Below are 115343 nucleotides of genomic sequence, written 5' to 3'. Positions count from 1 at the left end.
GCAAACCGCGTTATCAACAAGAATTAGCAGGACGAGCTGCTTGGAAAAACAGCAGCCGATTGGTCTACACTTTTCGAATACCGAATTTTGAGATTTTTGATAAAAAATTTGGAGCGATAGAAGCAAAAATAGATCCTGAAGCTAGAATAGGTTACAACTGCCAAGAACGTTCAGAGCCTACTAGTTTTATCAACTGGTCCTTTTTATTGACCCTATTTGTTATTTACTGGTTTTTTATTCGTAAGCCAGGCAGTGGTATGACAGGTCCTGGTACACAGCTTTTTAATATGAATACATTAAAAGCAACAATCTTCGATAAAAACAATCAGTTAAAAGTTACTTTCCAAGATGTAGCTGGCATGAAAGAGGCAAAAGAAGAGGTAAAAGAAGTAGTAGACTTTTTGAAAACGCCTGATAAATTTACGCTTCTTGGTGGAAAAATCCCGAAAGGTGTATTGCTAGTAGGTCCTCCAGGAACTGGTAAAACCTTGCTCGCCAAAGCGGTAGCTGGTGAAGCTGGTGTCCCTGTTATTTGTCTTTCTGGATCAGATTTTGTCGAAATGTTTGTGGGTATAGGTGCAGCACGTGTTCGTGACCTATTTAAAAAAGCAAAGGAAAAAGCACCATGTATTATTTTTATCGATGAAATCGATGCAGTAGGTAGGACACGTGGCAAAGCAAATATGCCAGGAGTGAATGATGAACGTGAAAATACTTTGAACTCGCTCTTAGTAGAAATGGATGGAGTATCAACCAATTCTGGGGTGATTGTAATAGCTGCTACGAATAGACCAGAAGTACTAGATCCTGCACTGCTGCGGCCAGGAAGATTTGATCGGCAGGTCAGTATAGAAAACCCAGATATATTAGATAGGGAGGCGATTATACGATGCCATAGCAAAAGACTAAAGCTGGAAAGGCATATACGGATTAAACAACTTGCCGAACAAACACCTGGATTCTCCGGAGCGGATCTCTCTAACATGTGTAATGAGGCAGCTTTAATAGCAGCTAGAAAAAGTAGAAAATTTGTAACAATAAGCGACTTTCATGCAGCTATAGATCGAATTATTGGTGGGTTAGAGAAAAAAAACAAGCTCATTTCTCCAGAAGAAAAAAAAATAGTAGCCTACCACGAAGCAGGTCATGCCATTGCTGGATGGTTTTTAGAACATGCACATCCACTGGTGAAAGTAAGTATTGTACCACGTGGTATAGCGGCATTAGGCTATGCGCAGTATTTACCGAAAGAGCAATTTATCTATCAAGAAAATCAATTATTAGATGAATTGGCCATGGCGCTCGGAGGAAGGGCAGCTGAGGAGCTTATTTTTGGAAAAATTTCAACAGGTGCGTTAAATGATTTGGAACGTACTACTAAATTGGCCTATAGCATGGTTACAGTTTATGGAATGAACGCTAAAGTAGGTCACCTCTCTTTTCACAACTCCAAACAATCAGATTATACTTTTACAAAGCCTTACTCAGAAAAAACAGCTTATACCATAGATGAGGAGGTAAAAGCGATCATAGATGCTGCATATGAACGGGTGAAAACGTTGCTCAAAGAAAAGATGGATCAATTGACGCTTTTGGCTGAGGCTTTATTGGTAAGAGAAACTATATTTAAGTCAGATTTAGAGCGTTTGATAGGTAAACGCTTTGTGAAAGAAGTAAAAAATATACCTACTGAAGATGCGTTAACACCTCAAGTATCACTCGCAGAATCAGATGATGACCAAGCAATGCTCCCTTTGCCCAATGACCTAGAGCAGGTATAAACTAGGATTTGTTTTGTAGCCTTTCATCAAACTATAAAGGTAAATTTTGGATTAGACAATAAAAACAAGCTTCTTTTCTGCTTTAAATTTGGGAATATAGTGGACTAAAAAATTATAGCTTCTATAAAACTTAAATTTTTAATGCCTCTTGGGCTGCCCTTTCCAATGCTTCTACTACGTCGTTATCTAAATATTTTTTCGCTAAACAAATATCTACTGTAAGGGTCTCTTTAGCCATATTGGATATCTGAATTTTATGGGTATAACCATAGGCTTGTCGTAAGTCATAAAGTCGCTCAGCTAATTTAATACAAAGTATAAAAAGCTGGTCTTGGTTAACTATTTTTTTACGTTGATTATCTATACATAGTACAGATGGCTCTAGATCTTTTCGGTTCTCTATGGAAATAATAGATTGGACAAAAGAAAAAATAGCTAGGCTATAATTAGCCTTAATATAAGAAATAGGCAAATCGGTATAAACAACTAAATCATATAACAAAGCAGCATAGATTGGTTCAGCTTTATAATTTACCCAATCTGTTACCAAACGTGCAATGCCTACTGCACGGACATAGAACAATTTTCCTGATGCATGTCTTCTAAAAGCATAACAACGCCTTAGCAGTAGAAATATTTCATCCATTACACCTATACGAATATTACACATCTTGCAAGCGTAGTCATTGAATTTCATTAATACTTCCATAGAAGTATCTATTTCACTTTTGTTTACATAACTATTGGAAGGAACCAAATTGGTAAGCATTCCATCCTGAACAACCCTTACATTATAAGGCAATACCAGTAGAGTAGTTTTTTGTTTAGAAGTGGAAGGTTGTAGATAACCATAATGGGCACGAATGTTCCGTTCTATTGGCTCTTTTTGTACATTTATTCGTTCTGAACTTGACTGGTTAAGAGCTCCTATTAGTTCTATCCCTTCAGTAATATCGTGATAATAGCTCTTAATGGAAGGAATTTTGGATAGAGGCGTATCGGCAGTGCTCACTACTAAGGCTATGGCTGGAAAGGATATTTCTGGAGGTTTTTGTTTTTTAATGGGGCAATATTTATAGTATTTTAGTCGAGTGGTATGTAGTTGAATACGTATAGATGTACTTTGCTTTAGGTGAGTAATACGTAAAACAACAGTTTCTAATAAATCTATTACCTGGCTAACATCACATACAATTTTAGCACTCATATCAATATGTTCTGCCGATATAATCAATCCTGGTGCAGATTCCACCGAACCATTTAACCTAATTTCTAATTCTTGAATCAATTCGTTTAGAGAAATTTCAGTAGGCAATAATGGTAGATGAACTTTAGATTTAGTATGCTCTTTTAAAAAGATAGACCAAGCGATAAATTTATTTACAATAATGTTAAAATCTTCCTTATATAGGGCGTCATCTTCTAAAAATAAAGGAGATTCCATCACTATTTCTACTATTTTATCTAAAAAACTGCTATCTCTTTTTGAATAAGGCTTCTTAGCACGCATGTGCAGGTTATGGATCATTTGTTTTAGCTTTAATTTATAATTTTTCTTTGCTTCTAGCTTTTTTTTGTCTTTTAAGCAGTGACTATGTGCGCTGTAATCAGCTATTTGGACTTTACAATAAATAATCATAGTAAAAACCAGTATACTAAACCCGAATAGAACCACCATATCATCCGTTAATTCGATCAAATTGTCTACAAAACACGATATATAAACGATGGCTGATAATGTAACCGCTAGAGCAATCATTCCTAAAGACAAAGGAAATACAAATAAGGCTACAGACAAATGTGCTAAAGATAACTTTAATAGAAATAAATAATCAGTGACATGCCACCAATGCCAAACTACATTTATGGGAAGACAAAACATTACACCAATTAGCCAAGATCGAGTAATTTCCCAAGATGGGGCTTGGCTATGGGAAACAACTGAATAACCTATGAGCCAAATACCTGCTGCAATTTGCAGTATATACCAGTATGCAAGACCTTGACCTACGTAACTTAATGCTGCAGTAGTAATTATAACATAACAGCCAGTATAGCCTATAACAGTATTATATCCTTGTAGTTTCACTAACTTCTTTTTCACATAAGAAGTATCTAGTAAGCAAAAAAGGCCGATTATGAATATGAGCAGCGAAACTTGAAATGACAACATTAAAAAAATAACAAAAATTAGATGATACATCTGTAAAAACCCGCTATATATATGCAATCAAAGCGAATAATAGATTTGTATCTATTCATCTGGTAAATATGCAGAAAAATAATAATTATTTGATTATCGATAAAAATTTATTACACTTTCTATGCAATAAACCTTTATGAGGCCAACAGACATGGTTATGACTTCCTATCTATTATTTGACTTAAAAAAAGTGAATGGTTATACATTTATTTTATTATCTTTTCAAATATCATTCCCTGAAACTTCTAAAGAATTATTTGTAAAAACTTCTAAAGAATTATTTGTAAATTGTAATGTTTTTAATTCGAAACTTGTATATCAAAGTTATTCAGCCTAGAACAATGGTACGAATAGATACTATAAAGCTATTTTTATACATTAGAAAAAGTTTTATATGCTAAGTTTTAATTTATTTTAATGGTTTCATGCAACTTAACTTTGCTAAGTACCAAGCTGCCGGAAATGATTTCATCATCATTGATAATTTTCAAGATCAGTATTATACATATAGTCCTGTTGTAACCAAGCAACTCTGTCATCGGCAATTTGGTATTGGTGCAGATGGTATTATTTCCATTGAAAAAAAAGCAGGTTATGATTTTGCGCTACTACACTACAATGCAGATGGCAGCCAAGGTGATGGGCTGTGTGGCAATGGCAGTCGGTCGGCTCTTCACTACGCACAAGTGCTAGGCATCATAGATCAAAAAGCGCATTTTACTGCTATAGATGGTGCACACATAGGTTATATACGTAATCAGCTGGTTGATTTAACCTTACAAGATGTAACCTCGATTCAACCGCTAGCTAGCGGTTATTTCTTAAACAATGGAACCCGTCATTATGTAGAAATGGTCGATGTGGTTGAGCGAATTGATATGGAAGCAGTTGGTTTTCCAAAACGCAATATGTACCCATTTGAAAAAGAAGGAGTTAATATCAACTTTGCGCAATTGGTTGAACCAGATGCGATACGAATTCGAACATGTGAATGTGGATTAGACTCAGAACCATTGTCCTGTGGTACAGGAGCTGTCGCCAGTGCATTGGTTTCCAGTGCCTATTATGGCTTAAATAGTCCTGTAAAAGTAAGCACTAAAGGTGGTAAACTGCAAGTAACCTTTACACGCCTACCAGATGGTCGTTTTATCGATATTCATTTAGTTGGACCTGTTTATCAAACTTTTTATGGAACGGTTCATCCAACTAGCCTACCACCTATTATGGCATATAATCTACTATAGTTATCTTATGTTTATTTGATCCCATAAATAAAATGATTCATTTTCAAAAATTTACTTTATCCAATGGCTTACAAGTTATTGTGCATGAAGATGCAACTACGCATATTGCAGTAATGAATCTCATGTATGATGTAGGGTCTAGAGATGAACATCCTTTAAAAACAGGTTTTGCCCATTTATTTGAACATCTAATGTTTGGTGGATCTTCTAACATTCCTACGTATGATACCCCCTTACAGAAAGTAGGCGGTGACAACAATGCATACACAACCACAGATGTAACCAATTATTATTGCGCCCTACCTGCTGTTAACTTAGAAACAGCTTTTTGGCTTGAATCTGACCGAATGCTTGGACTCGCATTTAACGAAAAGTCACTCGAGGTACAACGAAAAGTAGTAGTAGAAGAGTTTAAAGAGCGTTATCTAAACCAACCCTATGGTGATGCATGGCACCATTTAACCAACATGGCCTATACAACACATTCCTACAAATGGCCTACTATTGGCCAATCATTAAGCCACATAGAAAATGCGACTATGGAGGACGTTAAAGCCTTTTTTTACAAATTTTATAGACCCAATAATGCTATTTTGGTAGTTGCAGGCAAAGTGACCCAACAACAAGTAGCAGCTTTATGCAAAAAATGGTTTGAACCCATTCCTGCTGCCCCTCCTTATCATAGATTGTTGCCGCAAGAACCAGATCAACTACAACCTAGGAGAAAGGTAGTGCAGGGTGATGTTCCCTTCCCTGTTTTGTATAAAGCCTACCATATGCCAGGAAAAGGTATGGCTGGTTACTATGCAGCAGCAGTATTATGCAATCTACTCAGTGAAGGGAAGTCTGCTTTGCTACATGCCAACTTGGTAGAAAAACAAACCCTTTATACCAAAATAAATGTGTATACTACTGAATCATTAGACCCTGGTCTATTGGTCATTAGCGGAAGTTTGGTATCAAAAGTTGCATTCGAAGAAGCAGAAAGTGCTTTAATAACCGTATTGCAGCAAATCAAAGCTACTACCCCTGTTGCATTAGAAAAAGCAAAAAATCAGATAGAGGCACAACTCGTTTTTGGTCAAGTAAATCTAGTAGATCGTGCACAAGAATTGGCCATAGCTACTTTGCAAGGTGATACCAACCTAGTAAACAATCATATTGATTATATTCGACAGGTTGATTTAGCAACCATTCAAGCAATTGCTGAAACGATTTTACAAGAGCACAATTGTACTACGCTCCATTACCAAACCATGACCCAATCTTAAAATAATATGTTTCAGAGTCTTAGTGCCAATCTAGAAAGAGCGATTAAGTCCTTAAAAGGACAAGGTCGTATTACAGAAATAAACATTGCTGCTACTATAAAAGAAATCCGTAGAAGCTTGGTCCAAGCAGACGTCCATTACAAAGTAGCCAAGCAAGTCACAGATGCTATTAAGCAAAAAGCAATTGGAACCAATGTGCTTACATCTGTTTCACCAGGTCAGCTCTTTACAAAACTGGTCCAAGATGCTTTAACAGATTTAATGGGAGGCATACATACTGAAGTTCGCCTCACTGGCCATCCAGCGGTTATACTTGTAGCCGGACTGCAAGGGGCTGGTAAAACAACCTTAGTAGGTAAGTTGGGGCATTACTACCAAAAGAAAAATAAAAGCCCCCTCTTAGTGGCTTGCGACCTCTATAGACCTGCAGCAGTTGAGCAACTGGAAACATTAGGCGCGCAGCTTAATATAAACGTTTATACAGAACCATTAGAACAAAAACCGTATACGGTTGCCCAAAATGCTATTAAAGAAGCCAAAAGTAAAGCACTTGATCTCGTGATTGTAGATACCGCAGGTCGTTTGACTACTGATGAAGAGATGATGCAAGAGATCTGTATGCTTAAAGAACGCTTAACCCCTTCTGAAACACTTTTTGTAGTAGACGCTATGGCCGGTCAAGATGCTGTTACCACTGCACAGGCTTTTAATGAAAAGCTTAACTTTGATGGAGTAGTACTGACCAAATTAGATGGAGATGCCCGTGGAGGTGCTGCACTATCTATTCGTAGTGTAGTACATAAACCTATTAAGTTTATCAGTACAGGTGAAAAAATGCAAGATTTAGATCTTTTTCATCCAGATCGTATGGCCAGTCGTATTCTGGGCATGGGTGATGTTATCTCCTTTGTAGAGCGTGCAGAAGCAGTGTATAATGAAACACAACAGCGTAGTTTGCAGCAAAAGATAAAAACCAATCAGTTTAATTTAGAAGATTTAGATAAACAAATTCAAAAAATTGAAAAAATAGGAAGTATCAAAGAAATGGTTGCCATGTTACCTGGTCTAGGAAAGGCGATGCCAGCTCTACCTTTAGAGGATGACCTATTTAAAAATTGCAAGGTAATCATAGCCTCTATGACTGTTAAAGAAAGAAGAAATCCGCATATTATTGATCAAAGTCGTCGTGAACGTATTGCACGTGGTAGCGGAAAAACAATCCAAGAGGTCAATCAATTGCTCAAACAGTTTGATGTAATCTGTAAAATGATGAAAAAAGTACATAAAAAAGGATCGAATTTATTGGGTAGCTTGCCATCTTTGCTTAAGAAAAGAAGCGCATCATAAAGCTTATTTTTCTATCTATTTTTTAAAAGAACTAGTCCATACAGTAATGGATTACACCCAGTTTAAATTTGCCAATGAACGACTTTATAACTAAATTTACTTTAGTTAGGCTGAGTTTAAATTTATTACAATAACATTATGAAGTTAACCAACCAAAATAAAGAAAACAAAGAAGATATTTTGAAGACTTTTACCTTCGATAACTCAGGCAAAAGCCATCTTTTTAGAACTTTTGGATTTAAAAAATCTGAACAAGACAGTGGTTCTTCAGAGTCACAGATTGCACTATTTACATATAGAATTAAACACTTAACAGATCATCTAAGTGTTAAAAAGAAAGATCATGCTGCAAAGTTAGGTCTTTTGAAATTAGTAGGTAAGCGAAAAAGATTATTAGCCTATCTTAAAAAAGAAGACCTAAGTCGCTATAGAGCTATTATTAACAGCCTTGGCTTAAGAAAGTAGTTGCTTTTTTTACTATTTTCAGATATAGTTAGGTATAGTATTTGTTTATTTTTAAAATTTCTCCTATTTACATTTTTATTCATAAAATTCTGTAGGAAAAGCTTTGTGGTATATTTTCCCTGCGTTCTAATCCATTTGATGCCGTTGTATATTATCACTCCATTGTACCTATATGCTCAGAAAATTAATTTCAAAAACAATCAAGTTGCCAGATAATCGGGTGGTTACGATAGAAACGGGCAAATTAGCCATGCAATCCAACGGTTCTGTTGTGATCCGAATGGGTAATGCGCTGATTTTAGCTACTGTCGTAGCTAAAGCAGCTGCAGAAGAAGAATCCTATAATTTTTTACCCCTTTCTGTAGATTACCAGGAAAAATTTGCTGCTTCTGGTAAAATACCTGGAGGCTTTTTAAAACGGGAAGGTAGGCTAGGAGATCATGAAATTTTAATTGCTAGGTTGGTCGATCGTGCCATTCGTCCTCTTTTTCCAAAAAAAATTAACAGTGAAATTCAGGTAAATATATCGTTAATATCTGCTGATGAAAGCATTTTACCAGATGCACTTGCTGCTTTAGCAGCTTCTTCTGCCTTATCTGTTTCTTCTATTCCATTCAATGGGCCTATTTCAGAGGTACGTGTGGCCCGTATAGATGGTGTTTTTTTAATCAATCCACCACCTAGTTTACTTGAAAAAGCGGATATGAACCTTATGGTAGCCGCTACTAATGATAGTATACTTATGGTAGAGGGAGAAATGAATGAAGTGCAAGAAGCAGATATGATAGCGGCCATCCGTTTCGCCCATGATGCTATTAAGGTACATTGTCAAGTGCAGCTGGAGCTTATGGCAGCTGTTGGTATCGAAAAAAAAACAGATACGCTCAACGATCTACCCACTACCCTAGTCTGTGAACCTGCTTTACGTGAGGCCATTTACACTGATATTTATGCTGTTGCCAAACGACATATCCCTTCCAAAACTTTGCGTAAAGAAGCTTTTATGGCAGTAACACATCGTTACAGTTCCGCACTTGTACAGGATCAAAATGGTCAGGAAACATCTGTTAACCAGCAAAAAGAATTTCTACTTGAACTTCAAAATCAAGCTATTCGAGCACTTATTTTAAATGAAAGCATCCGTTTAGATGGTCGCCGATTAGATCAAATTAGATCGATCGAATCTGAAATAGATTACTTGCCATCTGCACATGGTTCTGCCCTCTTTACAAGAGGTGAAACACAATCCCTTACTACCGTTACGCTTGGCAGCAAGTTCGATGAGCAAATCATTGACAGAGCTATGGAAGATGGCTATCATCGTTTTATGCTCCATTATAATTTTCCTGGCTTCTCTACTGGAGAAGTTAAGCCGAACAGAGGGCCTTCTCGTCGGGAAATAGGTCATGGGAATCTAGCCATGCGTGCATTAAAAGCTGTTTTACCACCTGATAAAGAAAACTTGTATACCATACGTGTGGTATCAGATATTCTTGAATCAAACGGCTCTTCTTCTATGGCCACTGTTTGTGCCGGTTCTTTGGCCCTAATGGATGCAGGGATTCCTATTAAAGCAGCCGTTTCAGGGATTGCTATGGGAATGATTACAGACCCTGCTACAGGACGCTTTGCTGTTTTATCTGATATTCTCGGAGATGAAGATAGTATTGGTGATATGGATTTTAAGGTAGCAGGTACCCAACAAGGGATTACAGCATGCCAAATGGATATAAAAGTTGCTGGTATTTCCTATGAAATGCTAGAAAAAGCGCTCCATCAAGCTAAAGAAGGTAGGTTGTATATCCTGCAAAAAATGGAAGAAACCATAGCTATAGCTCGTCCAAATAGCAAGCCACATGCTCCTAAAATTGTTACTATAGAAGTTGAAAAAGAGATGATTGGTGCCATTATTGGACCAGGAGGTAAGGTCATACAAGAAATTCAAAAAGAGAGCTGTGCCAATATAGATATTGTTGAAAGAGGCTATAAAGGAATTGTTACTATATTTGCTCCAAATCAAGAAATGTTGCAAAAAGCAGTTGGTAAAATAAAGACCATTACTGCTAAGCCCTCTATTGGTGAAGTATACGTGGGTAAGGTTAAATCTGTGCTAAACTACGGTGCATTTGTAGAATTTATGCCTGGGAAAGATGGGTTTTTACATGTTTCAGAAGTTCGCTTAGAACGCATTGAAGATTTAGAAAAAGTATTGGAGATCGGAGAAGAGCTACAGGTAAAACTTATTGGTGTGGATCCTAAAACAGGTAAATATAGATTGTCACGTAAGGTATTGCTCTCTTCTGATGCGATAGCAGCTGGGGGGTAGTAAACGGCATGAATATAATTTTACATTTATTTAATTTAGTAAAGTATGAGACAACTAAAGATAAGTAAGCAAATTACAAATCGTGAAAGCCAGTCCTTAGATAAATATCTTCAGGAAATTGGTAGGGTTCCATTACTTAGTGCTGATGAAGAGGTTGAGCTTTCCAAGAAAATTAGAATGGGAGATAGGGCCGCTTTTGAAACACTGACTAAGGCCAATCTTCGATTTGTAGTTTCTGTGGCTAAGCAGTATCAAAATCAAGGATTATCTTTGAGTGATTTGATTAATGAAGGTAATCTTGGTTTAATTAAATCTGCTCAGCGTTTTGACGAAAAGAGAGGATTTAAGTTTATCTCTTATGCCGTTTGGTGGATTAGGCAATCTATATTGCAAGCGTTAGCTGAACAGGCTAGAATTGTACGTTTGCCATTGAATCGGATTAGCTCACTTAGTAAAATTTCTAGAACTTTTTCTCGTTTGGAGCAAAAGTATGAAAGAGAACCAACGGTTGAAGAATTGGCTGAGTTTTTAGAGATTGATCCAGAAGAAGTCCGTGGTGCTTTAAAAGTTGCAGGACGGCATATTTCTGTAGATGCCCCCTTTCTACAGGGTGAAGAAAACAGCTTATTAGATGTATTGGAAAGCGATGTAGAAAAAAAGCCAGATAGTGAATTAATCAATGATTCTTTGTGTAAAGAAATCCAACGTTCATTGGCTGTACTTACGCCTAGAGAACGTGATGTACTCTGCTATTATTTTGGTCTAAACAATACAGAAATACTGACCCTAGAAGAAATAGGTGCCCGTTTTGGCCTAACCCGAGAGCGTGTACGTCAAGTAAAAGAAAAAGGTATTAAAAAGCTAAAAGCTGCAGTTAGTAGCGAAACACTCAAGTGCTACCTAGGATGATGGCGTAAATATCCTTTAATCTATATCATATACACAACAAATGTCTCCTATACAACTGGTTATTATTGGAGGCGGTCCAGCTGGTTATACAGCTGCTATCTATGCTGCTCGAGCGGGGCTACATCCCATTCTATATCAAGGCCCTAACCCAGGTGGTCAATTAACGATCACAGGAGAGGTAGAGAATTATCCTGGCTATAGAAATGGTATAACCGGCCCTGCTATGATGGAAGATTTTAAAGCGCAAGCAGAACGATTTGGCACTGTAGTTAAAACGGGTACTATTACCAAAGTAGATTTTGCTACCTATCCACGCTGTTTAACACTAGATAGCGGTGCAAGTCTGTTGGCGCAATCTGTTATTATCGCTGCGGGTGCATCTGCAAAATGGCTGGGTTTACCTGCAGAAAAGCGGCTGTATGGCAAAGGTGTCTCTGCCTGTGCCATTTGTGATGGTTTCTTTTTTAGAGGTAAAACAGTTGTAGTAGTCGGTGGAGGAGATACCGCTGCAGAAGAATCCCTTTATTTAGCCAACCTTTGCCAAAAAGTACATTTATTAGTGCGTAAAGGGCAAATGCGCGCTAGTAAAATTATGCAGGAACGTATTTTTAAAAGACCTAATATTCAAGTTTCATTTCATACAGAAGTTAAAGATATAATAGGCCAAGAATCTATAGAAGCAGTAGAAATTTTCCAGACCCTATCTAGCACCATTTCCCTTATAGAGGCTACTGGTTTATTTGTTGCGATAGGGCATCAACCCAATACTTCTCCCTTTTTACCTTATATAGAGGTAGATCAACAAGGTTATATTCAAACAAAAAGAGGCACCACGCAAACCAATATTCCTGGCGTTTTTGCGGCTGGAGATATTCAAGATCCTTATTATAGACAAGCTGTCACAGCTGCTGGAACGGGGTGTATGGCTGCACTAGACGCGGAACGTTTTCTAAAGGAAACAAGTGAAGATTTTTTAAAAGAAATCAATTAATGTTCCTTTCGAAAAACACCTACGTACAATCATTATTTTGGTTGTTGCTTAGTATATTTACAAGTTGTTTGAATGATTTGCTAACCAAATTGCTCATTACAGAGCTATCTTCTTGTCAAGTTTGTTTCTTTCGTTTTATATTGGGTAGCTTGGTTCTAGTACCTATTATGTACTATAGGGGGAGATGTGCTTTTAAGACAGAACGTCTGCCCTTACATATTTTTCGTGGTCTATTTTTATCGATTGGAATGGGGCTATATGCCTATAGCCTGACCAAAATCACCATGAGTAGTGCAACCGTAATAGGATTTACCAATCCTATTTTTGTACTTATCTTAGCAAGAATTTTTCTTAAAGAAGTGGTGGCTTGGCCCATATGGATGGCTACCTTATGCACATGTCTAGGGATGGCCTTAATATTGCGTCCTACTACCTATAATAGTGCTGCTTTATCGTGCATCCTCGCAACTGTTTTTTTTGCTTCATTAGACATTATAAATAAAAAATATGTTGCATATGAGCCTATTCTTTCCATGCTTTTTTTCTCTAATTTGATAGCCTCTTGTTGTATGTTACCAGTAGCTTGTTACTATTGGAAAGCACCTACCTTATTGGAACTATCTTTTTTAAGTATACTCGGCATTGGTAGCAATCTAATTCTTTATTTTTTATTAAAAGCTTTTCAGCAATCAAAAGTAGCTTCCTTGGCACCTATGAAGTATACAGAATGGGTCCTTTCTATCTTATTGGGCTATCTTTTTTTTCAAGAGTGGCCCAGCTTAAGTGCTTTTTTAGGAGCAGCCATTATTGTTTCTTCTACTTGCTTTATCGTATACTACCAAAATCGCTAATCAAAGGTTCCTAGTCCCGAAAAGTTTTTGTAAGATTTATATTATTATTTTATATTGATAATCAAATTATATGGTCATTCGTATAAGCTATTTGATTATCTATGTTGTCTAATAAAAAATACCTAGAGGCAATCGTATCTCCAATGTGGATGATTGTTATCTTTTCCATAGCACATTTTTTAATTTTTTTTTATATTAATTCTGTTGGCTATTTTATTATAGCCATTATGTTACATGACATAACACAAACAGAAGATATAGTTCTGAAACAATTACAAGCATACCCAAAAGGTTGTGAAAGCTTTTAAAGTATCTTCTAGGTTGTATCGATTTGTGTTTTATACGGCAAGCTTCTATTTTTTAGAGGTTGCCATTGTAAACAACAAATAACCTAATGCAACATCAAGGTGCATATTTTTATTCAAAAGTAATACAATATTACTGAAAATGAATAAAAAAGTATATATTGTTTATCTTTTTTACTGCTACCTTAAAAAGTTATGATCATGCAGAATATTTTATTACAAAAACTTATCATATGCTATTTATCTGTTATGTTTTATATAACAGCTGTAGCGACTGGGTGCAAACGAAACCCCTCTAATCTAACCAATATCAATATAGTAACAGAACCTACAGCCGTACAAGCTGAAAAAGTAACAACAGGTGAAACTACATCTAATGCGCTTCCATCTGTTAAAAATCTTTCAGGTTCAGTTAGCCAAGAAGAAAAAAAGGAAGAAGAAGAGGAAGAAGGGGAGGAAAATATACAAGAGTTAGTAGAAGCAGAACAAGTGCTAGAAGAAGAAATAAAGCATCTAGAAAAAGAAGAGAAGAAAGAAAAAGAATACCTTGCAATGCCAACCGCTCCTCCATTCTCAGAAATGTCTTCATCTAAGGTGTAGTAGTTGAGATTTAATCTGACAATTGTTAAATTGTGTTATAAATAGCGACTATTATTATGAACTTACATCAAAAATAATTAAACCTAAAACTAGGTTTTATTAGATCATAGCCAAAACGTTGGGTAGTATCTCATCAGCGTGTAAAAAGCATGGGTTAAGTAAAGATAGCATTACGCTTTAAATCCTTGTATGACAACAGGCGGGTCAAGAGGCGTTACATGAGATTAAGCCGCAGGAAGCCGACATGGCTAATAGAGTAGATCCTAGTATAGAAAAAAAGCAGTATTAGATATGGCGAAGATTATCCAGCCTCGATGGTTCAAACTTGGGATCAATGAGTTAAAATCAGCCAAGGTATACTGGTCTCTCCAGCGGTGTCAGGTCTATTCTTGGTTACGTAATGATTTAAATAATATAAAAAAAACCGTCTTTAAAGCATTAGAAGCCAAAATGGCTCAAGATGGTCTTGTTTTAACTGAATCCCAGCTAGCCGCATTAGAAAAACGTAAGAATGACAAGAAGCATTTGGAGAATAGATACAAGAACACCCTGGTTATTTAGGCTGTCAAGATACTTATTATGTTGGTAACTTTAAAGGGATTAGTAGGTAACCCAGTATTTATAGATAGCTATTCTCGAGTAGCTAATGCCAAAAACTCTTATTACTGATTAAAACAGCTTTGACAGCTGCTGGATATGTAATGATAGAGTACTGCCTTGGTATCAAGAACAAAGCATACCCCCTCTTGCGCATTCTAACAGATAGAGGCACTGAGTATAAAGGCAAAATAAAGCATCATGCCTTTGAGTTGTTTTTAAGCATAGAAGGCATAGAACATACTGTTATTAAAGCTATTCACACAAACCACGGCGTTCTGGAACGGTTTAACAAAACAATGAACAGGAATTCTTTTGATACCAGCTATGCGTAAAAAAATCTATAACAGACCTGGATTGATTTGCAAGAGGATTTAGATAAACTGGTTACACTACTATAATCATGAGCGAAAACCCCATCTGGAAAGTAACTGTTACGGAAAAAACACCTATACAAAACTTGGCAAGATGGCAAAAAAACTAGTCTTTTTTGAAAAAAAATAATCAAATCTCGTATCTTAAAAGAATACCTGTGACAAACAACTTAACTGACATGAATACATTTCTAGAATTTTTACTTCTGTCAGATTAAATCTCAACTACTACATCTAAGGATACCTTTTTTACTTCTGAGTATAGTCAACCGCCTTCTTCAAATAACTTTTACTCAACTAATTTTGCTTCTGATCCGTCTCCTCCCTCATACGCAAGCCATGGCTTTGATAATGCCCAAAGCTTTGTGACTTCATCTAATGCTAGTATAGATTTTAAATCTATAAATGATTTCAAAGATGCATTAAAGCATCCAACATGTAAGTATCAATATCTCACACTTTGTTTAGCAGAACTTAGGTGTCTAAAACCAAAAAAAATATTTTTGTTGAAAATAAATGGAAAAAAATTAGATTTTCTTGAAGAAAAGCTAAAAAAATCAGAACATAAAAAAGCCATTTTAGAGCAAACAAAGCATGCAATATCTTTAGATCAAACCTTTCTTGGTGATACAGAAAGCCTAATTAAAATTATTTCTATAAGCATTACAATACGAGAATATGAAATAAAATATTTGAAAAAAGTCATTCAAAAAAAGAAAGAAAAGAAAGAATTCGATCATACAAATAACCCAAATTTATCTCAAGGTTCATGTACTAATAGTAGTAAGCTATATCCCGATTTACCCTCAGATCCCAATCTTCTATTTGTGCCAGCGGGCTAAAAGGTATAGATTGCTTCTTGGAATAGCGGTAAAGCGGCATCTTTTGCTGAAATAATTTGGGGGTTCCCATAATCTTCCCAAGGAATATTTAATGTAGGATCTTTAAAATGAATGCCTTTTTCTGCATTGGGGCAATAATAGGCATCGCACTTATAAGCTACTACAGCCTTATTACTTAACGCCATAAAGCCATGCGCAAAACCTACCGGTACAAAAAGCTGATGATTGTTTTCTGAAGAAAGTAAAAAACCTTGCCATTTGCCAAAAGTATCCATTTCTTTACGCAAGTCTACTACTACATCCCATATAATACCCTCTACCACCCGAACCAATTTGGCTTGTCCATAAGGCGCCAATTGATAATGGAGACCACGAACGGTTCCTTTTTTAGATAAAGATTGATTTTCTTGTATAAAAGAAGCCTCTAACCCTATTGCTTTGCATTTTTCTTGATGGTAAGATTCAAAAAAATAGCCCCTTTCATCGTAAAGTAGATCAGGTTTAAATAGTAAAAGACCTGAAAGATATGCTGCTTCTAATTGCATCATCTATCCATAGATATAAGTAAACTATACATATACATTTATTTGATTTTATAGCTATTTTTTACATAGAAAAAACAAATACAAAAAATTTATATAAAGATATTAGAATCCATTACTTTACAAAGTGGTAACCTAATATAAATCCTAAGCCATTGATGCCTATTACCAACCCAGACCTTCCTCTAAATTCAATGCCAAAATTCCAGACTAAATCCCAATTAAACTGCTGATTACTAATTGGTTGGGGGGCTGCGCTATTGGGATTAATTTTAAAAATAGAAGAATGTAGTTTTGATAACCCTTTCTGAGCTATCTCACGTATAAAATCGAAGGTAAGATAACCTTCGTTAGCTAAATCTCTATATTCTATTAAACTGTCATACAATATATCCTTTATTATAAAAGTATCAACATGAACAGGACAATATTGTCTTTTCTTTATAACAGGAAGCATACATATCAAACGAGGTCCTCCATAGCATATCCATCTGCGACTTTTTTCTGGATACAATCGCAGAAACAGAGGTATACTTATTGCGTGAAATTGTATATTATCGAAAGCAAGGTGGACTGTATAGCCTTGATACGGGTTCGATAAAGCCTTAGATAAGACTTCGATACAACCCCGGGAAAAAGTGAATATATCTGGATTTGACTGCTTTTTATGATCCAGTGAAAAATCTACTGTATAAAAAGAATTGTGGCTATAGAACAATCCTGTTTGAAGAGCTATTCCATTTAGGGGATGCCATTCTACAACAGGACCAATGGCTATTTCACGCCCAATTGTCCAATGTTTTTGAATAACTCTTTTAGTACACTTGGCCCAAGCTACTATACCAATGCGTAAAATAGATGACTGGTTTTTGTCGAAAAAATTATTTTTCTGGACTAGATGCGTTGCAGCAAAAGTTAGATGGTGGCTTACCACCCCTATCCACCACGCAATAAACCACCCACAGGCTTGTACTTTTTTTGCCTTGCTCATTTGATATATATGCTTTCTATCCCTACTGAAACTTATCTATATCTACTGAATCGTCGCTAGATTAAAGCTAGCCTGTTTATTCAAGCAAGAGCAAAATCAAAAATTTGTCTTAAGAGGCTTGGTAAATAAAACCAGAAAATTTTTACTAAAAAAATAGGTTAAAGGAGCCTGCTATTGTTTACTTGATGCAATCCTAATAAGGGCATAAGAAACATATAAATATTTTTTGAGACGATTTATCAACTACTTGAGTGATTTTATGAGTTAGATCGTATTGATCATATAGCCGATTGAGTCTCTTTTTAAAAAGGGACTCAATCGGCTATATCTATTTTTTATTTATCTAAAAGTGATACTATCTCCCTAGTGGGATAATAACTTGGTGCCATCAAAACCCAACATAACTCCCAAGCCATTCATTCCTATTATAAATCCAGACTTTGTATTGTAGGCAAATCCGCAATCCCAAGTCCAATGGATGCCAATTTTAAGGTCATTAGCTGATTCGAAATTTACCCCTGAATGAAGTTCCATCATTTCCTTGGTTATATCATTACCAATACTAATATAACGATGCTCAACTTGTTTTGCTTTAGATAAAGGGATCATGATACGAGGTCCTATATGTAATACAAATTGTCGGTCACTTCCTGGATAAAACCGAATAGATAATGGAATGCTAATCGCATGGAATTTAATACTATCGCAATCTACCTGTTTAGACTCGACGTCACCTTCGATTGGACTAGAAGAACCAGACCATCCGTTGATTGATTTTGTTTTTATCAAGTTTACACCTGCTGTAACCAACGAGTTGTAGCTATACATTAGCCCGGTTTGAACGCCTATTCCATGCAACGGCTTCCACTCTACAAAGGGACCTATTACAGTTTCAAAACCATTAGAAAAACGATTTTTAATCTCTTTTAGAGGAAGTTTTTCCCATAATTTTACACCAATATGCCAATGCGTTCCTTCATTTATATCCCGAAAAGCACCTTTGTGCTCTTGATCAGTCTGAGGAGTGGCAGCAAAAGCAGGGGGATAAGCGACCAAATATGCGGATAAGGCCACTAGTTTTGTAATCTTTTGTATTGTGTTTTTCATTGTATCGTTATGTAAATTTTAAAACTACTCCAATTTATATCTTAAAAAGAGGCAAATAACATTCTTTTAATAGCTTCCAAAAATATTTTAAATAAAATCAGTTTATGCCAAAACTATCGCTGCATTATGGCTCTCTATATTTACATCTAAACCGTAGCAATATACTATATTTCATTGAAAATAAAAACTATGGATCGCAGACATCTACTTCTGTAATCTTATGTTTAGAGAGCAATATTCCTTTTGCTTTTGGGCTTTTAACGGCAACTTTTTCCAAATCGTACAGGATCGAACGCTTTTCATGACCAGTAGCGTCTACACAATAATGCAATTGCAATTTAGGGGCTGCCGCAGAAGTAACTTGTTTTAAAATACAAATATTTAATTCTGAAACAAATATATTATATTTTTTATCTAAAACCCACTTATCTATTACAAACCGTTTCACAAAATAATTTTTCTGTATCGTATTATAATAGACCACTGATAGTAAATGACCATCTCTTAATGGCTCTATAAGGAGCACTTGATCAGGAGCTAGTTGAAAGGGAAGTGGATAAGTAGCAACCATATAATCACCTGATTTAAATACCAAAAGTATTTTATCCGTTGGTCCCAACATACCTAGTAATTTTCCGCTTCCATTAGGCGCTATTCGACCTGTAGCGCTATCGTACCAAAGTGCTATTTTGGCTAATGTAGAGCGGATTTGTCCTTTGCGTTGCACTTTATAAATGCTATGTTTGGTCAACATATTCCCTTTTGCCGTACGTCCCTTTATCGCTAAATCGGAAAAATTAAATTCAAATTTTTTTTTAGCTGTTCTACTTATGGGTGAAAGGATAATGGTAACGGTTTCTACCGCTCCATTGGGATGATCATTTAAATAGACTATTCTAGAACCGGCTGTGCCTAAAGTTAGATCATAGATTTTGTCACGTGTAATGCCCAATACTTGAAACCGTTTGGCAAAGGCAATACCTGTTGCACCATCTACATAAATTAAATTGTAACAACGTTTTGTGTCTTTTTTTTCATAAATGGATATATGTATAATATCTTTGCCTATAAATAGCTTATTTGTTACCTTAGTGATGACATATTGACCATTTTTACATATTACAATGATATCATCTATATCAGAACAAGCTTCCACAAATTCTTCTCCTTTGAGCGCATAACCTATAAAACCTTCTTTGCGATTTACATACAGTTTGTAATCCTTTACTACTACTTCATGGGGTTCAATAGGGTCAAAGCTGGTTAAAATAGTTTTTCGTGCTCGCCCTTTTCCATATTTTTGAAGCAAGTGGCTATACCAGCCTATGGTATAATCTTTTAAGTTTTGTAAGTGCGCTATAGTAGTAGCCAATTGACTTTGAAGCTGGGTTAAGCTTTCCTGCGCACGAAAGCCATCATATTGTGAGATGCGTTTGATCTTAATATCTGTTAAACGGACCAAATCTTTTTCTATAATGGGTCGATGCAAATCATAGGGTTTAAGCTGGTCTGTTATAGTGGTGCGTATTTCCTCCCAGGTTGCACATTTCTCTATCTTCCTATAGATACGGTTTTCGATAAATATTTTCTCTAAACTGGCAAAAAACAATTTTTCCCTTAATGATTGCTCCTCTAAAAGTAATTCTTGTTCCAACAAATGCGTTGTACGGGCTACAGTATAGGCCAACAGATCAGAAACCGTTATAAAAACAGGTTTTTCGTCTTGAATGACACAAGCATTAGGCGCATAACTTACCTCACAATCTGTAAAAAGATAGAGTGCATTGATAACGGTTGCTACCTGTTGACCAGGCAGCAAATGAATTAGAATTTCAATATGGTCTGCAGTGTTGTCAACCACATTTTTAATTTTTATTTTACCTTTTTCATGTGCTTTTAGAATGGAATCAATTACACTAGTCGTAGTAGTACCGTAAGCGATTTGGCTGATGGCCAATGTGTGCTGATCCCGGACTACAACAGTGGCACGTATGCGAACTTTTCCTCCTTTTTTACCTCCATTGTAATGGGTACAATCTACCAAACCACCTGTTGGAAAATCTGGCAATAAGCAAATGGGTTTACCTTGCAGCAGATCTATAGAAGCCTCTATCAGCTCTATAAAATTATGGGGTAAAATTTTAGTAGCCAATCCTACCGCAATCCCCTCTACACCTTGAGCAAGCAATAAAGGAAATTTAACCGGTAAAGTACGGGGCTCTTTTTTTCTGCCATCGTAAGCGAGTTGCCAGATTGTAATCTGTGGACTATACAAAATATCCTTTCCGAATGGCGCAAGACGGGCTTCTATATAGCGAGCAGCTGCAGCACTGTCCCCTGTTCGAGGGTCTCCCCAATTCCCTTGTGTATCTATCAATAATTCTTTTTGACCTATTGCTACAATGGCTTCTGTAATAGAAGCATCACCATGGGGATGGTATTGCATGGTTTGTCCTACAATATTGGCTACTTTATTGTAACGACCATCATCAATAAGCTGCATGGCGTGGAGAATCCTACGCTGTACAGGTTTAAGGCCATCTTCTATGGCGGGCACCGCACGTTCCAAAATCACATAAGAAGCATAATCTAAAAACCATTCCTCATACATTTGCTCCATAGACCCTGTGGGGGGTACTATTGCTTTATGCGCTGTACCATTAGAGCCGTTTGATACATCATATATTTGGTTCATAATGCTCAAAAAGAAATATAATTACCCAATGGATTGGCTTTTAACTCTTTGCGCGGCTTCTATTAAAAGTTCTATGGCTTTTTCTCTCCCTTCGAATCCCTTAACCTTAACCCATTTTCCCGCATCTAAGTCCTTATAATGGCTGAAAAAATGTATAATACGATCTTTTAAGAGGGTGTTTAACTGTCCAATATGGTCAACATGCGCAAATTCAGGAGCTATTTTTTTGATGGGTAATGCAATAATTTTTTCATCTAACCCAGATTCATCTTCCATCAATAATACGCCAATAGGTCTTGCTTTAATGACTGCTCCGCATATAATCGGATGGTTAGCTGCTACGAGCACATCAATAGGATCGTCATCTCCCGAAGCGGTATGCGGTACAAAGCCATAGTTACAAGGATAATACATTGGCGTTGCGATAAATCTATCTACAAATAAAGCACCCGAAGGCTTATCCATTTCATACTTTACAGGATCATGATGCATTGGAATTTCAATGATGACATGGAAATCATTTGGGAAATCCTCTCCTAATGATATCTTTTCTATATTCATTCTCTTTCAGATTAAAATTAAAATAAATAGTTCGTAACCTCATATTAGTTGTCTTTTTGCCAGTAGCAAAAGCATGCACTGGTAAATTTTGCCAATTCTTTCAGGCTTTTATTTTGTTATCATAAAAATATTACATCAAGTCAATATTTAATTTATAAAAGTTAAATTTTGTATAAAAAAGCTAAAAATCAATAGATAGTATGTTTAACTAATTAACTAACATCAAAAATAAAACTAAATCAATTTATAAAGTACGGTAAAAATTATGGTTCTGTCGCGTTTGTTTTAAGGAGTAAGTTATTTTAGTATTTTTATTTAACAATTGACTAAAATGTTTACTATTACGCCGAGATTATTGCGATATTTTAAAGGATTTTGTTCTTCACCAGAGTTAATACTTCTATTTTTCTATATGAAATGTCGTTTTTCTTTAAGCTATAGAGATCTGAAGAGATAATGCATATGAGAGGCGGAAAAATCGATCACGCTACCTTACAAATATGGGTTGTGAAGTTTATTCCACTTGTAGATCAAGAAGTAAGAAAAATAAAACGACCAGTTGGTAGTAGCTGAAAAATGGATGAAACGTATGTTAAGCTAAACGGGAAGTGGATTTATTTATACAGAGCAGTAGATCGTTATGGAGATATAGTTGATTTTTTTCTAAGTGAACGTAGAGACAAGTCCGAAGCTCTTTCTTTTTTTCGTAAGGCTATCAGATATAATAACACTCCATCCAAAGTGGTAGTTGACAAAAGAGGTAGTAATAAAGCTGCACTTGATGCTTTAAATATAGAATTGGATAAAGGTCACAAGATTCAAATATTTCAAAACAAATACTTGAACAATAGAGTGGAACAAGATCATAGATTCATTAAAAAACGGATCAAACCTATGTTAGGATTTAAGAGTTTTCATTCTGCTAACATTACCATTACAGGAATAGAAAATATTAGAATCATTCAAAAAGGACAATTAATCGCATCTAAAAAACAAGCATCTACTTTTGAGAACTTTGCTAAACTTATGGCCGCATAATATCCAAATTTAAAGACAAGGGATAGATCCAACAAAAATTAAACATAGATGCGACAGAGCCAACATTTTTTGAATCTATATTGATTTGTAATCGTTTAAGGCCATTTGTTTTTAAAAAACCTTTTGTTTACCTTTCATCCATAAGCAGTGCAAACAATCAGCTAATTTAGGTTGTATATAGTAATCCGCTAAATAGATAAATATATTAAACATGAACTTGTCTATCGTAGCCGCTAGTGGTAGTCTTTTCAATGGAGAAGTGAATAGTGTAAAATTGCCAAGTACGCTTGGTTCGTTTCAGGTATACTGTAATCATGCCCCTATATTAAGTAGTTTAACAGCAGGGCAAATTACTTATACAGTCGGACCTACCACATCATCGATTTCAGTAAAAAGTGGCTTTACTTCAATAGCTGATAACCAAATTATCGTAGTTTGTGAGCCAGTAAAGTAAAAAAATGGACGACTTAGTCGAATATAGCTAACAAATAGTCTATATAAGTATATATCTAGTAGCTTTTGTGTTTCTTTAAACTAATAGAAAGTTTTCAACTTTTTGACTCTTTAAATATTAAAAGATGCCCAACTACTATTGCTTTAGCTGACTATAAAGTATACTATACTACAACTTTTAAGTAAAGTAGCCTAAAATAATTTTTTTGGTTTTGAGTAAAAAATTAATCTAAAAATGTAATATATTAAACAATATACTCCTTTTCGTTTATCTGAATGGATAGATGACTAATGAATAATTAGACCAGCAAAGCCAGTTTGGCCCATTTTTATAATCATTACGGCCAATATACAATAAGCATCATTAATAACTAAAGGGACTAAAATGCTACACCATTGCACTAGTATTATATTATCTGAGGCCAATCAATACATTCAATCTAAAACGAATGTAAAAGAACCAGCTATATCTTTGGCAATTTTAGCAAATTCTCAAGTAGAAAGCAAATCCTTAAAGGGTATTACAATGAGATTGGTGGATATTACGTCTGTAGAATTGTGTAGCAATCCTACTCAATATGTCCCACAAGGAGATGGTTTTATATTACGAAAAACACCAGAAGCATTCAACCTTTATTTTTTATTTTCTATTGATTATAAAGCATCTGAAGCACTAAAAAATTTAGAATTACTCGCTTATATAGCTGCATTTTTTCAAAATAAGTCCCATTTTGACAGCTGTAATACGCCCATTTTACAAGAAATAGGGGTAGAAAGTTTTTCCGTTGAGTTGGTTAAAATGACTGCATCAGAAAAGGGCATGCTTTGGGAAAGTTTGCATGCGCCGTATAGCCCTTCTTTACTATATAAAGTGGGCCTTATATTTATAGGAGATACTACTATGGGTTTAAAAGTCGTATCGACATTTTCATCACGTGAAACATAATAGTTATGGCCTTTGCAACAAAATTATTTCGAATCGCTATTTTAAATAATTATTATAAATCTAATAATGTCCAAAATGATTTTGATATTGAACCAACTTTTTCTACTGCTTCTTGGATGGTACAACGTAGGGTTCGTATGTTAGGTCACTCGGATGGCATAGAGCTTATATGGCTTTCACAGGATTATGACCATCCGTTGGAATTGTTTAAAAAAAAGGCAGAGGGTATCATTCTTTCTTTTATGATGATCTTAAAAAATAACCAAGCATTGAATCTTTCAGAATTAGACGCAGGTTATCCAACAGGGGAAGTCTATTATTTATCTAATCGGTATGGTAATAGTGATTTGCTACATAACAAACCCTTTATAAGTAGATCAGACTTGGTAAAGATTCAGGAAGTGGAACATTATCCTACACAATCGGGTTGCAATGTTTTTGCGATGATTGATATAGATCTTACCCATTGGGTCGATTTGTTATCCAAACAAAAAGAGCCTCTCTTTACAAAACCAATTCTCTATAAAATTAAAATTCAAAATCGAGCCACTTTTTGGCGATACTATTTGGTAGATACTAAAAAGCGACTGAGTGGATTGCTAACTATTCTATGTAAAGAAGATGGCTCTTACTTTAGTGCTGTAAAGGCTTCCACTAAATTGCCTAATACCTATTATGCAGAATCTAAGATGCCCATGGAGCTTTGTGATCAATACGATCGTTCTTTTTCACTTTGTGAGCTTGATAAAAGCACTAAGCAAAATAAAACAATAGTATTGGAAAAACTGCCTTATCCTACCTATGATTCGCTCAAGAAAGATAAGGTCAATAAAAAAAAACTCTATAGTGATATAGTTGTATATGTTTAATTTAACTTTTATATAATTAATTAAAAATCAAATAAATAAAATGGCTGAAAATTTAAAAACTCCCGGCGTGTACATCGTCGAGAAGGATACGGGTGCCAACGCCGTGGTTCAAGTATCAACTGCAGTTCCTGCTTTTATAGGTTTTACTGAAAGAGCTGAAATCAACGGAAAATCTTTTCATATGAAACCAGTTCAGATCTCTTCACTTTCTGAACATGAGTTGTTTTTTGGAGGGCCAGCCGTTCCTGTTTATACCATTAAGGAGGTTACTAATGGAGATAAGGATTTAATAATGAATGGAAAACCTTATGCAATGGAACAGAGCCAAAACTCTACATTCTATCTCTATAATAGTTTAAAACTATTTTTTGACAATGGTGGAGCAGACTGCTTCATTGTATCTGTCGGTCAATATGGCGATCCAAATGTCCAGCCAGCGATTACACCGGATCTATTTAAACAAGGTATAGACACATTAGCTGGAGAGGAGGTGCCAACTATGTTGTTAATGCCAGATTCACTTTTATTAGATGAAGAAGATGCCTCTTACTATGCGGTGCAGACCTATGCATTGGCCCATTGTGGAAAGTATCTGAATAAAGTGGCCTTATTTGATATATGGGGCGGTAACCATGAACTATCTATCGAAGACAAAAACAAATATGTAAATAGATTTCGTGAATACATTGGATTAGATAATTTAAGTTATGGAGCTGCTTATTATCCATGGGTTAGAACAAACATTATCCCTTTGAATAGTATTGATTACAAAAATTTTGATCTAGACTCGCTAAAAAATGTGTTGCAATCAGAGCATCAAACCATGCTTTCTAATTTAGTCAGTGCTACAACAGAGAAAGAAAAGATTTACTGGGATGCTGGACTAAAGAATAGCAGTAAAGAATACAAATTACTTCGTAAAACCATTGCAGATCGCTTAAATATTCTTCCAGCAGCTCCAGCTATGGCAGGCCTTTATACTAGAACAGATAAGGCAAGGGGTGTATGGATTGCGCCAGCGAATCAAAACTTAAATGCTGTGGTTGAACCAATGGTTAAGATTACCCATGAAGAACAAGAAGCCCTTAACGTAGATAGTATTAGTGGTAAATCCATCAATGCCATCCGTACTTTTAAGGGAGCAGGTGCCGCTGTAGTTTGGGGTGCAAGAACCTTGGCTGGAAACAGTCCAGAATGGAGATATATTAATGTTAGAAGGTTGTTTATACTGATTGAGCAATCTATTAAAAATGCTGCATTTTCTGTTGTTTTTAGGCCAAACGTACCCGTTACTTGGGCTGTTGTACAGGGTATGATTTCTAACTTTTTGACCAATCTTTGGAGGCAAGGTGCTTTAGTGGGTGGAAGTCCTGCAGAGGCATTTACAGTACTTTGTGGATTAGGTGAGACCATGTCGCAAGATGACGTTAATGAAGGCATCATGCGTATCTCGGTAAAAGTATCGGCTCCTAGACCAGCTGAGTTTATTGTGATTACCTTTGAGCAAAAAATGGGTGCAGACGGTTAGCCATGCCTATGTGTATAGAGGGGTAAACTAGTTTTTTACCCCCTGTATTAAGACGATTGCTTATAATTCTAAAAAATATTTAAAACTGAAATAACCATGGCTGAAAATTTGTTAATACCTGCTATAGTCCATTTTAATTTAGGTTCTTCAAAGGTTAGTATAACCGATTACCACATAGCAGTTGCTTTAGAAAATCGATCTCAATATGTAAGATCCATCAATGGACAAGGTAAGGCAGTTTATGCGATACATAAAGGGGCGGAAATCAATCAAACAGCTGATGTTAAAGTTTCTATCCTCAAAACACCAGATAAAAAGTTTGATGATGATATTAAAAAAATAGAAAAAAACTTAAATGCAACCAAAGAAAATAATCCTGACAAGTATGTAGAAAATATGCTCTTTAGCATTGCAACCAATGATGACAAACCATTTACGCATATGCAATTTCAGGGCTACGTGAGTGACATAAGCAGTGAAATAGATGCTGAAACAGGATTACAGGAAGTAACAGCAGAGCTTTCTATTTATGATCCAGTTAGTTTTGTTATTAAACAATAACTTTCTGGATCCATTATTGAATTTTACAGATATTAAATAGGTTAACTAGAAAGAAATAGAAAGATATTATGCAAAGAGTAACTATTGATTATAAACACTTTAATCAAGCAGGTTTTGATAGTAAAACTTGTAGTGTTTCTGCGGTTGGTATGCCTAATCAAAGAACATCTACCAAAGCTACCGTATATGATACGGCAACCCGTGCACCTCTTTTTCAAAATCAACATAGTGCGCAAGAAGTGGTAACCTTTACCGTAGAGTTTTTACCCTTTATAACCGGTAAACAGTTATTAACCAAAGCATATGGTTTGGTACAAGAGGTGCTTGCAGATAAGTATAATGCAGAGCCATTTACACTTTGTGTACATAAAAAAGATGGTTCAATAGATACAAAAACAACTGTAAATGATGTTATTGTACAAAAAGCAGAGTTGTTTTTAAATAGAAAAAATGAAGCGACAGGTGAGATGGGCTATATCCGTATACGTTTTACTTTACAAGGCTTGCAGCCAGATAAGAAGTAATTGTATTATGTTTGAATATGAATTCTAATCTTTATGGCGGATTTTAATTTAGTCCACTCACATTCTTTTCAAGTAGAAATATTGGGTGTAACAGATGGTAGTTCCCCAGAGTATTTCTATAAAGTGGAAGGATTAAATAATTTTTTAAATATGGAGGGCTATTTACCTGGGGGGGCTAATAGGCCTTATTATAGATCCAGTGCATGTGAAACCACCGACTTGATCTTGACTAGACCTTTGGTAGAAGGCAAAACTAAAATGACGGTTTGGTGCGAAGATGCCATTGACAAAGGTCTTTTTAAGCTTACACAGGCCCATATTTTAGTCCTGAATAAAGAAGCGAAGATTCTGGCACAGTGGAAACTAGAAGATGTCTATCCAAAAGGAATTGCCATTACGCCATTCCAGTTAAATGCTCAGACAGATCCCGGAATAGGAGAAACCATTACGATTGGCTATTCTAGGCTTGTACGAACAAGGTAATATCTATAATGTCTCGCTGTTTGTGTAAAATTAATTTTATTGATTATGCCTGTTAAAATTAATGAATTAGTGATCCAGGTTAAAGTTTATGAAACCAATAAACAAGTAGACCATACTAAAAATAGGTCAGATAGTTTTTTATTCCATACTACAGAACAGCAAAAACTGGCATTGGCAAGAGACTTTTTGAACCTATTGGAGGATCGATCCACAAGGTAAATGATACATCTACTGTTATGAGTAATGTTAGCAAACTAGTTATTAAAGCATGTAATGATAATAAATTTTCTTCTTTTACAGGTGAATTTGTTACATCTATTAATCCAGAAAACTTAACAATTAAAAGTGCTGTATCATACCATGTACCTGAGGGCATGCCTGGTGCTAATTTGCTCAAATATTGTGGATCTCCTCCAAGATTGCTCTCTTTTAGTCTTTTGTTTGATAATACAGGCATTATACCTGGTAGCAATGCAATTGCAGTTATGGAACAAGTAAAGCAGCTACAAGATGTTACCTATAATCCCCATAAAAAGCATAATGCCCCTAATTATATTCGCATAATCTGGGGTCATATTGATTTTAAAGGCAGGTTGGTAGATCTAGATATAGTCTATTCTATGTTTCAAGTAGATGGTACGTTGGTGAGAGCGGAGGCACGTATAGCTGTATTAGAAGAGCTTGTTCCTTTAGGTAAAGGGAAATCTGCTGCTGGTGTAGATACCAACTATACAAAGCCATCTGGTACCCATGCAACGCTACATCAAACGAAGCCTGGCCAGTCTTTATCTAGTGATACAGCTTTTGCACCGACGCCCAATGGTATGAATGGTGCCTACAGTGGTGCGCCAGATGGTGCCTACAGTGGAGGTCCTGATGATATCTATCATGGCGCTAATAGTTCTGGCCATCAGATGCATGGTGCCAACATGGGGCATGATGGAAAGCCTACTGCTAACCTGGACAAAGATAACTCTGGCCATTATGGTGCTAGTACAGAGATGGATCGTTCTACCGGTTCTACACATTCTGCCAGTTATAGTACTGGATCAAACGTTGACCATACTGGCAATGGCTTTAAAGGAGGCGTTGCAGGTAATGGGCCTGGTGGTAGTGGAGGGGGGATTGGTGGAGGAGGACATAGACTAGCTAGTGATTCAGGTTCATCAGGAGGAGATGCTGTTTCTACAGGAATAGACAGATCCTCGAATCGATCTACTCCAAGTAGTAAAAGCCATCTGTTAGGTGGTGGTCTCGGTAGATCTTCTAAACAGAATGTTGCTTCTGGACCAAGTAGTCGTACGGCTAAAGGTAAAAGACGCTTTCCAAAAACAGGGAAAGCGCTAGCTAGTGGTGCCGCAGCAGCTGGTAGTGCTGCAGCTGCAGTTGCCGCAAATGCACCAGATAGCTTACGTAAGCTAAGTAGCCTAAAAGCAAACGTTAGTGTTATGAGAAACAAAATAAGCTTCTTGCGAAGACTCAAAAATTTTGCTAAAAAAGTAGCACCTAGAGCATATGACGCTGGAAAAAAAATAGTAAAATCAAGTGGTTTTTAAAAAAATGTATTCATGCAATTAATTTACGTACCATCTTAAAGATAAATGTTTTAATCACAACTTTTTACAAAGGCTGTTTTGAATCCCTCTTTTGTTTTGTCATACTTTTTTGAGAAGTGCATCGACATTCAAGTATATTTCAATGTGTTTTTTTATATTTATTGTGGTGTCATCTTTTAAATAATCCATTCAAATATTTAAATATAAAAAATCCAAAAGTGGTTTTTAAATTATGGGTAATCTATCTGACCCCAATGGCTGTTATCATATTTAATCAACTCATTATATGCGTTATATAAAATCTGTTGCTTTAGGGGTGTTTTTAAATATTTTTACCCATTTTATTTGTTATGGTAAGGCCAAATTTAAACCCAGTGTAATTGAAAATGCCAAGCGGTCTGTAGTTTCTGTGGATACGTGCGCAGCGCTTACGGCTTATACGCTTCCTGGGGAGGCGTATGGCAACGGGGTTGTAATAGATAAGGAAGCAGGGTATATTTTAACTTCTGGCTTTACGGTTGGGCCTGTTATAGTGGCAAACTATACGATTGGTTTTTTCAATGGTATAGAGGCGCCAGCAAAATTGATCTATTATGATACTTGGGCAGATTTTGCCCTTTTACAAATAGATCCATCGCTCTTTCCTAAAGAAGTACAGGCGGTAAAGTTAAGTAGTAAAAATCCATTGCTAGGCCAGTCTGTTTTTACGATTGCTAAGGAAAAAAATAAGCAGGCTATAGATTATCCTGGAAACATAGATGATACCAATTTTAGTGCAGTATGGACTATGCCCCAGCATTTTATTCGCGTCAGTATCCCTAGCAAGAGTGGTGCAAGTGGTTCTTTGATTTTCAATAAAGATGGAGAGGGGATCGCCTTAAATTGTGCTGGTTCAGAGACCACGGATATTGGCCTACATCTAAACTATGTGCACCATGCATTATCTGCCTTAAAAGCAAAAAAATTACCTATTAGAAAGCATATTGGTGCCTTATTAACTACTTATTCACTAGACGATGCAGTCCGTTATGATCATCTCTCGGCAGCGTCACAAAAGACTTATTGTACAAAATTTCCAAATGCAAAAAATAAAATTTTACAAGTACAAAGTATACTAAAAGGTACACCAGCCGATCATATACTTTTGCCAGGAGATTTAATTTGGGCGCTTAATGGTCAATTGGTGGGACCCAATTTAGTAGATTTTGATTGGGCTCTAAATAAGTCATCAAAGGACCAGCTGTTGTTAACCATTTTTCGCAATGGCTCCTTTCATGAGGTAGCTATACCTTACTATGATTTGAATAGCCATCGCGTTACTAAAATGGTCCAGTTTGGCGGTGTTACTTTCTTTGAAACAGATGATATGTCTAGTACACTGGCTGGCCTGCAACCTAAAACTTTGGTTGCCTGTATTGCAGAACCCAATACCATTTTCAAAGTGCCTGCTTTCCCTAATGATCGTTTCAAAATTTTAGCTATGCGATTGTTAGCTATAAATGGTCAGCCTATTCAAAGGTTGGATCGATTAATTGAATTGATTCCGGAATTGGTGCATCAAAAATATTTTGCAGTTGAATACATCAATTATATCCCACTAAGGCATGGAATATGGAACGAATATGTGCATGATCGCTATAAAACCAATGTGGAATATGACCCAAACTTAGCAGCACCTAAAGTTTGGGCATGGGATCCCATTCACTTCGAGTGGAAGGGTCAAGAAATTGTTTTGTAATAGACTACTTGCTTATATAAATGTCATAAGCTAGAACAGACTTATGAGCAGTCTCAAGGATACGAGGCGCCTATGCGATGGTATAGCTTTTTATGATTTTTGTTGATCTATTGATATTTTCAGCTTGTTCTAAGCGCTATTTACTAAAATGCCTATGCAAATAAATATTTTAAAGCCTAAATATTGGGCTATACTTTTTGCCCTTTTCCTACCTACACCCATTCTTTTAGCCAAAGAGTTATTTCCTGAAAAGGTAATTGAACAGGCTAAAAAATCAGTAGTAACCATTGATGTAAGTGCTTCTTTTGCAGCTTATGAAAAAGGGAACAAGTGGAGTGGAACAGGATGTGTGGTAGATAAGCAACATGGCTATTTGTTAACCAATAAACATGTAATAGGGGCTGCTGTAGTGGGTAATTACAAAGTAACCTTTTTTAATGGCATTCAGCAAGAGGCGCATCTAGTCTATTATGATCCATGGTTGGACTATGGATTTTTACAAGTTGCACCTACAGCTATTCCACAAGAAGTTACCGAAACTACCTTTAGCCGTCGTAATCCAGTTATAGATCAGCCTATTTTTATCGTTGGTAATAATGAAGGACATAGCTTTTCTTTACATACAGGCGTTGTAGCAGATTTGTATGAGGTGGAAGGTAAAATGCCCCAACAATCTGTTAAGCTTAGTTTAAATACCAGAGGTGGGTCAAGTGGTTCGCCTGTTTTTAACAAAAATGGGCAAGCCATAGCCCTTAATTATGCTGGAAATAAGACATTTGCGTGGGCCATCCATCCTCAGTATATTCGGTATGCCTTATCGGCCATTCGACAGGGTAGATGCCCTATTAGGAAGCAAGTCGGGGTCATTACCCAATCTAGACCTATTAAAGATTTGATCCAGTATGATGGGTTTCCCACATCATGCCAACAACAATACATCAAGACATTTCCTAATGGCGCGACCTCTGTGCTTGCAGTAGATTATGTGCTAACCGGTAGCCCTGCGGATGGGTTGCTCTTTCCTGGAGATGTGATTTGGGCGATTAATGGTCAGCAGATAGGGCCTAATTTGGTTGCTTTTGATATGGCTATGAATCGCGCTACTACAGATGATGTCTTGTTAACCATTTTTAGAATGGGTAAGTGGCATGATATTAAGATAGGACTTTATAATCTTGAGCGGCATAAAATCAAAAAAATGGTCTATTTTGGCGGGGCTATCTTTTTTGAAATGGATGATTATTGCGCTAAAATAAATGATATAACGGCTAAGAGCTTAACCTTTGTTAAAGCAGACGCAAATCATATTTTTAATGATGTTGCGTCTAATAGGATTAAAAATTATTTTAGGGTTAAAGTTTTATCTTTTAATGAAAAACCGCTTGCCAGTCTTGAAGCATTAGCAGCACTAATACCATCTTTAATAGCTAAAAAGTACTTTACCATAGCCTATAGGGACTTGTCTCCTTTTTATTCATTTGGTGTCCTACATTTAGGTGCTAGGGCATCAAGGGACTATGTGGCGTATAAAACGCATATTCCTCAGCCTAGATGGTTTATTTGGGATGAGGCGCATCATCAATGGACCAGTTCTCCTATAAGTGTAGACTAATTGCCCTTCCAGCTTGTTCTAAGCGCTTTTTACATCATATACAGAAGTGGTTGGAAGGGATAAGGTAGCCACTGCTATAGCCCTTTATTTGACCCCTATTAGCTGAATATACAAACTTATGGAATTAGATAAGATAGACAAACATATTTTAAATATTTTACAAATTGATTCAAAAATCACAAATGCTGCCCTTGCAGAAAAAATCAACCTATCTCCTGCTGCTACACTTGAGCGGGTAAAAAAGTTGGAGCAGTATGAAATTATTACCCATTACGCTGCACAAATTGACTATCCCAAATTAGGTTTTGGGCTACATTTAATGGTTGCTATTCGTGTTCAAAAGATCACAGTCGACCACATCAAATTATTTAAACTTACGATTAATAAAATACCATCCATTGTAACTTGCTATCAAGTAATAGGTGATTTTGATTTTATTTTAATGGTTTACGTTAGAGATCTATCTAGTTATCAAACAATGGTCATAGAAAAACTCCATATGTTGCCCATGGTGGACCATGTCAAAACTTTGTCAGTCAGCCAACTACTTAAAAATAAACCATTATATCTAGAATAGAAGGCTCATTACAAAGTAAAATTTTATTGCATATATTTTCCATATCACGCGACAAAGATTATACCATGTTTATTCAGGTATCCCATAAACCTTATTCATTATTCAGGTATAATGATATATCAAGTGATTTTTTATTACAAGATGATACTGGAAAAATTAAAGCTAAATCTTCCTCATTCTGTACTATATAATTACTTCCAGTTTTCTTGTTGAAGAGCCGGATATGGGAAATCTGTAAGTCTGGTTCCATGAGGAATTCAGGGAGTAATCCCTTAATCTACTCGATAGTCACTAAAACTATAGGAAACAAAACTTTTATTTTTTACCAGATTTTTTCGAGCCGCTATAATTTTGATTTTTTGTAACTACTTAGGTAACTTTACTTGACCATAGTACCTATCCTTCTAAATTTTTAGGAAAGGTAAACCAAAAACGGTTTGCTAAAGGGCAAAAATATATCAAATGATTACAATAAAGTATAACCATGGCTTCATCAGCTATAGATAAAGCATCATCTACAGTATCCGCTATTCGCACAGCAGATCTTTCTCATTTTTACAAGCAATGGTATAAAATGATGTGGCTGATTCGTAAATTTGAAGATAAGGCGGCCCAACTTTATGGGCAGCAAAAAATTCGAGGATTTTGCCACCTGTATACAGGACAAGAGGCCTGCATAGCGGGTGCGGTTACAGCACTACGCCAGGGAGATAAATACATTACGGCTTACCGTGACCATGCCCATCCTCTTGCATTGGGGAGCTGTCCAGACCATGTAATGGCGGAACTTTATGGTAAAACTACTGGTGTTTCTAAAGGATATGGCGGTTCCATGCATATCTTCGACAAATCCTGTCACTTTTTAGGCGGCCACGGTATTGTTGGCGGACAAGTGCCATTAGGAGTCGGTATTGCATTTGCTGAGCAATATAAAAAAACAGGTTATCTTTGTATAACTTATATGGGCGATGGTGCAGTACGTCAAGGTGCTATTCATGAAGCGTTTAACTTGGCCATGCTCTATCGTTTACCGATTATTTTTGTAATTGAAAACAACGGATATGCAATGGGCACTTCAGTAGAACGAACTTCTAATGTTACGGAACTCTATCGATTGGGTAGCAGCTATGGTATGGATGCAGCCCGCGTAGATGGATTATGTGTAGAAGCGGTACACTGTGCTGTAGAGGAAGCAGCTATAAAAGCTAGAAAAGGTATACCCAGCTTGCTGGAATTCGTAACCTATCGTTATAGAGGGCACTCTATGTCTGATCCTGCAGGTTATCGTAGCAAAAAAGAGGTAGAAACCTATAAAGAACAAGATCCTATTCTTAAGCTTAAGGCATTGATCTTAGAAAAGAAAGTGGGAAATGCAACCGCATTGGAAGCGATTGAGCGCAAGGTAAAAGATCAAATTGCACAAGCAATTGCTTTTGCTGAGACATCTCCTTTTCCAGATCCAGCAACTGCGTATCATTACGTTTACAAACAAATTGACTATCCATTTCTTCAGTATTAAGTGCTATGAAAATAATAGACATAAATAGTATTCCTAGAAATCCTTCAGAAAACGACAAAGCAAAGGCTAAGTCAGTATCTTTAAAGCATAGTAAACGAAAATGGTATGTCGTTGGCTTTTGTATAACCTTTCTGTCTATTGCCGCTTTGCTCGTATTTTTTTATCTAAAAGAGACAAAAAATGTAAAGGCAGAAGATGATATTTTTCAAGCAATTTATCATTTTGAAGCTGGTGATTTTGATAAGGCGCTCAAAGGCGAAGGGAGCCATAAAGGTTTTTTACAAGTCATTGAACAATACCCTTATACTACAACGGCTAATATAGCTTGTTTTTATGCGGGAATTGCCTACATGCACCAAAAGGAATATGAAACAGCCCGCTCTTTTTTAAGTAGATTTAAGGTTGAGGATTATATTTTACAAGCCCGTTCTTGGTCTGTAATTGGTGATGCCTACAGTGAACAAAAAAATTATAAACAAGCGGCTGCCTATTATATAAAGGCTGCTCGTTATAGGCCAAACAGTGTATATACGCCTGTCTATTTGGTTAAAGCAGCCAGTGCTTTTGAGGCAGATGGACAATATGAAAATGGCTATCGTTGTTACCAAGAGATTGTAGAAAAATATCCAAACTCTTCATATGGTAGTGGTTTGGCTATTAAAGAGGCTAGTCGTTTATCAGCCTTTTTATAAATAGATTAATTGCTATTGCATCTATGCAGAAACGTTGGGTGATTCAATCTTTTAAGCCATATGATAAGGTATCAGCTTTGGAGAAAGTACTCGGTACCCCTTCTGCTATTTCAACTATTTTAGTCGAAAGGGAAATAGAAACTTTTGAAGCAGCTAAACATTTTTTTCGTCCTGCTTTAGAACAGTTGTATGATCCTTTTTTAATGCAAGGCATGGAACGAGCGGTAGGCCGTTTGCATCAAGCCTTAACAAAAAAAGAAAAAATATTAATTTATGGTGATTATGATGTAGATGGTACGACAGCTGTCGCTATGGTATATGGTTTTCTTGACAGATTGCCTGGTGCAGTAGTAAGTTATTATGTCCCAGATCGTATGGTGGAAGGCTACGGGGTTTCCATGCAAGCAATAGAAAAAGCCCATCAAGATGGTATCAAACTTATCATTACCTTAGACTGTGGTATAAAAGCATATGAACCGATTGCGCTAGCGGTTGAACGCGGCATAGATGTGATGGTTTGTGACCACCATGAAGTAGGAGATGTTTTGCCACTAGCATATGAAATTTTAAATCCCAAACAACCAGGTTGTTCCTATCCTTTTAAAGAATTATCAGGTTGTGGTATAGGTTTTAAACTATTACAAGCCTTTTGTAGCCACTGTGGCTTAAACCCTGCAACTATTTATGGTTACTTAGACCTTGTAGCAGTTAGTACTGCTTGTGACATAGTCCCATTGGTAGATGAAAATAGAATTTTAGCCTATTTTGGCCTCAAACAATTGGCCACTCAACCTCGTCCGGGACTACAAGCATTAATAGAGTTGGGAGGGTTAACTACTACCATTACCATTTCTGATATTGTTTTTAAAATAGGCCCGCGGATTAATGCAGCTGGACGTATGAGCCATGCTTCTTTGGCGGTTGAGCTACTTATCGAACAAGATCTAATAAAAGCCTATCATTTAGCACAGTCTATTGATCAACAAAACTGCTTGCGCCAATCGCTTGACGATACCATTACACAAGAAGCCCTGGCCATGATAGTAAATAAAACCCATCCAAGCAAGACCAATGTGCTTTTTAAGCCAGATTGGCATAAAGGTATTATTGGCATTGTAGCTTCCCGTTGCATTGAACAATGTTATAGACCTACTGTGGTTTTAACACTTTCTGATGGTAAAGCTACTGGTTCTGCTCGTTCCATATCTGGCTATAATATTTATGAGGCTATTTCAGCCTGTAGTGGGCTTTTACATCAATATGGCGGACATGCTTTTGCGGCAGGTCTTACCATGCCACTAGACCATGTAGCTAAATTTCAGAAGCAATTTGAAGAAGTAGTATCAGAGACCATAACCGATGATTTGTTAATCCCTCAACAACCTATTCATGCCCTAATTCCTTTTCAGACCATTACTCAGAAATTTCTAAACATATTGATGCAAATGGCTCCTTTTGGTCCAGGGAATGCTACGCCCATATTTGCTAGTGAAAAAGTTTATGCGCGTAAATTTTATTTAATAAAAGGAAAACATCTTAAGTTGGAACTGTACCAAACAGATTGTTTAGTGTCCTATGAAGCTATAGGTTTTGGCTTAGGTAGTTACTTTCCACTTGTTGCAACTGGGAAGCCATTTGCTATAGCCTATACCGTAGGATACAATTATTATTTGGGTCATAAATCTTTACAACTTATAGTCAAGGATATTAAGGAAACAGTATGTATGGCTTAAACTATAATGCACTGAAAAAACCAGACAAAATTTAAGACAGCAAGGGAGAAACCTATATAAAATCAAACACAGGTGAGTAGGCCAAGTTATTTCAGCCTTAGCCTCTCTCATAACCGTACTTGATAGTCTCCCATCATACGGGCTCCCCTTATTCAGTCGTAAGAAGAAAAATACGACTTTACTTTATTCATAACGTCAGTTTTAGGATTAACATTAAATAATTTAGACGTCTCTTTTATGCTCTTTTTACATAAACGTATTCCTCTACGGGTTGCCTGCGTTGTTCTGGCATTTGAGTGTAATATTTTTCCCATAACTCATCTTTCCATTTATTTGTTGCATCATATAATATACTACAATTATACGGGACTAAACATCCCGATAGGTCAATCTGCAATTTGGTAATCAGCAAAAGGAGGTAGCTATTCAACCCATGTAGCGATTACTTTCCAATGCAGAATTTAGAGAAAATATCGCCCAGCACTTCCTCTGTCGTAATTTCTCCCGTAATTTCCCCTAGTGCCTGTAGGGCACTGTTTAGATCTACAACTAGTAACTCATTCGATCGTTTTTGCTCCAGCCCAATTATAACTGCTTCTAAGGCTTGTTTACTTTTCTGTAACCGATCAAAGTGACGTGCATTGACCACAATAGTGCCGACTCCATCGGTGGACTTTTCTGCGACCTGTTTCAAAAGTTGATCTTTAAGTGGCGCTATACCTTTACCAGTTTGGGCAGCCATCCACAAATACCCTTTAAATTGTTCTAGAGTAGTAGATGGTACAAGATCCATTTTGTTGCCAACTTTAAGCAATCGAAATCTTTCTAAACCCAAGGAAATCAGATCTTCCTCTGCTTGTCTAAAACTCGTATTAGATAAATCTACCAAGTAGAGCGCTACAAAGGCTTTGCTTAATTGTATTTTGGTCCGTTCAATGCCTATCGCTTCTATGCTATCTGAGGTTGTTTCTCGTAAACCAGCTGTATCTACAAACCTAAACCGTATACCCCCTAAGTGTAAGGTTCCCTCAATGGTATCCCGTGTAGTACCTGCTATAGGCGAAACAATGGCCCGTTCTTCTTCTAATAATCTATTCAATAATGTTGATTTGCCTACATTGGGTTTGCCAACAATCACTACGGAAACCCCCTGTTTAATTACATTCCCCATTTGAAAACTATCTATCAGCCTGTCTAAGCTTTCAATAACTGCATTAGCCATTTTTTTTAAATCTTCTCTGTCTAAAAAGGCTACGTCTTCCTCTGCAAAATCCAGTTCTAGTGCCAACATAGCTGCAAAATGGCGCAACGATTTACGCAATCCTTCTAAAGCTAAAGAAAAACCACCCCGCATTTGATGAAACGCCGTTTGATGGGATAGTGTGCTATCTGCTGCAATTAAGTCGGCTACTGCCTCTGCTTGCGCCAAGTCAAACCGACCATTTAAAAAGGCCCTTTTGGTAAATTCACCTGGCTCAGCTATGCGGACACCTTGTGCTACAAGCAGTTGTATCAGTTGTGTGACAATAAAGGGAGCGCCATGACAAGAAATTTCTACAGCATCTTCTTTGGTAAAAGAATGAGGAGCTATAAAAATCGAAACCAGTACTTCATCAATATAAGCTTCTCCCTTTTGAATGACCCCAAAATGAATGGTATGAGAAGCTTGTTGGCTCAGGTCACTCCCCCGAAATATTTGGTTGACGATGTGAATAACACCCTGTCCAGATAGCCGTACTACTGCAATCGCACTCACCCCTTGTGGTGTAGCAAGTGCTACAATAGGATCTTGGTTATGATTCATTGGTTTGTATAAATAATCTTTCTGGATATCCTACTTTCACTAATGTTAACCCCTCTGGTGGCATCAAGGCAAGTGTGGGGCGGACCCTAGGTTTCTCTCGAATCAGTTCCTTTAAGGTGACTATATCCATTTTACCAGTTGCTACTTTAAGGATCGTACCTACAATGGTTCGAACCATACCCCGTAGAAAACGATTCGCTTTGATCTGAAAAATAATTTTGTGATCCATCTGCAACCAAAAAACCTCTTTTACATTGCATACGAATGTTTTTACACCATCGGTTTTTTTACTAAAAAATTCAAAATCCGATTGTAAACAAAATAAAGCTGCAAGTTGATTTAATAAGTCAAGTGGTGGCATACGGCGTAGCCAAACCGATCGCTCCCTATAAAAAGGATCTTTTTGGGTGACAATGGTATAGGTATACCTACGGTAACATGCATCAAAACGGGCATGTGCATCCGATGTTACAGGACGAATAGCTGTAATGCTGATATCAGATGGCAGAACCCTATTAAGCCTATAGGTCAAATCAACGAGATCTATAGGTAGTATGTGGTCAAAATGGGCAACCTGTTGCAGGGCATGGACCCCTTTATCCGTTCGACTGCTGCCTGAAATAGCGATAGCTGTAGATAGTAGCTTGCCCAGTGCCGTTTCCACTACTTGTTGCACAGAGGGCCCATTTTTTTGCACTTGCCAGCCACTATACGCTTTACCAAAGTAGGATATGTATATAAAATAACGCATAGGATGCTTTGGGGTGGTCTATAAAGCTTAATCTTTTGTTAAGTTAACGGTTAAAATCTATCATAAAAGTAGGTATATATAGATTATTTATCTAACATAGTAGCCTATGATGCACTAATTTTTATGTAAATTTACGTTAATTGTAAAAAACATTGTACAGCATATTTCCGTATGCCTGTTGTCGTTTATCGGTTTAGACTTATATGTTTTAATATAGAAATCTATGCATTTAGTTCCAGAAAGCTTGCTTATTGCCGGTTCTTTTTTGCTCTTCTTGAGTATTGTCATTACCAAGCTATCTACCAGATTAGGTATTCCAGCATTGATTATTTTTTTATTGGTAGGTATGGCTGCCGGTCATGAAAAATTAGGAAATATTGATTTTCATAACCCTATAGCTGCTCAATTATTGGGTGCTGTTACCCTAAGTTTAATTCTTTTTACAGGAGGCATAGAAACCGAGTACAAGCATATACGCCCTATTCTTTGGAATGGTATATTACTGGCAACTGTAGGTATTTTAATTACTACTTTTAGTGTCGGACTATTTATTTGGGCGCTTACGCACTTTTGGGGGGGTAATATACAATTCACTTTATTAGAAGGGCTACTGATGGGTTCGATTGTTGCCTCTACAGATGCAGCTGCGGTTTTTGCGATCATTCGGGCTAAAAATATGCATCTCAAAGCCAATCTTAGTCCCATGCTGGAATTAGAATCGGGGAGTAATGATACAATGGCTTGGTTTTTAATGTTTTTATTTAAAACGTTGCTGCTTAATAAACAAGCTATTGGACCCATGCAAGCGATCGGCATCTTTATTCAAGAGATGGTCGTAGGAGGGCTAGCGGGCCTTTTAGTAGGTAAAATCATGCTGGTATTGCTCGATAACTTGCGTCTTTCCAATCGTTCGCTTTACCCAGGTTTAATGTTGGCGGTAGTTATTTTTACTTACTCAGCCACTCACTTTTTGCATGGCAATGCCTTTCTTGCGGTTTACCTGGTTGGATTAATCTTAGGCAATAAAGATTTCCCACATAAAAAAAGCATTATTCAATTTTGTCAAGGTATTTCTTGGTTGATGCAAATTATTATGTTTATTATGCTTGGGCTGTTGGTCTATCCCCATAAACTTCTACCTATAGCTGGGATTGGCCTATTGCTCTCGATATTTTTAATGTTTGTAGCGCGTCCGTTGAGTGTCTTTGTTTCATTGTTCTTTTCTAAAACATTAAATGTAAGCCACAAAATTTTTATCTCTTGGGTAGGGCTTAGAGGGGCTGTTCCTATTGTTTTTGCTACCTATCCATTGTTAGATAATATTCACCAAGCAGATATTATCTACCATATTGTCTTTTTTATTGTGCTTACTTCTATCTTATTTCAAGGCACCACCCTTTCACCCCTTGCCAAGTGGCTACAATTAGAAGCACCAACCGTGGCCAAACATGAACCTACTATTCAGTTATCCAAAGAAGTAAACAGTGAGCTAATAGAAGTAATGGTTCCCCAAGATGCTCCGGCTATTGGTAAGAAAATTGTACAGTTGAGTTTCCCAGAAAATGCATTGATTGTGCTTATCAAACGCAATGGCGTACATCTTATTCCAAGAGGTGATACCGTTATTGCTCCCTTTGACTTGCTAATGATTATGGCAGAAAACCATCAAGCCATTCATACCATCAAGGAACAATTCGGTATAATAGATTAGTGAATGGGTAACCATAATGATCTACCATGCCAGTAGCATCGTTTTTTTTACCTATATCCCTAAAGTAAACAATACATATGTGTCAAGAATACGATCTTATCGTCATCGGAAGTGGTCCAGGTGGCTATGTTGCTGCTATTAGAGCGGCTCAGTTGGGCATGCAGGTCGCAGTTATAGAACAAGAAGCCCTTGGTGGCGTTTGTTTAAATTGGGGTTGTATTCCTACAAAAGCATTATTAAAAAGTGCACAAGTATTTGATTATTGTAACCATGCTGCCGCTTATGGTATTGAAGTAATAAAAGCAAGACCCAGTTTTCAATCTATTATAGAACGTAGTCGGGATGTGTCAGCTACTATGTCTAAGGGCATCCAGCATCTTTTTAAAAAGAATAAAATTACCATTTTAGAAGGGCGTGGTAAGTTACTTCCTGCTGGTACTGTTTCTGTTACCACACCAACAGCTGTTACCCATCTTTACCGTGCGCCACATATTATCTTAGCAACTGGTGCAAGGAGCCGTCAGTTGCCCCATTTGTCTATCGATGGATCGCATATCATAGGTTATAGAGAGGCACTTTCCCGTACGAGTCAACCCGACTCTATAGTGATTGTAGGAGGAGGAGCCATTGGATGTGAATTTGCCTACTTTTACCATACCATAGGTACAAAGGTTACTTTGGTTGAGTATAACCCCTGTTTGTTGCCATTGGAAGACGAAGATGTATCCAAACAGATCTTAAAATCTTTTACAAAAAAAGGGATACAGGTCTATACAGCTGCAGAAGTTACCAAAGTAGATCGCTTAAAAAGCACTTGTATCGTACATATTACTTCCCAATCAGGTGATGTACAGATTGAAAGTGACCTGGTTTTTTCTGCTATTGGCGTGCAACCGAATATAGAAAATATAGGTTTAGAGGAAAACGGAATACTGATGGAGGCAGGTAAAATTGCGGTCGATGGCTATTATAAAACCAGTTGCAATGGTGTCTATGCGATTGGAGATCTTGTCAAAGGGGCTGCATTGGCCCATGTAGCATCAGCAGAAGGTATCGTCTGTGTAGAAAAAATAGCAGGACTTACACCTGACCCGTTGGATTACAATAATCTACCCTCTTGTATCTATACACAACCTGAGGTAGCTGCTGTAGGTTATACAGAAAAATTTGCAAAAGAAGCTGGTTATAAGGTTAAAGTAGGTGTTTTCCCATTTTCTGCTTCTGGAAAAGCACAGGCAGCCGGTCTACCAGAAGGGTTTGTAAAGGTAATTTTTGATGCCCAGTATGGGGAATGGCTTGGGGCGCATATGGTAGGTGCGCATGTGACAGAAATGATCGCAGAGGTAGTTGTGGCACGTAAACTAGAAACAACTGCACATGAAATTCAAAATAGTACCCATCCACATCCGACTATGTCAGAAGCCATTGTGGAAGCAGTTTCTGCTGCTTATGGAGCAGCCATACACCTTTAGTGTGCAGTATATATATTTGGGGTTGCGGTTGCTATTCAAAAAAATTGTTGCACTATTTAAATATCCTGTATATTTGATGGTATCTAGCTTTGGAATAAAATGAGATGTTAAATAGTGTAGATATAATAAATGGTGTAGATATAAAAAGCGCAATATGCATTTGCATACTGCTTGGTTAATTTAGGCTATAAAAAAATTGCGTTTAGTATGGACAAAACAGCATCGTTACAAAGTAATCTAGAAGATGGTATTTTAACCATTACCCTTAAATCCGATTCAAAAGCCTTTACTTTAACAGATAAAAGACTTATTGAATTGCGTCATCTTATTCAAGAAGTCTATGATAATGAATCCATAGACGGTGTTATTATTACTGGAGAAGGAGAAGAAATCTTTTCTCTCGGCACAGAGGTTTCTGAATTGCTGAAGTTAAATGAGTTGAATGCAAGAAAATTTGCAGAAAATGGTCAAGAAGTATTGGCTTTTATAGAAGATTGTCCTAAGCCTATTTTGGCTGCTATTAATGGTTATGCTTTAGGGTCCGGCTTTGAGCTTGCATTGGCTTGCCATTTTCGATTTGCTTCTGAGAATGCTATCTTTGCTTTTTCAGAAATTGCTTACGGGGTTATTCCTGGATTTGGAGGTACGCAACGGTTGACTCAATTGCTTGGTAAGACACAGGCATTAGAATACCTAATGACTGGTAAGCGTATTGATGCCAAAGATGCAGAACGAATGGGATTGGTCAGTGAAGTGGTAAGTTATAAAGAAGAAATGCTTAAAAAAGCTAAAAAGTGGCTTACCTCTATTGTAAATAATGCAGACTTGGCATTGGGTATGTTGGTAACTTGTGTCAATGCAGCTGAAAACCCAGATGAAAATGGTTTTCAAACAGAAGCAAATGGTTTTGCCAATTGCTTTAAAGCGGTAGATATCAAAGATAAATTGATGAAAATTTTGGATAAAAAAGCGCTACTAGAAATCAAATAATGAAATAACTATTAGATAGGGGGGGCATTTGGAAGGGGGCAACCATTGGTATTTATCTATTTGGGAGGTTCTAAAATAGAAGTTCCTTTTGCAACCCTCCCGGTAAACGTTGATGCGCTTACTATTTCAAATATTTTGGAAATCATGCATTATATATGTATATTTGCAAATTGGTAAAACCAGTTATATTTCTAATTGCATATAGTAGTTATAGTAGTTCAATCACCTAAATAGTATAAATAATATATATATATAGTATGATAATCAGCAACCGTTTACATAGACTATTGATAGTAAGTATTTTCTTCTTTCCTGTATTGTGGTTGGGTGGATGCAGTGCTGATAAAGCTAGATTAGGTTCCTGCTCAGGACAAGAAGCTATCGCAACAAGCCAGCCACAAGCACAACAAGCGGATTCTGGGTCTAAAAAGTTTATTGATTGGGCTGGTTGTTTTGGAAAAAAGACTGGGTATCTTTTTGGAGGTATACTTGGAGGAATGGCTGGTGCTTGTGTAGATGGTGCGTTGGTGTATTTTAGTAATACAGACCCTGGGACCGTTAAAATGAGTACTACCTATAAATCAGCTTCTGGGGGTAGTTGGCTTTTTGGTACGGGCTGTAATTATGCTTGTACTGCTGTTGCTACTGGCCTAGTATGGCTTACGCCTTATGTGGTTAAGTCTACGAAATGGCTTGCTAATAACAGTTATACTGGTATAATATACACTGGTTCTTCCATTTATGATTATTACACTCAGGCGGATGATATTTCAAATGATAATAGCAATAATCGGGAACCAAATATTTTTACTTATGAAGACCATATTGGAGATGACCCAGAGCCTTTTACTGTGTTAGAATACAAAGATCATGATTCAGATCATGATTCAGATTATGGGTCTGGTGATGAGTCTGGTGATGATGTATATTTTGATGCTAATGAATAGCCTGAAACATAAAGTATAACAGAAGAGCTCTCTTTAAGAATTGGGTACAATGCTTCTATGGCTTATGCTAGTCCTCAAAAAACTAGCATAAGTTGGTTCTTTTATAAGGTTTAGTCCTCTTCTAAAAATCTTTTCTTCCAAAAAAAATTGCACAGAGCTTGATCTTTTAGACCTCTTTTATCAACAAAGAAGTTTTCGATAAATGCTTTATTCCATTAAAGTTAGGGCATAAAACTACTTATACTATAGGTAAATCATACCAATCCTTATATTTTTTTTGTAACTTTAGAGACTGTAAGGCAAATCTAGATACCTAGACCATTGCACTTATGTAGAAGTCGTATATTATTTCATTTTTTTAACCAGCTAAAATAGCACCATCCAAATAGTGTCGTGCCATTTTTAAGTAACATAAAGTCAATACCTCGCCCTTATGCATGCAACAGAAGGAGTTTTCAACTGGGATCAATATGAGAATCCTAATAAAAAGTTAGGCAGCGTATATACAGATCAACAAAGAGAAGATATGGCTGCCCTATATGGAGCTACCTTAAGCGCTATTAGTCAATATGAAGTAGTAAAAGGATCGGTTATAAGCATTACCCATAAAGATGTTATTGTTGGAGTTGGATACAAATCAGACGGTTTAATAGCTGCTTCTGAGTTTAGAGATCTTCCGGAATTAAAACCAGGTGATGAAGTTGAGGTATATATAGAAGAAACAGAAAATAGCAAAGGTCAACTAGTACTTTCTCGTAAAAAAGCAAAATTGGTAAGAGCCTGGGAAAAAATTCAACATGCATTGGAACATGGAGAAGTTTTAGAAGGGCTGGTTAAGCGCAGGACTAAAGGAGGGTTAATTGTAGAAGTTTGCGATATTGAAACTTTTTTGCCTGGTTCACAAATTGATATTAGGCCTGTATTAGACTTTGATGTTTTTGTGGGTAAAACCATTGATGTAGTCGTTATTAAAATTAACCATACCAATGATAATGTAGTAGTTTCTCATAAAGCACTAACTGAAAAAAAGTTAGAAGGACAGAAACTTGAAATCATTAGCAACCTTGAGAAGGGGCAAATTCTAGAAGGCTATGTTAAAAACATAACTAAATTTGGAGCTTTTATTGACTTAGGAGGCGTCGATGGCTTGCTCCATAAGCTAGATATGGCTTGGAGCAGAGTCAATCATCCAGAAGAGCTGTTCACGCTTGGTCAAAAAGTGCGTGTAGTAGTTATTGGATTTAATGAAGATAAAAAACGTATTTCTTTGGGTATGAAGCAACTTCAAGAGCATCCATGGGACCTCCTTCCAGAAATGTTAGAAGTAGGATCTACTATTAAAGGTACCATAACCAATATTGCCGATTATGGTCTTTTTATAGAGTTGATGCCAGGTATTGAAGGCTTTGTCTATGTTTTAGATATATCATGGTCGCAATACTTGCGTGATATCAACGAACATTATAAGATAGGTGATACCATTGAGACTTGTATATTGTCATTAGATCGAAAAAATTATAAAATAGCTTTAGGCATCAAACAACTGACTGGTGATCCCTGGGAACACGATAGATTCTTATCTACCTATGCAGTAGGCGCTACCCATGAAGGAGTCGTCCGAAACCTGACCCATTTTGGGGCTTTTATAGAACTGGAGCCGGGTATTGAAGGCCTTTTGCATGTTTCTCGTCTTTCTGAGACCAAGCGGGTTGCACATCCTTCTGACGTCTTGAAGTTAGGAGAAAAATTAGAAGTGGTTGTGTTGGGTATTAGTCGGGAAAATAGACGCCTTTCACTTGGCTTAAAACAAGAAACGCCATGGGATATGTGTGAAAAAATCTTTCAAATAGGTACTTTACATAAAGGAACTATTCTAAAAAAGATTCCAGGTCGTGGCGCTATTGTTGAGTTGGTCCATGGTATAGAAGGGCAGGTAGGACAGCAGCATTTTATTAAAGCAGATGGTCAAGAGCCAGAAGTTGGGGAAGAGTTGGATTTTCAAGTAATAAAATGTGCTAAAGCGGATAAAAAAATAATTTTATCGCATCAGATTCTTTTTAATCCAGAAGTAGATGCCAAAGTTGAGAGTAAAACAAGGGGGGAGGCAAAAGAAAAAATAGAGAAAGCACCGTCTACTAGAGGGTTTGAAGCTTTTGCCAACTTGAAAGAAAAGTTAAAGCAGCATACAAAAAAGGAAAGTAAAGAATAGCTGCTTTTGGGTCGCGTGGCCGAGTGGTTAGGCAGAGGTCTGCAAAACCTCGTACGGTGGTTCAAGTCCACTCGCGACCTCTAGTCATTTTTACATAGATGAAGCTAGCTACATATAGGTATTTATGCTTATTGGTAGTTTCCTTTTTTTTGCCTAGGTGGCGGAATTGGTAGACGCGTTGGTCTCAAAAACCAATGATAGCAATATCATGCCGGTTCGATTCCGGCCCTAGGTACCATTAATGCTATATTAAGCTATTTCATCTAAGTCATAATGATTGGCTTGTTTTATAGGTTTTACAAAATTAGGACATTTCTTTTTCTATAGTTGGTGATACAAGTTTATAAAATTGTAACTTTAGAGCGAAGTTATAAGCTTTACTTAACCTGCGCCATCGGTCAAAATGCACTTATCCTGGTATTGGTTTATGTAAAAAACTTTTGATTGTACAGCATGATAAAAAGAAATGAAATACTTTACCTAAATAATTGGAACCTGCATCAACTTGCAAAGGCAGTCTCTAAAAAATCAAACGATATCAAAGAGATCTCTTCAGTGTTGCAGGAGGCCTGTTCATGGTTAACCTCTGCAGAAGGAGCGCAAGGTTCAAAAGTATGTCAGTATCTTCTGAGGGAATGTATTCGGGTAGCTATTATTGCGGTTACTGAACTTTCTTTAAATTTAGCTGCTGTTGTTGCTGTAATCTTAGCACCACTTTTTTTAAAAGGATTGGTGCGGAAAAAAGCTATTCAAAACTATTTTGGTTTAGAAACAGCTGCCATATTAGTACAGTTGCGTAGTGTATATCATGGTAAATTTCGCTCTAATACCATTCTTAGCGGTCTAAGTAATCCTGATGTAACACTTCCACGTGTTGTCGCAATTTTATTACAAATTGCTGATATTATTCGGATAAACAGTACTGGCATATTGTTAGAAAGCGTGCATCTACCATTGATTTACTATTCTGGTACTAAGCTCTTACTTGACTTAAAGCGTTTGTATATCCCACTTTCGCATAGAATGCGGTTATATAATATCCAAGCTAAATTGGCCGATTTTTGGTTGAAGCATACCTATACGTTGAGTTATTATTCCATTACGGCTAAGTTAGGTATGACCAAGTTGCAAAGGCAGCAAAAATTAAATCTTATTTCTGAGGAGGTCTATTCCGCTGTTCACGCACATGGCATTGATTTTATATTAAAAAAACGTATTAAATCTGTTTATTCTATTTGGCATAAGATTGAGAGATTAAAGGTAAACTTTGATCAAATACATGATCTTGCTGCTGTTAGAATTATTTTAACAGGTATGGATGGTAAAACGCTTCAGGAAGAAAAAATAGCTTGTTGGAAAGTGCTTACTATTCTCAGTGATCTTTATAAGCCAATCTGTAGTATTATGAGAGACTGGATTAGTATACCAAGAGATAGTAGCTATGAATCGCTCCATCTTACCTTTGAAACTTGTAAATATGGCCGATTAGAGGTACAAATACGTACAGAGCGCATGGATCATATTGCAGAACATGGTGAGGCAGCACATTGGAAATACAAATATTTAGATTAGGCCTTACGGGTCTATAGCCCAATATTTTTTCTTTTTTTCTTGTCTACTCAGATGGGTATAAAAAAGCTTCTATCTAGCTTAATTTTTCTTGATCAACAAGCTATCTAAATAGGTAGGTTGTATTGCTTCTATTTCTATAAAATTCTATAAAAAATAAAGCGTTATTCAGTCATTAGCTATGCAACGATTATCCCTTGTTTATGTTTTTATAAAACATGCAAGTCTATTGACTGGCTTTTGGATCTTATCCATCAGCGGGTCATCTAGTTATGCTCGCTTAGTAATACATGAGGCACCAGTGGCTAATCAGCCATCTACTGTGAACAGACCACTTATATGGGCCATTCAAGAGAACAATGTACAAAAAATTACTGCCTTACTGATTGATAAAAAAAATATCAATAATCAAGATTTTTTAGGATATAGTCCATTGCATTATGCGGCTAAATATGCCAAAGCAGCAGTGGTTGCATGCTTGCTTGAAGCCAAACCTTTATTAAATCAAGTAAGTGCTAGAAATGGCCATACACCTTTGTTACTGGCCATTGAAAGGGGACATAAAAAAATTGTGTCGTTTTTGCTAGCAGCTGGTGCAGATCCAAATATTTTAAATCATAAAGGATGCCATCCATTACAATTGGCTATTCAACAAAACAGAAAGGACCTTGTGCAATTATTATTGCAAGCAGGTGCTATTTGTAACGTTACACCTAGCCCTTTATTGTTGGCCATTAAGAGACAAAGTCTGCCCATCATTCGACTGTTGTTGGAGCAAAAACAAATTGTTGAAACACAGGATAAGAATGGATATACCGCCTTGCATTGGGCAGCTAAACAAAATAGCGTAGCTATTTTTCAAGCTCTATTAAGGTCTGGTCGTTTTAACATCAATGCTAAAGCAGCTAATGGTGCCACACCGTTGCATCTTATAGTTGCCAATACAAAAAGTAAGTTGTTAAAAACTTTGCGCCATGCGCCTTTGTTGGAAGTAAATATACAAGATCGTACAGGCAGTACACCCTTACATTATGCAGTTGTTACGAATCAACTAGAAGCTGTGAATGGTTTATTGCGTTATCCTGGGTTGGATGTAAATGTACCCAACCATCTAGGTCAAACTCCTTTACATTATGCCGTTCAATGCCGATATACCGCTATGGTAAAAAAACTATTGGTACATGTGGGTAATGGTCTATCTATACAAAACAAAGCAGGCATTACCCCATTAGAACTTGCCATGCATCAAAATAATACTAAAATTTATAAATTAATGTTAGCCTATATAGAAGTCTTTTAGGTATAGAGTAATCCTTCTACTGCAGGGGTAGTTTATAAAAATTTCTTCCCTATCTTGTAAGGGGGCTATACATATTTATACAGTTCCGATGATCAAACAAGATTCAATTATTTTTTCACTCATAGCAAAAGAAAAAATACGTCAAGAAGAAGGGTTAGAATTAATCGCTTCTGAGAACTTTGTTTCTCCCCAGGTAGCAGCTGCGACAGGCAGTATTTTAACCAATAAATATGCAGAAGGGCTTCCAGGTAAGCGCTATTATGGGGGGTGTCATATTGTGGATGCAGTAGAGTCTTTAGCCATTGACCGGGCTAAGGCATTATTTAACGTAGATTGGGTAAATGTCCAGCCTCATTCTGGTTCACAGGCCAATGCAGCCTTGATGATGGCCATTTTAAAGCCTGGGGATAAAATACTGGGATTTGATCTGGCTCATGGTGGTCACTTAACGCATGGCGCTCCTGTAAATTTTTCTGGAAAGTTATATCAATCCTTTTTTTATGGTGTCAACCAAGCAACAGGATTTATTGAATGGGAGGAAGTAGCACAAAAAGCAAGAGTCGTACAGCCCGCTATGATCATTTGTGGTGCTTCAGCTTATAGCCGTGATTGGGACTATGTACGGCTACGGGCCATTGCAGATGAAATAGGCGCATTTTTATGGGCAGATATTGCCCATCCTGCTGGTCTTATTAGTCAGGGGTTACTCAATAATCCTTTTCCTTATTGTCATTTTGTGACAACTACCACACATAAAACGTTACGAGGCCCTAGAGGAGGTATGATACTCATGGGAAAAGATTTTGAAAATCCTTTTGGCAAAACCAATTCCAAAGGGATACTTCAAAATATGTCTGCTTTAATAGATGCTGCTGTTTTCCCTGGTACACAAGGTGGACCACTGATGCATAGTATAGCTGCTAAGGCTATTGCTTGTTACGAAGCGATGACCACCGACTATAAAGCTTATGCCATACAAGTACAGCGCAATGCTAGAGCTATGGCAGAAGAGTTGATGGATAGAGGTTACAAAATTATATCTGAAGGAACAGACAACCACTTATTATTGCTGGATCTATCTAGTAAAAATATTACGGGTAAAAAAGCGGAAGCAGCCTTACAAAAGGCAGATATTACCACTAATAAAAATTTGATTCCTTTTGACCGTACGAAGCCACAAGTTACCTCAGGTATCCGCTTAGGAACGGCTGCTATAACGACTAGGGGGTTGGTGGAAGCTGATATAGTACGGGTAGTGGAATGGATCGATCGTGTTCTTAATAATTTTGATAATGAGTCTAAAATAAGAAAAATAAAGGAAGAAGTTAATAAATATATGTGTCATTTCCCTTTAACAAAGGTAGCTCATTGGCGCTAGAGTTGTACCTATCGGGTTGAACATCCTGTCAGCAATTTGCTGTTTGATTGTATGGATTTTAATTATTTACTCCTATTTTTCTTTTTTCCTTAAAAAGGAGTTCTTTAATCTTGCCAACAAATAGAAAATCTTCTAGCTCCACTAGATTCGTATGTAAAATATCCTTAGAACAGCCCTCCCACAATTTTTTACCTTGGTGCAAGAATAAGACAAAATCGCCCAGAGATAAAATAGTATTCATATCGTGGGTTACTACTACCGTAGTCATATTGTAGGTATAGGTTACTTCAGCAATTAGTTCATCTATTTTAAGTGCCGTTTGGGGGTCTAGTCCTGAGTTAGGCTCATCACAAAATAAGTATTTAGGATGGTTCACAATGGCTCTAGCAATCCCTGCCCGTTTTTTCATACCACCACTTAGTTCATTAGGCATCTTGTGGGCTACATCTGGAAGGCCTACCTGTGAGAGACATTCATGGACACGCTCTTTCTTTTCTGCTGTACCCATATTGGTCAGTACATCTAATGGAAAACGGATATTTTCTTCTATGTTTTTAGAATCAAACAAAGCCCCTCCTTGGAAGAGCATACCCACTTTTTTTCTTATTTCGGTTTGTAGTAGCTTATCGCCATAGACTAGGTCACGTCCATCAAAAAGCGAAAAGCCGTCATCCGGTAGAATCAAACCAAGTAAACATTTGACCAAAAGACTTTTTCCAGTTCCACTGGAACCGATTACTAAACTGATCTGTCCCGTTTTAAATAGCCCACTGAGCTTATTTAAGACGATTTTACCATTAAAAGATTTAGAAATATTTTCAAAGGAAATCATAAAAGTGCAGCCGTTTAGATGCGATGACTGAGTAAAACATAGACTAAAAATAAATCTGCGATTAAAATCGCAATACCACTATTGGTAACAGCATGTGTACTGGATTTTCCTACATCTAATGATCCACCTTTTGTAATAAATCCTTTATAACAAGCAATGGAAGAGATAAGAAAGCCATAAACCAAAGATTTATAAATTGCTACATGAACATCATATGCATCAAATGTATTTCTTAATCCATTGATATAGGCTTCAGGAGGGATCGAAGTAAGCCATTTACAAGCAAGAAACCCACCATATATAGAAAGAAACATAGCAATAATAACCAGAAATGGATACATTAAAACTGTAGCAATAATTTTTGGTAAAACCAAATAATTATTCGCGTTTACACCCATAATCTCCAATGCATCTATCTGCTCACTAATCCGCATAGTGCCCAGCTCGCTGGCCATACTAGAACCTATTTTGCCTGTAAAAACAATACCAATTACCGTTGGCCCTAATTCAGAAATGGTCATATTGCGTACCGCAATACCTATAAAGTCTTTTGTAATAAATGGATTGTTTAATTGAGAGGCAAGCTGGATACAGGTCGCTCCACCCATAAAAATAGAAATAATACAAACGATAAAAAGAGAATCCACCCCTACTTGAATACATTCCTTGGAAACCCGAGACAAAAACATTCGATATGGAATAGGGTTGCCAAACATTGCACGTAAAAAAAGTAGATATGCGTTAAATGCTTTTACCATAGCTTAAAAATCTGTACAATCAACTAAATATTACTCCAGGGAAAGTAATTAAAAAATAGATAGCAATCAAGCCCTAATCCTCTATTCAGTTTATCTAGCGTACTCCATCTCTCTATGGTTGCCCGCTATGTCCATCCATTTAAAACCAGTAAATTTGTACCAATTTAAACAGATGGTTTGGTTTTATAATCAAACCGAATAAGTAATAAAAAACTGATTAACATGTGCTCCAGTATTAAAGTAATCCATATGCCATTGAGATGCCAATTATATTTTATAACCAAGCTATAGCAAATACCTACTCTTAGGAGTTTGGTAAACATGTTTAATAAAAATAAAAAAGCATCATCATGCAAACCACGTAACATACTACTACCCCAATAGTACATACTGTAAAATAATTGGAAAAAGCATAAATATGTAATCAGTTGACTTACTAAAGTCTTTACTGCATCAACAGGTTTATACAGTCCAATAATATAGGGACTAATGGTGCATAACATTAGTCCCACTATTATGGAAATAATAGCGATCATAGAACAGGCCATAAATCCTACTTTTCTTATGAAATAGTCATTCTTTGGATGATGCTGTTGGGTCACCAGTATCGAACCATACTGTCCTAAACCAATTGCAAAAATGGTCATTAGTTGGGAAATATTGAATAAGATCGTATGTGTTGCTTGTGCTTCGATACTGATCGAACCTGCTATAATGGCTATAAAAAGCAGATAAGCCCCCTCTACCGCAAATTGGAGTCCGACTGGCCAACTGAGCCACCCTATTTTTCTAAAATATCGCCATGATATTTGGCTTACATTTAGATCCATTATATGGTGATTTTGTATTGGCTTATAAAGCAAATACAGTGTGCCTGCTACCGCTGTAACTGTTTCTGAAAGCACAATGGCAATAGCTGCTCCATTCAACCCAAACATTGGGAAACCACATTGCCCATAAATCAATATAAAATTAAATATTAAATTGGTAATCAGTGTGAAAAAATTTAAAAGAAGTGGAATGTTTCCATTAGCCTGCCCTTCCAAGTAGCGTTTGATTATACTATTTATAGCACAGGGTATAAGTGAAATAGATATGATTCGTAAATAAGGGCTTCCTAAGGTAGCTATTTCTGGAGATGGGCTAATATAGGTTAAATGGTAAGAAAGTAAGATGAGTACTATACTAAAAATAAGTGCAAAAAAAGTATTGAGTAATAGACCATGATTGAAAATTTTTTTAATCTGATTGTGTTTTTTTTTACGTTTTGTATGGGCCACTAGTAGAGATATACTCATAGCCATACCTGTGTTAAATTTTTTAAAAATATTAAATAATGTATGGGCAAAAACGGCAGAGACCGCATCCGTAACACCCACTCGACTGACCATAATCGTATTAATTGCTTCAATGGTCAGCACATTTAGATTACTACATATAATGGGATAGCTACCTATAAGGTAAGCGCCCATTAGCCTTCTGTCAATAGATGAAAAAGGTGAAGACATAGCTAAGACCCGCTAAAAAATTAGACTAAAAGATTGAAATGTATATAGGTAGGGCAGAGGACAGGCCAATGTTTATAGATACATACAAAACGTGTATTAGAGTAAAAAGTATAAAAATTTTTAAAATCATATATATTTGCGCGTATAGCACGCATAAAAATGGAATCCATGGCTTTTGCTACGGGATTCAGTTTATCGCACTTTATCCGAATTTATAAAGGAGTTGCAACAAAAGCAACTGCAATAAAGGGGTAATATCAAGAATTTAGAAAAATTCTAACGTTTATGTAGTTAATTTAATTCGATTGATGTATACAAGGCTGCTTTGGGAAAGAGTTCGTTCGTAATGTTACGGGAAATTTCGTTGTTTCTTACAGGTTTCATGCCAAATCTTCCAGCCATTCCTCCGTTAACCGAAGCCAAAAACTGATAATGGGAAGCATAGGCTAAGTTAGTATAGACCTTAGTATCCTTGTCTATATCCAATGATGGGTCATGCATATAAATCATATTTCCATCCACCAAAACACTCATAAAACCAGTTCTGTCTTTGCCACTTTTGCAACTAAATAAAACGGACGAAGTAGGAGTTTTTTCGCCTAGTACGGCTTTGCATGCAATATAATTTGACGCAATAGTGGCATAGTAATTATTATGTAATTGTGTAACGTTATGGATAAATGTATTTTCGTAATCAGCGTTTTTAGTAGCTTCTTTTAATAGGTTTAATTTGCTAAAGTAGCGTTTATCTTTTGGGTTTTTTACCTTTTCTATTTCTTTTTGCCGATCTTTTTTATTACCCTCTTTGAAAACTTTGCATAGTCCTTGATAATGAGGTTTATCTTTATTTTTTTTAGGGTTGTAAAAATGGATACTTTCTTCTATAAGTTTATCGACGTGAGGCCTAAAAATAGGCGTTGTCAAAGTACCCAATTCATTGATCGGTATATACATAAATTGGTTATCACCTACTACACGACGCGTTCCTTCTACAATAGGTTTTTCTCCACCTAGTGTAGGCGGAAGTAGATTGTGATTTAAAGAGATGACTTCTATGTTTTTAATAGATTGTTGAATTTGTTCCCAGTTATCTTTCGTAATGGTTTCATCTTTCCATTGGGTAGGTGAAACCAATGCGCCACTATGGTAATAGCGGCCTAGCGTAGTAGGGTTATTATGTTGATCATAAGTTAGAATCCTTTTTTGATAACTATTTCTACATCCTGGAATATTTCGAATTTGGGTTGGGATATAATGGTTGCCCTCTAAAAATTTGTCAATGTAACCATCAATTAACTTTTGTTCAAATGGCTCTAAACGGTTATACCAGTTGGCGCATTTTCTGTTTCTAAATGCCGATTTCTGTTTTTCTGTTAACTGCAACCATTTTCTATCCTCTAAGCCAAATTTTTTATCATTTATCTTGAATACAGTCGTAACGTTGTAATGCGTATCATCCAATCCAACATAATTTTCTGCTAATCTTAATTTTGTATTTATAGAGTCCCCCTCTTCGTTTGGAAGCACGATTTGATGTAGTTTCGATACAACTTTTTTATTTATATTCTTTAGCGCTTCTATCCAAAAATTTTCTGTTTCTTTTTCATCATACTTATAGTGTTCCATAAATGTATGGGCCATTCTTTCAAATGGGGCACTATTTTTCTCATATAATTCGCATATTTTTTTTGCAGCACGATATATATTTATGATTTGCACCGCATAGTCTTCTGCAGCATATAGACCATCACTTTTGTCTATTACTTCTCGTATCAAGTTATCACCGGATAAATGCCATCTAATCCCTCTTTTTGCATCTGCTACTTTACGCAGTATTTCAATAGTAGTTTTAAAATCAAAGTCTGTATCGTTCTTTTTATGATGGACTGACTTTGACAGTTGTTCTATTTGCTTATTTTTAGGCTCATTGCCAGGTATAGGTTTGTGATTAGCAATTTTAATTATAGGTGGTGTTAGATCAGACCGGTTATTGCTTGTATAACAGCTGCGAAAAGCTGATAAAAATACCATTAGATGGCCCAAAAGCATATTGTGTTTAGCATAGACCATTTTTAACGATATATTGAATGAATTAGATAGGCGACTATACATCAATGGTATTGATTTTAAATTATAAAAACAAATATAATCCATTATGTCATAAGATATGTCTCATATATTGTATACACCATCCATTAACTTTGGTGCCATCTTACTTTTTTCGTATAATACTGATTTATCTACCTTTTTCTTATTTTATTTCTTTCTTTAGCACCTTTTTTTATGTATGTCATTTAAACTTGTATCACCTTATCAACCTGCAGGCGATCAGCCAAAGGCCATTTTAGAACTTGTATCACACATCAACCGTGGCGTAGCTAGTCAAGTACTGATGGGTGTTACAGGATCTGGTAAAACCTTTACGATAGCCAATACGGTTGCAGCCTTAAATAGACCTACACTAGTGATCAGCCATAATAAAACATTGGCTGCACAATTGTATAGCGAGTTGCGTGCTTTTTTTCCCCATAATGCCGTTGAGTATTTTGTATCCTACTATGATTACTATCAACCAGAAGTCTATTTACCAGCTAGTGGTATCTATATAGAAAAAGAATTGGCCATTAATGATGAATTAGAACGATTGCGCCTTAGTGCGGTAGCTGCTTTATTAAGCGACCGAAGAGATGTGATTGTAGTCGCCTCTGTTTCTTGTATTTATGGACTTGGTGCGCCCGCATCCTTCAAGGATAATAGCCATTTATTTAGGGTAGGCTCCCAATTGTCGCGCAATGATCTTTTGAAACATTTTGTAGAGATGCTCTATAGTCGGGACGATAGTGCATTTAAACGGGGCCGTTTCCGTGTAATGGGTGATACGATTGATTTATTTCTCGCCTATGCCGATTATGGCTATCGTTTTATCTTTTGGGGAGATGAACTAGAAACCATCCATCTCATAGATCCAGCTTCTGGTAGAAAGACAAAAGAGCTCCAAGAAGCATTTGTTTTTCCCGCTAATCTATTTGTGATGGGCAAAGATGTGTTAGATGGTGCGGTAAGCAAGATCCAACAAGATCTACATATACAGGTCAACTATTTTAATCAGATCGGTAAGTTTGAAGAAGCCAAACGGCTACAGGAAAGAACTGAACTAGACTTGGAAATGCTTCGAGAGTTAGGCTATTGTACCGGCATTGAAAATTATTCGCGTTATATAGATGGTCGGTCCGTTGGAGCGCGCCCTTTCTGTTTGCTAGACTATTTTCCTAAAGACTACTTAATGGTTATAGATGAAAGCCACGTTACCATTCCCCAATTCAGGGCTATGGCAGGAGGGGATAGGGCTAGAAAAATCAATTTGGTAGCACATGGTTTTAGGTTGCCATCTGCTATGGATAATCGGCCATTGCATTTTAATGAATTTGAACAACTGATCCACCAAGTCATTTTTGTTAGTGCAACCCCTGCTGATTATGAACTAGAGCATGCGCGTGGCCTAGTGATAGAGCAAATTATACGGCCAACAGGGTTGCTAGATCCCGAAATAGAGGTCCGTCCTACGCTCCATCAAATGTACGATATTTTAGAAGCAATCCATCAAGTTGTAAAAAAAGAGGAACGGGTATTGATTACCACCCTTACCAAACGTATGGCAGAAGAACTGACCGATTACTTAGTCCATGCCCATATCCGTTGCCGGTATATCCATTCTGAAATCAAAACATTAGACCGTGTGACCCTATTAAATGGCTTACGCAATGCTGCTTTTGATGTGTTGGTCGGGGTAAATTTGCTACGGGAAGGGTTAGACCTGCCACAGGTCTCCTTAATGGTTATTTTAGATGCAGATAAAGAAGGATTTTTGCGCAATGCGCGTTCACTGATTCAAACCATAGGCAGGGTGGCACGTCATACACAAGGGCGTGTCCTGATGTATGCAGATAAGATTACCCCATCTATGGAACAAGCAATAGGCGAAACCCAGCGCAGACGTGCTTTACAAATGGAGTATAATGCACAACATCAAATTACCCCTAGCCCTGTATCCCAAAAACAAGCCACTATAGATTTAGAGGATCAAATGCTACCCCCGTTTATGGAAGTAGCCAATGATGATAGCGCTTTCCCTGTGGTTGTTGCCGATGGTGCGATCCCTTATGGAAAAAAAGAAACCATAGAAGCGCGTATCCAGGCATTAGAAAATAAAATGTACCAAGCCGCAGAAGCGTTACAATTTTTAGAAGCAGACCGACTAAAAGAAATGGTAGAAAATTTAAAAAAACAGCAGAATGCCCAATAAAAATATTTTGTTCTCTTAATTTTTTTTGGTACCATTAAGTATGGGCTTGTAGCAACAAGGAGGGTGGATACAAAAGCCACTGCAGGATCTGCTATGCTATAGGATAAGGCTCATTACCTGTCGCTTTCTACATAGGCGTTACTATTTAGAATAGCAGACAAAGGGTTTGCACAGTTGTTGCACCCGCCATCACAGAACTACTCATGTTGCTATTATAGCACCCAACCTATTAAAATCCAATATAGGCTTGTCCATATCAACTGCTTTTAGGGTACTTTACCTTATTTGAGCGGTTCAAATGGAGGATTGGTAGATAGCAAAACCTATCATAAAATTGGCTTACGTTAGCTTTACGGGCTAGCTTTAGAAGCTTTGAAAGGAATAATTCATAAAGTATAGATAACTAAAAATAAAAAACAACCATGGCTTACAAATTTAATAAACTTAAATGTATAAAGAAAGGGCTAAGAGGTCCAAATATACTTTTCCCAGCTGCTTATTTTTTATTTAGTGCAGAGGTCTGTACAGGAAGAGGTATAAACAAACCAGGCGACCGAATGCAGCAGGTATTGCTAACCTCATTGCCAGTCAACCCAGTTGATCAACTAGATATGAAAAAAAATTTAGAGGAATCTGAAAGCAATACAGAGGAATTAGAAGCAGTTGAGTCAGTTGATCCAAACGATAAGGTAGGAGAAGATTTAGAGGAATCTGAAAGCAATACAGAGGAATTAGAAGCAGCTGAGTCAGTTGATCCAAACGATAAGGTAGGAGAAGATTTAGAGGAATCTGAAAGCAAGGAGCTAGAATCAGTTGAGTCAGTTGATCAACCAAATACGATAAAAGAAGCGCTAGATAAATCAAAAAGTAATCCAGGTCAATCGGTCAATCTTGGTCAAACAGAGAAACCTGTAGTATCAGGTGATCCAGTTGCAGCGGAAGGAACTCAATCAACCGAATCATTATCAGGCAATCAGGCAAAGCCAAAGAATGTATCATCTCCGCAGTCTACACAAACTGGTCAAGTTCCTCCACCTCCTGCATTTCCTGAAAAGTCAGATTCACAGCAAGCTTTTCTACATTCGCGAGATGTGAAAAATGGTTCTAACCATAATGGTCGATCAGCTGGTATACAACCTAAGAAAGATCCTTCTAAATCAGCTGGTGAACAATCTGAGAAAGATCCTACTAAAATTGGTAATGCCATAAATGAACATCCCCTTTTTAAGAGGAAAAAAAAACAAAATAATCCTTCAAACCAAGCTATTATTAATTCTTCCAATCAGTCTCAAAAATCTGATTATAAAGCAGAAAGTAATAGTGATAGTAATCACAACAATAGGAATACGCCTATGCCGATTATTAAAAAAGAATCATCTGATCAGTCCGTCTCTCAAACGGCAGAGTGCGGCTCCGCAGATAGACTTGTAGAGAATTCTCCTCTACCATTGGATGCTGCATCGAATTTGGATGCTGCATCGAATAATGTAAATCAGGATTCATCAGTAAGTCGACACGTCGTTATCGATATGAGTTCTATATCCGAGCAAGCGGCAACCTAAAAATTCTGGATCTCAGCAAACAGTACAACCGCAGGTAAATCAACAAGAAAACCAGAAATAAGTAACTAAAGCGGAGATAATAAAAAAGACACTTTGGTATAGGTTTTTCTTATGCTGGGGATGGTAGTGGTGTTAGCTATCAGAATAAATACAATGATTTATACAGCAGTTAAAGTAGGGTGCTGACCTATTTTACTACCTAGTGGCTGTGCGCAAAGATTCCAAAATTTCTTTGCCATTTGTCACTAGGTTTTAAGGCTAATTTTTTGTTGGATTCATTTATAAGTAAGCTTTTTTTGTTCAGTCAGATTCGATATGGTTGAATAGGTCGGTAATGCATCTAGAGGTATGCTTTATCTATTTCAATAAACTAAATTAACACGCGCAACTTTTTCATCAGGGCTTGATTTTTTGGCTGCTTTTTTATCAAGAAAAAAGTAGTATACAAAAGGAGACGCTATTGAACCCTATAAAACAATTAAAAAACCATGGCCTATAAATTTAATACACTTAAATCTATTAAGCAAGCGTTAATAGCTCCCAATATACTTTTTCCAGCCGCTTATCTTTTATTTAGTGCAGAGGTTTGTACTAGAACGCCTAAGTACCAACCAATCCGGAATAGCGCCAATGCATCTCTGTTACCATTGACAGCCAAGCCAGTTGTCCAACTGAATGCAATAGAAGGGCTGGAGACATCTACAGGTAATGGAGATCGATTAGAAGCAGCTAAGCCAGTTTCTCACCTGGATGAAATAGAAAGTTTAGAGCCATCTACAGGTAATACAGATGAGTTAGAAGCAGTTAAGCCAGTTGCTGACCTAAATCCAGATGTAGTCCCATCTGTAGGTAATGGAGATGGGTTAGAAGCAGTCAATCCAGTTGTTCAACCAGAGGTAGAAGAAAGTCTATCTGGATCAGAAGCTAATACAGATGGGTTAAAAGCAGATCGTGCTAATCTTGCTTGTCAGACTCGAACGGATGGGCATAAACCAGAAAGGGATAGTGATTGTAATCAAGTCAGTCAGTGTGCTGGTCCATTGTCTCAAAATAGGTCTCTTGCACCCTCTACGAAACCAAAAAAAAACAGATTTTTTAATAAAGATCCTGAAGTTAAAATTTTTGAAGTAGAAGAAGAAATAGAAGAATCGCAAGAAGAAACAGCAACAGAACAAAAACTGGTACAACCACTAGTAGAAGCAGAAAGACCATCTTCTAATAGATCTGAAAATAAAAAACCTTTTTATAAAAATATTATAAAGAATGTAAAAAAACCATTCAAAAATATTCTATTGAAAAACAAGCAGGGGAGTCCAAAGGGACAAAGTAGTGTCCACTCAGATATACCTGTTGATCATCTATCAGAAAATCGTAGGGATTCTAATCAGATGAGTCAATCCCCTGAATTATTTTCTCAACATAAGGAGGATGACAGAGTGGATAGGTCTTTTACACCCTCTACGAAACCGAAAAAAAAAGTATTTTTTAATGAAGATCCTGAAGTTAAAATTTTTGAAGTGGAAGAAAAAATAGAAGAATGGCAAGAAGAAACAGCAACAGAACAAAAACTGGTACAACCACTAGTAGAAGCAGCAAAAGCATCTTCGGCTCAACCGATCGGTGATGATGCAACCAAAGAGGCTCAGGAAAACAGTAAAGGGTTTCAGGAGTTAGATGAAGCCTTAATTTTTCTACGGTCATTAGTAGATGATAGATCAGTGGATCAAAGTATGGAGCATGATACAACAAAAGATGATCAGGAACAGAAGCTTAAGCAGGATATGGAAAATATGCTAAATGATTGCACAATCTATCTGGAACAAAATTAAAATTTTATAAGAATAGCAAATAGTTATTCAAACGTAGAGCAAATTTTCGTAATAAATCCGTTGGAAGTTTTTATAACTAGTAGGCGCGTTGAAAAAGGTTGTGATAAGGAACTGGGTCCTTTAAGCTGATTAGAAAATTAGCTTGACTGGCTTTGCAGGATGGATTCTGATTTTCCAGTTTGAAGGATCCACTGGCCGCAACTTTTTTCATCAGCGCTTGATTTTTTGGCTACTTTTTTATCAGGAAAAAAGTAGTATATAAAACGAGATGCTATTGAACTTTATAAAACAATTTAAAAAATAAAAAACAACTATGCCCTACAAGTTTAATACACTTAAATCTATAAAAAAAGGGCTAATAGCTCCTAATATACTTTTCCCAGCCGCTTATCTTTTATTTAGTGCAGAGGTCTGTACCGGGTCTCTTAAAAATAAACGAAGCAGCCAGAGCGCCAATGCGCCTCTGTTATCATTGGCAGCCAAGCCAGTCGATCAACTGAATACAATAGAAGAGTTATCTCAATTTGAAGATAATCCATATTGGTCCGCTGAATGGTTATCTCTAAATCCGTGTACTCGATTCTCACCAGCACCAGTAGAAGGGCTACCAGAAGTAGAAGAAGGAACAACAAAAGTACCAGTAGAAAAACCAGTACAAGCACCAGCAGAACGAGCAAAAGAAAGATCAGCAGAAGAAGTAACAGTAGAACCATCAGCAGCAGTAGAAGAAAAACTAATAAAACAAGTAGCAGCATCAACACCATCTCTTGAGAGGGGTCAGGAATTTGATGGGGTTAATGATAGTGGTAAAACGATAGGAAGTAAGCCTACATTCAACTGTATAAATATAAAGCCGCGCAAGTATATAGAGCTGTCCCTTGCTAACTATTTTCCAACATTCTCCCCAATATCAAATGGTTTAGTAGTTCTGGATCCATCAACAGATAATAGGTCAGTGGATCAAGCGATGGAGAACGATGCAACAAAATATGATCAAGAACAGAAGATTATTCAGGAGATGAATGATAGGGTAAGTAATTGAGCAGTCTATGCAAACAGTCAGAACATTCGAGTAGAAAATTAAAACTTTATAAAAACAGCAAATAGTTATTCAAACGTAGAGCAAGTTTTCTTAATAAACCCGTTGGAATTTTCTATAAATAGTACGCGCATTGAAAAAAGTTGTGATTTGGCTACTTTTTTATCAAGAAAAAAGTAGCATACAATCAGAAGACACTAATTGAGCTATCTGAAACAGCTATTTATAAAAAACAAAAACAACTATGGCAAGCAAGCATAATAAATATAAGTTTATTACACAAGGACTAGTGGGTCCAAATATACTATTTCCAGCCGTTTATCTTTTATTTAGTGCAGAGATTTGTACCTCTTCTCCTAAAGATAAACCAAGGAACGGAATAGGTAATCGATATGTAGCAACACCTCAAGTCAATCAAATGAATAAGATAGAAGAGATCAACGACTCTGAAGGTGAGGCAAATGATTTCAGCCAATTACATGAAGTAGAAGATGATCTAGCAATAGATTCCGCACACGATGATGAATCGTTTGATGCAGATACAGATACAACTATTGGTCTTCTAAAACCATTAGAACAGCTTGGTAAAGGTGAAACTAAATCATCCTCTGTGACTACCACTGATACAGATATAACTACTCCTTCTGTAGAACCATCAGAAGATTCTGTTGCTAAAGATGAATCAAAGGCATCCGTAGTGGATACAACATCTAAGGAGGAGCAGAAGAAAGAGGGCTCTACTAGAGGTGTTGATAATCTTAGACCATCACCTGATGTTTTGGTAAAAGATGCATGTTCTGAGATACCTATAGATTCGAAAGTGCCACCGAAACGTCCGGAATGTAGAGGTAGTAAATCAAAATCTAGATCTATCACTAGCCTTAATCAAAGTTCTGATCATATACCGAATCTTTTACAGACACTTTCAGATACAAATAAATTAGTTATATCGCCGCCACTAAATTCGGAAGTAAAACCGCAACCTCCCAAACTTAGACGTGATAAATCAACTTTGCCAGTGATAGTCGAAAAAGATAGTTCAAATAGTAGGTTATCTTCAAATCAGTCTAGTGATGGGAATACCTTTGTTCCACCACCTCCGCCTCTGTTGCCTAAAGAAGATAATAGTCGACCATCTTCAAAATCATCTCTACCTTCATCGTCTCCAGAAATCGATAAAAATAATCGTACTGTAGATAAAAATGAATCAGATGGTAGTCCAAATCAAGTTCCTCCCGCAGATCTGCTAAAACAGATTCGAGAGGGTATTGAGCTTAAGAAGCTATCAAAAGAAGAATTTGCAAAAAAACCTCAAGATAATCGTTCAGAGATGCTAAAACAGATTCGAAGCGGTTTTGAGCTTAGGAAGGTAGAAAAAAAACCTGAACAGAAACCTTTGAATACCACGGAGCATAACGACGTTGCGTCTATATTGGCAAGAAGAGTTGTAGTAGAGGTTTCTGACTCTGAATCAGGTTCAGAGTCAGAATCAGAGTCTGGTAGTAGTTGGGGAGATGATGACTCAAACGATTCTCTATCCCCCAAATAAAGTTACCAACCTACTTCTACCATCCAGTGGTCGTGTGCAAAGCTTCCAATATTTTTTTGCCACCGGCCACTAGGTTGAGTTGTTTGACAGTTTCTAGATCAGCCCATAGGTAATCGGTATGTTCGTGATTCAGCAGAATGGCATAGTCTGATGGCTGTGCCTTAGGCAATACCACTTTAAATAAGTGGAGTAGGTAATCCTGTTTGGGGTTAAAGATGCGGATACAAATGGCTTGGATAAAATTAGTTGCTTCTGGTAGTAGTAAGATATCTGTTTCTTCTTTTATTTCTCTTACTACTGCTTGAAGAGGCGTTTCATTTTTTTCTAATTTTCCACCCGGCATGCACCATCGGTTCCCTACAGTAGCGCCATCATTTTTTTGCAATAGTAAGATTTTTCCATTGCATACCATATAACATATCGCTACTGATTTAGTAGGGTTAAAGTTGTCTATGTGCAATGGGTCAAATGCAAACTTACCCCCTTTAAATAATACTACTTTCATCTTAATGTAGTTGGTTAGTTGGAATAAATAGCTGCTTGTACATACCGGTAATCTTACCTTTCAAGCAGTGCTGTAACAGTTATTTATCAATAGACTCCAGCCATCAATAGTCTTGGTTTTGCTAGGCCAACATCTTCAGGAGTAGCGCCACTGTTTCCTTTAATTTCCGTCTATCTACAATCATATCCAAGAAGCCATGTGCCAATAAAAATTCTGCAGTTTGAAAACCTTTCGGCAATGATTTGCCAACGGTTTCTCGAATCACACGTGGACCTGCAAAGCCAATGAGCGCTCCTGGTTCTGCGATATTAATGTCCCCTAGCATCGCGTAGGAGGCGCTTACTCCACCTGTAGTTGGGTCGGTTAGCAGCGAGATATAAGGAATTTTAGCATCGGCCAATTGGCGTAATTTTGCAGCTGTTTTGGCCATTTGCATCAGGGAAAAGCTGCCTTCCATCATCCGTGCACCACCTGATTTAGAGATAATCAGTAGCGGGGTCTGATGCGCCAAACAGTAGTTGACCAATTGGGCTATTTTTTCACCTACTACACTACCCATCGAGCCCCCAATAAATTTAAAATCCATACAGGCAATGGCAAGGGGTAGGGTGTGGATCTTACCATAAGCTGTTCGTACGGCGTCTGTTAAACCGGTTTCCGTTTCTGTCTGTTTTAATCGTTCGGTATAAGACCTATTGTCTATAAAGTGGAGTGGGTCAACCGATCGGAAGTTTGCATTCAGCTCTGTAAAATTCTTTGCGTCAAACAGAATCGAAAAGTATTCCTTTGAACCAATCGGTAAATGGTGGCCATCATCGGGCACCACTTGTAAATTTTCTTCTAATACTTTGCTTTGTATAATCTTTCCTTTTGGTGTTTTCACCCAAAGGCCATCAGGCGACTCTTTTTTGGCAGAACTAGGGGTTAGGATTCCTTTCTTTTTGCGCTTAAACCAGCTTAGATTATCGTTTATTAAACTCATAGATTTATATAATAGATGGTAATGGCATCGAGGACGGTTAAACTTTTATCGATTTTCAGGACGCATTTGTGGAAAAAATAATACATCTTGAATAGATGGTACATTGGTCATGATCATCGTTAACCGATCTATCCCTATGCCAATACCTACGGTTGGGGGCATTCCATAGCGCAAAGCTTTTAAAAAATCGTGGTCTACCAGCATCGCTTCTTCATCACCCCGTTCGCCTAGTTTACGTTGTTCCTCTAATCTTTTCTGTTGATCAATAGGATCGTTTAACTCAGAAAAAGCATTGCAGATTTCTTTACCTGCGCATATTACCTCAAATCGTTCTGTTAAAGCTGGATTGGTGCGATGTCGTTTCGCCAAAGGAGACATTTCAACGGGGTAGTCGGTTATAATGGTAGGTTGAATAAGATGTGGTTCACATTTCGCGCCAAAAATTTCATCTATAATTTTACCTTTGGCAAAGTTATCTGCTATATCTATAGCCAATTGATGTGCCACTCTGCGCAAGGCCGCCTCATCCATATGGCTTACATCATGTCCTGTAAAATGGTGAATTGCCTCAAACATCGTAAACCGTTTCCATGGCCGTTGAAAATTAATCAAATCTGTACCAAACGGAACCGTTGTAGTGTCATGTAGGGCTAGTGCGACTCCTTCTAACAATTCTTCTACATAGTCCATCATCCAGATGTAGTCTTTATAGGCCACATAAAGTTCTACTTGGGTAAATTCTGGATTGTGGAAGCGGGACATGCCTTCGTTTCTAAAATCTTTTGCAAATTCGTAGACTCCCTCATAGCCCCCAATAATTAACCGCTTTAAATAAAGCTCATTAGAGATCCGTAAATATAAGGGGATATCTAGGGTATGATGGTGTGTGATAAAGGGGCGTGCGGATGCGCCTCCATAAATGGGTTGTAGGATAGGGGTTTCCACTTCTAGATATCCTTTACCGTTCAAGGAGGCTTTGATCGTGTGGATCAACTTAGCCCGTTGTTCAAATACCTTGCGTACTGTTGGATTCACGATTAAGTCCACATATCTTTGACGATACCGTTGTGCAGGATCTGTAAAGGCATCATATACTTTTGCCCCTTCTTTGGTCGATACTTCTTTGACAATCGGTAGAGGGGTAAGTGCCTTGGTTAACAACCGAAGATGGGTCACATGCACCGCTATGGCACCCACTTGTGTCGTAAATACAAAACCTTGGATTTCAATGATGTCACCTATATCTAGTAATTTCTTAAAGAAGGTATTATAGTCGCTTTTATCTTCTCCTGGACAAATGGAATCTCGTTGTACATAAAGTTGAATCCGTCCACTTGCATCTTGCAATTCTACAAACGAAGCCCCTCCCATAATTCTACGTCCCATAATCCGGCCTGCCAGTACGACATGGCTATAGCTTGCTTTGTCTGCTTCTTTGTAATCCGCAAGAATAGTAGCTGCTTTGGCATTGATGGGGTGAACGGAAGCTGGATAGGGATTGATGCCCATAGATTCTAAACGCTCTTTTTTTTGTGTTCGAATGGTGGCTTGTTCACTCAGTTCCTGCATGGCTTTGGTAAAATAAAGGTAAAATATATGGCTATGCAATAGCCCTGGCCATTTTGGCCATCATAATTTATCTATCTAATTTACACTTTATTTTTATAAATTCTTCTGCAGCCTCACTACTATTTTAATCTATATAATTAGTCTGTATCCGCCTTTAGCGCTACTAAAAAAGAACGTAAGCGACGCAGTCGTTGTACCACTTCTCCTGCTGTAATGGTCGAGGCCATACCGTGCTTTTGAATTACTTTACGTGCCCCTGCTAAGCTATATCCTTTTTCTTTAACCAGCGTATAAATATACTGCAGCTGAGCGATATCTTTTTCTTGATAGCGTCTGGCACCTTTGCTATTTTTATGAGGCTGAAGGATCCCACTAAAAGCTTTTTCCCAAAAACGTATTAAAGAAGGTGCTACCCCAAAGTGACAGGCTACCTCCTGAATGGTCCAATACTTTTTTCCCATATCATTACTATGATAAAGTCCTTAGCCGTAAGCAATCGCTAAAAGTTTGAACAAAGGGCTTGTGTTTGATGGGCTGATTGCTTACGAACTTCCTCATATTCATCCGCAGTAAGTTCTCCTACAAAATATTGTATTGGATTTACACGTTTCCCATTGCAGTAGACCTCATAGTGGAGGTGGGGCGCCGTTGAATCGCCTGAATTGCCAACGGTACCAATTTGCTGCCCTCTAGTGATGCGTTGCCGTTCTTTAATCATAATCGTCTGCATATGGGCATAGTGCGTTTTAAAGCCATTGCCATGTTCAATGAGTAGATGGTGGCCATATCCTTTTTTATCTTTTTTGATCCATTTGATATATCCATCTGCAGCGGCATAAATGGGTGTATGGATAGGTGCGGAAAAATCAACTCCTTCATGCATTTTAAATATTTTATAAATTGGATGGAGGCGTCTACCAAAATGAGCAGATATTCTTTTCAGATCTTTTTTAGAAACAGGTGGGAAAGTAGGCGTAGAAGCAAATTTAGCCATTTTCTGTTTTGCAAGGCTGATGATTTGATCATAGGATTTATTTTGAATGGCCAGTTGGCTGGCCAACTGATCTACTTTAGATAATGTTTGTGCAATTAATGTATCTTTCCCTAAGTGGGCATATTTGTTAACTCCTCCAATCCCCGCATTGCGTTCTGTAGCAGAAAGCGAGGCTGTATTCAATAAAACTCTATAAAGGTCATCGTCTCGTTGTTGCAAAGTCGCTAAGAGTGCCGTACTACTTTCTATCTTTTTTTGTACGACATCGTAATAAGCTTTAAGCCTTTCATTGGCTTGCCACAGTGCTGCTTCCTTAGGAGAAGGAACATGATCTTGATAGTACCGCACCATACCGGCGGCCAATAGTACTGAAAAAAATAAAAAAGAAAAAGTACGTAAAATAAAGGTTGATACAGAGGGACGCACAGGCTCATAGCTGCAAGTAGCAGGGTTATAATAATACTTGGTTTTAAGCATAAAAAATATATAATGATGAAATATATAGACCCAGGCTATTTGAATTTAAAAAAAACTACTAAGACAATCAACTATTATTGGGTTTTAAAAGGGCAGTAGGAGGGGACATAACAGACTATTATCAGCAGGTGTAATATAAAAAAGCGACTTTCTAAAAATAAACTAGAAAGTCGCTTCCAAGAGAAAAAAATAACCAAGCAATACTATTTTACCTCTTCAAACTCCGCATCCGTCACATTGCCACTGTCTTGATTACCATTTTTTTGCTCCATAGTAGGATCAGGTGCTTCTTGAGTACCTTGCGACTTTTGGGAGACTTTAGCCATTACCTCACTCCAAACTTTGTTAACCTGTTCTAATGCACGATCAATAGCTGCCACATCTTTTTCTGCATGTGCTTTTTTCAAATCGGCTAAAGCAGGTTCTATTTGCTTTTTATCTGCTTCTTCTACTTTATCACCCAATTCCTTGAGTTGTTTTTCTATTTCAAATATAAATGAATCTGCTTTGTTTATTTTTTCTATTTGCTCTTTTTCTGCTTTATCTGCCGCTTCGTTGCGTTCTGCTTCTTCTTTCATCCGTTTGATTTCATCTTCCGTTAAACCAGATGAAGCTTCAATACGAATTTTTTGTTCTTTTCCCGTTCCTCTATCTTTTGCCGAAACATGCAATATACCATTGGCATCTACATCAAAAGCAACTTCAATTTGTGGTACGCCTTTGGGAGCAGGTGGTATGTCAGATAAATGAAACTGTCCAATGGTACGGTTGTGTTTGGCCATAGGTCTATTGCCTTGTAGCACATGCACCATAACGGAGGATTGATTGTCTGAAGCAGTAGAAAAAACTTCTGACTTTCTAGCCGGAATAGTAGTATTGGCTTCAATCAATTTGGTAAAAACACCCCCTAAAGTTTCAATACCTAGTGATAGTGGAATCACATCCAGCAATAAAACATCCTTAACTTCTCCTGTTAAGACGCCTCCTTGAATAGCTGCTCCTACTGCTACCACTTCATCAGGATTCACACCTTTAGAAGGTTTTTTACCAAAAAAACGGGCTACTTCTTCTTGAATCTTTGGTATACGGGTAGAGCCACCGACTAAAATAACCTCATGAATTTTGTTATATGGATCAACAATATCGCCAAAAGCATCTTGTAAAGCTTGCTTACAAGGATCAAGCGTACGTTTTACCAAGTCATCTACCAGTTTTTCAAACTGCGCCCTAGATAGCTGCTTTACCAAGTGTTTAGGGACCCCATCAATAGCTGTAATATAGGGTAGATTGATCTCGGTAGTGGTTGCACTAGAAAGTTCTATTTTGGCTTTTTCAGCAGCCTCCCTGAGGCGCTGTAGCGCAGTTGGGTCTTTTCTTAGATTAATTCCTTCTTCTTTTTGAAAATTATCTGCTAGCCAGTCGGTTATTTTTTGGTCAAAGTCATCTCCGCCTAAATGGATATCGCCGTTGGTAGATTTAACCTCAAAAACGCCATCACCTAGTTCTAAAATAGAAATATCAAAAGTACCCCCCCCTAAGTCAAATACCGCAATGGTGATATCTTTATTTTTTTTGTCCAAACCATAGGCCAATGCTGCAGCCGTTGGTTCATTAATAATCCGTTTTACCGTCAAACCAGCTATTTCACCTGCTTCCTTAGTGGCTTGTCGTTCTGCATCGTTAAAATAGGCAGGGACCGTAATAACCGCCTCTGTAACGGTCGTACCTAGGTAGTCTTCCGCGGCACTTTTCATTTTTTGCAAGATGATAGCAGAAATTTCTTGCGGTGTATAGAGCCGATCACCAATCCGCACACGGACGGTGTTGTTGGCTCCGCTTTCTACCTTATAAGCCACTTCATTTAGCTCATTGGCTACACTGCTGTATCCCTTACCCATAAAACGCTTGATCGAGCTTATGGTATTGTGCGGGTTGATAATGGCCTGACGTTTGGCAGGATCACCTACTTTGCGTTCACCCTGTCCACCATTTAAGAAAGCTACTACCGATGGAGTAGTTCTTTTGCCTTCGTTATTAGGAATGACCACTGGCTCGTTGCCTTCCATAACGGCAACACAGGAGTTAGTGGTTCCTAAATCAATTCCAATTATTTTTCCCATGTTTAATTTCTATTTTGTTTGTATTAGACGATAGAATTTATATTGTTTACCTATTTAACTTTCATTTAAGTAGGTATATTACAAACTCCATGCCAAATGCATTAGCTTGCATCAGATTGTGTCAAAATGACATAATCTGATGCAGGATGCTACTGTAAGAATGATCGGATACTATTTTGTAAAGCTTTTTCGGTACTGTTCTGGATGGTTGATAATATCCCTGGCTTGTTCCAACATTTCCGTTGCATACCCTTCCGCTGCTAGTATATCGATCGCAATGGTTTGGTTCGAGGCACCAGGGATTACCTTATAGGTATATTGGATCTTGCCATCTTTGCCTATGGGTTTGATAAACACTTTATAGTTCTTAAACCCTTTTTGGGGTTCACGTTGTTCTAAAAGCATTACCACTGGATAGTGAGTGGCTACTATATTAAAGGCATTGCTATATTGGGCAATATAATTTAATACGGAATATTCTGCTGCTGCACCCTCTACCGGATTGGTGCCACTAAAAGGTTCATCAAAAATAGTAAAACTAAATTCCTCTTTTTTTAACTGTTTTAATAATTTTAAATGGGACTGAAAACGATCCACTTCTGCCATAAAGAGTGATTTACCGGCAGCAATGTCATCGGCAATGTCTATATAGGTATTGATTTTGCTAAATGGGGTCAGTTCACAGGATTTAGCCGGCGCAATACCAAAGGTTTGGCTTAATACAACCGCTGTAGCCACAGCGGTTAAAAAGGTAGATTTGCCACCTGCATTGGGACCGGTTACAATAACATTTCGTGTATTATTTGCCTCATCCATGGTTAGATCATTCCCAACGGCTGTAGTAGGGATAAGCATTGGGTTCCACATTTCAACAAGCGCCAATCGAGGTTTCGTGTAAGCTTTAGGGGATAACAATTTCGCAAAGGTATAGCCATTTGACCCCTTTAGCGCAGCTGTTTCCTCCATAAGGGTTGCGATAGAGAGGAAAGCATCTAATTCCCCTAAGGCATACATGGCATCATGGAAAACAGCCTTATGGGCTAGAAAAAGTTTGTAACTGGCCAATAGCTTTCCAGCATTATCCCATAAGTAGGACCAAGAACGAAGGGGAAACTGCTCTAAATAACGCAATAAATTCCCTACTTCAGAGGATTCGTTCAGACGGGCCAATAGTCTGTTGATGGGTTCAAGTTGTAGGCCGTAGTGTGCTGCGAAATCAGCATTTTTCGATACCAATGCATTAATATTTTTAGCCGTCATCAAAAAGTTTTGCACATCTGCCATACGCAAAGCAAGGTGTTGCAACACGCCTGCATATTCTTTGTAGTTGCGGTATCCTTTATAATATTGGCAAAAAGAATGTAGGGTATATAATATAGTCGGGACATAAAGTATAGCACCAACACCATGAGTACTACCACCTGCTTGTTTAAGTTCTTGAATTCCTGTGTGGGTATGGTATATATTATATACAGGTAGCCAGTTTAGGTACAGCTTTGAGAATAAGTTCCTACTGGTATGAGGAGGTATAAATTGATAGCATATTCCTGCAATAGGAAGCCCTATCAGCGGATACCAAATATAATTGCTATAAATATTCCAAATATCTCGGAGCCAAATCTTTCTGGTTTGCAATGCAGAAGCAGATCTATTTGAAGCAGCAGAACCGGTATAAAAAAGCTTTGTCAAATATTTGTCATATTCTTTGGCGTACAGCGGATCTGTTTCAGTCCAAAAAGAAAGCATCGCTTTTTCAGATGGCTGGTAATCTTGCAAGGCACTTTTTAAGCTATTGTAGAGTGGTCTATCTTGGCACAACAAAGCTACAAACTGTTGCCGTTTTGTAAGCGGTTCCAGCTCCGAAATGGGTGCGCCTATTAGTGAAGCAAGCGCCCCCTCCCCTAAAACCGTAAGGGTTCTATTGATGCGGGATAAAAAATGGTAGCCCGGTGCAGTAGTGGTCCCATAAAAAAGATGTAAATCATGCCAACCATATGGGTTGAATAGGCTTTGTTGGTAGCGGGTTTGATAGTAACTACTTTTGGCAAAAATTTTATTGAATACTACATCCCGCTCTGCCCTTGGTGAAAGATCTATCTCGGTAATAGCTGTATCCAATGCTTTTGTTTTTTTGGATGGATCCATTTTGGGCAAAGGCTTTACGGATTCAGCAAATGATTTTAAATAGTGATCCGCCAATTGGGTAGCCATGGAGGAAGACGGTTCAACAGCTATAGCAAAAGTTGGTAAGCAAAATAAAAAGAATAAATATGAAATAATACGCATAAAAATTAAGAAAATAGCGTGCATGTATTCACTTTAATCAGTTGGTATAAAGCGAAGACAACTGCAATTTTATGTAAAAAACGCATATAGATACTAAATCTAGTTTAAGAATATAAGAAATATACATAAATTTTTACTAAATTAGGGGCAGGAACAAAATTTTTGATACAAGAAACCACTATGATACAGCCCATTTCTTTACTGTGGTTAAAAAAATGGTTACAAGTTATTTTCCCTATTCGAAAGGGGGAAAAGCAAAAAATTTTTCTCCTTCTTTTTTTAAAATTTCTTATTTCTTTTGTCTACTGCATTTTAGCTGCACTTAAAGATACCGTTTTGGTGACTGCTGACGCTTCCGCTGCTGAGGTTATTCCGATTATAAAAGGATCTATTATTTTTCCTATTTCTATAGGGGTCGTTCTATTGTACACAAAATTAAACAATTGTTTAAAGCAGTCTACCCTTTTTTATAGTACCATTCTTTTTTTCTTAAGCCTGATTCTTTTGTACGGTTTTGTCTTATATCCGCATGCCAATAAAGTAAGTCCGTATGCTATGGCAGATTGGTTCAGTAGCTATACAGGTGGTAAATATTTGCATTGGATTACGGCATTCCGCCATTGGATCCACGTATTATTTTTTGTAGTTGCTGAGCTTTGGGGACAAGTGGCACTTATGTTGCTTTATTGGAGCTTTGTAAATCATGTTTGTAACATACAAGATGCGAAACGCTTCTATGCTATTTTAATTGCTGCAGGAGATGTTGCACTGATTATTACCGGGCCACTCGTCTTAGCCTATACTAAAAAATACAGCCATAGTGACTTTGTATACACGGTACAAGCCTTAATAAAGTATGTAGCTTATGGTTGCGTAGCCATTTTATTGACCTACTGGTTTACCCATCGTATGGTAAAACCAAATCTTATAAATGTAAACCGTAATGCTCCTTCTCAAAAATTAGATTTATCGCTCTGGAAGAGTCTAAAACATGTGGCTGTTTCGCCATATTTAGGCAATGTAGCCATTATAGTGGTTGCCTGTGGACTATCCATCAATATGGTAGAAGGGACCTGGAAATCGTATCTGAAAGAAGCCTTTCCAAGAGCCGTGGATTATCAAACTTTTATATCAAAACTAAATTTTTGGACCGGAATCATTGCGTTGCTGCTCTCTCTTTTTTTTAGTGGGGGTATTTTAAGAAGATTTGGGTGGAAAAGAACGGCACAGATTGCACCTGTAATGATTGGAATGATGGGCACGCTCTTTTTTTTAATGAGTTATGGTAAAAACCATGCCCCCTATTTGACCAATTGGATGGGTCCTAAGTTGGTTCTATACATCGTGATCTTTGGTGGCGTTCATAATATAGTGGCAAAATCTATCAAGTATGCGTTTTTTGACAAAACGACCCAAATGACTTATATTCCACTTGATCCAGAGGCAAAAATTAAAGGGAAAGCAGCTGTAGATCTATTGGGGTCTCGCTTAGGAAAAGCAGGTTCTTCTTGGATTCAAATTGGATTACTCGAACTACTACATACTAGTAGTATGCAACCTCTTTCAGCTATATTATTGGTTTTTTTGCTGATAACCACTATTATGTGGTACCGCGCAACCACTAATATTGATCAACAACTACATAAATTAGAAGCAGCTAAAAATAGTTAGTTATCGGCCTGCTACATGGCTTATGACTAAAGAAATGACCATTTAGGAAAATTTTGCATGGATTACACCCTTTCAATTGATGCGCCTAAGCCATTGAGGCGTTGGTCAATGCATTCATATCCTCGATCAATTTGGCCAATATTTTCAATTGTACTTGTGCCTTCTGCAGCTAGTGCCGCAATTAATAAAGCAATGCCAGCTCTAATATCACTTGAACTCATATGGGTACCCTGCAGCCTATGGTCACGACCTAAGCCTACTATATGGACCCTATGTGGATCGCATAAGACTAGCCGTGCACCCATTTCAATCAAGTGATCTACAAAAAACAGCCTGCTTTCAAACATTTTCTGGTGGATTAAGATATGACCTTGTGCGTGTACTGCAGCTACAACCGCAATACTGATTAAATCAGCAGGTATACCTGGCCAAATGGCATCATAAAGCGTTATTAGATTCCCATCCATTTCTGTTTTAATAGCATGGCAAGGCTGCACCGGGATATGCAATCTATTGTCTTGTTTTTCTATTACAATGCCTAATTGTTTAAAACAATACCAAACTGGTGCAAAAAGCTTAATGGGCACATCTGTAATGGTTAGTGCCGATTGGGTAACTGCAGCCAATCCAATAAAGCTCCCAATTTCCAATAGATCTGGTAAAATCGTATGGGTAGTCCCTTTGAGTGCTGGGACCCCCTCTATCGTTAATAAATTAGAGCCAATACCTGTAATGCGCCCACCCATGGCTACCAGCATATGGCAAAGTTGCTGTATATGCGGCTCACAAGCCGCAGGGTAAATAATGGTTTTTCCTTTGGCCATGCTGGCAGCCATGATCAAATTCGCGGTGCCTGTTACTGATGTTTCTGGCATCAGTACATCAGCACCCTTCAACGCATCGCATTTGGCTTTCCAAGCTGCTTTAGCAGCATCGTAGTAAAAAGCAACACCCAATGGTGCAAGTCCTTTAAAATGCGCATGTAGCCCTCTGCGTCCAATCCGGTCTCCTCCAGGTTTTGTTATAGCTACTTCTTTAAAGCGGATTAAGAGTGGCGCCAATAACATAATAGAGCCCCTTACTTTAGTGTACGTTTGCTGGAATACTGTTGTATAGATAACCTCTTTATCCAGATCCATCGCACAAAATTGATGCCCTCCATCCTCTAATCGCGTAATTTTAACCCCCAGTAGGTCCAGTAACTTCATTACATGTTGTACATCTGTAATGTTGGGAATATTGTATAAGGTTATCACTTGGTCAGTCAATAGGGTGGCACATATCACCTGTAGTGCTTCATTTTTTGACCCTTGTGGCTTGATCTTGCCAGACAACTGCCGTCCTCCATGGATAATAAACTTTCCCATTGCTTTAATTTTATACCAGTCTATAAATATGGGCTCCAGCTACTTTTTAGCCGTACTAGCTTTTACCTGATATTTGTTTTTAAACTTTTGACCGTTTGCACCTTCGTCTGGTAGCGTGCGTAGTATTTCTACATCAAGTATTGTACCATCTGGAACCATCCGCTTGATATCCTCCATCATTCTTTCATTACTAATGTAATCATTGTTCCATGTGCTACTAAAACGACGCATAAGTTTTCCAACTGCTATAAGCATTTGCTGTTGTTCTTTAAGTGTGGGCAAGGTGGTGACTTTTTTCAAGAGTGATTCCATATGTCGCCCATAATATTTGTACCTGATTCGTTTAACAAAGGGCATATGGGAATAATGGGGCTGACTACTTTCTCGTTTAATAGCTTTGGGATTGGGGGCATCGATATCTAACTTATAATCTAATAAAATAAAAAGATCACCCCAACGTTTTTCGAGAGATCCTGCCTTGAGATTGACCACCTCCATCAGCTTTACAATACTATGGGCCTTTTGCGTGCGAACCGTTTTATCCTTAATCGCTGCAATCTGCTCCATAAGCTTTTGTATGTTTCTACCATACTCTTTAAGGATTAAAGGCGATCGAGTTGTATTATAGTCGTACATTATGCGTTATTGGGTTATAATAAATAGTATTCAATAGGTCTTTTACGTGGAAGGCAGTATCTCTAGTTTTGCATAGTTTAACAATAAAGTCTTTTCCCCGAATTTATGAAAAAGAATAACAGCTTTACGCATGGCTGAAGATTCCACCAACTGCAAGACTTTTCCTACACCAAAATGAAGATGTTGGACCGTATGACCAACCTGTATAGCAGTAGCATCAGTACTAGACGGAATGCCTAGTGTAGCAGGTGCCACCATGGGGCCAATAGTTCGGATCGGTTTGTTTAACTGTTTTTGGGCAGCCATAGCCTTACCAGTACGGAAAGGGTCAGTCGCTATGCTTTTAGCCATAGCTTTGGTTGCCGTATCGTCCCAACTTATCTCCTTTAAAAAACGACTTGGCTGAACATTTGTTAATTTACCAAATCGGTATCTGCTTAATGCATAAGACAAGGTTAATTTTAGCTGGGCACGGGTAACAGCTACGTAAAAAAGACGTCTTTCTTCCTCTAAGTCTGCTTTGCTGCCCAACATCATAGAAGAAGGAAAGAGCTCTTCTTCCATGCCTACCAGATATACGCACTTGAACTCTAGCCCTTTAGCAGCATGAATGGTCATTAGTGTAATCGAATCCTCTTTTGTAGTTTCTTTATCTTCACTGGTAATCACTGCTACTTCTTGTAAAAAACTACCTAGGCTTGCATCATGGTGGTCAGAGTGGTCTACAAACTGTTTGATGCTATTTAACAGTTCTTGGATGTGTTCATAGCGGGTTAATCCCTCTACTGTTTTATCTTCATGCAGTTCCTTGAGTAACCCAGATGCTTTGGCCATATAGTCTGCTATAGCATATGCATTTTCTTTTTCTAGCTTTGAGGTAGCAGTATGAATCAATGTTACAAAACGGGTTACAGCCGCTGCAGTCGTACCACTTAAAAAATTATTTACATTACCCAGTACGGTCCAGAGGGGAAGCATTTTTTCGGCTGAAATAGAAAAAATTTTATTAATGGTAGTGGGGCCTATTCCCCTTCTAGGGAAGTTAATAATCCTTCTAAAAGCTTCCGTATCATTATGGTTTACTACCAAGCGCAAATAGGCTAAAAGATCCTTTATTTCTTTGCGTTGGTAAAAAGAAAGCCCCCCTATGATGCGGTAAGGAATATTCTTTTTACGCAATGCTTCCTCAAAATTCCGGGATTGATTATTGGTACGATATAATATAGCAAAATCGCGATAAAGCAGTTGGTGGTTCAATTTTTCCGCTAAAATAGTATCTGCGATCAACCGACTTTCTTCCATATCTGACAGAGTCCTTAGCACCTGAATGGGGGCACCCATCGCGTTGGCTGTCCAAACCTTTTTCTTTAATTGTTTTTCGTTGTAGCTAATGATACGGTTGGCTGCATCCACAATATGTTGGGTAGAGCGGTAATTTTGTTCCAGCTTGATCATTTGGTGATGAGGATAGTCATGGGTAAAATGCAAGATATTTTGAATATCGGCACCTCTGAATGCATAAATACTTTGTGCATCATCTCCCACTACGCAAATATTCTGGTGGTAGGCAGCTAGTTTTTTAGCAATACGGTATTGAACCAAGTTGGTATCTTGAAACTCATCAATAAATATATAGCGAAATTGTTGTTGGTATTTTTTACTTAATGCAGGATAATCATATAGCAACTTATGTGTCTGTACCAATAGATCATCAAAGTCCATTGCACCCGCTTGCAAGCAGTAATGGGTATATTTCATAAAAATTTCACTGAATCTAGGCATACGCATGTAGGCATCCTCTTTTTGATAGGTTGGGTCTGCAGCGTAGTCCTTTGGGGCAATCAATCTATTTTTGGCATGGGAAATACGCCCTAGTATAAGACTTGGTTTGTACACCTTCTCATCAAGCGCTATTCCCTTAATAATTTGTTTGATAAGTGATTTACTGTCGTCTGTATCATAAATACTAAAATTGGAAGGATATCCCAAACTATTGGCTTCATATCGCAATAGTTTCATAAATACACTATGAAAGGTTCCTAGCCATATCGCTTTAGTTACATTGCCCACTACCTGGGTGATGCGGTGACGCATTTCAGCAGCCGCTTTGTTGGTAAAGGTTAAAGCAAGAATTTCATCAGCTGCTGCTTTGTTTTCCTTAAGGAGATGGGCTATTCTGGCGGTTAATACTTTGGTTTTACCGGAGCCAGCACCTGCTACCACAATGGAGGGACCTTCGGTATGGGTAACTGCTCTTTTTTGCATCTGATTAAGTCCAGAAAGATAGGATGCTTCTGTAGCTGGTTGCATTGTGATGACCATTTTACTTTTATATTAGCTAGAATCTAAGCAGGTGTACTTTCTATATTAGCTAGAATCTAAGCAGGTGTACTTTCATGGTTTAAACCTTTCATAGGGATTACGTTTGTGAGTTGATAAATGGGCAAAGCAATTTAATAAATAGTTAGATAAAGGCCAAACAAGGGGTTGCGCATACCATCCTAATTGGGCTCATCTTTTTAAAATAGATCAAAAGTGCTATATTGAACTTATTCGTTAAATGTTAAAACATTTACCTTTAATACTATTTTTATATATTTTTTACTATTAGGAGTCTACCAGTATGCGCTACATCATAGGACTTTCTAAATCCCTTATTTCGGTTGGTCGATCTAGTTTGATGGTTTTTTTGACCCTAGTCATTAGTTGTAGCAGTAAAAATTGTATGCGCAAGCATGACAAAGGTAAAGTACCACTTCCATTAAATACCCAAACACTATTGACTTCAAAAGCTTCATTAGGTAAAAGTGGTCCCATTCCAGCAGCCTATAAATTAAAAAAGAGGGATAGAGAAGCGTTTTATTTGTCAGATAATCCTAATCCGTATCCAAACAAAATAAAAAAATTGAAAGGAATCGCTAAAGTAGAAGAGACCAAGCAAGCTATTGTATTGTTGCATGGGTTGCATAGGCTCTCTTATGATTTTGCTACTATGGAGGCTTCTTTAAAACAAGCATTTCCACATGCTACGATACTAGCCTCAACAAGTTTGAATAAAGATTCTAATAAAAAAGGGGTACTAAATTCTTTTGATTCGCCTACTACCTCACGTTGTATAACAGACCAAGCTAAATCAGTATATGAAGAAATAAAAGCAAAGCTTCCCGGTAAGCATATCGTAATTGTAGGCCATAGTCAAGGGGGATTACGCGGTTTTGCTCTGGTTAAAGAATATGCGTATGATTTGAAAAAAGAAGGTATCCATATTAATCATTTAATCACTATAGGTACACCATGGAAAGGGGCACCCGTAATGGACCATATGAAAGATATCAACCAGTTTCAAAAAGAATTTAAAAAAATAGAACCTACTTTAGATAGAGTAGAAAAAAATTATGGCAAAGCTGTAATCAAATATTTTTTTAAATTTATGCCTAAACTCGCTGAGAAATGGCCTACTTTGTACAGCGTAGCAGTCACATATTTTATCGATAAAATATGCCCCGGCGCTGCCGCATTAGATCCAGAGAGTGATTTTATAGGTTGTTATGTGCCTTCAGGGCTCAAAGAAATTGGCTTGCCTATTACCGCTATCGCAGGTGTTTTAACCAGTTTTTCCGATCTTTTTGATTCGTTTCCCTCTATTGACGCCAAGGAATTGCATAAACTTAATGCTACATATGCACGTTTGATTAGTGGCAATGAAAGATGTGAACATGATATGTTGCTTCCTGTTGATACACAACATGCAGAAGGATGGACTACTAAGCCAAACTTTAAACGTATAAAAGTATACGGTGCCTGTCATGGCAATAAAGTAGGTGTTACAGTAAAAAAAGGCATTTCCGAGCTCAATAATAGGAACGTTATACAAAAGGTCGTGGAGTCTATAGAAGGAACTTTTTACGAAAGCAAAGAGGAACTATTTATCGAAAAAGAAGAGGCATCTTCTCCTTAGCTACGTATAGAACAAAAGACATCATTTAAAAAATAAAATATTGGACAGTGTAAAAATTAAAAAGTGTATCGTTCCCTTGGATGGGATCATGGATCACCCCATCTTGCGTCAAATCGGGGAGATTGCTGATGCGCTTTCATTAGAAAGCTATGTAGTGGGAGGATTTGTACGCGATTTGTTTTTAGGCCGCATGGCCAAAGATATTGATATTGTCTGCGTAGGAGATAGTATGGTACTCGCAAAGGCTGTAGCACAATACAAAGCTGTTCCAGTTACGCTTTTTAAGCGTTTTGGTACCGCTATGTTGCAATGGGATGAGTGGGCATTAGAGTTTATAAGCGCTAGAAAAGAATCGTATGCATTGAATTCTCGTCATCCAAGTGTATCAACAGGAACACTCGCTGATGATCAAATGCGTCGAGATTTTACCATTAATGCAATGGCAGTCTCTTTAAATAAAGGAGATTATGGACGATTCATAGATCCATTCAACGGCCAGAGCGATTTGATCCATGCTTTGATTAGAACCCCTTGTAATCCCTATCAAACCTTTTCAGATGACCCATTGCGTATCATGCGTGCCATACGCTTGTCGACACAGCTCAATTTTACCATAGTACCAGAAACATGGGTCGCCATAAAAGCGGTTCGGGATCGACTGGCTATTGTGGCCCAGGAGCGTATCTCAGAAGAGCTCCATAAAATCATTATGACCGATCGCCCTTCTTATGGCTTTAAACTTTTATTTGATGCAAATCTATTATCTGTTGTACTACCAGAATTACAGCACCTTGTAGGGAAAGAACAAATTGGATGCCATTCTCATAAAGATAATTTTTTCCATACCCTTGAAGTTTTGGACAATCTAGCGCATCATTCTAGTAAATTATGGCTGCGTTGGGCAGCTGTTTTGCATGATATTGCCAAACCATTGACTAAAAGATTTGATCCCATACATGGTTTTTCTTTTCATGGGCACGAAGAGCAGGGCGCCAAAATGTTGCCTAAGCTTTTTAAAAGAATGCGCTTCCCTATCACTAAAGAAGTATTGGGCTATGTACAAAAATTGGTTAGATTGCACTTACGTCCTATAGCTTTGGCCAACGAGGTCACAGATGCAGCGATACGGCGTCTTTTGTATGAAGCTGGGAATGATTTAGAGGATTTATTTTTGTTGTGTAGAGCTGATATAACCTCTAAAAACGAGGCAAAAGTGCAACAATATTTGGCCAACTTTGATAAGGTACAGCACCGGGTCTGGGAAGTGGAAGCGCGTGATAAAATTAGAAATTTTCAACCTGTTATTACGGGTAAAATTATTATCCAAACATTTGGATTAAAACCATCCCCCCAGGTAGGCCTTATTAAGAAGGCAGTTAAGGAGGCTATATTAGAAGGTATAATTAAAAACAGCTACCAAGAAGCATTTGATTATATGTTAATGCTTGGTAAACGGCATGGGCTATGCTAACTGGTTCGATTTTATCGCATCTATATAAAAAAATAATAACCGCCTAGCCATCATACTTGTTTTTTATTTGAACGTATGTGGCTGTAAGGCTTTTTTAATAAGCGCTTCGAGCGTAAGTGGGGTAACTGTCTCTGCCCGCACGGTTGCAATGGCTTTTTCTGCAACTTTTGGGGTAAGACCCAATTTAGTTAAAGCCATTATGGCATCTTGATCTATCTTGCTTTCGGTCGGTTGTAGTACCAAGGTATCTTGCATATCATGCAACTTTTGCGCTTTATCCGAGAGTTCTAGTATCAATCGTTGCGCAGCTTTTGCGCCAACCCCTTTAATCGAGGTAAGCAAACGTTCATCCTTACGTAGAATAGCTTTATGTAAAACAGCTGGATTGAGAGAAGATAAGATGGTCAGGGCAATCCTAGGACCAATGCTACCAACAGAGATAAGCTGCAACCACCATGATTTTTCTTCTAGTGTATAAAAACCATATAAAGTAGCAGCTTCGTTTTTTACTTGCATAACCGTCAACAAGGTACAGCTATCTAAGCTTTTTATTTGATCAAAAGTATATAAAGAAATATGCAAGCCATAGCCTACTCCCCCTACGTTTAAAATGACATAAGTGGGTTCCTTATATAATAATTGTCCTATAAGTTGTGCAATCATAGATGTAATACTAGAAGATTACTTCGACCTAGTACTTAATTACGCCTTATATAGTACAAAAAAATCATAGATCGATGCAATACCATTACGATCTATTTTTTTTTCTTATTGTTGGCTTCAATAGCCGAAGCAACCCTAGACTGAAAAGAAAGCTTCGCACCACCTTGTTTTGCGTTTTGTTGTCTAGCCATCAATTTTTCCTTTATACCATCTGTATCCACCCAGTAATTTATAAATTTTTGTTGTAAGAAGGTCATCACATTAGAGATGCAATAGTAAAAGCTTAATCCAGCAGGAAATGTATTCAGGACAAGCATAAAAACAAAAGGCATTGTATAAGATAGTACTTTCATAGGTCCCTCTTTTGGGCCACTTTGGTTACTAAAAATGCTTGATAACGCCATTAGTAATGTAAACAAACTTACATGATTGCCATAGAATGGTATGGTAAAAGGAAGCGTCATAATGCTATCATAAGTTGATAAATCATTTGCCCACCAAAAAGAAGCTTGCCGCAGTGCAATGGCATGAGGGAAAAAATTAAACATAGCCAACAGAATAGGCATTTGAAGTAGAGCAGGGATACAACCACTTAATGGATTAATACCTAATTCCCTACAAAAAGCAGCTTGCTGAATTCGTTCTTGTTGTAGATCATATTTATATTTCTCTTTTATCTTATCCAATTCCGGCTTTAGAACTTTCATTTTAGCCATAGAGATAAAAGAACTATAAGCAAGCGGTGCCAATAATAACTTAATGATAAAAACCAATAAGAAAATGATTAATCCATAATTAGAAAAATATTTTTCCAGAAAATAAAAAAGGGGAATAATCAGCCCTTTATTGACCCATCTGACAATAGCCCATCCCAAAGGTATGTTTTGCTCAAATCCTTTTGTAATCTTTTTCAGAATTTTATAATCATTGGGTCCAAAGAACAAGACGAATTGGCCATGACCTGCCGCTTTATCTTTGTCAGACAAGGTAAGGGATAAAGCAACAGACTTCGTAATATTTGGCGATACCGATGGTTCCATACGAAGGTCGCCTAGTTTAAAAGAATCAGCAGCAACAATGGCAGATGAGAAAAAACGTTGCTTAAGACTCACCCATTTGATGGGTACTGTTATATGCTTTTTTTCAACTTCTGTTGAGGATTCTTTTAACTTATCAAAAGTCTCATCCAGTAAATAATACTGAACCGTACTTCTAGAAGTATCTGCTTTTGCATCCGTTTCTAAACTTTTCATAGCTATATTCCAATGGAAATTAGCCTGAGTAGTTGAATTAAGATAGCGTTCCATGCCAACAGCATGCCAATCATAGTTGATTTGATAGCTGGTTCCAGAAAAGGTAAATGATTGCTCCAAGTATTGAGCGCCATTTAATTCGAGCCGGAAAACTATTTTAGCTTGTTCAGCTTCTTTCAGCTTATAAACAGGACTGGCTTGGGTTTGAAAGTATAAGTCTTTGGTATCTACAGGTAAATTTTCATAGGGAAAAGAAATGCCCATATGACTGCTTTGCTCATCCAATAAGACCAATGCTTCCCCATTTTTATCCTTATACTGCTTTAGTACAACCCTTTTTATAGTACCACCTTTTGTACTCAGCACTACTTTAAGAAACTCATTTTCAACTGTGATATCTTTTTCTTCCCCCTGAAGTGCCACCCTAAAAGGAGTAAAAACCAGCGGATTGGCTGCATTTGTTTTACTTAATGGAACCATTGTCCGATCTGTAGTAGCAGCAGGAGATACAACGCGGTGCATTTCCGATTTAGGGTTAAAGAAATAAAAATAAATAAGTAAACCTGTTGATATAAAGAACAATCGAACAATTTTATTTTTATCTAGAACCATATACAACAAATAAAAATTTTAGATGCATTATCATGTAAGTCATAAAGGCAGAGCTGACCTCATTATAGTTTTTAAAGATACAGAAAACAAATATAGTTATTCTTAACGAATTATGTTAAAAAACAACTTTTTTTTGATAAATTTTTTCATTACTTCTGTTCCTAATTTGATTTTATTGAGGCAAACGTGTAGTTGTGTTTTACTCAAATCTAATTCTAATCGTAACTATTTTAGATACATGGAAGAAAATCCAGAATACTTTTAATACCAAACTTTAGAATAAAAACAATTGAAAAAAATAATCATATCTTGTACCTTAAGGATAAAACTGACACACTAGACTGAAACGACAGAGGGCCCCTTGCTCTATAGTACCTGTAAGATAAAATGTTGATTTTTATAAGACAAAAGCAGTGCAAAATTATACTACGATTATTTGTAAGACCTTACAACAAGATCTACATCACCCATATAGCATACAACAACTCTGTACAACATTACAGATCAATTCAAAATCAGATAAAACTAAAGTAAAAAAAGCGTTATTAAATCTTGTGCAACAGGGTAAAATTAAAAAGCTAAAGGGAGGACGTTATGCATATGCCAGTGCACCTACTTATGTAACAGGTCGAGTAGATTATGTCTGTAGGGAATATGCTTATATTATCGCACCTGATCAACCTATAGATATATTAGTGCATCAAAAAAATTTACTATGTGCACTAGATAAAGACTTAGTTAAAGTTTGCTTGTTTTCAGGGAAACGGCGTAAACGACCAGAGGGTATGGTAGTAGAAATTATTGAACGCAATACTGCAGCCATCATTGGACGCATCATCCTTTCTGGAAAGCAACCGCAAGCCATTTTTGAACAAAAACGCACTACCTATACTGTTCTATTAGAGGGAAAACATAACGCCATCCTACAAGAAAATGACAAGGTGGTTATTGCATTAACTTCTTTCCCTAATACGCATAAGCAATTAACAGGTACCGTGGTGCAACATCTTGGCCAAGCTGGCCTACATGAAGTAGAGATGCATGCGATTATGGCTGAGTTTGGTTTAAACGAAACTTTTCCTGACCATGTAGTTGAAAGCATCAAAAATATACCTACGGTTATTACGGAAAAAGAAATAACCAAAAGAAGAGACCTGAGGCATATACCTACTTTTACCATAGATCCAGTAGATGCCAAAGATTTTGATGATGCCCTCTCTTATCAGCCTTTAGCCAATGGCCACCATCAAGTAGGTATTCATATTGCAGATGTAAGTTATTACGTTGTACCAGATAGCCTACTAGATAGAGAAGCATATGCACGCAATACTTCTGTATATTTGGTAGATCGTTGTATTCCCATGTTACCGGAACTACTTTCTAATGGACTATGCTCCTTGCGTCCAAACGAAACTAAATTAACCTTTTCAGCTATTTTTGAATTGGATGCACAAGGAAAAGTTTATGACAAATGGTTGGGAGAAACCATCATTTATTCCGATAAAAGATTTTCTTATGAAGAAGCCCAAATGAGCATAGATCGTCAAAGAGGTGATTTTTACCAAGCGCTTACCATATTGAATCACTTAGCCAAACAGCTTCATGCAAAGCGTTCGCAAAAAGGAGCGATTAATTTTGAAACCCGATCGTTAGTATTTGATCTGGATACCAATGGTAAGCCACTTAAAGTCACGTCAAAGTGCCGTACAGATGCCCACAAACTTATTGAGGAGTTTATGCTACTAGCCAATCAGGAAGTAGCTACCTATGCAGCAAATCTAAAATCAAAACAGGAAAAATTAGGGCCTACTTTTATATATAGAACGCATGGCCATCCAGATCCCGATAAATTAAATGAATTTTTTCTATTTGTGAACCAACTAGGATATAAAATAAATGGATCCAAAACATCTATATATAAAGCTATGCATGATCTAGAAAAGGCTATTCAGGGCAGAAAAGAAGCAACCATTATCCAATCGATGGCCATCCGATCTATGGCCAAAGCGCTTTACACTACAAAACCTGATCCACATTTTGCATTGGCCTTTGCACATTATACCCATTTTACTTCTCCGATCAGAAGGTACCCAGATGTATTGGTACACCGTCTTTTGAAGCAATATTTAAAAGGTGCACACATCTATGATGTAGCATCCTATGAAAAAAAATGCCAATATGCTGTAGAAAAAGAATACCTCGCTGCAAATGCAGAAAGGGCCTCTATCAAATACAAACAAGTAGAATTTATACAAAATCTAAAGGAACAAATATTTGAGGGAATCATCAGTGGCATAACCGAATGGAATATGTATATAGAAATCTTATCAAATGGTTGTGAAGGGATGGTTCGTCTATCAGACCTTACCGATGATCTCTATGCTTTTGAGGAGAAGCATTTTCAAGTAGTTGGAAAATGGTCTAAAAAATGTTACCGATTAGGCGATATCGTAAAGGTAAAAGTCAAAAATTGCGATTTAGATAAACGACATATTAATTTTTGGTTATGCTAATCTGGGTATATGATAAAAAAGAAGCCATTAATCTTTTTCTTTATGGGTGAAGAATGGATCATCTGAAAGATATTGTTTTTTCTTGTGCATCGCTTGTAATAAGCTATAAGCAGATCCATATTTTTTTAAATAGTAATAACTATAGTACAAAGCTTGCGCAACCACTTTATCTTTTTTGTCTTGTGAATGCGCTGTTTTTAGGTAATACAAAGATTTTTTTAGATGCTCTTTTAGTTTTGATACCCTTTGTGCCCACTGATTAGAGGCCAATATTGCTGCTTTTTTTTGGTTTATATAGCTATATAAAGGGCTGGTATAGGATATATTACCTGTTTCTAACAACAGATTTAAGATATTTATTTTACTGTGTTGAACAAGGTGATAATCGTATACTACACAGGTAGGGCGGGCACAAAATAGAAGTGACTTAGAGAGGCAACGTCTTACACTAAAAATGGGCCATATATCGTGACGCGATACGGATCCGATACCATCGGGCGATGTATATCTAAGCGTTACACCGATTAACCGATGCCAATCAGTCAACCTAGGATGGACTAATGGCTCTTTTTGTCCAAATAATTGTACCGTATCCCTGTGCAGTTTTATGGCTTTATTGTAAAATACAAAACCTATTTGACGCAACGCATCATATTGATGGGGCTGATTTTTTAAAACTTGCTTGTAATAAAAAACGGCCTCTTCTACACGTCCTTGATATTCTAGGAGATAAGCATATGCATAATAGGCATGGATCTCTTTATTTTGGAGACCAATGGCTAAGCCATCTGCATAGGCATCTACTTTTCCAGCGGCTTCATAGATACAGCATTTTTCTTCCAACAACTCATTATTAAAAGGAAACTGAAGAAGTGCTTCATTCAGAATGGCTATAGCTGTATCAAAATTTTTAAGTTTATGGTAATGAATAGCAGCCATAGCACGCAAAACAACAAAGCATGGGCCTTCTACTTTTAAATAGTCTTGATAATAACGCAAGGCTTCTTCTGGCTTATCATGGCTATGATAGGCAATAGCCATATACAGCAATGGCGTAGTTTCTTTAGATAAAATACGTCTGCAAATAGCAAATTGCTCTATGGCTTGATCAAATGCTTCTTGTCTATAGTAGCCTATTCCTCTGTTTAAAAAATAACTCCATAAAGCGGTTAAGTTACCAACTGAAAAACTATGAAATTGTGTGTATTTAGATACACTTAATTGCTGCGCTTGTGCATAGGCGGTAAGAGCCTGATCCAACAAAGCGGGTGCTTCTTCTGAAGCCACATGATCCCTTAAAAGTCGATCATAAATAACCCCTCTATAATACCAGGTCGAAGGATGTCTTGCGAGCTTCCTATCTTTAATAGCTGAGTCAATAGCCAATCGAGCTTGTTGTACATTAGACAAACCAGTTGCTTGCTCTGGTAGAGGGTTATTGTCTGCACCATCTACTGATGGAGATAGCACTTCACTATGCTTTGGCTTAGCATTCTTCTGCTTATTTTGACCCTCAAAGGTACGTACAATCTGCGCTATAGATGGAGGAATCGCCAAAAGGGAATGGGGAATTACCAACCACATCAGTACACAAAAAAATCTATACCTATCTACTTTATAAAGGATCATCCCATATTTTTTATCCATACTTTAATTTACTATTGCACTACTTAACGAGACTCTGTTGCATCTATGTTTAATTTTTGTTGGATCTTCCGTTTGTCTTGAATTTTTATTATTATTCGGCCATAAGTTTATTGAAGTTCTCAAAAGTAGATACCTGTTTTTTAGCTCCGATTAATTGTCCTTTTTGAATGATTCTAATATTTCCCCCTTTTATAGTGTAATGGCAGCAGCATGGAAACGCTTAAACCCTAGCATGCGTTTTATCAGCTCTATCGCATCTGAATAATCTTCTTAATAGACTGAATATCACACTTATATAAACCGGTAACACGTATAATCTTATCTACTGAATCTCCCTCTTGTAGCATAGCCTTAGCGATTTCAATCTTACCCTCTAGCTTACCTTCTTCTCTACCCTCTTCTTTACCCTGTTGTATACCCTGTTGTATACCCTGTTGTATACCCTGTTGTATACCCTGTTGTATACCCTGTTGTATACCCTGTTGTATACCCTGTTGTATACCCTCTTCTCTAGATTTTTGTTTCATATAATCTTCTACCGCTTGATTATCCATGATGCGCTTGATCTCTTGTTCATAGGTAAACAATTCTTTTTCTGACCAGTTGAATCTATTTAACGCTTCATAGGCGCGTTGGATAACTAAATCAGAGCCTATTAGTTTTTTTAGGTCTTCCTCGCTGGTAGAAGGAGCATGCTTGAAAAAGTAACACCACTTTTCTATAATAGTAGAGAGTGCTTCTATACAGCTAATATTAAATTGGGTAACTCTATAAAAGTGAATGAAAAGTCTTTTAAATCTCTTTCATAGGTCTTTGCGTCTAGAATAACATGATTAGATAAGTAATCTTTTTTATCAGGAAATATAACATAATCCGTAATAGCTATAAAGATAACTGCTTTAAGATCTTGGTATCTAGCACCTAATTCTTGACCTGAGTTGAGTTGCCTGGAATAGGCCTTAGAGGCATAATACTGCGCTCTTTTTTCAAAACCTTGTTGGGGGGCAACCTGCATCTCTACTATTATTTGCTTCCCATATTGGTCTGTGCATAAGACATCTACTACGCTTTCTTTCTTACAGGCAATATCTGGATCTTGAATCGTGGATAAGAAAGTAACTTTTTCAACCTTATCTGAGTCCTTTAGATTTAGGACATCATTGATAAAGTGAATAAGAATATCTTTATGTTTTTCGCTACCAAATATCTTACGAAAGGCTACGTCGTTCTTAGGACTTAAAAACTTTGAAGTTACCATAGGGATACAGAAGAGATATCAATTATAACATCCAATATAATAACTTTTTCGCTTATACAGAACCAACTGACCTGTCATCCACAGTTCTTAATTAGTCAATCCTGAATTATTATTTGTATTAAATTTATTGTATTGAAATTTTTTTTCAATATTTGAATGGTAGTATTCGTTCTATTTTTCCTAACCACTATATAGTGATAAACTAGTTTTGTTTAGTCCCATTAAGAAATAGTTTGGATTAGTATAGTGGCCATTTTGTATAGCTTACCTTGTAAGCAGTACAAAAACGTCTTTCCCTTAATTTCAGATCATTGCCTAAACAGATGGCTTATACCTGTTTTACAACCATCTGGAAACCACTATTCTCGATCTATATTTTTTCTATATTTTTTAAATGCTCGTATCAACTGCATCATTCTTTTTTGTTGCGCATCTGGCTCAGCCCATCCCGTACCAGGCGATTGGGGCAGCCAATAGTGTGCCGCCATTGTCGCCAACCCATTGGCGGCCATGGCAATAATTTTACCATCTATTTCTATTTTAGGTTTGATCCAATGGTTCCAAATCAGGATGACCACTATACTGGTACCCATGCCCATCAAAGCGGTACGCGTAGTACCGCGAAAACCAAGAACAGTTAAAATAAAAAGAGGTGTCACGGTAATTATAAAATTACCTGCAAGCCATTCAAAAACAAATTCACTTAATGCAAATAGATTAGGGTAGTAAACCGTTACGGTCATAGCCAATAGACCGGTAACCAGTGTAGCTAATTTAGCCAGTCGAAGCTTGTGCATATAAGGTGGTGCTTCTATGTTGCGCATGCTTTCCACCATATCATGACTGATCATAATAGAAGCAGTCTGTAAATAAGAATCAGCGGTAGACATCGTCATGGCCAATATACTAATGGTCACATATCCTTTATAAAAAGGCGATATACCAGCTAGGATATAAGACCAAATCGCTTCTTTCTGTAAGATTGGATTTCCTACAAAAACAAACAGTCCAATGAAGCAAATACTTATCGATATAATGGTCTTAAAAAGCACTACACGCGAGAAAACCTTTTTAGCTTGAATGGGGCCAGTAGACATATAGAAGCGTTGTATAATTGCAGGAGAGAAAAACAATACATTATTTAAGTCATTCAATAACTCTATCCAATACTTTTTATCAAATTCCCACAAGTTCTTGCATTGAAATTTTTCTTCTTTTTGTAGAAACCTTATAATTTCTAAAAATGATTGATCTGTTTTTACAAATACAAGCTTAAGAAGGAAGGGTATAACAATTGTAAAAGTTGCCAGTTGGAATAGATCGGTAATGGTAATGGCACGAATACCTCCAAAAACAGCATAGCTAATAAGGGTTAATGTAGCCAAAACAGTCAGGATAGAAGGGGCCGTTGTATCCATACACATGCCAATGGAGCAAGACATTACATTGATTTGAATAGCCACGATACCAATACAACAACCGATAGTTAATAAAGCCGTAATCATCCTTAGATATGGGCCATAGATGCTACCTATGGTCTCTGCCATAGAAAGCTGCTGCATAAATGGTCCCATATGCAACGCCAGTAGACTTATTATATACGATGATAACATGCACCCTGCAGGGGTCAAGAATATGTAGCATATCCCTTGATCATACATCTTCGGTACCTCACGCATCAATAATCCTCCTCCAAAGCCCGTAGCTAAAAGACTAGCTATTAAGGTAGTTGTATGAAATTGCTGCGTACCTACTGCATATGCACGGAAAGTAGTGGACTTTTGGCTCATGTAAAGGCCTATTGTAAGGGTCACGAATAAAAAAGCCAATACCATAAATAAGGGGATGTTATAGAGTGGCATAGAAGGATTAAGATTTCGATAAAAGGTATGAAGACGCTGGAATAAAATATAATAAAAATAACTGAATTATATATATTTTTTTCTCTTAAATTAGCATACGTTAAACCAATTTTTTAGCAGCCGTTAATCTACGGGTAAAACTATAGTGGACGGAAGCATTAGGATAGAAAGATAAGCGTTTTGTTTCCTTTATAAACGCGAAAAAATCACACAACTTCACGATGTATTGCCTCAACGATTACCCCTTACAATCTTTAAATAGTTTTAAGGTTCCAGCATATGCAGCCCATTACATTCGGCTTAATAGCTTAAAAGATATAGAGGATTTTTATACTACCGTAGATATAAGCAAAAGACCTTTATATATACTAGGTGGTGGTAGCAATACATTATTTGTAAGAAACTTCCCTGGTTATATACTGCATGTTCAACTATCAGGTATTGAAATCATAGAAGAAACCCACCATAAAGTGCTGATTAAGGCAGCTGCAGGCGTACCGTGGCATACGCTTGTTTTATTTTGTATCAACAAAGGATATGGAGGTATAGAAAACTTATCGTTCATTCCAGGTACAGTTGGTGGCGCTCCGATACAAAATATAGGCGCATATGGTATAGAACTTAAAGATGTATTGGATACTATTGAAGCCATTGCATTATCCACTGGTCAAAAAATAATTTTTAAATCTTCAGCATGTGGCTTTGGCTATAGAACAAGCTTTTTCAAAACAAAATGGAAAAATCAATATTTAATTACACATATCACCTTGGCTTTACATAAAGAAAAAGTTTTTTCTATAGGATATGAAGCCATCCAAGCTATGTTGGAAAAAATGAAGATTAACCAGTTGTCGTTTAAAGCAATAAGTGACGCAATTATTGCCATTCGAAAACAGAAACTACCAGATCCTACTATTTTGGGTAACGCAGGTAGTTTTTTTCAGAATCCGTTGGTGTCTATAGGACACTATCAATCGCTTAAGGCGCAATATCCTTCAATAATTTCCTTCAAAACGGAACATAAAGAACAGATGAAAATTTCAGCAGCCTGGCTTATAGAAACAGCAGGGTTTAAAGGATTACGTAAAGGAAATGCAGGAGTCTATGCCGGACACGCGCTTATACTAGTAAACTATGGGGGTGCTACTGGTAAAGATATTGCAAGTCTAGCCAATCAAATCAAAAAAAAAGTAAAAATTCAATTTAATATCACCCTAATACCAGAGGTTAATATTGTAGGTGGTGTAATTAAATAACGTCAATTGAGGGCGTATGTCGCATCTGTAGTTGATTTTGCAATTGCATCTTATTTAGATCTACATTACCTTGGATACCTGGAACAGACCCTGTACTAGAATATTGCCATATTTTCCATTCTTGCCAACCATTTGGTAACTCATTTGATGATGGTGGTGTGCTTCTGTATCTAGCAATCCATAGTGGACACTTTTTAACTATATCAGGGGTGGTTTTTACATGTTGATCCCAAAAATTTTGTCTTGTGTATATGAAAGGAGTTATGTTTATCTCCTTGAGATATCGAACGCTTTCTTCTACTACGCTGCTCACTAAACTATAATCTGATCCATTGCTTTCCTCTACGTCTAACGCTATAATTGGCTCATTATTAGCCAAGCTAGTCTGGTCAGTTAATTTCTGTGCTGCTTGTATTTGACCTATAAAATTATCCATTTGATCCTTAGCCGAACTTGAGCCAAATCTTAGGAAGTGATAGGCACCAGGTTGAAAGCCTACACTACAGATATTCTTATAGTTGTCTATAAATTTAGGATCTTGATAGCTTTTACCTTCTGTTGCTTTAGCAATAATAAAAGCTTTATTACTATTACTAGGGGTTAGTTGCTTCCAGTCAATATTTTTTTGATGATGAGATATATCCATTCCTTCTTGGTATTCTATTATTATTTTTTGTTGAGATATCATATTATTTTTTGTATGATAGTTGCATCCGGTTAAAGGTAATATAAAAAGGAGGCTAGCCCAAACAGTCGAATGATAGTAATAAATAAGCAGTTGTTTCATGGTTTAGCTTACATTAAGAAATTTAGTTAATAACTACAAAATGAGACCGTTGCGATAGAAAATTAAATCTATTCAAAATAAGAAAAAAGCTATGTAATTATTGTTTTTATGTCCTTTATAGGACACAGAAAGAAAGTGTTTTACCAAAAATATATGCAAAAATGTTTAAAATATTTTTTGCAATTTGCTATTGCAACGGCCTCATTTTAAAGGGTTTTTAAGGCAATGCTATATCTAAAATGAAAAAAAGTAAACTTTAAAATCAATAATTAATGAAATTTATACATCTTTAATCTAGAAAACTATAAAAAAGAACACTAAAAACTTAACAAAAATTACAATAGTTATCTACAGCAACGGTCTCAAATTATGTTAATTTCTGTCCAGTTTTATCGGTCCTTTATATTAGATCTAATTAATTGTCCTTTATATTAGATCTAATTAATTGTCCTTTATATTAGATCTAATTAATTGTCCTTTTTTGAATGATTCTAATATTTTCTATTCCTTTTATAGTAATGGAAGCAGTATGGAAACTCTTAAATCTTAGCATCGGTTTGATCCGTTTTTTAATAAATATATGCTCTTGTTCAACTCTATTATTCAAGTATTTGTTTTGCAGTATTTGAATGTTATGATCTTGATCTAGTTCTATATTTAAAGCTATAGTGGCAGCTCCCCCATATCATCATGGTCTTCTAGTCTATTTTGTGGCATATGATTGATAACATGGACACCTTGGTTTTTAGATTTTATACCACCTAATAATACCAACTGTTGCCCCACAATTTGTACAAAATATTTTTGCGTACCATCCTTATCTGTATAGCACCTGTGTATTAACTTTCCTTCTATGTATACCTGTTGACCTTTGGTTAAATATTGAGCTGCTACTTCTGCATGAGGGGTCCAAAGTACTATTTCATGCCAATCGGTATGATTTATTTTTTGACCTTCTTTTGTTTTGTAGCTATCATGCGTTGCTACAGTAAGTTGTACCCGCATGCGCCCATTTTCTAAGTGGCCTATTTCTGGCGCTTTACCTAGGTTACCCAAAATAATTACTTTATTAACACTCGCCATGTTGGTTGTGCATAATAGAAAAAATAGTTTTCATCCCTGGTTAATTTAAGATCTTAGTAGGTAAGCAGCAACTGCTTAGTGGTAGCTTGGAAAGCATTTTTATGAGTTTGTGTTTAGAAAGATAACGTTTGGAAGCATCATTTTCTGGTTTCAACCCTTTGTAAAAGGGTGTCAGCAATAAGGTATCCTTGATCTTTTCTTACTTCAATTGAACGTTCGATGATAAAAGTAAGCAGTTGAGTAGGGTGGAGGCCAATTTCTGCTGCTTGATGGAATAAAAAGGAAGCGGGATGCATACCGGCCGTAGTATTGGGATCATTTAATATAATTTCATTATCATCGGTGATAAAGCCATCTATACGGGCATATACTTGACAATCTAACAGTTGGAACAAGTAAACAGCCTGTTTTCGGATGCGCTTCAGTAAGGAAGTGGATAAGACCATAGGCGTTTGTTTCCGTACTATACCGGGCAAATATTTTGCTCTATAATCAAAATGGAGCTTTCCCTTGACCATTTCAGTTGGGGGGAGTGCAATCGGATTTCCTTTTTCTGCTTCTAGTACCATGCAAGAAAATTCTCTTCCTTGAATAAAGGCTTCAATTATTATGGACGCTTCTGCTTGTGTACTCATTAATAAAATAGGTGGCTGTTTCTTTTGAAAATAAAGTTCTATGTAGTCTAGTAAGGTATGAGGCGTATAGAACGTTTGGTCAGCGATCTGTAAGGGAAATCCTATTCCTTCGCGTACATCTATAAGGTTAGTCAACCAATTTTTTCTTTCTTTTCGTGTATAATTTTGCCATTGATCATAGCTTATTGTTTCCATAAAAAATGCCTTATGGACCGCATGTATAAAGGAATCAAGTATAGAGTGTTCCACAATGGTCACGCCTATAGAGGAGCCTTGTCTACTGCTTTTCACCACGAAAGGCAAGCCAAGGGAAGCCATTATTTGATCAAATAGCTTTTTTTTGTCATCTGTACCGAGCCATTCTTTTTGGGCTAAAATGACAGAACGGGGTAGTACAAAACCTGATTGTTGTAAAAGCTTTTGTTGAAATATTTTGTTCATGGCTAGTGCAGCTGGTAGGATATCAGATCCTGTATAGGGGATTTGATACCATCTTAATAGTCCTTGTATGGTTCCATCTTCTCCATAAGGACCATGTAAGCAGAGAAAAGCTATATCAAAGTATTTGGAAAAATCAGTAGGATCTATTTTTTTTCCTATTTTTGCTATATATAGCGCATGGCTTTCGGTAGTAGGCAATGACTCTATGTAAAGGGGAATCCCCCAAAAATTGGCTATAATAGCGGATGGATAGAACTCCCGAATGGTACCCTGGTAAAGGTATTGCTTACGAAGTAGAATAAAGTTCCCTAAACTATCTACAAATATAGGGAGTGGTTCAAATTTTTTTCGATCTAAATGGTCATAAACGGTACGCCCCCCTGCAAAGGAAATTTCACGTTCTCTAGATGGTCCTCCAAAAAATATAGCTACCTTGATCAGAGGTAATAAAGAATTGTGCACGAGAAAGTAAAATTAGAATCAATAGTTAGTATTACTTTGTTCCAATTTAGAAGCCGATGTATCTTGGCCAGTAATTTTTTATAACTACCTGTTTTATTTTCCTGAATAGGCTAAGTTTATACAACTATTTGCTGGCCATTTTCATAGCAGTTACGCCATTTTTTTTAGCTCAGATGCTTGGCTATTTTTTTCTATTTGCTTGAGTAATTCTAGTTGGGTTCTACCCAGTTGTTCCAGTGCATAGCCTTTATCAATAACTAATTTTTGTTGGTCTTTTAGGGATGGAGCAGTGTACATTACTTCACTCATAATGCTTTCACAAATAGAACGCAGTCCCCTGGCTCCCAATTTTAATGATATAGCTTGTTCAGCAATCAAATCAAGTGTTTCTTCTGTAAAAGTTAGGGTGATTCCATCTATTGCGAACAACTTAGTATACTGCTTTACCAATGCATTTTTAGGCTCTGTGAGAATACGGCGAAGGTCAGATTTAGTAAGTGGTTCAAACCCTCTTACAATTGGAAGACGACCTACTAGTTCAGGAATCAAACCATATCCCTTTATGTCTGATGAAGAAACATATTTAAGTATATCCTTATCATCTACTTTGGGCGTACGTTTTGCACAAAATTCGAATCCTATGCTATTAAAGTTAATGCGATTGCTAATGGTTCTAGCAATACCATCAAAAGCCCCTCCACAAATAAATAAAATCTTTTCTGTATTGACAGCTGTTAGCTTCTGATCTGGATGTTTCCTTCCACCATGGGGCGGCGCATTTACAATTGAGCCTTCTAATAACTTCAGTAAAGATTGTTGAACCCCTTCACCACTTACATCACGGGTGATGGATGGATTGTCCCCCTTACGTGCAATTTTATCAATTTCATCTACATATACAATCCCTCTTTCAGCTGCCGTTACCTCATAATTAGCCGCATGCAATAAGCGACTAATGATGCTTTCTACATCTTCTCCTACATACCCTGCTTCTGTCAAGACGGTTGCATCTACAATACAAAAAGGTACCTCCAACATTTGTGCCAAAGTACGGACCAAATAGGTTTTACCTGTTCCAGTTTCTCCAACTAATAATATATTGGATTTTTCAATAACTACATCATCTTCTATATTTGCTGGATGAGATAAACGCTTATAATGGTTGTAAACAGCAATAGACAATGCTTTTTTAGCTTCTTCTTGTCCAATTACATATTCATCTAAATAGGCTTTAATTTCTTGCGGTCGTAATAGATTTACTGGTTTGATGTCATTTATGATGATATCTTCTTTTTGAAGTTGAATAATCTGTGCAGCTTGTGTCACACATTGGTCACAAATGCGTCCTTCTGGACCGGTTACCATCATACTGACTATCTCACTAGCTTTTTTACAAAAAGAACAATGGGTTTTCATAGTAGTAGTAATTATATGATTAATTTTTTTTCTCTTGCTCTAATACGGAATCAATAATTCCATATGCTTTAGCCTGACTTGCACGCATCCAGTAGTCTCTATCTGAATCACGCTCTACAGAAGCATAATCTTGACCTGTATGGGTGGAGAGAATGTTATAAATATCTTTTTTAATTTCAATCATTTGCTGCATGGTAATTTCCATATCAGCAGCTGTGCCTTTAGAGCCTCCTAGAGGTTGGTGAATCATAACCCTAGCATGTGGCAGAGCAGACCGTTTGTTTTTAGCACCTCCCGTCAATAATACTGCAGCCATAGAAGCAGCAAGGCCTGTGCAAATGGTCGCTACGTCAGGCGAAATATATTGCATGGTATCGTAAATACCTAAACCTGGGTATACGGAACCTCCTGGACTGTTGATATAAAGCAAGATGTCTTTTTTTGTATCGACCGATTGTAAATAGAGTAATTGTGCAATAATGACATTGGAAATATTATCATCTACTTGTGTACCAAGAAAAATAATTCTGTCCATAATCAATCTAGAGAAAACATCTACTTCTCTAAAGTGACCGGGACGCTGCTCAATAACAGACCGTGTCATGTTTTCGACATCTGATACATAATTATATATTTGTGAACCAGTTGCATATCCATTTTTAACTGCAAATTTTTGAAATTCTTTTTGATTTGGCATAAATAATATGGAAGGTGAAATGCATCTTTTTTTATTTGTTTTTACTCTATGCTAATAGAATAAATAAGCAACTCTTTGAAATTTAGTATAAAATAATATATTAAACAAATAGCATATCTTATATTTTGTGCAATAATAATTGTTCAGTACTACACTAGTCTATGATTGAAGCAATATAGGCTTGTAGGTTAGATAAGTCATAGGGTGTAAACCAGCTTATATTTTTGTCTTTTTTAAACCAAGTCATCTGTTTTTTTGCATATTTTTTCGTGTTTATTTTAATCTGGTCTATGGCTTCTGCTAAGCTCGATTGACCTTCTATATAGTTGAATAATTCTTTATAGCCTAATGTTTGCAAGGCATTGGTTCCTTTGTAAGGATATAGTTTTTCAACTTCTTGCAGCAATCCTTGTTCTATCATAGCATCTACACGTAAGTTGATCCGTTCGTGTAGTAATGCTTTTGGTTGGGTTAGACCTATCATTATAATATTAAATTTTCTTGTTGGTTGCGTCTGTTGTTTGCGTAAAGTTGAGTAAGGTATGCCTGTACCCAAGCAAACTTCTAATGCTCTGATGACTCTTTGGGGATTTTTAAGATCTACTGTGTGATGGTATATGGGATCTTTTTCCGCCAGTAGTTGGGTCAGGTAGGAGAGTCCTTTTTCTGCTAAGGCATTGTTTAAATTGGTACGTAGCCTGGATGGCAGGATAGGTATTTCCGCTAGTCCTTCACAAAGTGCTTTTAGATAGAGTCCAGAGCCACCGGTTGCTATCACAACATCTTGATGCATAAAAAGGTTATCGAGGGTTTGTAATGCTTCTTGGGCAAATTGCCCAGCTGTATAGTTGGCTTGAATGGGTAAAAAAGATAAAAAATGGTGTGGAATGCCTCTCATTTCTGCTTGGGTAGGTTGTGCCGTACCAATCACCATGTCACGATAAAATTGTCTGGCATCAACAGATATAATCTCTGTTTGCAACGCTTCAGCCAGTTGAATGGATAGTTCGGTCTTGCCTATAGCAGTTGGACCTACTATAACGATTAAGTGGTTGGTATGGGTTGGAGTCATTAGGATTAAAAATCAGTCCACTATACATTTGAAAAGACAGACTCGAGCCCTATACAGAGTCTCTTAATAAATCGATTATTGCTTTATCTTTAGCTAAATCAAAAGCTGTAATATGACGTTGTTTTTATAATTTAGACCATTACAGCAATCGTATAATGTCTATCAACCGATGGACGTAACTTCCTTCGTTATCATACCAACTAATTACTTTTACCAATTTTCTATTAACGTAGGTTAACTTTCCATCAAAAACAGAAGAGTGGGTATTCCCTATTATATCTACAGAAACAATTGGATCTTCTGTATAGGCTAGTATATGTTTAAGTGGACCTTGGGCTGCTTCATACATGGTCTGATTTAAAGCTTCTTTAGTAGTCTCTTTTTTTAATAGTGCAGTAAAGTCTACTACTGAACCATTTGAAACAGGAACCCTCATGGCAATTCCATCTAATTTTCCTGCTAAATGAGGCATTACCAGCCCTATTGCTTTAGCAGCTCCTGTAGAGGTAGGAATGATAGATAGTGGAGCTGCTCTTGCTCTTCTTAAATCATTATGTGGTGCATCTTGTAGTGACTGATCAGCTGTATAAGCATGAATAGTATTGATGACCCCTTGTTCTATACTAAAATGATCATCTAATACTTTGGCAACTGGTGCCAAACAATTGGTGGTACAGGAAGCATTAGACAAAATAACTGGCTTTGTTTTTAAAATATCATTATTTATACCTAGTACAATAGTAGGAATAGTTTGATCCTTAGTAGGTGCTGACAGCACTACCTGTTTAGCACCTGCTGTCAAATGGCTGGTCGCCCCCTTTTTATCTAAAAAATGACCAGTAGCTTCTATGACTACATCTACATCTAGTTTGTCCCAAGGTAATACAGATGGATCGGGGCAAGAATAGACCTGAATGTATTTGTTGCATATGCTGATGCTGGAAGCATCACATGTAACCTCACCTTTGAAGGGGCCATAGTGGGAATCATATTTAAATAAATGGGCTAAAATTGTACTATTGGCTAGATCATTAATTCCTACTACGGCTAAATCACTACAACCTAAAATCGTACGTAAAGCCAATCGACCAATACGGCCGAATCCATTAATCGCAATTTTTTTCATTATTAAAATATATTATTCTTGTAATAGTTCATCAAGTTTAGTTAATAGTTTTAATTGATGTTTTTGAGTTTTTTGAAATAAACCAAGTTTATCGAGCCAAGACAATGAGGAGGGTGTATTACACAATTTAATGGTGAGGTTTGGCCAACCTTTGTAGAGGTAAATGATGGTACTTAAGAGCTCGATGCGTTCTTTTGTATTAAATCCGCTATAGTACACAGATAAAAAGTTGCTAATACTATCCGGGTCTACTTTATCGAAAAGATCTTTTAACGAATTTTGATCTGATGCAGAAAATTCCATAATTGAGAATAAAAATTGCTTTCTTTGTTTACCTTCTAATGATAGTTTAGAACCCCAGTCATCTGCTGGTACCGCTTTATCTTTTTTGGCTTGTGCTTGTTCCTTTTGTTTAATTAACGCACCTAGATCATCGCTCGCTACGCGGCCTTTTTGACTATTGCAGTGAATAGATTTTAGAATCTCTTGTCGGTCATGATCTGGCAGTTGGGATAAGCTTGCTTTTGCATCATCATTTAATTGCTGAAGTGGATTAGGAAGAATCGATGTAATCAGCTGGTTGATCTCTTCTGGTTTAGTAGCATTCAGAATGTCCTTTTTTAACTTAGTAGCTATTTTTTCGTTTGATTCGATCTGAAGCAAGTCGATATAGTGTTGTTGACATTCGATAGAGATAAGTTGAATCTGCTGTAACAGCTTTTCGTTTTGATTGATAAGCTTTGCTTGTGTATCTAAGTCAGCCTGATCAAAATCTTTTTGAAATGAACGTCGTTCAGATTGGGGTAGAAGCTTTAGTAATTTATTGTAATTTGTTTGATTTTCAATATTTTTTTTTATAAAACTTTCTAAAGCATCTGCTGTTTTAATATTAGAAATGGCTTTGTATATTTTTTCCTGTCCGGTCTTATCATTCATTTGAAGTAGCTTTAGGTAATTTCCTTTCCCCTTTTCAGATACCCCAGTCCAAACTGTGTTTCGTTTAGGTATAAGCTCGCTTCGCACACCATTACAACTGAAGAAGGCAAAACAGGCTGTAAATGTAGCATAAAATAAAAAATAATGTAAGAAAAATGGATTGATTTTCCGGGCGCTTTTATTTAACATATGGCTGCTGTGCGTAATGTAGTAATTTTAAAAAATTATCTAGTATGCCATAAAGAACATATTTACAATAGTAGATAAGGTATACCTAATAGTTGGAACCATTTTTCAATCTTACGAAAAAAATATATAAGTTGGAACTATTAACCTTACTACACAACCCTATTCAAAGCATATAGTGGACTGCAAAAAACAGATAAAATTTATAAAAATTTGTCTTAATAAATCAGTCGACTATATTTGGGGAAAGTTACATGGGTAGATTATAACATATGGAAAAAATAATACGCATACTTTGGAAATGTTTTGCAGCAGGAATTATAAGTATTCCTATTTATCTTTTTTCTGTTCAAGTTGATTTTTACCATTTATATGGTAGCATGCCCTCAACAGAATTATTAGAAAACCCACAAAGCGAATTGGCTTCTGAGCTCTATGCTGCAGATGGCGTTTTGCTGGGCAAGTACTTTAGAAACAACCGCAGCTCTGTAACTTATGAAGAAATTTCGCCCAATATAATTCATGCGCTTATCGCCTCAGAAGACTACCGTTTTGAAAAACATGCTGGTATAGATTTAAGGGGCTTATTACGTGCTTTTTTTCTTTCGATTTTATTACAACAAAATAAAGGAGGAGGAAGCACGCTTACGCAACAGTTGGCTAAAAATCTCTTTAACATTAGAAAGGAGACAAACTATCGAGGCAGATGTTCGCATATTCCCTTCCTTAGTAAACTGATACTTAAAACAAAAGAATGGATCTTAGCGGTTCAACTAGAACGTGCCTATACCAAGCAAGAACTTATAGCCATGTATCTGAATACAGTTACCTTTGGTAGTAATACATATGGCATTAAAGTAGCCGCACGTACATTTTTTAACAAAACAGCCGCCGAATTACGTATAGAAGAGGCTTCGCTATTGGTAGGACTATTACGTGCACCTAGCCGATACAGTCCTATTAAGAATCCTGAAAAAGCCAACCATATTAGAAACGTAGTATTAGGTCAAATGGTCAAGTATGGATTTTTAAAAAGGTCTGATTATGACCTTATTTCTGAAATACCTACCGAGTTACATTATCAAGAGGAAAATTATGAAAAAGGCATAGCACCCTATTTTAGAGCAGTAGTACGTGATTTCCTATTAAAATGGACTCAAGAAAATGGATATGATCTTTTTTCAGATGGACTGCGCATCTATACAACCGTTGATAGTCGCATGCAAGTGCACGCAGAAGCTGCTGTAAAAGAGCACATGGCGCTGTTACAAGCTAAATTTGATGACCATTGGAAAGATCAAAATCCATGGATTCATGAAAATGGGAACGAAATAGTAGACTATATTGAAAAAGAAATACAAAAAACAGCTTTTTCCCAAGGCTTACATAAAGATTATGGAACAGATGTCAAATCAATTCATAGGGTATTGCATACACCTGTACCCACTCTATTATTTTCTTGGAATGGGCCTATTCAAAAAATGATCACCCCTATAGAAGCCTTTAAACATCATCGAAGGATATTACAGGCCGGATGTATGGCCATGGATCCTTATACAGGCCATATTAAAGCCTGGGTAGGTGGTATTGATTACAAATATTTTCAGTACGATCATGTAAAACAGAGCAAACGACAAACCGGTTCAACTTTTAAGCCTATTGTCTATACAGTAGCATTAGATAATGGCTTCTTGCCTACAGACCTGGTAACAGATGTACCGGTTACATTCTTACAACCCAACGGTGAAATGTGGACACCGCAAAATGCCTGGAAAAGCTATTCTGGTAAGCCCTATACCTTACGTTATGCTATGGCTAAATCCTACAATTCTATTACAGCTTATTTGATTAAACAGCTTGGCCCCCAACGAGTTGTAGACTGTGCCAACCGAATGGGTATCAAAGGGCCTTTAGACCCGGTTCCTGCTATTTGTCTGGGTTGTAGTGATGCTTCTATTTATGAAATGGTAGGTGCATATAGTACTTTTTTGAATGAAGGGGTTTGGACAGAACCTTTGTTTATTACCCATATTGAAGACAAATATGGTAATATATTACAAACCTTTATTCCACAACATCGCGAAGCGATTCATAAAGATACAGCTGATCTTATGACTTATATGCTGCAAGGCGCGCTGGATGAAGGCGCTTTAAATAGTGTACCTATTGCCCTAAGAGAAGAGAATGATATAGCAGGCAAGTCGGGTACCACCTCTAATCATTCCGATGGTTGGTTTATAGGGTTAACCCAGAATCTTTGTACGGGGGTTTGGGTAGGTGGAGAAGACCGCTGTATTCACTTTAGAGATTTTAAGCTAGGAAATGGCAGTACAACCGCTCGCCCTATATGGGAAAAGTTCATTATGAAGTTATATAACGATCCTTATCTAACTTATAGGAAGGGGCCTTTGATTACAAACAGAATTTTTTCTGAAAAAATAAAAAATATTATTCAAGGCAAATCTAAGCATCACTTGGGTACATCTGGCCATAGATCTAATGATGCATCGATTGATCTAGCTAATAAACAGAAAACAGCTATAGCACTAGACATAGATAAAATACTTTAAAAATTATAGTGGACTGAAGAACATTGGATCCCTTTCCTTCTCTTTGCAGTGTCTCAAATAATCTGATATGAATACGCATAAATGGATCTGTTTGGTTTGTTTTAAAAAACGAGACCGTTGCAATAGATTTTTAGGTTTTAGTCAAAAAGAGTCCGGTTAAACTTTATTAAAAAGTTAACTTGTATTTATTGTTTAAGGTTTTTAATTAAATTTTTAATATATTTGCATGGGAATAAAAGTAAGCGGTCAGCTACGTTTATCAAATATTTCAGCTAGTCGTCGTAAATGCAAGCATGCTTTTTTAATCAAATAAATAATTTGATTAACTGATTATTAGTAGAAAAAGAAGCTTCGTATTTGTTATCCTAAAGGTTTGCGTTTATCAGGTAAGCCTGCCTATAGTTCGCTACTTTTATTTAAAATGCTCTTATTTGAGCAGTGGTTTGGCTTAAGTGACTACCAAGTAGAAGAAAAGGTTAATGATCGTATTACCTTTAGCGGATTTTCTGGTATTTTCATAGATAATTCTGTTCCAGATCATAGTCTATTAAGCAGATTTAGAACTGCCTTTACAGAAAAGAAGGCTTTAGATAGGTTATTAATCATAAATGATCAACTATCTAGCCATGCTGTATTGGTTCAGCATGGTGCCGTTATTGATGCCTCTATTACCCCTACGCTTAGACGTCCTAAAGGTAAAAAAAGCTATGATTTGCATGAGGATGCTACTATATCCGTATCTAAGAGATATCAAAAAGGGGTAGCTTCAGAAGCTAGTTGGAACCAAAAAGGGCATAATCTTTACTATGGTTATAGGCGGCAGCTCCTTGTCGAAAGTAAACAAGGTTTAGTACTAGCAGTCAGTACTACAAAGGCATCCAGTCATGATGGTGCTCATTTACCTATATTATTGGATAAGTCATCTCTAAAACCAGGTAGTAGGCTAAGGTTATAGCGGGTTACCCAACGAAACTTTACTAAAGAAAAAAACTTAAAATCAGCTATTCAAAAGAAAGGTAGTAGAAATCATCGCTTATCACCTGCTGCCAATTGGTTTAATAAGTTAGTATCCAAAACTCGATGTAAGGTAGAGCGGGTATTTGGTAGCATTAAGCGTTGGTTTCGTAGCGTATATTCGCTAGTCTAAATAATTTTTTAGTGAATCGGCTATTAATCTTATTTTCTTTAAGCAGCTGTAAAAGTATGGATATGGATACCAACCGTCATAAAGACTTTTCGTTTACCCTATTAGATGGCAGTATTTTTCATCTTTGTAGTGGCATTCAACAGGTAGTTTTGGTAGTCAATACGGCTTCGCGCTGTGGATTTGCGCGTCAATTTGATGCCTTACAAAGGCTACATGACCGGTACCATGTCGATGGTTTTACAGTCCTTGGGGTATCTTCTCAAAGCTTTGGCAAGCAAGAATTTGAAAAGCCTTGTGATATAGCAAGTGCTATACAAAACAAATGGAGTACCCTTACTTTTCCGATTACGCAGTTAACAGCTGTTTGTGGAAAATCCATTCATCCATTCTATGCATGGGCTGCTACACAAGTTTCTTGGTATGGCCGCCCAAAATGGAACTTTCATAAATATTTGATAGGGAAACAGGGGCAATGCATTGCATGGTTTGCGTTTGCAACAGATCCTTTGGCCCCAAAGATCATAGAAGCAGTAGAGGCTGCACTAGGTGCTCAGTAGCTTTTCTTGAAGCCATTTACTTAATCGTCCGCTTTCTAAATATTAGATATATATTTTAATGGATTTTTTGAGCTATATTTTTAAATACAAATGCAACCCAACTATTGTGTTATTCATTTAACATAAGCTAAACCAAAAGTTTGCAATTTTAAATAAAAAAATATATTGTTCTTTTATAGTCTAGTTATACACTCAAGTAATCATTAAAAAATTACTAAAAGTAAAAAAATATGAGTCATATGAATCTACAAACCAATAAGACCTGTTTAGACAGAACTAAATTTACTTTTTTTCGTGGTATTTTTACCTATTTTTCTCTTCAAAAGCTTTTTTCTGCTTCTTTTTTAATAGGACTGTGCAGCAGCTGCCTACTGTGCAGCCCAGGATTTAAATGCAGTAGAAAAAATAGTTATGGACTGAAGATAGAAAAAGCTTTTTCCAAATCCAATACAAGCGACGTCTTCTTCGACCCATTATCCTTAAGAAGGGAAGTAAACCCGCTATCGGAACGGTTATTATCCTTACAAAGAGATAAGCCATTATATGTGAAAGATGCACTTACTAAGCAGCAGCTTAATAGTACCAAGCCTACTAATATAGGATTAGAGCAGCCAAGCCTATTGGGGAATAGGCTGCAAAACATACCATTACCCTCTAAAAAGACTTCTACTAGCTTACCAATAAGTTCGCTACCTCTAGAAAAGAAAGATAATCCACTTCCAGTGGACACATTGCCCTTACAAGGGAAGCCAACTATACCTGAGATAGGTGTAGTTGGCAGGGATTATCTTAACACTATTGACTCTACTGATAATATCGAACCAAAGAAGCCAAACTTATTAGCAAAATCAAAATCCGAAGAGGCTTGCTCTAATATTCCTATTAAACCCTCGGATACTTCTAATATATCTAATGTAGATAATAATCTAAATACTGTTGACAATGTTAATGTTAAAAATCTTATAGAACGTTTTGAGGGCAACATACAAAAAGAATTGCAAGAGAATATAGATCGTACCAATAGGCCCTTTAAGATTATTGGCTCTACTAATATGGCATCAAACAACCTAAACGCAACAGTGCCAAATAAAAATATTGACGAAATATATACTAAAAGTAAAAAAATAGGAAAAGAGAGGGAAATAGATCCATTAATTGATATACAATTATTAGACAATAGCGCTGAAAAAATAAGCGATTTCGTAGCTGACATGCAATTGAAATGGACGAGAGTATTGACAATGATAGATGAATTGGAGGAAGAATTACAAAAAAATCCCCATGAAAGGGATACAAACTTTGAGGTACTTCTTATAAAATTAAGAGAAAGTGAATTGGATAGCTTAAAAAAGGATCTATTAAAAAAATATTTATCAATTAGTGAGGAAATCGATAAAATCAGCAAAGTATTAAACCCTTCGAATACCCAAACTAATGATAACCCCTTAATAACTGAACTAATAAAGATAATGAGCTCATGGAATGAACATAATAAAGCTAAACCCGAGTATAAATTCGAAAAGTGTAAAAAGCTTCTGGAAGAAATAACAAAAGACAACTATAACAGTAACGGTGATATAAAGAATGTGGTAAATAATTTACAATCACTACAAAATACTATAAGATCTATACTAAAATTAACAAAACAGATCATCTGTCAGCTTGAAGAAAATATTAGCCAGATAGAACATCCCAGAGATAGAAGTATATCTAATTTTTAGATTGTTGATTTAATATAGAACATTTAAAAGCAAAAAGCATTAGGGTAATTAGAACCATACTTTTGGACTTTGTATATTCTTTTGTTTTGTGCCTAAATCTACATAAATAATGACGGAATTTGGCATTTATACTTTCAAGACATTTCGTATATCGCTTTCCAACGATATGTTTACTTTTTGGTAAGATACCTCTATAAGCAGGCCATTTATCTGTGAAAACGAAACTGTGTGCTGTAGGCTTTACCTGAAAGTTCAGCTCCCCCCCAACTTTTTTCATCTTAAAACTGAATAGTTCGCCGGCCATTAAAGCACGTGTAAGCGAAGATAGTTAATAAGATGAGACCGTTGCAATAGAAAATTAAATCTATTCAAAATAAGAAAAAAGCTATGTAATTATTGTTTTTATGTCCTTTATAGGACACAAAAAGAAAGTTTTTTACCAAAAATATATGCAAAAATGTTTAAAATGTTCTTTGCAATTTTCTATTGCAATGGCCTCTATACCTAATTTATATATGACTGATTTAAAATAACTTTAATCCCGAGCTAACGTTAAATTAAAGCAAAAATATAAAAAAATCTATTAAATATTAGTAATCCCAAAAAGTAATATATAAAGATGCTTACGGAGCCTATAAAAATTTGGATGTGATGAAGAGGGATTAAATTTTTTAGATGTATTCAGCGCTTCTCCTACAGGGATATGACCCATATAATAAATGCATTACGCGAATAAAAGGTTTGGTAAAATTGCCTCTTGAGGATGCTGGATCGGATAATTGGATAAAAAAAACAAGCCGGGTATCGCGCCGCTACAACTACTTTACCCTTGTTCCTTTCCAGGCCTAGGGGATTCAGTAGGAGCTAGCCGTACCGGCTTGCCGTTGTAAATTTAATACTTTTTTTTGAAATCAAAAAATTGTTGGAGAAAAATAATTGCACGCTGTTGTAACCTTTACCATAGGCCTCTTTATTACAAGAAGAGACCTATATATTTTCTCTTGAAAAGGTCAATCGATCTACTAGCTAATTATTCTTCTAATAATTTATTTGTGTAATTTTTTATAAACCCAGCTAGCCATTCTCCTTCTAGCGACCCTTGTGCCAGTAGGGCCAATTGATAGCTCTGTTCTACCAGTGCTTTTTGAACAGTTTGATCACTAGTAGCTAAGATTTTTTTAGCCAAAGGATGGTTTCCGTTAATGGCTACATGCATAGAGCGGAAATGCTTTTGTTTCGCTTCATCTCCTTGTGCAAATTGGGTCATACGTTTCAGCTGTTCCGAGGTAATAAAAGCCACAGGTAACTCCTCTGGTAGCATAGATGCGACCTTCCAAGTAGTTTGTTCTGCACCAATCGTTTTTTCATAAATAGACTGTAAGGTTTCACTTTCTTCTTTTGTAAGGGTATGTTCCGTTACCTCTTCTTGTTCAATTAGGTTACCGATGGTATCGGTGTCAATCGCTTTGAGCTTGACTTTATCAAGTTTATATTCCACGAAATTGATAAAGTTGGTATCAATCGGGCTATTTAGGACCAATACATCATATCCTTTTTGTTGTGCTGGTTGTATGTAGACAGCATGTTTTTTAGGGTCTGTTGTATAGAGTAAAACCAAATTTTCATTTTTATCAGTTTGATTTTTAGCCATTGCATCTTTGTATTCAGCTATCGTATAGTAATGGCCAGTTGTGCTCTGCAAGAGAACTATTTCTCGTATCCTTTCATCAAACTTAGCATCGGTTATCATACCATACTTGATAAAAAGGGAGATATCATTCCACTTAGCTTCATACGCTTTACGATCTTGTTGAAAAAGGGTTTCTAGCTTTTCGGCTACTTTTTTAGCAATGTATGTGTTAATTTTTTTTACATTACCATCTGCTTGTAACGCGCTTCTAGATACATTCAGCGGTATATCCGGTGAATCAATAATACCATGCAACAACCGTAAAAAGTCAGGAATAACTTCTTTTACATCATTGGTAATAAACACCTGTCTTGCATAAAGTTGAATGGTTTCTTTCTGTTCAAAGTAGTTGGCTGTTTTAGGAAAGTAGAGTATTCCTGTTAAAGTAAATGGATAGTCAATGCTTAAATGGATCCAAAAAAGTGGATCCTCTGCAAAAGGATAAAGCGCTTTATAAAACTTAAGATAGTCTTCAGATTGTAAATCTGTTGGCCGTTTGATCCATAGTGGCATGGGATCATTGATCACCTTTTGATCAAATACAATTTCTATCGGTAAAAAGCGACAATGTTTATCTAAAATAGCTTGAATACGTTCTGGCTTCAAAAATTCTTCAGCATCTTCTGCAAGATGCAAAATTACTTCTGTACCTACTTCACTTTTTTCAGTAGAATATATTTCGAAATTGGTGCTACCATCACAGCTCCAATGCGTTGCTTGGGCGCCTACTTGATAAGATTTTGTAATAATTTCAACTTTTTTAGCTACCATAAAGGCTGAGTAAAAACCCAATCCAAAAAAACCAATTAATTGATGTTGTGCTACTTGGTCTTTGTATTTTTCTACAAATGCAGTGGCACCAGAGAAAGCAATTTGGTTGATATATTCTTTGATTTCATCAGCTGTCATACCTAATCCATGGTCTTTAATGGTCAGTGTTTTAGCAGATGGATCAAGCAGTACTTCTACTTGTAGCTTATTGGTAGCTCCCTCATAAAGGCCCATAGCCCCTAATTTTTTAAGTTTTTGTACCGCATCTACACCATTGGCTACCAATTCCCTCAAAAAAATGTCTTGATCAGAATAAAGAAATTTTTTAATAATGGGAAAAATATGTTCAGTATGTACCGATATGGTTCCTTTTTCGTTCATGATTGCTATTAATTTAAGTTAAATATATTTATGCTATATTGTGTCATATTTGGCATCTAGCCAACTATTTGCAATATAGTGTCTAAAGTGTTAGGATTTTATGCAACCATATTGGCTATATAGCAGAAAATTTGCTAAAGGTGATACGGTTATTTAATTCTTCTTTCATTTGATAATCACTAAGTGAATAGCAAGTTTGGAGCAAAAGCTTTTTAAACAAAAAAAGAGGACTGCAAGTCCGATTCCCAAATAAACGTAAGCCTTATTAAAATCATTCAAAAAGGACAATTAATCGGAGCTAAAAAACAGGTATCTGCTTTTGAGAAATTCTCTAAACTTATGGCCGCATAATAATCAAAACTCAAGAAAAGGGGAAGATCCAACAAAAATTAAACATAGATGAGACAGAGCCCATCATAGGGTCAATGACAATATGGAATTTTACTTACGTAAGTACTTATCTCTTACGTAATGAAACAACAAATAATTCATTGCTATCATGTATAGTACTATGAAAATTAAAAAACCGGTTTTAAATGATACCATAGATGAAAAATAGTTAACTTACTTTGCATTATTTACAGCCTAAATATGTTCAAACAACGCACTGCAAGTGCGAGGTTTTCTCCTAAAGCGAGATAATAAAGTAATGAATTAAAAGGAACAACAATTTGAATCTACAATTATTATTGAAGCAATCCAAGTATTGTACTGAGGCCGTTGCAATAGACTTTGTAAGATTTATATTAAAAAAGTATTTTTATATGTATGAAATAGTTAACTTTTAGTTTTTATTTGAAGCTTTGTATGTAGTCATTTTTGATGCTATCGTTATGTCAATAAAAACAAGTAGTCAGTTAAGTTTATCGGATATTTCAGCTAATCGTCGTAAATGCAAGCATACTTTCTTTGATCAAGTAAACAAGCTCATTAATTGGTCATCAGTAGAATAAAGAGCATAATCTTTACTATGGCTATAAGCGGCACCTCCTTGTCGAAAGTAAAGCTAGTTTAGTACTAGCAGTCAGTACTACAAAGGCATCCAGTCATGATAGTCATGATGGTGCTCCTTTCTATATTATTGGATAAGTCATCTCTAAAACTAGGTAGCAGGCTATATGGAGATAAAGGGTATAGCGGGGGTTACCCAACGAAACTTTACTAAAGAAAAAAACTTAAAATTAGCTATTCAAAAGAAAGGTAGTAGAAATTATCCCTTATCAAATACTGCTAAGCGGTTTAATAAATTGGTATCCAAAACGCGCTATAAAGTAGAGCAGATATTTGGTAGCATTAAGCATTGGTTTCGTAGCTCAAGAGCTAGATATATAGGCCTTGATAAAACCCATACGCAATATGTTATGGAAGCTATAGCCTATAATTTATATAGAGTTTTAAATGCTACAGCAGATTAAATTATAGCTTAGTTTTGTAAAACCAATAAGTTTTTTGAACTTATTGATAGCGTTTTTTGTAAACTTTTGTGCTTCTTTGCTTTAATTTTAGAAATAGCATAAAAAGCATTAAATACTTTTCTTAAAGTATACTTAACATAACCTGGAGTATTTTACAATAATACAATATATATATTATATTTTGTTTGGTTATTAAAAAGTTATCGGGAATTCGATTTCCGATAACTTTTAGGGATGCTTTTTTACTATAAACGCATAATTGCTTCTCTTTTGCTATTTTCTCTTTTCTGCTATTTTCTTTTCTGCTATTTTCTTTTCTGCTATTTTCTCTTCTGTTGTTTTCTCTTCTGCTGGTGTTGCTTCTGCTGGTGTTGCTTCTGCTGGTGTTGCTTCTGCTCCGTTTGTTGCTGCTGCTTCTTTTGTTGCTGCTGCTTCTTTTGTTGCTGCTGCTTCTTTTGTTGCTGCTGCTTCTTTTGTTGCTGCTGCTTCTTTTGTTGCTGCTGCTTCTTTTGTTGCTTGCTGCTTCTTTTGTTGCTGCTGCTTCTTTTGTTGCTGCTGCTTCTTTTGTTGCTGCTGCTTCTTTTGTTGCTGCTGCTTCTTTTGTTGCTGCTGCTCCGTTTGTTGCTGCTGCTCCGTTTGTTGCTGCTGCTGGTGTTGCTTCTGCTCCGTTTGTTGCTGCTGCTTCTTTTGTTGCTGCTGTTTTGTTTGGTGCTGCTGTTTCGTTTGGTGCTTCTGCTCCGTTTGGTGCTTCTGCTCCGTTTGGTGCTGCTGCTCCGTTTGGTGCTGCTGCTCCGTTTGTTGCTGCTGCTCCGTTTGGTGCTGCTGCTCCGTTTGGTGCTGCTGCTCCGTTTGGTGCTGCTGCTCCGTTTGGTGCTTCTGCTCCGTTTGGTGCTGCTGTTTTGTTTGTTGCTTCTGCTCCGTTTAGTGCTGCTGCTCCGTTTGGTGCTGCTGCTCCGTTTGGTGCTGCTGCTCCGTTTGTTGCTGCTGCTCCGTTTGGTGCTGCTGCTCCGTTTGGTGCTGCTGCTCTGTTTGTTGCTGCTGCTCCGTTTGTTGCTGCTGCTCCGTTTGGTACTGCTGTTGCGTTTGTTGCTGCTGCTCCGTTTGGTGCTTCTGCTCCGTTTGTTGCTTCTGCTCCGTTTGTTGCTTCTGCTCCGTTTGGTGCTGCTGCTCCGTTTGGTGCTGCTGCTTCTTTTGTTGCTGCTGCTCCGTTTGTTGCTGCTGCTCCGTTTGTTGCTGCTGTTTTGTTTGTTGCTTCTGCTCCGTTTGTTGCTGCTGTTTTGTTTGTTGCTTCTGCTCCGTTTGTTGCTGCTGCTCCGTTTGTTGCTGCTGCTCTGTTTGTTGCTTCTGCTCCGTTTGTTGCTGCTGCTCCGTTTGGTACTGCTGTTGCGTTTGTTGCTGCTGTTGCGTTTGTTGCTGCTGCTCCGTTTGGTGCTGCTGCTCCGTTTGTTGCTGTACCATTTTCTGTTGAAGCATCTAGGTTTTTCGACAGATTTTCTTTTAATTTTGTATTGCTTGGACCTTTAGGCTTATTTGAAGGGGTCGGTTTGTCAAAACAGCTAGATGTGGTTAGCGCTACTATAGAGCCGTATACGAAGTTTTTTATATTATTTTTCATAGATGTATATGTTAGATGGTTAGACTTTAATATTCAAAATATAGCTGGTAATAAAATAATGAAATTTTAAACTTTATACTTTGCAATTGACTTTCCTAAAAAGTCAATGTTAAGTATTTTTATAATAAAATCCAAATATTTACTTTTAATTTATTTTATCGCGGAACTGGTCTATCTGTTTGGTGTAGCTAGA

General features: G+C 36.9%; 85 protein-coding genes, 2 tRNA genes and 9 pseudogenes (1 of these 96 only partly in view). 55 read left to right on the top strand and 41 right to left on the bottom strand.

Features of this window, described 5'->3' with window-relative positions; genetic code table 11:
- Window positions 1–1781, top strand: partial view of an ATP-dependent zinc metalloprotease FtsH gene (gene ftsH / locus ACRRVD_RS01935; RefSeq protein WP_432461485.1) — the 3' portion only. 229 nt of this gene lie to the left of the window's left edge; 1781 of the gene's 2010 nt are visible here — the last part of the coding sequence; its start codon lies off the left edge, out of view; the stop codon is at window positions 1779–1781.
- A 130-nt stretch (window positions 1782–1911) separates the two neighbouring features.
- Here the strand turns inward: ftsH and ACRRVD_RS01930 are convergent, their stop codons facing one another.
- Entirely contained in the window at window positions 1912–3885 is a 1974-nt protein-coding gene (locus tag ACRRVD_RS01930) for an HD domain-containing protein (RefSeq protein WP_432461484.1), read from the bottom strand.
- Between the two features lie 524 nt (window positions 3886–4409).
- On the opposite strand from ACRRVD_RS01930, the gene dapF reads away from it, so the two are divergent.
- From dapF to ACRRVD_RS01875, 11 genes and pseudogenes are all read left to right on the top strand, one after another.
- Window positions 4410–5228: a diaminopimelate epimerase gene (gene dapF / locus ACRRVD_RS01925; RefSeq protein ID WP_432461483.1), complete on the top strand. Its 819-nt coding sequence runs from the start codon at window positions 4410–4412 to the stop codon at window positions 5226–5228.
- 32 nt (window positions 5229–5260) lie between these two features.
- Window positions 5261–6499 carry a M16 family metallopeptidase gene (locus tag ACRRVD_RS01920; RefSeq protein ID WP_432461482.1) on the top strand — a complete coding sequence of 413 codons (1239 nt, stop codon included), beginning with the start codon at window positions 5261–5263 and terminating at the stop codon, window positions 6497–6499.
- 6 nt (window positions 6500–6505) lie between these two features.
- Complete coding sequence (ffh, locus tag ACRRVD_RS01915) at window positions 6506–7846, top strand: signal recognition particle protein (RefSeq protein ID WP_432461481.1); 1341 nt, start codon at window positions 6506–6508, stop codon at window positions 7844–7846.
- A 138-nt stretch (window positions 7847–7984) separates the two neighbouring features.
- Window positions 7985–8311, top strand: a complete 327-nt coding sequence (rpsO, locus tag ACRRVD_RS01910) for a 30S ribosomal protein S15 (RefSeq protein ID WP_432461480.1) — start codon at window positions 7985–7987, stop codon at window positions 8309–8311.
- Window positions 8312–8483: 172 nt separating this feature from the next.
- A complete protein-coding gene (gene pnp, locus ACRRVD_RS01905; RefSeq protein ID WP_432461479.1) occupies window positions 8484–10637 on the top strand; it encodes a polyribonucleotide nucleotidyltransferase in 2154 nt (717 codons plus the stop codon).
- A gap of 45 nt (window positions 10638–10682) precedes the next feature.
- On the top strand, window positions 10683–11546 hold the full coding sequence (locus ACRRVD_RS01900; protein WP_432461478.1) for a sigma-70 family RNA polymerase sigma factor: 864 nt from the start codon (window positions 10683–10685) through the stop codon (window positions 11544–11546).
- 40 nt (window positions 11547–11586) lie between these two features.
- Window positions 11587–12537, top strand: a complete 951-nt coding sequence (gene trxB, locus ACRRVD_RS01895; RefSeq protein WP_432461477.1) for a thioredoxin-disulfide reductase — start codon at window positions 11587–11589, stop codon at window positions 12535–12537.
- On the top strand, window positions 12537–13388 hold the full coding sequence (locus tag ACRRVD_RS01890; RefSeq protein WP_432461476.1) for a DMT family transporter: 852 nt from the start codon (window positions 12537–12539) through the stop codon (window positions 13386–13388). Before trxB ends, ACRRVD_RS01890 begins: the two co-directional genes overlap by 1 nt.
- A 554-nt stretch (window positions 13389–13942) precedes the next feature.
- Window positions 13943–14293: a hypothetical protein gene (locus tag ACRRVD_RS01885; protein ID WP_432461475.1), complete on the top strand. Its 351-nt coding sequence runs from the start codon at window positions 13943–13945 to the stop codon at window positions 14291–14293.
- 37 nt (window positions 14294–14330) lie between these two features.
- Window positions 14331–15482, top strand: a pseudogene (locus tag ACRRVD_RS01880) (integrase core domain-containing protein).
- A 147-nt stretch (window positions 15483–15629) separates the two neighbouring features.
- Complete coding sequence (locus ACRRVD_RS01875; protein ID WP_432461474.1) at window positions 15630–16106, top strand: hypothetical protein; 477 nt, start codon at window positions 15630–15632, stop codon at window positions 16104–16106.
- Here the strand turns inward: ACRRVD_RS01875 and rfbC are convergent.
- From rfbC to ppa, 5 genes are all read right to left on the bottom strand, one after another.
- Window positions 16103–16654 carry a dTDP-4-dehydrorhamnose 3,5-epimerase gene (gene rfbC / locus ACRRVD_RS01870; RefSeq protein ID WP_432461473.1) on the bottom strand — a complete coding sequence of 184 codons (552 nt, stop codon included), beginning with the start codon at window positions 16652–16654 and terminating at the stop codon, window positions 16103–16105. The genes ACRRVD_RS01875 and rfbC overlap by 4 nt on opposite strands.
- A 109-nt stretch (window positions 16655–16763) precedes the next feature.
- A complete protein-coding gene (locus tag ACRRVD_RS01865; RefSeq protein WP_432461472.1) occupies window positions 16764–17639 on the bottom strand; it encodes a hypothetical protein in 876 nt (291 codons plus the stop codon).
- A gap of 363 nt (window positions 17640–18002) precedes the next feature.
- Window positions 18003–18746 (bottom strand): porin family protein, encoded by a 744-nt coding sequence (locus ACRRVD_RS01860; protein WP_432461471.1) that lies wholly within the window; start codon window positions 18744–18746, stop codon window positions 18003–18005.
- Window positions 18747–18933: 187 nt separating this feature from the next.
- Window positions 18934–21441, bottom strand: coding sequence for a DNA gyrase/topoisomerase IV subunit A (locus ACRRVD_RS01855; protein ID WP_432461470.1), 2508 nt, complete (start codon window positions 21439–21441; stop codon window positions 18934–18936).
- A 21-nt stretch (window positions 21442–21462) separates the two neighbouring features.
- Complete coding sequence (ppa, locus tag ACRRVD_RS01850; RefSeq protein WP_432461469.1) at window positions 21463–22002, bottom strand: inorganic diphosphatase; 540 nt, start codon at window positions 22000–22002, stop codon at window positions 21463–21465.
- A gap of 331 nt (window positions 22003–22333) precedes the next feature.
- Between ppa and ACRRVD_RS01845 the strand changes: the two are divergent.
- From ACRRVD_RS01845 to recJ, 16 genes and pseudogenes are all read left to right on the top strand, one after another.
- A pseudogene (locus ACRRVD_RS01845) lies at window positions 22334–23040 on the top strand (IS6 family transposase).
- A 211-nt stretch (window positions 23041–23251) separates the two neighbouring features.
- On the top strand, window positions 23252–23494 hold the full coding sequence (locus ACRRVD_RS01840) for a F0F1 ATP synthase subunit delta/epsilon (protein WP_432461468.1): 243 nt from the start codon (window positions 23252–23254) through the stop codon (window positions 23492–23494).
- A 384-nt stretch (window positions 23495–23878) separates the two neighbouring features.
- Entirely contained in the window at window positions 23879–24439 is a 561-nt protein-coding gene (locus ACRRVD_RS01835) for a Pvc16 family protein (RefSeq protein WP_432461467.1), read from the top strand.
- A 5-nt stretch (window positions 24440–24444) separates the two neighbouring features.
- Window positions 24445–25308 carry a hypothetical protein gene (locus ACRRVD_RS01830; protein ID WP_432461466.1) on the top strand — a complete coding sequence of 288 codons (864 nt, stop codon included), beginning with the start codon at window positions 24445–24447 and terminating at the stop codon, window positions 25306–25308.
- A gap of 40 nt (window positions 25309–25348) precedes the next feature.
- Entirely contained in the window at window positions 25349–26836 is a 1488-nt protein-coding gene (locus tag ACRRVD_RS01825; protein WP_432461465.1) for a phage tail sheath family protein, read from the top strand.
- Window positions 26837–26932: 96 nt separating this feature from the next.
- Window positions 26933–27397, top strand: coding sequence for a hypothetical protein (locus tag ACRRVD_RS01820; protein WP_432461464.1), 465 nt, complete (start codon window positions 26933–26935; stop codon window positions 27395–27397).
- A 68-nt stretch (window positions 27398–27465) separates the two neighbouring features.
- Complete coding sequence (locus ACRRVD_RS01815) at window positions 27466–27921, top strand: hypothetical protein (protein WP_432461463.1); 456 nt, start codon at window positions 27466–27468, stop codon at window positions 27919–27921.
- Between the two features lie 33 nt (window positions 27922–27954).
- Window positions 27955–28404 carry a phage tail protein gene (locus ACRRVD_RS01810; protein ID WP_432461462.1) on the top strand — a complete coding sequence of 150 codons (450 nt, stop codon included), beginning with the start codon at window positions 27955–27957 and terminating at the stop codon, window positions 28402–28404.
- 45 nt (window positions 28405–28449) lie between these two features.
- The gene (locus ACRRVD_RS01805) at window positions 28450–28623 is read left to right on the top strand and encodes a hypothetical protein (protein WP_432461461.1); all 174 of its coding nucleotides are present in this window, start codon (window positions 28450–28452) and stop codon (window positions 28621–28623) included.
- A gap of 17 nt (window positions 28624–28640) precedes the next feature.
- Window positions 28641–29960: a CIS tube protein gene (locus ACRRVD_RS01800; RefSeq protein WP_432461460.1), complete on the top strand. Its 1320-nt coding sequence runs from the start codon at window positions 28641–28643 to the stop codon at window positions 29958–29960.
- A 286-nt stretch (window positions 29961–30246) separates the two neighbouring features.
- Window positions 30247–31698 (top strand): trypsin-like peptidase domain-containing protein, encoded by a 1452-nt coding sequence (locus tag ACRRVD_RS01795; RefSeq protein WP_432461459.1) that lies wholly within the window; start codon window positions 30247–30249, stop codon window positions 31696–31698.
- Window positions 31699–31852: 154 nt separating this feature from the next.
- On the top strand, window positions 31853–33310 hold the full coding sequence (locus tag ACRRVD_RS01790; RefSeq protein WP_432461458.1) for a trypsin-like peptidase domain-containing protein: 1458 nt from the start codon (window positions 31853–31855) through the stop codon (window positions 33308–33310).
- Window positions 33311–33428: 118 nt separating this feature from the next.
- A complete protein-coding gene (locus tag ACRRVD_RS01785) occupies window positions 33429–33887 on the top strand; it encodes an Lrp/AsnC family transcriptional regulator (RefSeq protein ID WP_432461457.1) in 459 nt (152 codons plus the stop codon).
- Between the two features lie 484 nt (window positions 33888–34371).
- Entirely contained in the window at window positions 34372–35406 is a 1035-nt protein-coding gene (pdhA, locus tag ACRRVD_RS01780) for a pyruvate dehydrogenase (acetyl-transferring) E1 component subunit alpha (protein WP_432461456.1), read from the top strand.
- A gap of 5 nt (window positions 35407–35411) precedes the next feature.
- Window positions 35412–36098 carry a tetratricopeptide repeat protein gene (locus tag ACRRVD_RS01775; RefSeq protein ID WP_432461455.1) on the top strand — a complete coding sequence of 229 codons (687 nt, stop codon included), beginning with the start codon at window positions 35412–35414 and terminating at the stop codon, window positions 36096–36098.
- A 23-nt stretch (window positions 36099–36121) separates the two neighbouring features.
- The gene (gene recJ / locus ACRRVD_RS01770) at window positions 36122–37831 is read left to right on the top strand and encodes a single-stranded-DNA-specific exonuclease RecJ (protein ID WP_432461454.1); all 1710 of its coding nucleotides are present in this window, start codon (window positions 36122–36124) and stop codon (window positions 37829–37831) included.
- Window positions 37832–38273: 442 nt separating this feature from the next.
- Here the strand turns inward: recJ and mnmE are convergent, their stop codons facing one another.
- Together mnmE and truA are read right to left on the bottom strand one after the other, a co-directional pair.
- Window positions 38274–39635: a tRNA uridine-5-carboxymethylaminomethyl(34) synthesis GTPase MnmE gene (mnmE, locus tag ACRRVD_RS01765; protein ID WP_432461453.1), complete on the bottom strand. Its 1362-nt coding sequence runs from the start codon at window positions 39633–39635 to the stop codon at window positions 38274–38276.
- Window positions 39625–40386 carry a tRNA pseudouridine(38-40) synthase TruA gene (gene truA, locus ACRRVD_RS01760; protein ID WP_432461452.1) on the bottom strand — a complete coding sequence of 254 codons (762 nt, stop codon included), beginning with the start codon at window positions 40384–40386 and terminating at the stop codon, window positions 39625–39627. Before truA ends, mnmE begins: the two co-directional genes overlap by 11 nt.
- 223 nt (window positions 40387–40609) lie before the next feature.
- Between truA and ACRRVD_RS01755 the strand changes: the two genes are divergently transcribed.
- The 10 genes from ACRRVD_RS01755 to glyA all read left to right on the top strand — a co-directional run bounded on the left by ACRRVD_RS01755 (window position 40610) and on the right by glyA (window position 51962).
- On the top strand, window positions 40610–42097 hold the full coding sequence (locus ACRRVD_RS01755) for a potassium/proton antiporter (RefSeq protein ID WP_432461451.1): 1488 nt from the start codon (window positions 40610–40612) through the stop codon (window positions 42095–42097).
- A gap of 77 nt (window positions 42098–42174) precedes the next feature.
- On the top strand, window positions 42175–43569 hold the full coding sequence (gene lpdA / locus ACRRVD_RS01750) for a dihydrolipoyl dehydrogenase (protein WP_432461450.1): 1395 nt from the start codon (window positions 42175–42177) through the stop codon (window positions 43567–43569).
- Between the two features lie 207 nt (window positions 43570–43776).
- Entirely contained in the window at window positions 43777–44559 is a 783-nt protein-coding gene (locus ACRRVD_RS01745; RefSeq protein ID WP_432461449.1) for an enoyl-CoA hydratase/isomerase family protein, read from the top strand.
- Window positions 44560–44816: 257 nt separating this feature from the next.
- Entirely contained in the window at window positions 44817–45506 is a 690-nt protein-coding gene (locus tag ACRRVD_RS01740; RefSeq protein ID WP_432461448.1) for a hypothetical protein, read from the top strand.
- 433 nt (window positions 45507–45939) lie between these two features.
- The gene (locus ACRRVD_RS01735) at window positions 45940–47715 is read left to right on the top strand and encodes a 30S ribosomal protein S1 (protein ID WP_432461447.1); all 1776 of its coding nucleotides are present in this window, start codon (window positions 45940–45942) and stop codon (window positions 47713–47715) included.
- Between the two features lie 9 nt (window positions 47716–47724).
- A tRNA-Cys gene (locus ACRRVD_RS01730) sits at window positions 47725–47795 on the top strand.
- A 71-nt stretch (window positions 47796–47866) separates the two neighbouring features.
- Window positions 47867–47953 (top strand) — tRNA-Leu (locus tag ACRRVD_RS01725).
- A gap of 215 nt (window positions 47954–48168) precedes the next feature.
- Window positions 48169–49287, top strand: coding sequence for an HD domain-containing protein (locus tag ACRRVD_RS01720; protein ID WP_432461446.1), 1119 nt, complete (start codon window positions 48169–48171; stop codon window positions 49285–49287).
- Window positions 49288–49465: 178 nt separating this feature from the next.
- Complete coding sequence (locus ACRRVD_RS01715; RefSeq protein WP_432461445.1) at window positions 49466–50584, top strand: ankyrin repeat domain-containing protein; 1119 nt, start codon at window positions 49466–49468, stop codon at window positions 50582–50584.
- 88 nt (window positions 50585–50672) lie between these two features.
- Complete coding sequence (glyA, locus tag ACRRVD_RS01710; protein WP_432461444.1) at window positions 50673–51962, top strand: serine hydroxymethyltransferase; 1290 nt, start codon at window positions 50673–50675, stop codon at window positions 51960–51962.
- A gap of 58 nt (window positions 51963–52020) precedes the next feature.
- Here the strand turns inward: glyA and ACRRVD_RS01705 are convergent, their stop codons facing one another.
- The 4 genes from ACRRVD_RS01705 to ACRRVD_RS01690 form a co-directional block, all read right to left on the bottom strand.
- Window positions 52021–52794 (bottom strand): ABC transporter ATP-binding protein, encoded by a 774-nt coding sequence (locus ACRRVD_RS01705; RefSeq protein WP_432461443.1) that lies wholly within the window; start codon window positions 52792–52794, stop codon window positions 52021–52023.
- A 14-nt stretch (window positions 52795–52808) separates the two neighbouring features.
- Complete coding sequence (locus tag ACRRVD_RS01700) at window positions 52809–53552, bottom strand: MlaE family ABC transporter permease (protein ID WP_432461442.1); 744 nt, start codon at window positions 53550–53552, stop codon at window positions 52809–52811.
- A 164-nt stretch (window positions 53553–53716) separates the two neighbouring features.
- Window positions 53717–55060: an MATE family efflux transporter gene (locus ACRRVD_RS01695; protein WP_432461441.1), complete on the bottom strand. Its 1344-nt coding sequence runs from the start codon at window positions 55058–55060 to the stop codon at window positions 53717–53719.
- Window positions 55061–55351: 291 nt separating this feature from the next.
- Complete coding sequence (locus ACRRVD_RS01690; protein WP_432461440.1) at window positions 55352–57172, bottom strand: tyrosine-protein phosphatase; 1821 nt, start codon at window positions 57170–57172, stop codon at window positions 55352–55354.
- A 175-nt stretch (window positions 57173–57347) separates the two neighbouring features.
- On the opposite strand from ACRRVD_RS01690, the gene uvrB reads away from it, so the two are divergent.
- The 5 genes from uvrB (at window position 57348) to ACRRVD_RS01665 (ending at window position 65342) form a co-directional block, all read left to right on the top strand.
- Window positions 57348–59363, top strand: coding sequence for an excinuclease ABC subunit UvrB (uvrB, locus tag ACRRVD_RS01685; RefSeq protein ID WP_432461439.1), 2016 nt, complete (start codon window positions 57348–57350; stop codon window positions 59361–59363).
- A 422-nt stretch (window positions 59364–59785) separates the two neighbouring features.
- Entirely contained in the window at window positions 59786–60925 is a 1140-nt protein-coding gene (locus tag ACRRVD_RS01680; protein WP_432461438.1) for a hypothetical protein, read from the top strand.
- Window positions 60926–61413: 488 nt separating this feature from the next.
- Entirely contained in the window at window positions 61414–62754 is a 1341-nt protein-coding gene (locus ACRRVD_RS01675) for a hypothetical protein (protein WP_432461437.1), read from the top strand.
- A gap of 313 nt (window positions 62755–63067) precedes the next feature.
- On the top strand, window positions 63068–63796 hold the full coding sequence (locus ACRRVD_RS01670; protein ID WP_432461436.1) for a hypothetical protein: 729 nt from the start codon (window positions 63068–63070) through the stop codon (window positions 63794–63796).
- 241 nt (window positions 63797–64037) lie between these two features.
- On the top strand, window positions 64038–65342 hold the full coding sequence (locus ACRRVD_RS01665; RefSeq protein WP_432461435.1) for a WH2 domain-containing protein: 1305 nt from the start codon (window positions 64038–64040) through the stop codon (window positions 65340–65342).
- 16 nt (window positions 65343–65358) lie between these two features.
- On the opposite strand, the gene ACRRVD_RS01660 is transcribed toward ACRRVD_RS01665, so the two are convergent.
- From ACRRVD_RS01660 to ACRRVD_RS01630, 7 genes are all read right to left on the bottom strand, one after another.
- The gene (locus ACRRVD_RS01660; RefSeq protein WP_432461434.1) at window positions 65359–65847 is read right to left on the bottom strand and encodes an NUDIX domain-containing protein; all 489 of its coding nucleotides are present in this window, start codon (window positions 65845–65847) and stop codon (window positions 65359–65361) included.
- Between the two features lie 121 nt (window positions 65848–65968).
- Window positions 65969–66829, bottom strand: a complete 861-nt coding sequence (gene accD / locus ACRRVD_RS01655; protein ID WP_432461433.1) for an acetyl-CoA carboxylase, carboxyltransferase subunit beta — start codon at window positions 66827–66829, stop codon at window positions 65969–65971.
- A 45-nt stretch (window positions 66830–66874) separates the two neighbouring features.
- Complete coding sequence (lysS, locus tag ACRRVD_RS01650) at window positions 66875–68398, bottom strand: lysine--tRNA ligase (RefSeq protein WP_432461432.1); 1524 nt, start codon at window positions 68396–68398, stop codon at window positions 66875–66877.
- 137 nt (window positions 68399–68535) lie between these two features.
- On the bottom strand, window positions 68536–68859 hold the full coding sequence (locus ACRRVD_RS01645; protein ID WP_432461431.1) for a MerR family transcriptional regulator: 324 nt from the start codon (window positions 68857–68859) through the stop codon (window positions 68536–68538).
- 38 nt (window positions 68860–68897) lie between these two features.
- Window positions 68898–69869: a M23 family metallopeptidase gene (locus ACRRVD_RS01640; protein WP_432461430.1), complete on the bottom strand. Its 972-nt coding sequence runs from the start codon at window positions 69867–69869 to the stop codon at window positions 68898–68900.
- 203 nt (window positions 69870–70072) lie between these two features.
- On the bottom strand, window positions 70073–71989 hold the full coding sequence (gene dnaK, locus ACRRVD_RS01635) for a molecular chaperone DnaK (protein WP_432461429.1): 1917 nt from the start codon (window positions 71987–71989) through the stop codon (window positions 70073–70075).
- 171 nt (window positions 71990–72160) lie between these two features.
- The gene (locus ACRRVD_RS01630) at window positions 72161–74275 is read right to left on the bottom strand and encodes a MutS-related protein (RefSeq protein ID WP_432461428.1); all 2115 of its coding nucleotides are present in this window, start codon (window positions 74273–74275) and stop codon (window positions 72161–72163) included.
- 180 nt (window positions 74276–74455) lie between these two features.
- Here ACRRVD_RS01630 and ACRRVD_RS01625 point away from each other — a divergent pair, with 180 nt between their 5' ends.
- On the top strand, window positions 74456–75946 hold the full coding sequence (locus ACRRVD_RS01625) for an Npt1/Npt2 family nucleotide transporter (RefSeq protein WP_432461427.1): 1491 nt from the start codon (window positions 74456–74458) through the stop codon (window positions 75944–75946).
- Window positions 75947–76008: 62 nt separating this feature from the next.
- On the opposite strand, the gene murA is transcribed toward ACRRVD_RS01625, so the two are convergent.
- From murA to ACRRVD_RS01610, 3 genes are read right to left on the bottom strand one after another with little or no spacing between them, the layout of a single operon-like run.
- A complete protein-coding gene (gene murA / locus ACRRVD_RS01620; RefSeq protein WP_432461426.1) occupies window positions 76009–77313 on the bottom strand; it encodes a UDP-N-acetylglucosamine 1-carboxyvinyltransferase in 1305 nt (434 codons plus the stop codon).
- A gap of 39 nt (window positions 77314–77352) precedes the next feature.
- Entirely contained in the window at window positions 77353–77949 is a 597-nt protein-coding gene (locus ACRRVD_RS01615) for a DUF4290 domain-containing protein (RefSeq protein WP_432461425.1), read from the bottom strand.
- Between the two features lie 42 nt (window positions 77950–77991).
- Window positions 77992–80271, bottom strand: a complete 2280-nt coding sequence (locus tag ACRRVD_RS01610; RefSeq protein ID WP_432461424.1) for an ATP-dependent helicase — start codon at window positions 80269–80271, stop codon at window positions 77992–77994.
- A gap of 301 nt (window positions 80272–80572) precedes the next feature.
- Between ACRRVD_RS01610 and ACRRVD_RS01605 the strand changes: the two genes are divergently transcribed.
- The gene (locus ACRRVD_RS01605) at window positions 80573–81907 is read left to right on the top strand and encodes an esterase/lipase family protein (RefSeq protein WP_432461423.1); all 1335 of its coding nucleotides are present in this window, start codon (window positions 80573–80575) and stop codon (window positions 81905–81907) included.
- 88 nt (window positions 81908–81995) lie between these two features.
- On the top strand, window positions 81996–83378 hold the full coding sequence (locus tag ACRRVD_RS01600) for a CCA tRNA nucleotidyltransferase (RefSeq protein WP_432461553.1): 1383 nt from the start codon (window positions 81996–81998) through the stop codon (window positions 83376–83378).
- A gap of 63 nt (window positions 83379–83441) precedes the next feature.
- On the opposite strand, the gene ruvA is transcribed toward ACRRVD_RS01600, so the two are convergent.
- Window positions 83442–84041, bottom strand: a complete 600-nt coding sequence (gene ruvA, locus ACRRVD_RS01595) for a Holliday junction branch migration protein RuvA (protein ID WP_432461422.1) — start codon at window positions 84039–84041, stop codon at window positions 83442–83444.
- Between the two features lie 92 nt (window positions 84042–84133).
- Window positions 84134–85906, bottom strand: a complete 1773-nt coding sequence (gene yidC / locus ACRRVD_RS01590) for a membrane protein insertase YidC (protein ID WP_432461421.1) — start codon at window positions 85904–85906, stop codon at window positions 84134–84136.
- Window positions 85907–86319: 413 nt separating this feature from the next.
- Between yidC and rnr the strand changes: the two genes are divergently transcribed.
- Entirely contained in the window at window positions 86320–88419 is a 2100-nt protein-coding gene (rnr, locus tag ACRRVD_RS01585; protein WP_432461420.1) for a ribonuclease R, read from the top strand.
- A gap of 27 nt (window positions 88420–88446) precedes the next feature.
- Here rnr and ACRRVD_RS01580 read toward each other — a convergent pair whose 3' ends face one another.
- From ACRRVD_RS01580 to ACRRVD_RS01560, 5 genes and pseudogenes are all read right to left on the bottom strand, one after another.
- Window positions 88447–90066 (bottom strand): tetratricopeptide repeat protein, encoded by a 1620-nt coding sequence (locus ACRRVD_RS01580; protein ID WP_432461419.1) that lies wholly within the window; start codon window positions 90064–90066, stop codon window positions 88447–88449.
- 91 nt (window positions 90067–90157) lie between these two features.
- A pseudogene (locus ACRRVD_RS01575) lies at window positions 90158–90309 on the bottom strand (IS6 family transposase); the annotation flags it as partial.
- A 5-nt stretch (window positions 90310–90314) separates the two neighbouring features.
- Window positions 90315–90653, bottom strand: a complete 339-nt coding sequence (locus ACRRVD_RS01570) for a hypothetical protein (RefSeq protein WP_432461556.1) — start codon at window positions 90651–90653, stop codon at window positions 90315–90317.
- A gap of 9 nt (window positions 90654–90662) precedes the next feature.
- Window positions 90663–91324 (bottom strand): annotated as a pseudogene (locus ACRRVD_RS01565) (Rpn family recombination-promoting nuclease/putative transposase); the annotation flags it as partial.
- A 359-nt stretch (window positions 91325–91683) separates the two neighbouring features.
- Window positions 91684–93186, bottom strand: a complete 1503-nt coding sequence (locus tag ACRRVD_RS01560; RefSeq protein WP_432461418.1) for a sodium:solute symporter family protein — start codon at window positions 93184–93186, stop codon at window positions 91684–91686.
- Between the two features lie 221 nt (window positions 93187–93407).
- Here ACRRVD_RS01560 and murB point away from each other — a divergent pair, with 221 nt between their 5' ends.
- Window positions 93408–94442, top strand: coding sequence for a UDP-N-acetylmuramate dehydrogenase (gene murB, locus ACRRVD_RS01555; RefSeq protein WP_432461417.1), 1035 nt, complete (start codon window positions 93408–93410; stop codon window positions 94440–94442).
- Here the strand turns inward: murB and ACRRVD_RS01550 are convergent.
- The 9 genes and pseudogenes from ACRRVD_RS01550 to ACRRVD_RS01510 all read right to left on the bottom strand — a co-directional run bounded on the left by ACRRVD_RS01550 (window position 94435) and on the right by ACRRVD_RS01510 (window position 103286).
- Window positions 94435–95229, bottom strand: coding sequence for a glycoside hydrolase family 25 protein (locus tag ACRRVD_RS01550; protein WP_432461416.1), 795 nt, complete (start codon window positions 95227–95229; stop codon window positions 94435–94437). The two genes, murB and ACRRVD_RS01550, sit on opposite strands and share 8 nt — an antisense overlap.
- 463 nt (window positions 95230–95692) lie before the next feature.
- Window positions 95693–95905: pseudogene (locus ACRRVD_RS01545) on the bottom strand (DDE-type integrase/transposase/recombinase); the annotation flags it as partial.
- On the bottom strand, window positions 95893–96312 hold the full coding sequence (locus ACRRVD_RS01540; RefSeq protein ID WP_432461415.1) for a single-stranded DNA-binding protein: 420 nt from the start codon (window positions 96310–96312) through the stop codon (window positions 95893–95895). The gene ACRRVD_RS01540 and the pseudogene ACRRVD_RS01545, both read right to left, overlap by 13 nt.
- A 137-nt stretch (window positions 96313–96449) precedes the next feature.
- Entirely contained in the window at window positions 96450–97850 is a 1401-nt protein-coding gene (locus ACRRVD_RS01535) for a D-alanine--D-alanine ligase family protein (RefSeq protein WP_432461414.1), read from the bottom strand.
- 150 nt (window positions 97851–98000) lie between these two features.
- Window positions 98001–99266, bottom strand: coding sequence for an ATP-dependent Clp protease ATP-binding subunit ClpX (clpX, locus tag ACRRVD_RS01530; protein ID WP_432461413.1), 1266 nt, complete (start codon window positions 99264–99266; stop codon window positions 98001–98003).
- Between the two features lie 19 nt (window positions 99267–99285).
- The gene (locus tag ACRRVD_RS01525; RefSeq protein WP_432461412.1) at window positions 99286–99963 is read right to left on the bottom strand and encodes a ClpP family protease; all 678 of its coding nucleotides are present in this window, start codon (window positions 99961–99963) and stop codon (window positions 99286–99288) included.
- Between the two features lie 154 nt (window positions 99964–100117).
- Window positions 100118–101035, bottom strand: coding sequence for a tRNA (adenosine(37)-N6)-dimethylallyltransferase MiaA (gene miaA, locus ACRRVD_RS01520; protein ID WP_432461411.1), 918 nt, complete (start codon window positions 101033–101035; stop codon window positions 100118–100120).
- A gap of 139 nt (window positions 101036–101174) precedes the next feature.
- Window positions 101175–102161, bottom strand: a complete 987-nt coding sequence (gene gap, locus ACRRVD_RS01515; protein ID WP_432461410.1) for a type I glyceraldehyde-3-phosphate dehydrogenase — start codon at window positions 102159–102161, stop codon at window positions 101175–101177.
- Window positions 102162–102173: 12 nt separating this feature from the next.
- Window positions 102174–103286 carry a hypothetical protein gene (locus tag ACRRVD_RS01510; protein ID WP_432461409.1) on the bottom strand — a complete coding sequence of 371 codons (1113 nt, stop codon included), beginning with the start codon at window positions 103284–103286 and terminating at the stop codon, window positions 102174–102176.
- A 269-nt stretch (window positions 103287–103555) separates the two neighbouring features.
- On the opposite strand from ACRRVD_RS01510, the gene ACRRVD_RS01505 reads away from it, so the two are divergent.
- The 4 genes and pseudogenes from ACRRVD_RS01505 (at window position 103556) to ACRRVD_RS01490 (ending at window position 109278) form a co-directional block, all read left to right on the top strand.
- On the top strand, window positions 103556–105853 hold the full coding sequence (locus ACRRVD_RS01505; RefSeq protein ID WP_432461408.1) for a transglycosylase domain-containing protein: 2298 nt from the start codon (window positions 103556–103558) through the stop codon (window positions 105851–105853).
- Between the two features lie 285 nt (window positions 105854–106138).
- Window positions 106139–106982 (top strand): annotated as a pseudogene (locus tag ACRRVD_RS01500) (IS5 family transposase); the annotation flags it as partial.
- A 74-nt stretch (window positions 106983–107056) separates the two neighbouring features.
- Window positions 107057–107557, top strand: coding sequence for a glutathione peroxidase (locus ACRRVD_RS01495; RefSeq protein WP_432461407.1), 501 nt, complete (start codon window positions 107057–107059; stop codon window positions 107555–107557).
- Window positions 107558–108102: 545 nt separating this feature from the next.
- Window positions 108103–109278, top strand: coding sequence for a hypothetical protein (locus tag ACRRVD_RS01490; protein WP_432461406.1), 1176 nt, complete (start codon window positions 108103–108105; stop codon window positions 109276–109278).
- On the opposite strand, the gene ACRRVD_RS01485 is transcribed toward ACRRVD_RS01490, so the two are convergent.
- The 3 genes and pseudogenes from ACRRVD_RS01485 to ACRRVD_RS01475 form a co-directional block, all read right to left on the bottom strand.
- The gene (locus ACRRVD_RS01485; RefSeq protein ID WP_432461405.1) at window positions 109268–109555 is read right to left on the bottom strand and encodes an IS1 family transposase; all 288 of its coding nucleotides are present in this window, start codon (window positions 109553–109555) and stop codon (window positions 109268–109270) included. The two genes, ACRRVD_RS01490 and ACRRVD_RS01485, sit on opposite strands and share 11 nt — an antisense overlap.
- A 753-nt stretch (window positions 109556–110308) precedes the next feature.
- Window positions 110309–112120 carry a molecular chaperone HtpG gene (htpG, locus tag ACRRVD_RS01480; RefSeq protein ID WP_432461404.1) on the bottom strand — a complete coding sequence of 604 codons (1812 nt, stop codon included), beginning with the start codon at window positions 112118–112120 and terminating at the stop codon, window positions 110309–110311.
- A 115-nt stretch (window positions 112121–112235) separates the two neighbouring features.
- A pseudogene (locus tag ACRRVD_RS01475) lies at window positions 112236–112355 on the bottom strand (transposase); the annotation flags it as partial.
- 29 nt (window positions 112356–112384) lie between these two features.
- Between ACRRVD_RS01475 and ACRRVD_RS01470 the strand changes: the two are divergent.
- From ACRRVD_RS01470 to ACRRVD_RS01460, 3 genes and pseudogenes are all read left to right on the top strand, one after another.
- Window positions 112385–112471 (top strand): annotated as a pseudogene (locus ACRRVD_RS01470) (IS6 family transposase); the annotation flags it as partial.
- 600 nt (window positions 112472–113071) lie between these two features.
- Window positions 113072–113535: pseudogene (locus tag ACRRVD_RS01465) on the top strand (transposase); the annotation flags it as partial.
- Window positions 113536–113888: 353 nt separating this feature from the next.
- On the top strand, window positions 113889–115220 hold the full coding sequence (locus tag ACRRVD_RS01460; protein ID WP_432461403.1) for a hypothetical protein: 1332 nt from the start codon (window positions 113889–113891) through the stop codon (window positions 115218–115220).
- Window positions 115221–115343 lie beyond the last annotated feature (123 nt).

Source organism: Candidatus Cardinium hertigii, from assembly GCF_050864915.1.
Classification (GTDB): Bacteria; Bacteroidota; Bacteroidia; order Cytophagales; family Amoebophilaceae; genus Cardinium; species Cardinium hertigii_D.
Note: the sequence above shows the minus strand (reverse complement) of the source record. Positions and strands in the feature narration are given on the sequence as shown.

Excerpts from the sequence above, each read along its gene's own strand:
- ffh (WP_432461481.1), top strand. The coding sequence starts at position 6,506 with ATGTTTCAGAGTCTTAGTGCCAATCTAGAAAGAGCGATTAAGTCCTTA.
- ACRRVD_RS01680 (WP_432461438.1), top strand. The coding sequence starts at position 59,786 with ATGGCTTACAAATTTAATAAACTTAAATGTATAAAGAAAGGGCTAAGA.
- accD (WP_432461433.1), bottom strand. The coding sequence starts at position 66,829 with ATGAGTTTAATAAACGATAATCTAAGCTGGTTTAAGCGCAAAAAGAAA.
- mnmE (WP_432461453.1), bottom strand. The coding sequence starts at position 39,635 with ATGAATCATAACCAAGATCCTATTGTAGCACTTGCTACACCACAAGGG.
- ACRRVD_RS01540 (WP_432461415.1), bottom strand. The coding sequence starts at position 96,312 with ATGGCGAGTGTTAATAAAGTAATTATTTTGGGTAACCTAGGTAAAGCG.
- ruvA (WP_432461422.1), bottom strand. The coding sequence starts at position 84,041 with ATGATTGCACAACTTATAGGACAATTATTATATAAGGAACCCACTTAT.
- ACRRVD_RS01805 (WP_432461461.1), top strand. The coding sequence starts at position 28,450 with ATGCCTGTTAAAATTAATGAATTAGTGATCCAGGTTAAAGTTTATGAA.
- ACRRVD_RS01775 (WP_432461455.1), top strand. The coding sequence starts at position 35,412 with ATGAAAATAATAGACATAAATAGTATTCCTAGAAATCCTTCAGAAAAC.
- ACRRVD_RS01675 (WP_432461437.1), top strand. The coding sequence starts at position 61,414 with ATGGCCTATAAATTTAATACACTTAAATCTATTAAGCAAGCGTTAATA.
- ACRRVD_RS01645 (WP_432461431.1), bottom strand. The coding sequence starts at position 68,859 with ATGGGAAAAAAGTATTGGACCATTCAGGAGGTAGCCTGTCACTTTGGG.
- ACRRVD_RS01485 (WP_432461405.1), bottom strand. The coding sequence starts at position 109,555 with ATGAAAAAAGTTGGGGGGGAGCTGAACTTTCAGGTAAAGCCTACAGCA.
- ACRRVD_RS01900 (WP_432461478.1), top strand. The coding sequence starts at position 10,683 with ATGAGACAACTAAAGATAAGTAAGCAAATTACAAATCGTGAAAGCCAG.
- ACRRVD_RS01860 (WP_432461471.1), bottom strand. The coding sequence starts at position 18,746 with ATGAAAAACACAATACAAAAGATTACAAAACTAGTGGCCTTATCCGCA.
- ACRRVD_RS01625 (WP_432461427.1), top strand. The coding sequence starts at position 74,456 with ATGATACAGCCCATTTCTTTACTGTGGTTAAAAAAATGGTTACAAGTT.
- gap (WP_432461410.1), bottom strand. The coding sequence starts at position 102,161 with ATGAAAAAAATTGCGATTAATGGATTCGGCCGTATTGGTCGATTGGCT.
- dapF (WP_432461483.1), top strand. The coding sequence starts at position 4,410 with ATGCAACTTAACTTTGCTAAGTACCAAGCTGCCGGAAATGATTTCATC.
- murA (WP_432461426.1), bottom strand. The coding sequence starts at position 77,313 with ATGGGAAAGTTTATTATCCATGGAGGACGGCAGTTGTCTGGCAAGATC.
- ACRRVD_RS01920 (WP_432461482.1), top strand. The coding sequence starts at position 5,261 with ATGATTCATTTTCAAAAATTTACTTTATCCAATGGCTTACAAGTTATT.
- murB (WP_432461417.1), top strand. The coding sequence starts at position 93,408 with ATGTATTGCCTCAACGATTACCCCTTACAATCTTTAAATAGTTTTAAG.
- ACRRVD_RS01715 (WP_432461445.1), top strand. The coding sequence starts at position 49,466 with ATGCAACGATTATCCCTTGTTTATGTTTTTATAAAACATGCAAGTCTA.
- ACRRVD_RS01550 (WP_432461416.1), bottom strand. The coding sequence starts at position 95,229 with ATGAAACAACTGCTTATTTATTACTATCATTCGACTGTTTGGGCTAGC.
- ACRRVD_RS01640 (WP_432461430.1), bottom strand. The coding sequence starts at position 69,869 with ATGCTTAAAACCAAGTATTATTATAACCCTGCTACTTGCAGCTATGAG.
- ACRRVD_RS01745 (WP_432461449.1), top strand. The coding sequence starts at position 43,777 with ATGGACAAAACAGCATCGTTACAAAGTAATCTAGAAGATGGTATTTTA.
- ACRRVD_RS01700 (WP_432461442.1), bottom strand. The coding sequence starts at position 53,552 with ATGGTAAAAGCATTTAACGCATATCTACTTTTTTTACGTGCAATGTTT.
- ACRRVD_RS01660 (WP_432461434.1), bottom strand. The coding sequence starts at position 65,847 with ATGAAAGTAGTATTATTTAAAGGGGGTAAGTTTGCATTTGACCCATTG.
- ACRRVD_RS01855 (WP_432461470.1), bottom strand. The coding sequence starts at position 21,441 with ATGAACCAAATATATGATGTATCAAACGGCTCTAATGGTACAGCGCAT.
- pnp (WP_432461479.1), top strand. The coding sequence starts at position 8,484 with ATGCTCAGAAAATTAATTTCAAAAACAATCAAGTTGCCAGATAATCGG.
- ACRRVD_RS01615 (WP_432461425.1), bottom strand. The coding sequence starts at position 77,949 with ATGTACGACTATAATACAACTCGATCGCCTTTAATCCTTAAAGAGTAT.
- ACRRVD_RS01630 (WP_432461428.1), bottom strand. The coding sequence starts at position 74,275 with ATGCGTATTATTTCATATTTATTCTTTTTATTTTGCTTACCAACTTTT.
- ACRRVD_RS01505 (WP_432461408.1), top strand. The coding sequence starts at position 103,556 with ATGGAAAAAATAATACGCATACTTTGGAAATGTTTTGCAGCAGGAATT.
- yidC (WP_432461421.1), bottom strand. The coding sequence starts at position 85,906 with ATGGTTCTAGATAAAAATAAAATTGTTCGATTGTTCTTTATATCAACA.
- glyA (WP_432461444.1), top strand. The coding sequence starts at position 50,673 with ATGATCAAACAAGATTCAATTATTTTTTCACTCATAGCAAAAGAAAAA.
- ACRRVD_RS01690 (WP_432461440.1), bottom strand. The coding sequence starts at position 57,172 with ATGTATAGTCGCCTATCTAATTCATTCAATATATCGTTAAAAATGGTC.
- lysS (WP_432461432.1), bottom strand. The coding sequence starts at position 68,398 with ATGCAGGAACTGAGTGAACAAGCCACCATTCGAACACAAAAAAAAGAG.
- ACRRVD_RS01790 (WP_432461458.1), top strand. The coding sequence starts at position 31,853 with ATGCAAATAAATATTTTAAAGCCTAAATATTGGGCTATACTTTTTGCC.
- ACRRVD_RS01890 (WP_432461476.1), top strand. The coding sequence starts at position 12,537 with ATGTTCCTTTCGAAAAACACCTACGTACAATCATTATTTTGGTTGTTG.
- miaA (WP_432461411.1), bottom strand. The coding sequence starts at position 101,035 with ATGACTCCAACCCATACCAACCACTTAATCGTTATAGTAGGTCCAACT.
- ACRRVD_RS01670 (WP_432461436.1), top strand. The coding sequence starts at position 63,068 with ATGCCCTACAAGTTTAATACACTTAAATCTATAAAAAAAGGGCTAATA.
- ACRRVD_RS01495 (WP_432461407.1), top strand. The coding sequence starts at position 107,057 with ATGGATATGGATACCAACCGTCATAAAGACTTTTCGTTTACCCTATTA.
- recJ (WP_432461454.1), top strand. The coding sequence starts at position 36,122 with ATGCAGAAACGTTGGGTGATTCAATCTTTTAAGCCATATGATAAGGTA.
- ACRRVD_RS01795 (WP_432461459.1), top strand. The coding sequence starts at position 30,247 with ATGCGTTATATAAAATCTGTTGCTTTAGGGGTGTTTTTAAATATTTTT.
- clpX (WP_432461413.1), bottom strand. The coding sequence starts at position 99,266 with ATGAAAACCCATTGTTCTTTTTGTAAAAAAGCTAGTGAGATAGTCAGT.
- ACRRVD_RS01815 (WP_432461463.1), top strand. The coding sequence starts at position 27,466 with ATGCAAAGAGTAACTATTGATTATAAACACTTTAATCAAGCAGGTTTT.
- trxB (WP_432461477.1), top strand. The coding sequence starts at position 11,587 with ATGTCTCCTATACAACTGGTTATTATTGGAGGCGGTCCAGCTGGTTAT.
- lpdA (WP_432461450.1), top strand. The coding sequence starts at position 42,175 with ATGTGTCAAGAATACGATCTTATCGTCATCGGAAGTGGTCCAGGTGGC.
- ACRRVD_RS01740 (WP_432461448.1), top strand. The coding sequence starts at position 44,817 with ATGATAATCAGCAACCGTTTACATAGACTATTGATAGTAAGTATTTTC.
- uvrB (WP_432461439.1), top strand. The coding sequence starts at position 57,348 with ATGTCATTTAAACTTGTATCACCTTATCAACCTGCAGGCGATCAGCCA.
- ACRRVD_RS01865 (WP_432461472.1), bottom strand. The coding sequence starts at position 17,639 with ATGAGCAAGGCAAAAAAAGTACAAGCCTGTGGGTGGTTTATTGCGTGG.
- ACRRVD_RS01600 (WP_432461553.1), top strand. The coding sequence starts at position 81,996 with ATGGATCACCCCATCTTGCGTCAAATCGGGGAGATTGCTGATGCGCTT.
- dnaK (WP_432461429.1), bottom strand. The coding sequence starts at position 71,989 with ATGGGAAAAATAATTGGAATTGATTTAGGAACCACTAACTCCTGTGTT.
- ACRRVD_RS01610 (WP_432461424.1), bottom strand. The coding sequence starts at position 80,271 with ATGGTCATCACAATGCAACCAGCTACAGAAGCATCCTATCTTTCTGGA.
- ACRRVD_RS01665 (WP_432461435.1), top strand. The coding sequence starts at position 64,038 with ATGGCAAGCAAGCATAATAAATATAAGTTTATTACACAAGGACTAGTG.
- ACRRVD_RS01810 (WP_432461462.1), top strand. The coding sequence starts at position 27,955 with ATGGCGGATTTTAATTTAGTCCACTCACATTCTTTTCAAGTAGAAATA.
- ACRRVD_RS01800 (WP_432461460.1), top strand. The coding sequence starts at position 28,641 with ATGAGTAATGTTAGCAAACTAGTTATTAAAGCATGTAATGATAATAAA.
- truA (WP_432461452.1), bottom strand. The coding sequence starts at position 40,386 with ATGCGTTATTTTATATACATATCCTACTTTGGTAAAGCGTATAGTGGC.
- ACRRVD_RS01525 (WP_432461412.1), bottom strand. The coding sequence starts at position 99,963 with ATGCCAAATCAAAAAGAATTTCAAAAATTTGCAGTTAAAAATGGATAT.
- ACRRVD_RS01735 (WP_432461447.1), top strand. The coding sequence starts at position 45,940 with ATGCATGCAACAGAAGGAGTTTTCAACTGGGATCAATATGAGAATCCT.
- ACRRVD_RS01720 (WP_432461446.1), top strand. The coding sequence starts at position 48,169 with ATGATAAAAAGAAATGAAATACTTTACCTAAATAATTGGAACCTGCAT.
- ppa (WP_432461469.1), bottom strand. The coding sequence starts at position 22,002 with ATGAATATAGAAAAGATATCATTAGGAGAGGATTTCCCAAATGATTTC.
- rfbC (WP_432461473.1), bottom strand. The coding sequence starts at position 16,654 with ATGATGCAATTAGAAGCAGCATATCTTTCAGGTCTTTTACTATTTAAA.
- ACRRVD_RS01830 (WP_432461466.1), top strand. The coding sequence starts at position 24,445 with ATGGCCTTTGCAACAAAATTATTTCGAATCGCTATTTTAAATAATTAT.
- ACRRVD_RS01755 (WP_432461451.1), top strand. The coding sequence starts at position 40,610 with ATGCATTTAGTTCCAGAAAGCTTGCTTATTGCCGGTTCTTTTTTGCTC.
- ACRRVD_RS01510 (WP_432461409.1), bottom strand. The coding sequence starts at position 103,286 with ATGTTAAATAAAAGCGCCCGGAAAATCAATCCATTTTTCTTACATTAT.
- ACRRVD_RS01695 (WP_432461441.1), bottom strand. The coding sequence starts at position 55,060 with ATGTCTTCACCTTTTTCATCTATTGACAGAAGGCTAATGGGCGCTTAC.
- htpG (WP_432461404.1), bottom strand. The coding sequence starts at position 112,120 with ATGAACGAAAAAGGAACCATATCGGTACATACTGAACATATTTTTCCC.
- ACRRVD_RS01835 (WP_432461467.1), top strand. The coding sequence starts at position 23,879 with ATGCTACACCATTGCACTAGTATTATATTATCTGAGGCCAATCAATAC.
- ACRRVD_RS01580 (WP_432461419.1), bottom strand. The coding sequence starts at position 90,066 with ATGGATAAAAAATATGGGATGATCCTTTATAAAGTAGATAGGTATAGA.
- ACRRVD_RS01785 (WP_432461457.1), top strand. The coding sequence starts at position 33,429 with ATGGAATTAGATAAGATAGACAAACATATTTTAAATATTTTACAAATT.
- ACRRVD_RS01825 (WP_432461465.1), top strand. The coding sequence starts at position 25,349 with ATGGCTGAAAATTTAAAAACTCCCGGCGTGTACATCGTCGAGAAGGAT.
- ACRRVD_RS01820 (WP_432461464.1), top strand. The coding sequence starts at position 26,933 with ATGGCTGAAAATTTGTTAATACCTGCTATAGTCCATTTTAATTTAGGT.
- ACRRVD_RS01560 (WP_432461418.1), bottom strand. The coding sequence starts at position 93,186 with ATGCCACTCTATAACATCCCCTTATTTATGGTATTGGCTTTTTTATTC.
- ACRRVD_RS01605 (WP_432461423.1), top strand. The coding sequence starts at position 80,573 with ATGCGCTACATCATAGGACTTTCTAAATCCCTTATTTCGGTTGGTCGA.
- pdhA (WP_432461456.1), top strand. The coding sequence starts at position 34,372 with ATGGCTTCATCAGCTATAGATAAAGCATCATCTACAGTATCCGCTATT.
- ACRRVD_RS01885 (WP_432461475.1), top strand. The coding sequence starts at position 13,943 with ATGTTTTATATAACAGCTGTAGCGACTGGGTGCAAACGAAACCCCTCT.
- rpsO (WP_432461480.1), top strand. The coding sequence starts at position 7,985 with ATGAAGTTAACCAACCAAAATAAAGAAAACAAAGAAGATATTTTGAAG.
- ACRRVD_RS01705 (WP_432461443.1), bottom strand. The coding sequence starts at position 52,794 with ATGATTTCCTTTGAAAATATTTCTAAATCTTTTAATGGTAAAATCGTC.
- ACRRVD_RS01840 (WP_432461468.1), top strand. The coding sequence starts at position 23,252 with ATGAACTTGTCTATCGTAGCCGCTAGTGGTAGTCTTTTCAATGGAGAA.